This window comes from Vreelandella stevensii S18214 (assembly GCF_000275725.1).
Classification (GTDB): Bacteria; Pseudomonadota; Gammaproteobacteria; order Pseudomonadales; family Halomonadaceae; genus Vreelandella; species Vreelandella stevensii.
Genome location: NZ_AJTS01000044.1, coordinates 1 through 115343, shown reverse-complemented (window position 1 = coordinate 115343; position 115343 = coordinate 1). Strand labels below are relative to the sequence as shown.

Annotated in this window: 109 protein-coding genes, 4 tRNA genes and 2 rRNA genes (1 of these 115 running past the window's edge); 37 read left to right on the top strand and 78 right to left on the bottom strand. The window is 58.5% G+C overall.

Going from position 1 to position 115343, the window contains the following annotated elements:
• The 29 genes from rpsQ to HSS18214_RS0113190 all read right to left on the bottom strand — a co-directional run.
• Positions 1 to 206, bottom strand: partial view of a 30S ribosomal protein S17 gene (gene rpsQ / locus HSS18214_RS0113330; protein WP_009723897.1) — the 5' portion only. Its footprint begins 55 nt before the window's first position; the window shows 206 of its 261 coding nt (coding positions 1-206); its start codon is at positions 204 to 206; its stop codon lies off the left edge, out of view.
• A gap of 1 nt (position 207) precedes the next feature.
• A complete protein-coding gene (gene rpmC / locus HSS18214_RS0113325; RefSeq protein ID WP_016915779.1) occupies positions 208 to 399 on the bottom strand; it encodes a 50S ribosomal protein L29 in 192 nt (63 codons plus the stop codon).
• Positions 399 to 812, bottom strand: coding sequence for a 50S ribosomal protein L16 (gene rplP / locus HSS18214_RS0113320; RefSeq protein WP_007112000.1), 414 nt, complete (start codon positions 810 to 812; stop codon positions 399 to 401). Before rplP ends, rpmC begins: the two co-directional genes overlap by 1 nt.
• A 15-nt stretch (positions 813 to 827) precedes the next feature.
• Entirely contained in the window at positions 828 to 1535 is a 708-nt protein-coding gene (gene rpsC / locus HSS18214_RS0113315; RefSeq protein WP_016915778.1) for a 30S ribosomal protein S3, read from the bottom strand.
• An 11-nt stretch (positions 1536 to 1546) separates the two neighbouring features.
• Entirely contained in the window at positions 1547 to 1879 is a 333-nt protein-coding gene (gene rplV, locus HSS18214_RS0113310) for a 50S ribosomal protein L22 (RefSeq protein ID WP_010626471.1), read from the bottom strand.
• An 18-nt stretch (positions 1880 to 1897) separates the two neighbouring features.
• The gene (rpsS, locus tag HSS18214_RS0113305) at positions 1898 to 2173 is read right to left on the bottom strand and encodes a 30S ribosomal protein S19 (RefSeq protein WP_009098993.1); all 276 of its coding nucleotides are present in this window, start codon (positions 2171 to 2173) and stop codon (positions 1898 to 1900) included.
• A 33-nt stretch (positions 2174 to 2206) separates the two neighbouring features.
• The gene (gene rplB / locus HSS18214_RS0113300) at positions 2207 to 3037 is read right to left on the bottom strand and encodes a 50S ribosomal protein L2 (protein ID WP_016915777.1); all 831 of its coding nucleotides are present in this window, start codon (positions 3035 to 3037) and stop codon (positions 2207 to 2209) included.
• A 17-nt stretch (positions 3038 to 3054) separates the two neighbouring features.
• Positions 3055 to 3351, bottom strand: a complete 297-nt coding sequence (gene rplW / locus HSS18214_RS0113295; RefSeq protein ID WP_016915776.1) for a 50S ribosomal protein L23 — start codon at positions 3349 to 3351, stop codon at positions 3055 to 3057.
• On the bottom strand, positions 3348 to 3953 hold the full coding sequence (rplD, locus tag HSS18214_RS0113290; RefSeq protein ID WP_016915775.1) for a 50S ribosomal protein L4: 606 nt from the start codon (positions 3951 to 3953) through the stop codon (positions 3348 to 3350). The genes rplW and rplD overlap by 4 nt, the downstream gene beginning before the upstream one ends.
• A gap of 15 nt (positions 3954 to 3968) precedes the next feature.
• Positions 3969 to 4607, bottom strand: coding sequence for a 50S ribosomal protein L3 (gene rplC / locus HSS18214_RS0113285; protein ID WP_016915774.1), 639 nt, complete (start codon positions 4605 to 4607; stop codon positions 3969 to 3971).
• A 150-nt stretch (positions 4608 to 4757) separates the two neighbouring features.
• Positions 4758 to 5069, bottom strand: coding sequence for a 30S ribosomal protein S10 (gene rpsJ / locus HSS18214_RS0113280; RefSeq protein ID WP_009098983.1), 312 nt, complete (start codon positions 5067 to 5069; stop codon positions 4758 to 4760).
• 159 nt (positions 5070 to 5228) lie between these two features.
• Positions 5229 to 6422: an elongation factor Tu gene (gene tuf / locus HSS18214_RS0113275; RefSeq protein ID WP_016915773.1), complete on the bottom strand. Its 1194-nt coding sequence runs from the start codon at positions 6420 to 6422 to the stop codon at positions 5229 to 5231.
• A gap of 29 nt (positions 6423 to 6451) precedes the next feature.
• Positions 6452 to 8575, bottom strand: a complete 2124-nt coding sequence (gene fusA / locus HSS18214_RS0113270) for an elongation factor G (RefSeq protein ID WP_016915772.1) — start codon at positions 8573 to 8575, stop codon at positions 6452 to 6454.
• A 167-nt stretch (positions 8576 to 8742) separates the two neighbouring features.
• Entirely contained in the window at positions 8743 to 9213 is a 471-nt protein-coding gene (gene rpsG / locus HSS18214_RS0113265) for a 30S ribosomal protein S7 (RefSeq protein WP_016915771.1), read from the bottom strand.
• 141 nt (positions 9214 to 9354) lie between these two features.
• On the bottom strand, positions 9355 to 9729 hold the full coding sequence (gene rpsL, locus HSS18214_RS18885; protein WP_009098973.1) for a 30S ribosomal protein S12: 375 nt from the start codon (positions 9727 to 9729) through the stop codon (positions 9355 to 9357).
• 197 nt (positions 9730 to 9926) lie between these two features.
• Positions 9927 to 14141 (bottom strand): DNA-directed RNA polymerase subunit beta', encoded by a 4215-nt coding sequence (rpoC, locus tag HSS18214_RS0113255; protein ID WP_016915770.1) that lies wholly within the window; start codon positions 14139 to 14141, stop codon positions 9927 to 9929.
• A 10-nt stretch (positions 14142 to 14151) separates the two neighbouring features.
• Positions 14152 to 18228: a DNA-directed RNA polymerase subunit beta gene (gene rpoB / locus HSS18214_RS0113250; protein ID WP_016915769.1), complete on the bottom strand. Its 4077-nt coding sequence runs from the start codon at positions 18226 to 18228 to the stop codon at positions 14152 to 14154.
• A 363-nt stretch (positions 18229 to 18591) separates the two neighbouring features.
• Entirely contained in the window at positions 18592 to 18960 is a 369-nt protein-coding gene (gene rplL / locus HSS18214_RS0113245; protein ID WP_016915768.1) for a 50S ribosomal protein L7/L12, read from the bottom strand.
• Positions 18961 to 19062: 102 nt separating this feature from the next.
• The gene (gene rplJ / locus HSS18214_RS0113240) at positions 19063 to 19569 is read right to left on the bottom strand and encodes a 50S ribosomal protein L10 (protein ID WP_016915767.1); all 507 of its coding nucleotides are present in this window, start codon (positions 19567 to 19569) and stop codon (positions 19063 to 19065) included.
• Positions 19570 to 19895: 326 nt separating this feature from the next.
• A complete protein-coding gene (rplA, locus tag HSS18214_RS0113235; protein ID WP_016915766.1) occupies positions 19896 to 20588 on the bottom strand; it encodes a 50S ribosomal protein L1 in 693 nt (230 codons plus the stop codon).
• Between the two features lie 2 nt (positions 20589 to 20590).
• Positions 20591 to 21022, bottom strand: coding sequence for a 50S ribosomal protein L11 (gene rplK / locus HSS18214_RS0113230; protein WP_016915765.1), 432 nt, complete (start codon positions 21020 to 21022; stop codon positions 20591 to 20593).
• Between the two features lie 120 nt (positions 21023 to 21142).
• Positions 21143 to 21676, bottom strand: coding sequence for a transcription termination/antitermination protein NusG (nusG, locus tag HSS18214_RS0113225; protein ID WP_016915764.1), 534 nt, complete (start codon positions 21674 to 21676; stop codon positions 21143 to 21145).
• 8 nt (positions 21677 to 21684) lie between these two features.
• Complete coding sequence (secE, locus tag HSS18214_RS0113220; protein ID WP_016915763.1) at positions 21685 to 22068, bottom strand: preprotein translocase subunit SecE; 384 nt, start codon at positions 22066 to 22068, stop codon at positions 21685 to 21687.
• Positions 22069 to 22139: 71 nt separating this feature from the next.
• Positions 22140 to 22215, bottom strand: a tRNA-Trp gene (locus HSS18214_RS0113215).
• 143 nt (positions 22216 to 22358) lie between these two features.
• Positions 22359 to 22433 (bottom strand) — tRNA-Thr (locus HSS18214_RS0113210).
• A gap of 14 nt (positions 22434 to 22447) precedes the next feature.
• Positions 22448 to 22521, bottom strand: a tRNA-Gly gene (locus HSS18214_RS0113205).
• Between the two features lie 105 nt (positions 22522 to 22626).
• Positions 22627 to 22710 (bottom strand) — tRNA-Tyr (locus tag HSS18214_RS0113200).
• Between the two features lie 141 nt (positions 22711 to 22851).
• The gene (locus HSS18214_RS0113195) at positions 22852 to 23691 is read right to left on the bottom strand and encodes a type III pantothenate kinase (protein WP_016915762.1); all 840 of its coding nucleotides are present in this window, start codon (positions 23689 to 23691) and stop codon (positions 22852 to 22854) included.
• Entirely contained in the window at positions 23688 to 24671 is a 984-nt protein-coding gene (locus HSS18214_RS0113190; protein ID WP_016915761.1) for a biotin--[acetyl-CoA-carboxylase] ligase, read from the bottom strand. Before HSS18214_RS0113190 ends, HSS18214_RS0113195 begins: the two co-directional genes overlap by 4 nt.
• Positions 24672 to 24834: 163 nt before the next feature.
• On the opposite strand from HSS18214_RS0113190, the gene typA reads away from it, so the two are divergent.
• Entirely contained in the window at positions 24835 to 26661 is a 1827-nt protein-coding gene (gene typA / locus HSS18214_RS0113185) for a translational GTPase TypA (RefSeq protein ID WP_016915760.1), read from the top strand.
• 277 nt (positions 26662 to 26938) lie between these two features.
• Here typA and HSS18214_RS18270 read toward each other — a convergent pair whose 3' ends face one another.
• Complete coding sequence (locus HSS18214_RS18270) at positions 26939 to 27526, bottom strand: RNA-guided endonuclease InsQ/TnpB family protein (protein WP_016915759.1); 588 nt, start codon at positions 27524 to 27526, stop codon at positions 26939 to 26941.
• Between the two features lie 71 nt (positions 27527 to 27597).
• On the opposite strand from HSS18214_RS18270, the gene HSS18214_RS0113175 reads away from it, so the two are divergent.
• Positions 27598 to 27831 carry a hypothetical protein gene (locus tag HSS18214_RS0113175; protein WP_016915758.1) on the top strand — a complete coding sequence of 78 codons (234 nt, stop codon included), beginning with the start codon at positions 27598 to 27600 and terminating at the stop codon, positions 27829 to 27831.
• Positions 27832 to 28045: 214 nt separating this feature from the next.
• On the opposite strand, the gene tnpA is transcribed toward HSS18214_RS0113175, so the two are convergent.
• Positions 28046 to 28462 (bottom strand): IS200/IS605 family transposase, encoded by a 417-nt coding sequence (gene tnpA / locus HSS18214_RS0113170; protein WP_026001627.1) that lies wholly within the window; start codon positions 28460 to 28462, stop codon positions 28046 to 28048.
• Between the two features lie 21 nt (positions 28463 to 28483).
• Here tnpA and HSS18214_RS19735 point away from each other — a divergent pair, with 21 nt between their 5' ends.
• The gene (locus HSS18214_RS19735; protein ID WP_016915756.1) at positions 28484 to 29758 is read left to right on the top strand and encodes a prolipoprotein diacylglyceryl transferase family protein; all 1275 of its coding nucleotides are present in this window, start codon (positions 28484 to 28486) and stop codon (positions 29756 to 29758) included.
• A 114-nt stretch (positions 29759 to 29872) separates the two neighbouring features.
• Positions 29873 to 32818 (top strand): RNA polymerase-associated protein RapA, encoded by a 2946-nt coding sequence (rapA, locus tag HSS18214_RS0113155; RefSeq protein WP_016915755.1) that lies wholly within the window; start codon positions 29873 to 29875, stop codon positions 32816 to 32818.
• 19 nt (positions 32819 to 32837) lie between these two features.
• On the opposite strand, the gene HSS18214_RS0113150 is transcribed toward rapA, so the two are convergent.
• The gene (locus HSS18214_RS0113150; protein WP_016915754.1) at positions 32838 to 33740 is read right to left on the bottom strand and encodes a TIGR01777 family oxidoreductase; all 903 of its coding nucleotides are present in this window, start codon (positions 33738 to 33740) and stop codon (positions 32838 to 32840) included.
• A gap of 189 nt (positions 33741 to 33929) precedes the next feature.
• On the opposite strand from HSS18214_RS0113150, the gene HSS18214_RS19605 reads away from it, so the two are divergent.
• The 10 genes from HSS18214_RS19605 to HSS18214_RS0113105 all read left to right on the top strand — a co-directional run bounded on the left by HSS18214_RS19605 (position 33930) and on the right by HSS18214_RS0113105 (position 42864).
• Entirely contained in the window at positions 33930 to 34094 is a 165-nt protein-coding gene (locus tag HSS18214_RS19605; RefSeq protein WP_237718623.1) for an NAD(P)-binding protein, read from the top strand.
• 22 nt (positions 34095 to 34116) lie between these two features.
• On the top strand, positions 34117 to 34974 hold the full coding sequence (locus tag HSS18214_RS18260; protein ID WP_237718622.1) for an NAD(P)/FAD-dependent oxidoreductase: 858 nt from the start codon (positions 34117 to 34119) through the stop codon (positions 34972 to 34974).
• 245 nt (positions 34975 to 35219) lie between these two features.
• Entirely contained in the window at positions 35220 to 36140 is a 921-nt protein-coding gene (locus tag HSS18214_RS0113140; RefSeq protein WP_026001933.1) for a MerR family transcriptional regulator, read from the top strand.
• Between the two features lie 30 nt (positions 36141 to 36170).
• Positions 36171 to 37583 carry a deoxyribodipyrimidine photo-lyase gene (gene phrB, locus HSS18214_RS0113135; protein ID WP_016915752.1) on the top strand — a complete coding sequence of 471 codons (1413 nt, stop codon included), beginning with the start codon at positions 36171 to 36173 and terminating at the stop codon, positions 37581 to 37583.
• Positions 37584 to 37673: 90 nt separating this feature from the next.
• Complete coding sequence (locus HSS18214_RS0113130) at positions 37674 to 38111, top strand: nuclear transport factor 2 family protein (RefSeq protein ID WP_016915751.1); 438 nt, start codon at positions 37674 to 37676, stop codon at positions 38109 to 38111.
• A gap of 58 nt (positions 38112 to 38169) precedes the next feature.
• Positions 38170 to 38955, top strand: a complete 786-nt coding sequence (locus HSS18214_RS0113125) for an SDR family NAD(P)-dependent oxidoreductase (protein WP_016915750.1) — start codon at positions 38170 to 38172, stop codon at positions 38953 to 38955.
• A complete protein-coding gene (locus tag HSS18214_RS0113120; protein WP_016915749.1) occupies positions 38952 to 40301 on the top strand; it encodes an NAD(P)/FAD-dependent oxidoreductase in 1350 nt (449 codons plus the stop codon). The genes HSS18214_RS0113125 and HSS18214_RS0113120 overlap by 4 nt, the downstream gene beginning before the upstream one ends.
• Complete coding sequence (locus HSS18214_RS0113115; RefSeq protein WP_016915748.1) at positions 40298 to 41062, top strand: DUF1365 domain-containing protein; 765 nt, start codon at positions 40298 to 40300, stop codon at positions 41060 to 41062. Before HSS18214_RS0113120 ends, HSS18214_RS0113115 begins: the two co-directional genes overlap by 4 nt.
• A complete protein-coding gene (locus HSS18214_RS0113110; protein ID WP_016915747.1) occupies positions 41059 to 42327 on the top strand; it encodes an SAM-dependent methyltransferase in 1269 nt (422 codons plus the stop codon). Before HSS18214_RS0113115 ends, HSS18214_RS0113110 begins: the two co-directional genes overlap by 4 nt.
• Positions 42328 to 42372: 45 nt before the next feature.
• Positions 42373 to 42864, top strand: coding sequence for a DUF2878 domain-containing protein (locus HSS18214_RS0113105; protein ID WP_040461176.1), 492 nt, complete (start codon positions 42373 to 42375; stop codon positions 42862 to 42864).
• On the opposite strand, the gene HSS18214_RS0113100 is transcribed toward HSS18214_RS0113105, so the two are convergent.
• A complete protein-coding gene (locus HSS18214_RS0113100; protein WP_016915745.1) occupies positions 42865 to 44703 on the bottom strand; it encodes a putative bifunctional diguanylate cyclase/phosphodiesterase in 1839 nt (612 codons plus the stop codon).
• Positions 44704 to 44980: 277 nt separating this feature from the next.
• Between HSS18214_RS0113100 and fabA the strand changes: the two genes are divergently transcribed.
• Positions 44981 to 45496 carry a 3-hydroxyacyl-[acyl-carrier-protein] dehydratase FabA gene (fabA, locus tag HSS18214_RS0113095; RefSeq protein WP_016915744.1) on the top strand — a complete coding sequence of 172 codons (516 nt, stop codon included), beginning with the start codon at positions 44981 to 44983 and terminating at the stop codon, positions 45494 to 45496.
• A 12-nt stretch (positions 45497 to 45508) separates the two neighbouring features.
• On the top strand, positions 45509 to 46726 hold the full coding sequence (gene fabB / locus HSS18214_RS0113090) for a beta-ketoacyl-ACP synthase I (protein ID WP_016915743.1): 1218 nt from the start codon (positions 45509 to 45511) through the stop codon (positions 46724 to 46726).
• 101 nt (positions 46727 to 46827) lie between these two features.
• On the opposite strand, the gene HSS18214_RS0113085 is transcribed toward fabB, so the two are convergent.
• The 4 genes from HSS18214_RS0113085 to HSS18214_RS0113070 are packed head-to-tail and all read right to left on the bottom strand — an operon-like array spanning position 46828 to position 50525.
• Positions 46828 to 47553: a lysophospholipid acyltransferase family protein gene (locus HSS18214_RS0113085; protein ID WP_026001932.1), complete on the bottom strand. Its 726-nt coding sequence runs from the start codon at positions 47551 to 47553 to the stop codon at positions 46828 to 46830.
• The gene (locus HSS18214_RS0113080) at positions 47550 to 48446 is read right to left on the bottom strand and encodes a sugar nucleotide-binding protein (RefSeq protein WP_026001931.1); all 897 of its coding nucleotides are present in this window, start codon (positions 48444 to 48446) and stop codon (positions 47550 to 47552) included. The genes HSS18214_RS0113085 and HSS18214_RS0113080 overlap by 4 nt, the downstream gene beginning before the upstream one ends.
• A gap of 58 nt (positions 48447 to 48504) precedes the next feature.
• Entirely contained in the window at positions 48505 to 49104 is a 600-nt protein-coding gene (ssb, locus tag HSS18214_RS0113075; protein WP_016915740.1) for a single-stranded DNA-binding protein, read from the bottom strand.
• 41 nt (positions 49105 to 49145) lie between these two features.
• Positions 49146 to 50525 (bottom strand): MFS transporter, encoded by a 1380-nt coding sequence (locus HSS18214_RS0113070; RefSeq protein ID WP_016915739.1) that lies wholly within the window; start codon positions 50523 to 50525, stop codon positions 49146 to 49148.
• A gap of 184 nt (positions 50526 to 50709) precedes the next feature.
• On the opposite strand from HSS18214_RS0113070, the gene uvrA reads away from it, so the two are divergent.
• The 3 genes from uvrA to HSS18214_RS0113055 all read left to right on the top strand — a co-directional run bounded on the left by uvrA (position 50710) and on the right by HSS18214_RS0113055 (position 55018).
• On the top strand, positions 50710 to 53553 hold the full coding sequence (gene uvrA, locus HSS18214_RS0113065) for an excinuclease ABC subunit UvrA (protein WP_026001930.1): 2844 nt from the start codon (positions 50710 to 50712) through the stop codon (positions 53551 to 53553).
• Between the two features lie 128 nt (positions 53554 to 53681).
• On the top strand, positions 53682 to 54419 hold the full coding sequence (locus tag HSS18214_RS0113060) for a Crp/Fnr family transcriptional regulator (protein ID WP_016915737.1): 738 nt from the start codon (positions 53682 to 53684) through the stop codon (positions 54417 to 54419).
• A gap of 38 nt (positions 54420 to 54457) precedes the next feature.
• Positions 54458 to 55018 (top strand): invasion associated locus B family protein, encoded by a 561-nt coding sequence (locus HSS18214_RS0113055; RefSeq protein ID WP_016915736.1) that lies wholly within the window; start codon positions 54458 to 54460, stop codon positions 55016 to 55018.
• Here HSS18214_RS0113055 and HSS18214_RS0113050 read toward each other — a convergent pair.
• The 27 genes from HSS18214_RS0113050 to HSS18214_RS0112920 all read right to left on the bottom strand — a co-directional run bounded on the left by HSS18214_RS0113050 (position 55015) and on the right by HSS18214_RS0112920 (position 84398).
• On the bottom strand, positions 55015 to 57018 hold the full coding sequence (locus HSS18214_RS0113050; RefSeq protein ID WP_016915735.1) for a sensor domain-containing diguanylate cyclase: 2004 nt from the start codon (positions 57016 to 57018) through the stop codon (positions 55015 to 55017). The two genes, HSS18214_RS0113055 and HSS18214_RS0113050, sit on opposite strands and share 4 nt — an antisense overlap.
• Before the next feature lie 23 nt (positions 57019 to 57041).
• Positions 57042 to 57713 carry an OmpA/MotB family protein gene (locus HSS18214_RS0113045; protein WP_016915734.1) on the bottom strand — a complete coding sequence of 224 codons (672 nt, stop codon included), beginning with the start codon at positions 57711 to 57713 and terminating at the stop codon, positions 57042 to 57044.
• Between the two features lie 4 nt (positions 57714 to 57717).
• Positions 57718 to 58536 (bottom strand): motility protein A, encoded by an 819-nt coding sequence (locus HSS18214_RS0113040; protein WP_016915733.1) that lies wholly within the window; start codon positions 58534 to 58536, stop codon positions 57718 to 57720.
• 39 nt (positions 58537 to 58575) lie between these two features.
• Entirely contained in the window at positions 58576 to 59280 is a 705-nt protein-coding gene (locus HSS18214_RS0113035) for an RNA polymerase sigma factor FliA (protein ID WP_016915732.1), read from the bottom strand.
• A gap of 26 nt (positions 59281 to 59306) precedes the next feature.
• Positions 59307 to 59717 carry a flagellar protein FlhE gene (locus HSS18214_RS0113030; RefSeq protein ID WP_237718621.1) on the bottom strand — a complete coding sequence of 137 codons (411 nt, stop codon included), beginning with the start codon at positions 59715 to 59717 and terminating at the stop codon, positions 59307 to 59309.
• Between the two features lie 96 nt (positions 59718 to 59813).
• Positions 59814 to 60401: a hypothetical protein gene (locus tag HSS18214_RS0113025; protein ID WP_016915730.1), complete on the bottom strand. Its 588-nt coding sequence runs from the start codon at positions 60399 to 60401 to the stop codon at positions 59814 to 59816.
• On the bottom strand, positions 60398 to 62572 hold the full coding sequence (gene flhF / locus HSS18214_RS0113020; protein ID WP_016915729.1) for a flagellar biosynthesis GTPase FlhF: 2175 nt from the start codon (positions 62570 to 62572) through the stop codon (positions 60398 to 60400). Before flhF ends, HSS18214_RS0113025 begins: the two co-directional genes overlap by 4 nt.
• Before the next feature lie 50 nt (positions 62573 to 62622).
• Positions 62623 to 64707: a flagellar biosynthesis protein FlhA gene (gene flhA, locus HSS18214_RS0113015; RefSeq protein ID WP_016915728.1), complete on the bottom strand. Its 2085-nt coding sequence runs from the start codon at positions 64705 to 64707 to the stop codon at positions 62623 to 62625.
• On the bottom strand, positions 64704 to 65870 hold the full coding sequence (gene flhB, locus HSS18214_RS0113010; RefSeq protein ID WP_016915727.1) for a flagellar biosynthesis protein FlhB: 1167 nt from the start codon (positions 65868 to 65870) through the stop codon (positions 64704 to 64706). Before flhB ends, flhA begins: the two co-directional genes overlap by 4 nt.
• Before the next feature lie 132 nt (positions 65871 to 66002).
• The gene (gene cheZ / locus HSS18214_RS0113005; protein ID WP_016915726.1) at positions 66003 to 66698 is read right to left on the bottom strand and encodes a protein phosphatase CheZ; all 696 of its coding nucleotides are present in this window, start codon (positions 66696 to 66698) and stop codon (positions 66003 to 66005) included.
• A gap of 42 nt (positions 66699 to 66740) precedes the next feature.
• Positions 66741 to 67130, bottom strand: a complete 390-nt coding sequence (gene cheY / locus HSS18214_RS0113000) for a chemotaxis response regulator CheY (RefSeq protein WP_016915725.1) — start codon at positions 67128 to 67130, stop codon at positions 66741 to 66743.
• 55 nt (positions 67131 to 67185) lie between these two features.
• Positions 67186 to 68862, bottom strand: a complete 1677-nt coding sequence (locus HSS18214_RS0112995) for a methyl-accepting chemotaxis protein (protein ID WP_016915724.1) — start codon at positions 68860 to 68862, stop codon at positions 67186 to 67188.
• Positions 68863 to 68904: 42 nt separating this feature from the next.
• On the bottom strand, positions 68905 to 69966 hold the full coding sequence (locus tag HSS18214_RS0112990; protein ID WP_016915723.1) for a protein-glutamate methylesterase/protein-glutamine glutaminase: 1062 nt from the start codon (positions 69964 to 69966) through the stop codon (positions 68905 to 68907).
• 79 nt (positions 69967 to 70045) lie between these two features.
• Entirely contained in the window at positions 70046 to 70918 is an 873-nt protein-coding gene (locus HSS18214_RS0112985; protein WP_026001929.1) for a CheR family methyltransferase, read from the bottom strand.
• Positions 70915 to 73077 (bottom strand): methyl-accepting chemotaxis protein, encoded by a 2163-nt coding sequence (locus tag HSS18214_RS0112980; protein WP_016915721.1) that lies wholly within the window; start codon positions 73075 to 73077, stop codon positions 70915 to 70917. Before HSS18214_RS0112980 ends, HSS18214_RS0112985 begins: the two co-directional genes overlap by 4 nt.
• Positions 73078 to 73150: 73 nt before the next feature.
• Positions 73151 to 74431 (bottom strand): methyl-accepting chemotaxis protein, encoded by a 1281-nt coding sequence (locus HSS18214_RS18255; RefSeq protein ID WP_040461174.1) that lies wholly within the window; start codon positions 74429 to 74431, stop codon positions 73151 to 73153.
• A 126-nt stretch (positions 74432 to 74557) separates the two neighbouring features.
• On the bottom strand, positions 74558 to 75058 hold the full coding sequence (gene cheW, locus HSS18214_RS0112970) for a chemotaxis protein CheW (RefSeq protein ID WP_016915719.1): 501 nt from the start codon (positions 75056 to 75058) through the stop codon (positions 74558 to 74560).
• The gene (gene cheA / locus HSS18214_RS0112965; protein WP_016915718.1) at positions 75055 to 77166 is read right to left on the bottom strand and encodes a chemotaxis protein CheA; all 2112 of its coding nucleotides are present in this window, start codon (positions 77164 to 77166) and stop codon (positions 75055 to 75057) included. The genes cheW and cheA overlap by 4 nt, the downstream gene beginning before the upstream one ends.
• A 43-nt stretch (positions 77167 to 77209) precedes the next feature.
• A complete protein-coding gene (gene motB, locus HSS18214_RS0112960; RefSeq protein WP_016915717.1) occupies positions 77210 to 78130 on the bottom strand; it encodes a flagellar motor protein MotB in 921 nt (306 codons plus the stop codon).
• Positions 78127 to 78996, bottom strand: a complete 870-nt coding sequence (gene motA / locus HSS18214_RS0112955) for a flagellar motor stator protein MotA (protein ID WP_016915716.1) — start codon at positions 78994 to 78996, stop codon at positions 78127 to 78129. Before motA ends, motB begins: the two co-directional genes overlap by 4 nt.
• A 223-nt stretch (positions 78997 to 79219) precedes the next feature.
• Positions 79220 to 79744 (bottom strand): flagellar transcriptional regulator FlhC, encoded by a 525-nt coding sequence (gene flhC / locus HSS18214_RS0112950; RefSeq protein ID WP_016915715.1) that lies wholly within the window; start codon positions 79742 to 79744, stop codon positions 79220 to 79222.
• The gene (flhD, locus tag HSS18214_RS0112945) at positions 79741 to 80073 is read right to left on the bottom strand and encodes a flagellar transcriptional regulator FlhD (protein ID WP_026001928.1); all 333 of its coding nucleotides are present in this window, start codon (positions 80071 to 80073) and stop codon (positions 79741 to 79743) included. The genes flhC and flhD overlap by 4 nt, the downstream gene beginning before the upstream one ends.
• Positions 80074 to 80180: 107 nt before the next feature.
• A complete protein-coding gene (locus HSS18214_RS0112940) occupies positions 80181 to 80471 on the bottom strand; it encodes an EscU/YscU/HrcU family type III secretion system export apparatus switch protein (protein WP_016915713.1) in 291 nt (96 codons plus the stop codon).
• Complete coding sequence (gene fliK / locus HSS18214_RS0112935; RefSeq protein WP_237718620.1) at positions 80458 to 81351, bottom strand: flagellar hook-length control protein FliK; 894 nt, start codon at positions 81349 to 81351, stop codon at positions 80458 to 80460. Before fliK ends, HSS18214_RS0112940 begins: the two co-directional genes overlap by 14 nt.
• 353 nt (positions 81352 to 81704) lie before the next feature.
• A complete protein-coding gene (fliT, locus tag HSS18214_RS0112930) occupies positions 81705 to 82109 on the bottom strand; it encodes a flagellar protein FliT (protein WP_016915711.1) in 405 nt (134 codons plus the stop codon).
• 6 nt (positions 82110 to 82115) lie between these two features.
• Entirely contained in the window at positions 82116 to 82532 is a 417-nt protein-coding gene (gene fliS, locus HSS18214_RS0112925) for a flagellar export chaperone FliS (RefSeq protein WP_016915710.1), read from the bottom strand.
• Between the two features lie 174 nt (positions 82533 to 82706).
• On the bottom strand, positions 82707 to 84398 hold the full coding sequence (locus HSS18214_RS0112920; RefSeq protein ID WP_016915709.1) for an HD domain-containing phosphohydrolase: 1692 nt from the start codon (positions 84396 to 84398) through the stop codon (positions 82707 to 82709).
• 253 nt (positions 84399 to 84651) lie between these two features.
• On the opposite strand from HSS18214_RS0112920, the gene HSS18214_RS18250 reads away from it, so the two are divergent.
• Positions 84652 to 85002, top strand: a complete 351-nt coding sequence (locus HSS18214_RS18250; RefSeq protein WP_016915708.1) for a flagellar protein FlaG — start codon at positions 84652 to 84654, stop codon at positions 85000 to 85002.
• A 145-nt stretch (positions 85003 to 85147) separates the two neighbouring features.
• Here HSS18214_RS18250 and fliE read toward each other — a convergent pair whose 3' ends face one another.
• Positions 85148 to 85474 carry a flagellar hook-basal body complex protein FliE gene (gene fliE / locus HSS18214_RS0112910; protein WP_016915707.1) on the bottom strand — a complete coding sequence of 109 codons (327 nt, stop codon included), beginning with the start codon at positions 85472 to 85474 and terminating at the stop codon, positions 85148 to 85150.
• A gap of 257 nt (positions 85475 to 85731) precedes the next feature.
• Here fliE and fliF point away from each other — a divergent pair, with 257 nt between their 5' ends.
• From fliF to fliR, 13 genes are all read left to right on the top strand, one after another.
• Positions 85732 to 87489, top strand: a complete 1758-nt coding sequence (fliF, locus tag HSS18214_RS0112905; RefSeq protein WP_026001926.1) for a flagellar basal-body MS-ring/collar protein FliF — start codon at positions 85732 to 85734, stop codon at positions 87487 to 87489.
• Positions 87482 to 88486: a flagellar motor switch protein FliG gene (gene fliG, locus HSS18214_RS0112900; RefSeq protein ID WP_016915705.1), complete on the top strand. Its 1005-nt coding sequence runs from the start codon at positions 87482 to 87484 to the stop codon at positions 88484 to 88486. Before fliF ends, fliG begins: the two co-directional genes overlap by 8 nt.
• Complete coding sequence (locus HSS18214_RS0112895) at positions 88479 to 89234, top strand: flagellar assembly protein FliH (protein WP_016915704.1); 756 nt, start codon at positions 88479 to 88481, stop codon at positions 89232 to 89234. The genes fliG and HSS18214_RS0112895 overlap by 8 nt, the downstream gene beginning before the upstream one ends.
• Positions 89235 to 89238: 4 nt before the next feature.
• Positions 89239 to 90627, top strand: coding sequence for a flagellar protein export ATPase FliI (fliI, locus tag HSS18214_RS0112890; protein WP_016915703.1), 1389 nt, complete (start codon positions 89239 to 89241; stop codon positions 90625 to 90627).
• Positions 90628 to 91080: a flagellar export protein FliJ gene (fliJ, locus tag HSS18214_RS0112885; RefSeq protein WP_016915702.1), complete on the top strand. Its 453-nt coding sequence runs from the start codon at positions 90628 to 90630 to the stop codon at positions 91078 to 91080. It abuts the gene before it with no gap.
• Between the two features lie 1139 nt (positions 91081 to 92219).
• A complete protein-coding gene (locus tag HSS18214_RS19210; RefSeq protein ID WP_162129524.1) occupies positions 92220 to 93965 on the top strand; it encodes a flagellar hook-length control protein FliK in 1746 nt (581 codons plus the stop codon).
• A gap of 156 nt (positions 93966 to 94121) precedes the next feature.
• A complete protein-coding gene (gene fliL / locus HSS18214_RS0112870; RefSeq protein WP_026001925.1) occupies positions 94122 to 94595 on the top strand; it encodes a flagellar basal body-associated protein FliL in 474 nt (157 codons plus the stop codon).
• Positions 94596 to 94616: 21 nt separating this feature from the next.
• Positions 94617 to 95672: a flagellar motor switch protein FliM gene (fliM, locus tag HSS18214_RS0112865; RefSeq protein WP_016915698.1), complete on the top strand. Its 1056-nt coding sequence runs from the start codon at positions 94617 to 94619 to the stop codon at positions 95670 to 95672.
• Positions 95669 to 96187, top strand: a complete 519-nt coding sequence (fliN, locus tag HSS18214_RS0112860) for a flagellar motor switch protein FliN (protein WP_016915697.1) — start codon at positions 95669 to 95671, stop codon at positions 96185 to 96187. The genes fliM and fliN overlap by 4 nt, the downstream gene beginning before the upstream one ends.
• Before the next feature lie 23 nt (positions 96188 to 96210).
• Positions 96211 to 96621 carry a flagellar biosynthetic protein FliO gene (gene fliO / locus HSS18214_RS0112855; RefSeq protein WP_337459491.1) on the top strand — a complete coding sequence of 137 codons (411 nt, stop codon included), beginning with the start codon at positions 96211 to 96213 and terminating at the stop codon, positions 96619 to 96621.
• Positions 96622 to 96674: 53 nt separating this feature from the next.
• The gene (gene fliP / locus HSS18214_RS0112850) at positions 96675 to 97406 is read left to right on the top strand and encodes a flagellar type III secretion system pore protein FliP (protein ID WP_156808520.1); all 732 of its coding nucleotides are present in this window, start codon (positions 96675 to 96677) and stop codon (positions 97404 to 97406) included.
• 28 nt (positions 97407 to 97434) lie between these two features.
• Positions 97435 to 97704: a flagellar biosynthesis protein FliQ gene (gene fliQ / locus HSS18214_RS0112845; protein ID WP_016915694.1), complete on the top strand. Its 270-nt coding sequence runs from the start codon at positions 97435 to 97437 to the stop codon at positions 97702 to 97704.
• Positions 97705 to 97707: 3 nt separating this feature from the next.
• Positions 97708 to 98499: a flagellar biosynthetic protein FliR gene (gene fliR / locus HSS18214_RS0112840; protein WP_016915693.1), complete on the top strand. Its 792-nt coding sequence runs from the start codon at positions 97708 to 97710 to the stop codon at positions 98497 to 98499.
• A gap of 52 nt (positions 98500 to 98551) precedes the next feature.
• Here the strand turns inward: fliR and flgL are convergent, their stop codons facing one another.
• From flgL to flgB, 11 genes are all read right to left on the bottom strand, one after another.
• Complete coding sequence (gene flgL / locus HSS18214_RS0112835; protein WP_016915692.1) at positions 98552 to 99793, bottom strand: flagellar hook-associated protein FlgL; 1242 nt, start codon at positions 99791 to 99793, stop codon at positions 98552 to 98554.
• A gap of 15 nt (positions 99794 to 99808) precedes the next feature.
• A complete protein-coding gene (gene flgK, locus HSS18214_RS0112830) occupies positions 99809 to 101737 on the bottom strand; it encodes a flagellar hook-associated protein FlgK (protein WP_016915691.1) in 1929 nt (642 codons plus the stop codon).
• A 67-nt stretch (positions 101738 to 101804) separates the two neighbouring features.
• Positions 101805 to 102827, bottom strand: a complete 1023-nt coding sequence (gene flgJ, locus HSS18214_RS0112825) for a flagellar assembly peptidoglycan hydrolase FlgJ (protein ID WP_016915690.1) — start codon at positions 102825 to 102827, stop codon at positions 101805 to 101807.
• A complete protein-coding gene (locus tag HSS18214_RS0112820) occupies positions 102827 to 103900 on the bottom strand; it encodes a flagellar basal body P-ring protein FlgI (RefSeq protein ID WP_167538926.1) in 1074 nt (357 codons plus the stop codon). The genes flgJ and HSS18214_RS0112820 overlap by 1 nt, the downstream gene beginning before the upstream one ends.
• A 98-nt stretch (positions 103901 to 103998) precedes the next feature.
• A complete protein-coding gene (locus HSS18214_RS0112815; protein ID WP_016915688.1) occupies positions 103999 to 104688 on the bottom strand; it encodes a flagellar basal body L-ring protein FlgH in 690 nt (229 codons plus the stop codon).
• Between the two features lie 38 nt (positions 104689 to 104726).
• A complete protein-coding gene (gene flgG, locus HSS18214_RS0112810) occupies positions 104727 to 105509 on the bottom strand; it encodes a flagellar basal-body rod protein FlgG (protein WP_016915687.1) in 783 nt (260 codons plus the stop codon).
• Positions 105510 to 105539: 30 nt separating this feature from the next.
• On the bottom strand, positions 105540 to 106298 hold the full coding sequence (flgF, locus tag HSS18214_RS0112805; protein WP_016915686.1) for a flagellar basal-body rod protein FlgF: 759 nt from the start codon (positions 106296 to 106298) through the stop codon (positions 105540 to 105542).
• 30 nt (positions 106299 to 106328) lie between these two features.
• Complete coding sequence (locus tag HSS18214_RS0112800) at positions 106329 to 107873, bottom strand: flagellar hook protein FlgE (RefSeq protein WP_016915685.1); 1545 nt, start codon at positions 107871 to 107873, stop codon at positions 106329 to 106331.
• Positions 107874 to 107908: 35 nt separating this feature from the next.
• On the bottom strand, positions 107909 to 108601 hold the full coding sequence (locus HSS18214_RS0112795) for a flagellar hook assembly protein FlgD (RefSeq protein WP_016915684.1): 693 nt from the start codon (positions 108599 to 108601) through the stop codon (positions 107909 to 107911).
• Positions 108601 to 109011 carry a flagellar basal body rod protein FlgC gene (gene flgC, locus HSS18214_RS0112790; protein ID WP_016915683.1) on the bottom strand — a complete coding sequence of 137 codons (411 nt, stop codon included), beginning with the start codon at positions 109009 to 109011 and terminating at the stop codon, positions 108601 to 108603. The genes HSS18214_RS0112795 and flgC overlap by 1 nt, the downstream gene beginning before the upstream one ends.
• A gap of 25 nt (positions 109012 to 109036) precedes the next feature.
• Entirely contained in the window at positions 109037 to 109468 is a 432-nt protein-coding gene (gene flgB / locus HSS18214_RS0112785; RefSeq protein WP_016915682.1) for a flagellar basal body rod protein FlgB, read from the bottom strand.
• Between the two features lie 209 nt (positions 109469 to 109677).
• On the opposite strand from flgB, the gene flgA reads away from it, so the two are divergent.
• The 4 genes from flgA (at position 109678) to HSS18214_RS0112765 (ending at position 112008) form a co-directional block, all read left to right on the top strand.
• A complete protein-coding gene (gene flgA / locus HSS18214_RS0112780) occupies positions 109678 to 110391 on the top strand; it encodes a flagellar basal body P-ring formation chaperone FlgA (RefSeq protein ID WP_016915681.1) in 714 nt (237 codons plus the stop codon).
• A gap of 84 nt (positions 110392 to 110475) precedes the next feature.
• The gene (flgM, locus tag HSS18214_RS0112775) at positions 110476 to 110742 is read left to right on the top strand and encodes a flagellar biosynthesis anti-sigma factor FlgM (RefSeq protein WP_016915680.1); all 267 of its coding nucleotides are present in this window, start codon (positions 110476 to 110478) and stop codon (positions 110740 to 110742) included.
• An 8-nt stretch (positions 110743 to 110750) separates the two neighbouring features.
• Positions 110751 to 111200 (top strand): flagella synthesis protein FlgN, encoded by a 450-nt coding sequence (locus tag HSS18214_RS0112770; RefSeq protein WP_016915679.1) that lies wholly within the window; start codon positions 110751 to 110753, stop codon positions 111198 to 111200.
• A gap of 67 nt (positions 111201 to 111267) precedes the next feature.
• A complete protein-coding gene (locus HSS18214_RS0112765) occupies positions 111268 to 112008 on the top strand; it encodes an SDR family NAD(P)-dependent oxidoreductase (RefSeq protein WP_016915678.1) in 741 nt (246 codons plus the stop codon).
• Between the two features lie 90 nt (positions 112009 to 112098).
• Here the strand turns inward: HSS18214_RS0112765 and rrf are convergent.
• Together rrf and HSS18214_RS0112755 are read right to left on the bottom strand one after the other, a co-directional pair.
• Positions 112099 to 112214 (bottom strand): 5S ribosomal RNA (gene rrf / locus HSS18214_RS0112760).
• A 153-nt stretch (positions 112215 to 112367) separates the two neighbouring features.
• A 23S ribosomal RNA gene (locus HSS18214_RS0112755) occupies positions 112368 to 115261 on the bottom strand.
• Positions 115262 to 115343 lie beyond the last annotated feature (82 nt).

Sequence of the window (115343 nt, the reverse complement as noted above, 5' to 3'; positions counted from 1 at the left end):
AGCGGACGGCACTCCTGAATGGAAACCGTATCGCCTGCCTTTGCCTGGTTCGCCTCATCATGGGCGTGCAGCTTGGTGGAGCGCTTGACGTATTTTCCGTAGATCGGGTGACGCTCACGACGCTCGATCATGACGACGATGGACTTGTCCATCTTGTCGCTGACCACCTTGCCGGTCAGCGTACGTGTTTTTTTCTCTTCGGCCATCTCAATCACCTGCCTTCTCGTTGAGCACAGTCTTAACGCGGGCGATATCCCGACGGACCTGCTTGAGCAGATGAGTCTGGCTCAGTTGGCCAGTGGCCTTCTGCATGCGCAGGTTAAACTGCTCGCGGAGGAGCTCGAGGAGCTGCTCTTGGAGCTCTCCTACGGACTTTTCACGAATTTCCTGGGCTTTCATCACATCACCGTCCGTTTCGCAAAGGTGGTGGACAGGGGCATCTTCTGGGCGGCCAGTTCAAATGCTTCACGGGCCAGCTCTTCGGATACACCTTCAATTTCATACAGGACCCGACCCGGCTGGATCTGGGCTACCCAGTACTCAACTGAACCTTTACCCTTACCCATACGAACTTCGAGCGGCTTCTTGGAAATCGGCTTATCAGGGAAAACGCGGATCCAGATTTTACCGCCACGCTTGACGTGACGTGTGATCGCACGACGGCCAGCTTCGATCTGACGCGCAGTGATGCGGCCACGACCGGTTGCCTTGAGACCGTACTCCCCGAAGCTGATCTTGCTTCCGCGATGCGCCAGGCCACGGTTGCGGCCTTTCATCATCTTGCGGAATTTCATACGCTTGGGCTGTAACATCGACTCGCTCTCCCCTTACCTGGAACCTTTCTTCTTGGGCGCGTTGCCGGCAGGCTGTTGCTGTTGCTTGGCCTTGGCACGTACTTCCTCGATACCGCCGAGGATTTCACCCTTGAAGATCCACACTTTGACGCCGATGACGCCGTAGGTGGTGTGAGCTTCGTAAGTGGCGTAGTCGATGTCCGCACGCAGAGTGTGCAGCGGAACGCGACCTTCGCGGTACCATTCGGTACGTGCGATTTCGGCGCCACCCAGACGACCTGACAGCTGAATCTTGATGCCGCCAGCGCCAAGACGCATTGCGTTCTGTACCGCGCGCTTCATGGCACGACGGAACATGACGCGACGCTCAAGCTGACCTGCCACGTTGGCAGCAACCAGCTTGGCATCCAGCTCGGGCTTGCGAACTTCTTCGATGTTCACATGCACCGGAACGCCCATCATCTCGGTGAGATCGCGACGCAGACGGTCGACATCTTCACCTTTCTTGCCAATCACGATACCCGGACGGGCAGTGTGAATGGTGATGCGGGCATTGTTCGCCGGACGCTCGATGTGAATGCGGCTTACGGAGGCGCTTTTCAGACGCTCGTCCAGGAAGCTGCGCACTTCGAGATCGTTGTTGAGCTTATCGGCATAGGCGCCGCGCTCGGCATACCAGACAGAAGCATGGTCTTTGACGATGCCCAGTCGAATGCCTGTTGGATTGACTTTCTGACCCATCTGGTCGACTCCTACTTCTCGGCTACCTTGACGGTGATGTGGCAGGTGCGCTTCAAGATACGATCCGCGCGGCCTTTGGCACGCGGCTTGATACGCTTGAGCGTCATGCCCTCATCGACGCAGATGGTCGAGACACGCAGCTCGTCGATATCCATGCCGTTATTTTCTTCCGCGTTTGCAATGGCGGACTGCAGCACTTTCTTGACTAGCTTGGCAGCCTTCTTCGGTGAGAAGGTCAGCAGGTCGAGTGCTTCGGCGACCGGTTTACCGCGCACCTGGTCAGCCACCAAACGGGCCTTCTGGGCGGATAAACGAGCGCCACGCAGCTTAGCTGTGACTTCCATCTCTCAATCCTCTCTGGCTTACCGTTTGGCTTTCTTGTCCGCCGCATGCCCGCGATAAGTGCGAGTGGCAGCGAATTCGCCCAGCTTGTGACCAACCATTTCCTCGGAGACGTGCACCGGGACGTGTTGGCGACCGTTATGGACAGCGATTGTGAGGCCTACCATGTTTGGCAGGATCATCGAACGACGCGACCAGGTCTTGATCGGTTTACGGTCGTTCTTCTCCACTGCAGCCTCTACCTTCTTCAAAAGATGAAGGTCAATGAAGGGACCTTTCTTTAGTGAACGTGGCACAGCCGTTACCTCTTAATGTCTTGGCAATTTAGATCAACGCGTCTTGTTACGACGACGTACGATCAGCTTGTCGGTGCGCTTGTTCTTACGCGTCTTGTGACCCTTGGTCGGCACGCCCCACGGAGTAACCGGGTGACGGCCACCGCTGGTGCGGCCTTCGCCACCACCGTGCGGGTGATCCACAGGGTTCATCGCGACGCCGCGAACTGTCGGACGCACGCCTCTCCAGCGCTTCGCACCGGCCTTGCCAAGTTGACGCAGGCTGTGCTCGGAGTTGCTCACTTCGCCCAGGGTCGCGCGGCACTCGGCCAGCACCTTGCGCATTTCGCCAGAGCGAAGACGCAGGGTGGCGTAGTTACCTTCACGAGCAACCAGCTGAGCGCTAGTACCGGCACTGCGAGCAATCTGCGCGCCTTTACCCGGCTTCAGTTCGATACCGTGAACGGTAGAACCGAGCGGGATGTTACGCAGCGGCAAGGCATTGCCTTTCTTGATGGGCGCGTTGACACCAGATTCCAGCACGTCACCGGCGCTGACGCCTTTCGGTGCAATGATGTAACGACGCTCGCCATCGGCATATTTCAGCAGCGCAATGTGCGCACTGCGGTTCGGGTCGTGCTCCAGACGCTCAACGGTGGCCGGAATGCCATCCTTGGTGCGTTTGAAGTCGATCAACCGATAGTGATGACGGTGACCACCGCCCACGTGGCGGGTGGTGATGCGACCGTAGTTGTTACGGCCACCGGACTTGGACTGTTTTTCCAAAAGCGGTGCATAAGCACGGCCCTTGTACAGTTCCTCACCAACGATCTTGACGACGTGGCGACGACCGGCGGATGTGGGTTTGGTCTTGACGATTGCCATTATCCGTACTCCTGCCCTTATTCGGCGCCAGAGAAGTCTTCGAGCGTTTCACCCGCAGCCAGGGTCACATACGCCTTGCGGTAACCCTTACGCAGGCCAACGCCGTGAGCAGTACGCTTGGTTTTACCCTTGACGTTCAGTACCTGAACGCCACCGACCTTCTTGCCGAACAGTGCTTCAACGGCTTTCTTGATCTCGGGCTTGGTAGCATCGGGTGCCACCTTGAAAACGTACTGGTTGCGCTCGGCTGCCATCGCGGCCTTTTCGGTCACGTGCGGTCCAAGCAGAACCTTGAATACGCGTTCCTGGTTCATGCCAGCTTCTCCTCGAATTTACGCAGGGCGGAGACGGTGACCAGGACCTTGTCAAAGGCAACCAGGCTCACCGGATCAGCGGCAGCGACATCCACCACGTCAACGTGGGGAAGGTTGCGTGCGGCCAGATAGAGCGTTTCGTCGACTTCTTCAGTGACGATCAACACTTTCTCAAGGTTGAGCTCTTTCAGCTTGGCAGCTACCTGCTTGGTCTTCGGCGCTTCTACGCTGAACTCTTCAATCGCGACCAGGCGCTCTTGACGGACCAGCTCAGACAGAATGGAGCGCATCGCCGCGCGGTACATTTTGCGGTTTACTTTCTGCGAATGGTCCTGAGGACGCGCCGCGAAAGTAACACCACCACTGCGCCACAGCGGAGAGCGGATAGTACCAGCGCGTGCACGACCGGTACCCTTCTGACGCCACGGCTTCTTACCACCGCCACGCACGTCGGAACGGCTCTTTTGAGCGCGTGTACCCTGACGACCAGCTGCCAGATAGGCAGTGACGACCTGATGCACCAGCGCTTCGTTGAATTCTTTGCCAAAAGTGGCGTCGGCTACTTCAACGGTACCCGCGCCTGCAGCAAGATTCAGATTCATTGGTAATTATCCCCTTCAGCCAGCTTTCACGGCGCTGCGAACGATCACGTTGCTACCGGTTGCTCCCGGTACAGCGCCCTTGATCAGCAGCAGGTTACGCTCGGCGTCGACACGGACGATCTCAAGGCTCTGCACGGTGCAACGGGTGTTACCCATTTGACCGGCCATTTTCTTGCCCTTGAATACGCGACCAGGTGTCTGACACATGCCGATAGAACCCGGCGCACGATGCGACAGGGAGTTACCATGGCTGTTGTCTTGGGTACGGAAGTTCCAGCGCTTAACAGCACCCTGGAAGCCTTTACCCTTGGAAGTGCCAGTCACGTCGATCTTTTGACCAGCTTCGAAGAGGGATACGGTGAGTTCGCCACCCACTTCAGGAGCTTCTTCGCCTTCTGCAAGGCGGAATTCCATCAGTGAACGACCAGCCTCAACACCCGCCTTGGCAAACTGACCCGCTTGCGCTTTGGTGAGGTGTTTGGCTTTACGAGAACCAGTAGTGACCTGAACCGCTGCGTAGCCGTCAGACTCAAGCGTCTTGACGCGCGTTACACGGTTAGGATCAACTTCAATAACGGTCACGGGCACAGATGCGCCATCTTCGGTAAAGACGCGGGTCATCCCGGCCTTGATACCGACTAAACCGATAGTCATGCTCAGTCTCCTATAGTGTACGGGGCTATCACCCGCTATGGCTGCCCTTTCCAGAGCATTCCACTAGCACATTGTGTGGCGCCTCACGGCGCGGCGGCTGCTGCTCTCGACAGATGACGATGAGCGCTGGGCCGCAAAGTGTCTAGTGTATTAGTCGAGCTTGATTTGCACGTCTACGCCAGCGGCGAGGTCGAGCTTCATCAGCGCATCAACGGTTTTCTCGGTCGGCTCAACGATGTCGAGCACACGCTTGTGAGTGCGAATCTCATACTGATCGCGCGCGTCCTTGTTGACGTGCGGAGAAATCAGGATGGTATAGCGCTCGCGGTTGGTCGGCAGCGGGATAGGACCACGAACCTGAGCACCAGTACGCTTAGCGGTTTCAACGATTTCCGCAGTGGACTGATCGATCAGGCGATGGTCGAACGCTTTCAACCGAATGCGAATCTTTTGGTTCTGCATTTGCCCTAAACTCCAATGGATGTCGACGGCGCGAGCCGTCTACCCACGCATTCAAAGGATGCGCATTATAGGCACGCCAATCGGCCATGTCAAACATTTGCGATTGGTGCGCAGAAAAGGGGGCTCTTGCGAGCCCCCTTGCATCATCAAGTCAACAGCTTACTTGACGATCTTGGCTACGACGCCAGCACCTACGGTACGGCCACCTTCGCGGATAGCGAAGCGCAGACCTTCGTCCATGGCGATCGGAGCGATCAGGGTGATAACCATTTTGATGTTATCGCCCGGCATTACCATTTCAACGCCTTCCGGCAGTTCACAAGTACCGGTTACGTCGGTGGTACGGAAGTAGAACTGCGGACGGTAGCCCTTGAAGAAAGGCGTGTGACGACCACCTTCTTCCTTGGACAGTACGTATACTTCGGCTTCGAACGTGGTGTGCGGGTTGATGGTGCCCGGCTTGGCCAGCACCTGGCCACGCTCGACGTCATCACGCTTGGTGCCACGCAGCAGCGCGCCAACGTTCTCACCTGCACGACCTTCGTCGAGCAGCTTACGGAACATTTCAACGCCAGTAACGGTGGTTTTGGTGGTGTCGCGGATACCCACGATTTCCACTTCTTCACCGGCTTTCACGATGCCGCGCTCTACACGACCGGTAACAACAGTACCACGGCCAGAGATAGAGAATACGTCTTCGATCGGCATCAGGAACGGCTGGTCGATGGCACGCTCCGGCTCGGGGATGTAGTCATCCAGAGCCTTGATCAGGTTGGTCACGGCAGTAGTACCCATGCCGTTCTCGTCTTCACCGTTCAGAGCCATCAGCGCAGAACCAGTGATGATCGGCGTGTCGTCACCCGGGAAGTCGTACTCGCTCAGAAGTTCACGAACTTCCATTTCGACCAGCTCGAGCAGCTCTTCGTCATCGACCATGTCCGCCTTGTTCAGGAACACAACGATGTACGGTACGCCAACCTGACGAGACAGCAGGATGTGCTCGCGAGTCTGCGGCATGGGGCCGTCAGCGGCAGAACACACCAGGATAGCGCCGTCCATCTGAGCAGCACCGGTGATCATGTTCTTGACGTAGTCAGCGTGTCCCGGGCAGTCAACGTGCGCGTAGTGACGCTCTTCAGACTGGTACTCAACGTGAGAAGTCGCGATGGTGATACCACGCTCACGCTCTTCCGGTGCGTTATCGATAGTATCGAATGCACGCCAGTCGCCGCCGAAAACCTCAGCAGACACGCGGGTCAGGGCCGCTGTCAGAGTCGTTTTACCGTGGTCGACGTGACCGATGGTGCCGACGTTGACGTGCGGTTTGGAACGTTCAAATTTTTCCTTAGCCACTGCTATAACCTCTTTACGTTAGCTAACGGTTAACCGTTTTGGTTGATGACGGCTTCAACGACGCTGGAGGGCGCCTCCTCGTACTTCGCGAACTCCATAGAGTAGCTCGCACGGCCCTGGGTCTGTGAGCGCAGATCGGTTGCGTAACCGAACATCTCACCCAGTGGCACCGTTGCACGAATGACTTTACCAGAGGAAGAGTCATCCATGCCCTGCACCAGGCCGCGACGACGGTTCAGGTCGCCCATGACGTCACCCATAAAATCTTCGGGGGTCACGACTTCGACCTTCATCACCGGCTCCAGCAGCACGGCCTTGGCCTTCCGGGCACCTTCTTTCACTGCCATGGAAGAAGCAATCTTGAACGCAGTCTCGTTCGAGTCCACGTCATGGTAGGAACCATCAAACAGCGTGACTTTGACGTCGATCATCGGGTAACCGGCGATGACACCGTTTTTCAGCTGCTCGAAAGCACCCTTTTCAACCGCAGGGACGTATTCCTTGGGAACCACACCACCCACGATTTCAGAGTTGAACTTGAAGAAGATTTCTTCTTCGCCTTCACCCTTCTCTTCTGCAGTCAGCGGCTCGATGCGCAGCCAGACGTGACCGAACTGACCACGACCACCAGACTGACGAACGAACTTGCCTTCCTGCTCGACGCTGCCGCGAATGGTTTCGCGGTAGGCGACCTGCGGCTTACCGATATTGGCTTCTACCTTGAACTCGCGACGCATGCGGTCGACGATGATGTCCAGGTGCAGCTCACCCATACCGGAGATAATGGTCTGACCGGTCTCTTCGTCGGTCTTGACCTGGAACGAAGGATCTTCCTGGGCCAGCTTGCCAAGCGCAACGCCCATTTTCTCTTGATCAGCTTTAGATTTCGGCTCAACAGCAACCGAGATCACCGGATCCGGGAACTCCATACGCTCGAGAACGATCTTGTCATCGATATCGCACAGGGTGTCACCGGTGGTGACGTCTTTCAGGCCGATACAGGCCGCGATGTCGCCCGCCAGTACTTCCTTGATCTCTTCGCGTGTATTAGCGTGCATCTGAACGATACGACCAACGCGCTCTTTCTTCTGCTTGACGGAGTTGTAGACGCCGTCACCAGACTTCAGAACGCCCGAGTAGACGCGAATGAAGGTCAGAGTACCAACGAAGGGGTCGGTAGCAATCTTGAACGCCAGTGCAGCAAACGGAGCATTATCGTCAGCTTCACGAGTTGCGACAGTACCATCCTTGTCGTCCAGCTCACCTTCAATGGCCTTGACTTCCGTTGGTGACGGCAGATATTCAACTACTGCGTCCAGAACCGCCTGAACACCTTTGTTCTTGAAGGCAGAACCACAGGTGACTAGAACGACTTCGCTTGCCAATGTACGGGCGCGCAGGCCTGCCTTGATCTCAGCGACGCTCAGCTCGCCTTCTTCAAGGTACTTGTCCATCAGCTCTTCAGAGGCCTCGGCAGCGGCTTCGACCATCTGCTCACGGTACTCTTCAGCGGTTTCGACCAACTCTGCAGGGATATCTACAAGCTCATAGCTCGTTCCAAGGTCTTCCTCGTTCCAGAGGATAGCCTTCATCTCGATCAGGTCGATAACGCCCTTGAAGTCTTCTTCCGTGCCCCAGTTGATCTGGATCGGCACGGCGTTGGCACCCAGGCGCTCTTTCAGCTGGTCGACAACCATGAAGAAATCAGCGCCGGTACGGTCCATCTTGTTGACGAACACCATGCGCGGAACTTCGTACTTGTTGGCCTGACGCCATACGGTTTCGGTCTGCGGCTGAACGCCGGAGGAACCGCACAGTACAACGACCGCACCATCGAGAACACGCAGAGAACGCTCAACTTCGATAGTGAAGTCAACGTGCCCGGGGGTGTCGATGATGTTGATACGGTGCTCATCAAACTGATGATTCATCCCCTTCCAAAAGGTGGTTACAGCAGCAGAGGTGATAGTGATACCACGCTCCTGCTCCTGCTCCATCCAGTCGGTCGTAGACGCACCCTCATGCGTTTCGCCCAGCTTGTGGTTTACGCCAGTGTAAAACAGTACACGCTCAGTGGTGGTAGTTTTACCTGCGTCGACGTGAGCCACAATCCCCAGGTTACGGTAGCGATTAAGCGGTGTTTTGCGTGCCACGGTGAAACTCCCGTTAGTTGGCGATGCTCGTTGATCCAGCGGTGCCATTTCTGCTTATGCCACCGCCGCCATCGACAACGATAGCGGCGGCGTGTTGCAACATGACGATAAAAACCTTTAACGCACTGCAACCGACAGAAAAAGACACGAGCCCAGAAACGTCGAGCTTAGAAACGATAGTGAGAGAAGGCCTTGTTGGCTTCTGCCATACGGTGCACGTCTTCACGCTTCTTGACAGCAGAGCCTTTGCCTTCAGCGGCATCCAGCATTTCACCTGCCAGGCGCTGAACCATCGTTTTCTCACCGCGACGACGCGCAGCGTCTACCAGCCAGCGCATTGCCAGCGCTTGGCGGCGTGACGGACGAACTTCAACCGGCACCTGATAAGTAGCACCACCCACGCGGCGCGACTTTACTTCGACCATCGGCTGGATGGTTTCCAGCGCCTTGTCGAAGATTTCCAGCGGCTCTTCTTTACTACGCTCGGCAACCTTGTCCAACGCACCATAGACGATGCGCTCAGCTACGGACTTCTTGCCGCTGACCATCAGGTGGTTCATGAACTTCGCCAGACGCTCACTTCCGAACTTGGGATCCGGCAGGATTTCGCGTTTAGCTACAACTCTTCTTCTAGGCATGATAAGCCCTCAATTAAGGATCCTTCAGGTAAACCCGGAACCTGCTTGCGCCTTTGGCGCCGCCCGACCTTACTCTTATCAGACCATCATATTCGGTTAAAAGGTAACACCGCAGCGCTCCATGAGGCTGCGTTCAGCGCCTTAGGACTTCGGACGCTTGGTACCGTACTTGGAACGACCCTGCTTACGGTTCTGTACGCCAGAGGTGTCAAGGGCGCCACGAACGGTGTGATAACGCACACCTGGCAAATCCTTTACACGACCGCCGCGAATCAGAACAACAGAGTGCTCCTGGAGGTTGTGACCTTCACCACCGATGTAAGAAGAGACTTCGAAACCGTTGGTCAGGCGCACACGGCAAACCTTACGCAGGGCCGAGTTCGGCTTCTTGGGGGTGGTGGTGTAAACGCGCGTACAAACGCCGCGCTTTTGCGGGCATGCCTGAAGCGCAGGCACGTCACTCTTGGTGACGGGGCGCTTGCGCGGCTTGCGCACTAGCTGATTAATCGTTGCCATGGTGTTTAGCTGACTCCAATGGTTGCCTTGGCCTATCAACAGATACAAGCGGCGGATGCGGGCGCACCCACCCCACTGTCAAAGGCTGCGCATTCTAAAGGCTGACCCTGCCTGGCGTCAAGCCCTGGCGGTGGTTTACCGCCAGGATCTTGCCTTTCAGGGTCAGCCGCTCTTGGCTGCTCGTGGCCTGTCCTGGGTTACAGATCGTCGTCTGAATCCAGGGCGGTCAACTGAGCACCCAGCTCCTGCTCAACCTCGGTAGCCGAGGGGTTGAACAGACGCTCTACGTCTTCGCGCTTGCGACGACGCTCTGCGTGGTGAGTCAGACCGGTACCTGCCGGAATCAGACGTCCAACTACCACGTTTTCTTTCAGGCCACGCAGGTAATCGCGCTTGCCGGTTACCGCCGCCTCGGTCAATACGCGGGTCGTTTCCTGGAACGACGCCGCCGAAATGAACGACTCGGTGGCCAGGCTGGCCTTGGTGATACCCAGCAGCAAGCGTTGGTACTTGGCCGGGAACTTGCCTTCTTTCTCCAGACGCTCGTTCTGCTCCAGCACGCGCACCAGTTCTGCCTGGTCGCCGGTGATGAAGTCAGAGTCACCGGAATCGGTGATCTCTACCTTGCGCAGCATCTGACGCACGATGACTTCGATGTGCTTGTCGTTGATGCCTACGCCCTGCAGACGGTATACGTCCTGTACTTCGGCAGTGATGTACTTGGCCAGCTCCGCCACACCCAGCAGGCGCAGGATGTCGTGCGGATTGCTCGGGCCATCGGAAATCACTTCGCCCTTCTCGACGGCTTCGCCTTCGAAAACGGCGATTTGACGCCATTTCGGAATCAGCGCTTCGAACGGATCGCCAGATTCCGGGGTGATCGTCAGACGACGCTTGCCCTTGGTCTCTTTACCGAAGCTCACCACACCGCTGATTTCCGCCAGAATGGCCGACTCTTTCGGCTTACGCGCTTCGAACAGGTCGGCTACGCGCGGCAGACCACCGGTGATGTCCTTGTTACCCGAGGCTTCTACCGGGATACGGGCAACGACTTCACCCACACCGATGGTCGAGCCATCGTCCACGGAGATGATCGAGTTGCCGGGCAGCAGGTACTGTACCGGCGTGTTGGAACCGGACACGGACACGTACTCGCCTGCGGCGTCCTGCAGCATCACCATCGGGCGCTTGTCGCGACCGGCCATCGGGCGGGCGGCCGACTCGATGACCTCGATGGAGGAGAGACCGGTCATTTCATCGACGCTGCGGTGCATAGTGACACCTTCGTCGAGGTCGATGAACTGGGCCTTACCTTCCACTTCCGCAATGATCGGATGGGTGTGCGGGTCCCACTTGGCCACGACCGTACCAGCGTCGACGACGTCACCGTCGCGAACCGACAGCTCGGCACCGTAAGGCAGCTTGTAGTACTCACGCTCACGACCGTGATCGTCGGCGACGGCCAGGGCGCTTGAACGAGACACCACCACCAGCTTGCCGTCGGCACGCTCAACGTGCTTGATGTTGTGCAGGCGCACTTTACCGCCGTGCTTCACCTGTACGCTGTCGACCGCCGAGGAACGCGATGCCGCACCACCGATGTGGAACGTACGCATGGTCAGCTGGGTACCCGGCTCACCGATGGACTGGGCAGCGATGACACCCACCGACTCACCGATGTTGACCTGATGGCCACGCGCCAGGTCACGACCGTAGCAGGACGAACAAACGCCGTGCGCGGTGTCACAGGTAATGGTGGAGCGCACGATGATCTCGTCCACCCCCATGGTGTCCAGCGACGCACACCACTTCTCGTCGAGCAGCGTGTTGCGCGGGATCAGCACTTCTTCGGTGCTCGGATCGATGACGTCCTGCGCCACTACCCGGCCCAGGACACGCTGTGACAGCGGTACGATGATATCGCCACCCTCGATGATCGGGTGCAGCGTCAGACCGTTCTCGGTGCCACAGTCGGTTTCGGTGATCACCAGATCCTGGGCCACGTCGACCAGACGGCGAGTCAGGTAACCGGAGTTGGCCGTTTTCAGGGCCGTATCCGCCAGACCTTTACGCGCACCGTGGGTCGAGATGAAGTACTGGAGTACGTTCAGACCTTCACGGAAGTTGGCCACGATGGGGGTTTCGATGATCGAGCCATCCGGCTTGGCCATCAGACCACGCATACCCGCCAGCTGACGGATCTGGGCGGCGCTACCACGGGCACCGGAGTCGGCCATGATGAAGACGCTGTTGAAGGAGTCCTGCTCCACTTCATTACCTTCACGGTCGACGACGGTCTCCTTGGAGATACCCACCATCATCGCCTTGGCCACCTTGTCGTTGGCCTTGGACCAGATGTCGATAACCTTGTTGTACTTCTCGCCTGCGGTCACCAGACCGGACGAGAACTGGTCTTCGATCTCTTTGACTTCGGCTTCGGCCGCGTCGACGATCTCGGTCTTGGCTTCGGGAATGACGAAGTCGTTGACACCGATCGAGGCACCGGACCAGGTCGCTAGACGGAAGCCGGTGTACATCAGCTGGTCAGCGAAGATGACCGTGGGCTTGAGGCCCGCACGGCGATACACTTCGTTGATCAGGCTGGAGATCGCCTTCTTCTTCATCGGCTGATCGATCAGCGCGAACGGTACGCCTTCCGGCAGAATGCGGAACAGCAGGGCACGGCCCACGGTGGTGTCGTACAGGCGACGATGCTCGGAGCGCTCGCCGGTCTCTTCTTCGACATCCACTTCATCCAGGCGCACTTTGACGCGAGCATGCAGCGAGACGGACTGAGTACCGAAGGCACGCTCTACCTCGTTGAGGTCAGAGAACACCATGCCTTCGCCCTTGGCGTTGATCTTTTCGCGGGTCATGTAGTATAGACCCAGAACAACGTCCTGCGACGGTACGATGATCGGCTCGCCGTTGGCTGGCGACAGCACGTTGTTGGTGGCCATCATCAGCGCACGCGCTTCGAGCTGGGCTTCCAGGGTCAGCGGTACGTGGACCGCCATCTGGTCACCGTCGAAGTCGGCGTTGTAAGCCGCACACACCAGCGGGTGCAGCTGGATCGCCTTGCCTTCGATCAGCAGCGGTTCGAACGCCTGGATACCCAGACGGTGCAGGGTTGGTGCACGGTTGAGCAGTACCGGGTGTTCGCGGATGACGTCGGCCAGAATATCCCACACTTCCGGCAGTTCACGCTCGACCATCTTCTTCGCGGCTTTGATCGTGGACGCATGGCCCAGCGACTGCAGCTTGGAGTAGATGAACGGCTTGAACAGCTCGAGGGCCATCTTCTTCGGCAGACCACACTGGTGCAGACGCAGGGTCGGGCCCACGGTGATGACCGAACGGCCGGAATAGTCGACACGCTTACCCAGCAGGTTCTGACGGAAACGGCCCTGCTTACCCTTGATCATGTCGGCAAGGGATTTCAGCGGACGCTTGTTGGAACCGGTGATGGCACGGCCGCGACGGCCGTTGTCCAGCAGCGCATCCACCGCTTCCTGCAGCATACGCTTCTCGTTGCGCACGATGATGTCCGGCGCATTGAGGTCCAGCAGACGCTTCAGGCGGTTGTTACGGTTGATCACACGACGGTAGAGGTCGTTGAGATCGGACGTCGCGAAGCGGCCACCGTCCAGCGGTACCAGCGGACGCAGGTCCGGCGGCAGCACGGGCAGCACTTCCATGACCATCCACGCCGGCGCATTGCCGGAGTGGTAGAACGCTTCGAGCAGCTTCAGGCGCTTGGAGAGCTTCTTGATCTTGGTTTCAGAGTTGGTCTGCGGAATCTCTTCGCGCAGCGTGTTGATCTCTTCTTCCAGATCGATGTCCTTGAGCAGTTCCTGAACGGCTTCGGCACCCATGCGGGCGTCGAAGTCATCGCCGAACTCTTCCAGGGCTTCGAAGTACTGCTCGTCGTTGAGCAGCTGACCGCGCTCCAGCGTGGTCATGCCCGGGTCGATGACCACGAAGCTTTCGAAGTACAGCACGCGCTCAATATCACGCAGGGTCATATCGAGGAACATGCCGATACGCGACGGCAGTGACTTCAAAAACCAGATGTGAGCGACCGGCGAGGCCAGCTCTATGTGGCCCATGCGCTCACGGCGCACGGCAGCCTTGGTGACTTCGACGCCACACTTCTCACAAATGATGCCACGGTGCTTCATGCGCTTGTACTTGCCGCACAGACACTCGTAGTCCTTGACCGGGCCAAAGATCTTGGCGCAGAACAGACCATCCCGCTCCGGCTTGAAGGTACGGTAGTTGATGGTCTCGGGCTTCTTCACCTCGCCAAACGACCAGGAGCGAATCATGTCCGGCGACGCGAGGGTAATCTTGATCGCGTCGAACTCTTCGGACTGAGACTGCGATTTGAGTACTTTCACCAAATCTTTCATATGACGGCTCCTAGCTCTCTAACTCGATATCGATGCCCAGCGAGCGGATTTCCTTCACGAGTACGTTGAAGGATTCCGGCATGCCTGCCTGCATGGTGTGGTCGCCATCCACGATGTTCTTGTACATCTTGGTGCGGCCTTCGACGTCGTCCGACTTGACGGTGAGCATCTCTTGTAGCGTGTACGCAGCGCCGTAGGCTTCCAACGCCCACACTTCCATCTCACCGAAGCGCTGACCACCGAACTGTGCCTTACCACCCAGGGGCTGCTGAGTCACCAGCGAGTAAGAACCGGTAGAACGCGCGTGCATCTTGTCGTCTACCAGGTGGTTAAGCTTCAGCATGTACATGTAGCCAACGGTGACCGGGCGGTCGAAGGCATCGCCGGTACGACCATCGTACAGCGCCATCTGACCGGATTCCGGAATGTCTGCCAGCTTCAGCAGGTGCTTGATCTCGTGCTCTTTGGCACCGTCAAACACCGGCGTGGCCATGGGCACACCGCCTTTGAGGTTTTTCGCCAGCGCGATGATTTCCTCATCGGTCAGCGAATCGATGTCCTCCATGCGGGTGCCAGGCGTGTTGTAGACCTGCCCCAGGAAGTCACGAATTTCCGCAACCTGCTGGCCACGCGCATCGCGCAGCATGGCCTCGATCTTGACGCCCAGGCCGCGTGCCGCCATACCCAGGTGGGTTTCCAGGATCTGACCGACGTTCATGCGCGACGGTACACCCAGCGGGTTCAGCACCACGTCCACCGGCTCGCCCTTCTCGTCGAACGGCATGTCCTCGATGGGCATGATCGCGGAGATAACACCCTTGTTACCGTGACGACCGGCCATCTTGTCGCCTGGCTGAATGCGACGCTTCACCGCCATGTAGACCTTGACGATTTTCAGCACGCCCGGCGCGAGGTCGTCGCCCTGGGTCAGCTTGCGTTTCTTGTCTTCGAAACGCTCATCCATCTCTTTACGGCGATTTTCGAGCTGCTCATCGGCCTGGGCCAGCAGCTCGTTGTAGGCTTCGTCCTGCATACGCAGCTTGAACCACTGCTGACGGGGCAGTTCGTCCAGGTACGTCTCGCTCAGCACGTCGCCTTTTTTCAGGTTCGGGCCACCGTTGACGGCCTGACCTTCCAGGGTGCGCTTCAGGCGCTCGAACGTCGCGTCTTCGGCGATCCGGTAGGTCTCCTGCAGGTCCTTGCGTACTTCGTCCAGCTGCATCTGCTCGATGGACAGGGCACGGGAGTCCTTCTCGACACCGTCACGGGTGAACACCTGAACGTCGATGACCGTACCCTTCATGCCGGTGGGGGCGCGCAGGGAGGTATCTTTCACGTCAGAGGCTTTCTCACCGAAGATGGCGCGCAGCAGCTTCTCTTCCGGCGTCAGCTGGGTTTCACCTTTCGGCGTTACCTTACCCACCAGAATGTCGCCGGGGCCGACTTCAGCGCCGATGTACACAACGCCCGCTTCGTCCAGCTTGCCCAGCGCCGATTCACCGACGTTGGGGATATCGGAAGTGATCTCTTCCGGCCCCAGCTTGGTGTCACGAGACACACAGGTCAGTTCCTGAATGTGAATCGTGGTGAAGCGATCTTCCTGAACGACACGCTCGGAGAGCAGGATGGAGTCTTCGAAGTTGTAACCGTTCCAGGGCATGAACGCGATGCGCATGTTCTGGCCCAGAGCCAGATCCCCCATGTCGACAGACGGGCCGTCGGCCAGAATATCGCCGCGTGCCACGCTGTCGCCAGGCCGCACAATGGGGCGCTGGTTCATACAGGTGTTCTGGTTGGAGCGGGTATACTTGGTCAGGTTGTAGATGTCGACGCCGGCTTCGCCGCCGATGATCTCATCTTCATTGACCCGCACCACCACACGACGCGCATCCACGGAGTCGATGACGCCGCCTCGGCGCGCCACGGCACATACGCCGGAGTCGCGGGCCACGAAACGCTCCATGCCGGTACCGACCAGCGGCTTGTCGGCACGCAGGGTCGGAACGGCCTGACGCTGCATGTTCGCACCCATCAAGGCGCGGTTGGCATCATCGTGCTCCAGGAACGGGATCAAGGCTGCTGCGACCGATACCACCTGACGCGGAGACACGTCCATCAGCGTCACTTGCTCAGGACGCATGAAGGTGGTTTCGCCGCGATGGCGTACCTGCACCAGGTCATCGATCAGCTTGCCAGACTCGTCTACTGCCGCCGACGCCTGGGCGATAACGAAGTCGCCCTCCTCGATCGCCGACAGGTGAACGATGTCGTCAGTGACCTGACAGGCATTCACTTTGCGGTACGGCGTTTCCAGGAAGCCATAGCTGTTGGTATGGCTGTAGGTGGCCAGCGAGTTGATCAGACCGATGTTCGGGCCTTCCGGCGTTTCGATCGGGCACAGACGACCGTAGTGCGTAGCGTGTACGTCACGGACTTCGAAGCCTGCGCGCTCACGGGTCAGACCGCCCGGACCGAGTGCCGATACACGACGCTTGTGAGTCACCTCGGAAAGCGGGTTGTTCTGGTCCATGAACTGGGACAGCTGGCTGGAACCGAAGAACTCTTTCACCGCCGCCGCCACGGGCTTGGCGTTGATCAAGTCCTGGGGCATCAAGCCTTCGCTCTCCGCCATGGACAGACGCTCTTTTACCGCACGCTCGACGCGCACCAGGCCTACACGGAACTGGTTCTCGGCCATTTCGCCAACGCAGCGGATACGACGGTTGCCCAGGTGGTCGATATCGTCGACGTCACCAAAACCGTTACGGATGTTGATCAGCTCGCGCAGCACATCGAGGATGTCCTTGCGGTCCAATACACCGGAGCCCACGTCGGAGTCACGACGCAGACGACGGTTGAACTTCATCCGGCCTACGCCCGACAGGTCGTAGCGGTCTTCGGTGAAGAACAGGTTGTGGAACAGCGTTTCGGCGGCTTCCTTGGTGGGCGGCTCGCCAGGACGCATCATGCGGTAGATTTCGACCAGCGCTTCCAGCTGCGAGCTGGTGGTGTCCAGCTTCAGGGTGTCGGAAACGAAGGAACCGCAGTCCAGGTCATTGGTGTAGAGCGTTTCGATCTGGGTAATGCCGCCCTGAGCCATGCGCTCCAGCACTTCTGGGGTAATTTCGGTGTTGCACGGGCAGATCAGCTCGCCCGTCCTGGTGTCGATCTGGTCTTTGGCCAGCGTCTTGCCGAACAGGTACTCCATCGGCACTTCCAGACGCTCCAGACCCGCTTTTTCCAACTGGCGGATGTGCTTCTGGGTGATCCGACGACCTTCTTCGACGATCAGTTCACCATCGGCACCCTTGATGTCGAAGGTGGCGGTTTCACCGCGCAGACGCGACGGAACCAGCTCCACGGAGAAGCCAGACTTTTCGATATGGAAGGTACTGGTTTCGAAGAACTCGTCGAGGATCTCTTCGGTACTCATGCCCAGCGCGCGCATCAGCACGGAAGCCGGCAGCTTGCGACGACGGTCGATACGCACGAAGACGTTGTCTTTCGGGTCGAACTCGAAGTCGAGCCATGAGCCACGGTAAGGAATCACGCGAGCAGAGTAGAGCAGCTTGCCGGAAGAGTGGCTCTTGCCCTTGTCATGATCGAAGAACACACCGGGTGAGCGGTGGAGCTGGGAAACGATTACCCGCTCGGTACCGTTGATAACGAAGGTACCGTTCTCGGTCATCAGGGGGATTTCCCCCATGTAGACTTCCTGCTCTTTGATATCCTTGATAGCCTTGTTCGAGGAGTCGCGATCATAGATGATCAAGCGAACCTTGACGCGCAGCGGGGCGGAGTAGGTCACGCCACGCAGCTGACACTCCTTCACATCGAACGCCGGCGTACCGAAGCGATAGCTGACATATTCCAGCGCAGCGTTACCCGAGAAGCTCTCGATCGGGAACACGGACTTGAATGCCGCGTGCAGACCCACTTCGTGCCGCTCATCAGGCGAACGATCCTGCTGGAGAAAGTCGTAGTAGGAATCAAGCTGGATGGCCAGCAAGTAAGGCACATCCATCACTTGGGGCAGTTTGCCGAAATCCTTGCGGATGCGTTTTTTCTCAGTATATGAGTAAGCCATCTGTATTCCCCAGCTTGTTCACCATGGGTGACCGATGCGTGGTCATCTGCCCGCGGGCGTTTCAGACGCAGACAGCAAGCTCCTAATCGGTAGCTCGCCGTCAAAAATCTTGATAGATAACAGTGTTACGGTAGTGCTGTCCGCGCTTCGTTGTTGCCTGCCGACACGCTCACGCTTTACAACTGACGCATTACAACAACGTACGCTTCACAACAACGGTCCTGCTATTGTGCTGCTTTTTACCGCAGCGGCTCTGTCGTTTCGCTGCACGGCAGCATATTACAACAGAAAAAGGCCGGCAGCGGGATAGCCCGCCGCCAGCCGTGGAAGCTTACGCAGCGCGTAAAGCCATCAGCACAAGGATTACTTGAGCTCGACGGTTGCGCCCGCTTCTTCCAGCTTCTTCTTGGCAGCTTCAGCGTCGTCCTTGGACATCGCTTCTTTGATGGTCGCCGGAGCGCCGTCAACAGCGCCTTTGGCTTCTTTCAGGCCAAGACCGGTGATTTCACGAACGGCTTTGATGACGTTGACTTTCTTGTCACCAGCAGACGCCAGTACCAGGTCGAATTCGGTCTGCTCTTCAGCAGCTTCGCCAGCAGCAGCCGGACCAGCCATAACGGCTGCGGCAGCAGAAACGCCGAATTTCTCTTCCATCGCTTCGATCAGCTCGACAACTTCCATTACGGACATGTCGGCTACAGCATTGATGATATCGTCTTTGGTCAGTGCCATTGTTCCATTCCTAACTTTGCGGGAGTCTCGGACAACCGAGAACTCGGGATTTATTGCAGGTTCAGGCTGCGTGTCGATAACGCGGCCCGCAAGAAACGCTGCTTAGGCAGCTTCGGCTTCTTGCTTCTGGTCGCGCAGGGCGGCCAGGGTACGAACCAGCTTGCCAGCGGAGGCTTCTTTCATGACCGACATCAACTTGGCAATTGCCTCGTCGTAAGTCGGCAGGGTTGCCAGACGATCGATGTCAGCAGCCGGAATCAGCTCACCTTCGTAGGCCAACGCTTTCACTTCGAAGTTCTGCTCGGTTTTGGCAAACTCCTTGAACAGACGAGCGGCAGCGCCCGGATGCTCAGTGGAGAAAGCCAGCAGAGTAGGACCAACGAAGCTCTCGTTCAGACACTCCCATTGGGTGCCTTCGAGTGCGCGGCGAGCCAGCGTGTTACGAACAACACGCAGCTCTACACCATTCTCACGCGCCTGCTTGCGCAGATCGGTCATTTTACCGACCGTGACGCCGCGAGAATCGGCAACTACGACGGAGAGTGCGCCCTTGGCCGCTTCACTGACCTCGGCAACAATCGCTTTCTTGCCTTCAAGTGCTAGTGGCACAGTGATCACTCCTTCGTGCCGAAACCCGTCAAGGTTTCGGAGGTTACCATCTCTTCCAGGCCCAACAGCGGCACAGGAAGCCTTAGGGGATGGTGCTCACCAGAAAGCGGTTGCTAAAAGCGTTAACCAACTGGCGGCCACACCATCTGCGCAGGCGCTTTAGGGCGATTAAGCCGCCACTTCAGAAAAGCGGCGGCACCTGCGGTCTTTGACGGTGCCTCATCTGGCATAAAGCTCAGCGAGGGACCGCAAAGTTCTTGCTCGGTTCCAACCACCGGCAACACGAGATTTCGCCCGTGCCGCCAGCGGGACTATCCTCGACTCGCTTATACCAGCGAGGAGTGGTCGATAGTCAAACCCGGGCCCATGGTAGTGGACAGGGTGAATTTCTTGAAGTAAATGCCTTTGGAAGAGCTCGGCTTGAGCTTCTTCAGGTCAGCTACCAGTGCTTCCAGGTTACCCTGAACGGCGGTCACGTCAAAATCGACCTTGCCCAGCGTGGTGTGGATGATGCCGTTCTTGTCGGTACGGAAACGCACCTGACCCGCTTTGGCATTCTTGACCGCAGTGGCCACGTCAGGCGTCACGGTACCGACCTTCGGGTTCGGCATCAGGCCGCGCGGACCGAGGATCTGGCCCAGCTGACCGACAACGCGCATGGCATCCGGAGAAGCGATGACGACGTCGAAATCCATCACGCCTTTCTTGACCTGCTCGGCCAGCTCTTCCATGCCCACGATGTCAGCGCCGGCTTCTTTAGCCGCATCGGCGTTGGCACCCTGAGTGAACACAGCCACGCGAACGTCTTTACCGGTGCCGTTCGGCATGACGGTAGCGCCACGAACGACCTGGTCGGATTTACGCGGATCAACACCCAGGTTGATCGCAACGTCCAGAGACTCTTTGAACTTCACGGTTGACAGCTCAGAAAGCAGAGCAACGGCTTCTTCCAGAGAGTAAGCCTTGTTGCTGTCTACTTTCTCGCGAATCATCTTGGCGCGCTTGGACAGTTTAGCCATGATTAGAGACCCTCCACGTTTAAGCCCATGCTGCGAGCGCTACCAGCGATGGTACGCACTGCGGCTTCAAGATCAGCAGCCGTCATGTCAGGCTCTTTGGTCTTGGCGATCTCTTCCAGCTGTGCACGTGTCACGGTGCCAACCTTCTTCTTGTTCGGCTCACCAGAACCGGACTTGATGCCCGCTGCTTTTTTCAGCAGTACGGCAGCAGGCGGCGTCTTGGTGACGAACGTGAAGCTACGGTCTGAGTAGACGGTAATCACGACAGGCGTCGGCAGGCCCGGCTCAATTTCTTGAGTCGCGGCGTTGAACGCCTTACAGAATTCCATGATGTTCACGCCGTGCTGACCCAGCGCGGGGCCTACGGGCGGACTCGGGTTGGCTTTACCTGCAGCAACCTGCAGTTTGATGTAAGCCTGTACTTTCTTGGCCATGATAATTACTCCAATTGGGTGATAACGCCTGACGGCTCCCCGGTACGCGTAAAGCAGCGCGGGGCTGCTTTACATGAATCCAGGACGGCACCCACGGCGCCATCCTGCAACAATTTGAGATTACTCTTTTTCTACCTGAGAGAACTCAAGCTCTACAGGCGTCGCGCGGCCGAAGATCAGCACACTGACCTGCAGACGGCTCTTGTCGTAGTTCACCTCTTCAACGACACCGTTGAAATCGGCAAACGGACCATCGATGACACGCACGGACTGACCCGGCTCGAACATGGTCTTGGGACGCGGCTTGTCGGTACCGTCCTTCACACGACGAAGAATAGCTTCAGCTTCGCGACTGGTGATAGGCGCCGGCTTCTCTTTGGTGCCACCGATGAACCCCATGACACGCGGCGTTTCGTTCACCAGATGCCAGGTTTCGTCGACCATCTCCATCTCGACCAGCACATAGCCAGGATAAAACTTGCGCTCACTCTTGCGGCGCTTGCCGTCGCGCATCTCGACCACTTCTTCCGTCGGCACCAGGATTTCGCCAAAGCGATCTTCCATGCCATACATTTTCACACGCTCGATCAGCGAGCGCATGACATGCTTCTCAAAGCCGGAATAAGCGTGGACGACGTACCAACGTTTGGACATGAAAACTCCTAACCAATAACGCCGGACATCGCCCAGCCAAGAAGAGTGTCAATCAACCACAGCATCAACCCCACCACCAGCACCGCTACCAGTACGATGGCAGTCGTTTGAATGGTTTCAGGACGGGTTGGCCATACAACGCGCTGAATCTCTTTCCTGGCGCTGACAGCAAGCTCGATCAGGTCGCGTCCCTTGGCGGTAGTGAGTGCAATCAATCCTGCCAATGCACACAGCACAACGACACCGAGGACACGATAGAGCAGGCCAATATCGGCGAAATAGGTATTACCAACGATTGCAACAACAAGCAGCGCTACAGTCGCCGCCCACTTGAGCCCGTCATGGCGCGTCTGTTGCACCTCATCGCCATGTTTTACGGAACTAGGCTTCATAAAAACGAGACTCCTAAGGGTGCAGCGAGCGACAAAGGAATTCTAGAAAGACATGCCAACCTGGGGAAGATTGGCAGGCCAGGAGGGAATCGAACCCCCAACCTGCGGTTTTGGAGACCGCTGCTCTGCCAATTGAGCTACTGGCCTGTATCGTCAAATGCGCAATTTACTACCTGCGCAAGAGCGGGCGCCATGATAGCGAAAATTTTTCCACCTGACAACCCTTACATCACACCCGCTGCCGCGGGCGAAGACAAAAAAAGCGAGCATCGCTCGCTTTTTTCGCAATATGGAGCTCATGGACGGAATTGAACCGTCGACCTCACCCTTACCAAGGGTGTGCTCTACCCCTGAGCTACATGAGCCAAACACATCAAACTGGAGCGGGCGGCGGGAATCGAACCCGCACCATCAGCTTGGAAGGCTGAGGTTCTACCATTGAACTACGCCCGCCGAACTTGCCTAAAGAATGACAATCCGCTGCACGAGAAACAGTAGCTAATGCCCGCTTACCGGCTTTTCATTCACAAGCACTGACAAATCAGCGCCCATACAATCTGGTGGAGAGGGAAGGATTCGAACCTTCGAAGCTTTCGCGGCAGATTTACAGTCTGCTCCCTTTGGCCACTCGGGAACCTCTCCAGCTGTGGCGGCACATTATGCCAGCCTTCAAAACAGTGTCAAGCTAAAATCTCTTTATTTTCGAGACTTTTACTGCTTGCCGACTTAACTAAATCAGCGTTGCGACTCGACTGCATCTGCTTTGGAACGCGCTGCATTCTGTCAAAGCAGCATGGAGAATGCAAGCCCTGCGCGAATTTTTTCCAACGAAACCGGCTCCGGCACCCGCGGCGCACCCGACATCTTGCCTGCGCGCTCGGCGAAGGTCAGCGGAAATGTGGCTTCGAGGCCGCCATACACCATGTCGGGCCAGACGGCATGGGGCACCTGGACCCCGCGCGACACCACCCGCGCATCCCCGCCCGTCAACAGCATGGGCAGCGCCACTCCTTGCTGGTCGCATACTTCGCTGTAAATGCGATTGATGGCACTGACCGCCGCCATGTAGATGCCATGGTTGACGGCATCCACCGTGCGCCTGCCAGGCTCCAGCAGCGCATCGGCCTCGCTATCGGGGTCGATGGCCACATTGCGGGTGCCCAGCTTGAGACTCTCCTTCATCAACCGTAACCCCGGGATGATGAACCCCCCCAGATGCACCCCACCCGGCAACACGAAATCAATGGTGATGGCACTGCCGCAGTCCACCGCACAGCAGCCGCCGGCCAGCTGGTAACCCGCCAAGGCCCCCATCCAACGGTCTACGCCCAGACGGCCGGGCTCCTCATAGCCATTGACGACGCCCAGCGCCTCGGGTGTCGAGCGCGCCACATGGACCTGACGCACCTGGCGGCGGAGCAGGGCGACAGTTTCGTCCAGCACGGCGGCCCTGGCCACGCTGGAAATGCGCACCGCTTCTACTACGCCCAGGTCCGGAATATCCGCCCCTGGACGCCACTCCTCCCGGGTCCATACGGCCCCGCGTGAGCGGATCTCGCTGCTCTCGGCATCCTTGAGCCGCCACTTCGACAGCGTGTTGCCGATATCCAAATCCAGAATCATAGACGCCTACGTACGCTAATCTCACCGCCCGACAGGCGTCGCGAGTGACCGTTTTCAGTAACCCACAGGTTACCACTTTCATCGACATCGCCTGCAACGGCATCGCTGGTGCGCTCCCCCTGGATGACCCGAATGGGCAACCCTGAGTAGGCATGGCGCTGGTTCCAGGCGTCGAGCCAGGGCGCGAACCCACCGTTCTCGAACCCCGCCAACATGCTCAGCAGCCCAGCGACCATGTCTGCCGCCAGCTGATTACGCGAGATACCGGGCCGCGCATCGAACAACGCGGCCACCGGCTGGTCGATGGTCGCCCGCAGGCTATCCGGCAGCATCAAGTTCATGCCGATGCCGATCACCACTTCACAGGGGCCAGCGGCATCGCCGGTCACTTCGATCAAAATGCCCGCCAGCTTGCCGAGCTCGCCCTCGTTTTCGGCCAACAGCACGTCGTTGGGCCACTTCAGCTTGGGCGCCACGCCATACTGTTCGAGCACCTGAGAGACCACGACGCCCACCGCGAGACTTAGCCCCTCCAGAGCATTGACGCCGGATTCGAAGCGCCAGCCCATGGACACCATCAGACTCTGCCCCCAGGGCGTCGACCAGACACGGCCGCGCCGTCCGCGCCCTGCCGTCTGCAGCTCGACGAAACACACTTCGCCGTGGCCTGCACCCTGTGAAAACCGCTCACGCAGGTACTCGTTACTGGAGGGCAGCTGGTCTTCGACGAACAGACGCGCCAGCAGGTGGCGGGCATCCGCAGGTAGCCGCTCGACGATACGCGCCCCATCCAACGGCTCGAGCGGGTAAGCCAAGCGATAGCCTCGCCCTTTGACGGCGACCAGCTCCACGCCTAGCGCTTCGAGTTTCTTCAGCTGCTTCCACACGGCGGCTCGGGAAACGCCTAGCGCCTCCCCCAACTGTTCACCGGAATGAACCTCGCCATCGCTCAACAAACGCATCAGGTTACCGATGGTCATGTGCCTGCCCCAACTGGGAAAACGCCTATCTTAACGGAACCGTCACGAAGGCGAAAACTGCCGCGTTTAGGTTATTGACTTGGTGCTTTATTTAAGACAGTGCTGGTAGTGGACCGTACCCAGACCCTATAATGCCGCCCTATTTTTCCAGCAGGATCGCGTCGTGATCGAGAATCTTCGCAACATTGCCATTATTGCCCACGTTGACCACGGTAAAACTACCTTGGTAGACAAACTGTTAAGCCAGTCCGGAACGCTCGACCGCAAGGCCGAGGGTCAGGAGCGAGTCATGGACTCCAATGACCAGGAGAGAGAGCGCGGCATCACCATCCTGGCCAAGAATACGGCTATTCAGTGGCAAGATAGCAATGGCAAGGATTACCACATCAACATCGTGGACACCCCTGGGCACGCCGACTTCGGCGGTGAAGTAGAGCGCGTCATGTCCATGGTGGACTCTGTGCTGCTGCTGGTCGACGCCGTGGACGGCCCGATGCCACAAACTCGCTTCGTGACCCAGAAAGCCTTCTCGCAGGGCCTCAAGCCCATCGTGGTGGTCAACAAGATCGACCGCCCCGGCGCACGGCCTGACTGGGTCATCGACCAGATCTTCGATCTGTTCGACAACCTGGGCGCCACCGACGACCAGCTCGACTTCCCGATCATCTACTGCTCGGCCCTGAACGGCATTGCGGGCATGGACCCGGAAGAGCTGGCCGACAACATGGACCCGATGTTCCAGGCCATCGTCGATATCGTCGAGCCGCCGAAAGTCGAAGTCGATGGGCCGTTCCAGATGCAGATCTCTGCCCTGGACTACAACAGCTACGTCGGCGTCATCGGCCTGGGCCGCATCAAGCGCGGTTCCGTGAAGCCCAACCAGCAGATCTCGGTGATCGGCGTGGATGGCAAGGTGCGCAAGGGCAAGATCGGCCAGGTCATGACCCACATGGGCCTCGAGCGCGTACAAACTACCGAAGCCACCGCTGGCGATATCGTGTGCATTACCGGTATCGAAGAGCTGTCCATCTCGGACACCCTGTGTGACCCGAGCGCCGTCGAAGCCCTACCGCCGCTGTCCGTAGACGAGCCCACCGTCTCGATGACCTTCCAGGTCAACGACTCGCCGTTCGCAGGCAAGGATGGCAAGTTCGTCACCAGCCGCAACATCAAGGATCGCCTGGACCAGGAGCTGATCCACAACGTGGCGCTGCGCGTCGAGCAGGGCGAAACGCCCGAGAAGTTCAAGGTCTCTGGCCGTGGCGAACTGCACCTGTCGGTACTGATCGAAACCATGCGTCGTGAAGGCTTCGAGCTGGCCGTTGGTCGCCCCGAGGTCATCATCAAGGAGATCGACGGCGTCAAGCAGGAGCCCTACGAAGAAGTCATCATCGACTGTGAAGAGCAGCATCAGGGCTCAATCATGGAAGAGCTGGGCTACCGCAAGGGCGAGCTGACCAACATGAACCCGGATGGCAAGGGCCGTGTGCGCCTCGACTTCATCATCCCGGCACGTGGCCTGATCGGCTTCCGTGGCCAGTTCCTGACGCTGACGTCGGGCACCGGCATTCTGACCAGCCGTTTCGACCATTACGGCCCGCTGAAGCCCGATGCCGCCATCGAGCGTCGCAACGGCGTCATGGTCTCCATGGTGGATGGCAAGGCGCTGGCCTACGCTCTGTATACCCTGCAAGAGCGCGGCAAGCTGATCATCGACCACGGTACCGAAGTGTACGAAGGCATGCTGGTCGGTATCCACAGCCGCGCCAACGACCTGGTGGTCAACCCCACCAAGGGCAAGAAGCTGGATAACATGCGCGCGTCGGGCAACGATGAAAACATCGTGTTGACGCCGCCGGTGAAGTTCACGCTGGAACAGGCTATCGAGTTCCTCGACTCCGATGAGCTGGTCGAAGTGACGCCGAGCTTCATCCGTCTGCGCAAGAAGCTGCTGAAAGAGAACGAGCGCAAGCGCTCCAGCAAGAAGTAAGCTGACCGCTGACACCGAAAGCCCGCCATCGTGCGGGCTTTTTGCTATCTCGACCCATGGTCGACTGGGCTGAACGGGCCACAAATATCATCATTAACGCAACCTAAACGCTAGCGCGCTGGAAAGCGCGGGCATTCTATCGCACAGTAATGCAACCGTTGACGCCCAAGGTGCGTTGACACGCTACACTTCCTACAAGTGTTTGGATACCTACCCCCATCCGACACCACTATCAGGGACACTCCTGCGCATGAGCGGTCTTGACGTCCTCCCCGCCCTAAAGGACGGGGATTCCAACTTCTTGAGGGCAACGTCCTGCCCCGAGGCTGAGGATATTCCGGGCCGCATTCACGTCCCGGTCGTGGAGTACACCACACTCCACGCACTCCCAGACCCTTACTCGCAACCCGTTGACGCCCTGCGGCCCGCTAAGCGAGCCGCACGACGAACAGGCGCGGGTGGTGTTGGTTTCGCGAACGACCTTGAAGACGATGCCTGCGTGAGCGCATTTATATTCCAGCATCGTTTTCAGTTGTGACCAGCCAGCGTCGTAGACGCTTTTGGCCATCCTGGTCTTCGCGAGCCTGGTTGAGGAAACATCGCCCACGACGATTTCGCCGTACTGGTTGACGAGTTTCCGGGAAAACTTGTGCTGCGCGTCCTGGCGACGGTTCTTGATCTTGGCGTGAATAGCTTTTACCCGCCGCTTGTTGCGGGCACGTTGGGCTGTCGCCAACTGGTCTTCCATGCGGCGGTAGAAGCGGCTGTTTTCCAGCCTTCCTCCATCGCTACAGGTGGCCACATCCTTGAGCCCAAGGTCGATGCCAACGGCGCCCTGCCCAAAGCGGACCAAGTGCAATGGCATTCATCAGTTTGTCCATTAAGCAGTTACACTGATTCACCATATCATGCATGCAACACATCATGGAGAGGTCGATGTCGCAAACTTCCTTTGACCGCCTGCGCGCCCTGGCGATTGGCTCTCAGGCGTTGGGGCTAACGCTCATTATCACTCTGGAAACCGTGATGGGCGACGCCGCCCGGCCCTGGCAGGGGGGCGTGCTGGCGGCCATGGTGGGCGTGGCGCTGACCATTGCCACGCTGCGCTGGTATCGGGCCAAACGCCGCCAGAAGCAGCAAGCGGAAGCTGCGCGTGAATCATCAGGCTGACGCCTCTGCCTGGCAAGCGCTGAAGGTGTCGCTGGATGCGCAAGGGCAGCTGGTCTGGCAGTGGCAGCAGGAAGGGCAACTGGCGGTGCTGAGTGAAGAGCCCGGAGGCTGGTGGCGACACTTCAACGCTTGGATCAGTCGTGTGCTGCGCCTGGAAAAGTGGTTATCGAACATTCTAGTGCGAGGATGGATAGCGAGGGGCGCGAGAGCGCCCCTAGTCCGGCCTCGATTGTTGCTCAATATACTGCTTGACCATGCTCAGGGGGGCGCCTCCGACACTTCCCGCAAAGTAGCTTGGACTCCACAGCGAGTTCTTCCGGTAGGCGGGCTGCACCAGTTCAGGGTGTAGTAACTTCATCCGCCGGCTGGATACCCCCTTCAAACTATTCACCAGCCTGGATACCGCCACTTTGGGTGGAAAGTTGACAAGCAAATGGACGTGATCGGTTTCACCGTTGAACTCCTGTAGCTCCGCCTCGAAGTCCCGACACACTCGGTCGAAAAGCAATTCGAGGGAGTTGAGATGCGCGCCGGTGAACACCTTGCCCCGATACCTGGTGACAAATACCAAATGGGCATGGAGTTTAAAAACGCAGTGTCTTCCTGTTCTGATAGCTTGTTTGGTTTCCATAGACCAAGTATATTCGAAGCCATGAAGCAGACCAAGACCCTCAAGGTTCGAGTGAAGGACAAACACGCCGCCGAGCTTAACCGCATGGCCCGCAGCGTGAATTTTGTTTGGAACTACCTCAACGAACTGTCTTCCCGAGCCATTCGGGAGAAAGGTCTGTTTCTGTCTGCCTACGACATGCACCCCTATACCAAGGGTGCTGGCAAGGACCTCGGCCTGCACAGCCAAACGCTGCAATGCATCGCTGCTGAATACGTTGCCCGCCGCAAGCAGTTCAAAAAGCCCCGCTTGAATTGGCGCAAGTCCGGCGGTGTACGCCGCTCACTTGGCTGGATTCCGGTCAATACCGGCGCGGCCAAGTGGAAGAACGGGCAGGTATTTCACAACGGCACCTACTTCAAGGTGTGGGATAGCTACGGCCTGTCGACATACAAGTTCCGTGCCGGCAGTTTCAACGAAGATAGCCGGGGCCGGTGGTATTTCAATGTTGCGGTCGAGGTGGACGTGCAGCCGACGCTGCTAATCTCGACGCCACGTCTCTACGCCTTGGGTGTGGCGCTCATGCTACTGGTGAGCAGCCGCTACCTGCTGGGGCTGAGTGCTCAGCAGCACACGCGCTGGTTCAACGGCTTGCTGCTGGTATGGCTGGTCGGCGCTCGTGGCGTGTTCGTCATTCTACACTGGGAGAGCTACAGTCAGGCGCCGCTGGATATCCTCAAGCTGTGGCAGCCAGGTTTCAATGCCCTTGGCGGCATGGTAGCGGGTCTTGTATGGACCGCCTGGGCACTGCGTGAACGGCTGCTGGCCATGCTCGGCGGCCTGGCCATGACCGTAGGTGCCGCCAGCCTGTGGCTGGTTCTGGTCACCCTGGCGCCGCTGGGGCCCTCCTTTGCGGTGGCGTCCGTGCCGGACATCACCCTGGAAGACCTGGACGGCAACCCGGTGAATTTGGCCTCCCTCGATGCGCAAGGTGACCTGCTGATGGTCAACCTGTGGGCCACCTGGTGCCCGCCCTGCCTCCGCGAAATGCCGCTGCTGGAAGCCGCAGACCAGCGGGACGGGGTCAGCGTGGTGGTGGTCAACCAGGGCGAAGACCTGTTGCCCATCGTGCGCTACCTGGATGAACAGCAGTTGGTGTTTCGTCATGCACTGCGCGACCCTCGGCAGCTGCTGATGGCCGAATTCGCAGCCCCCGGCCTGCCCACGACCGTACTGTTCGACGCCCAAGGGCGTACCCTGGACGTGCATGTGGGTGAACTCACCCGTGCTCACCTGGAGCGCTGGCTGAACGATTGACCATGATAGCCCTTAATCCCCTCGCTGCTTTGCGTTAGAATCCCCCGCCCTGTCTGCCACCGAGGCTCATTCCGGTGGCGAGCGACCCGATTTTGACGACTTCCTCGAGGCATCATGAGCGATTTTTCTCCCGGCCAGCGCTGGATTAGCGACGGTGAGGCCGAGCTTGGGCTTGGCACCGTGCTTAACTGCGACGCCCGTAGCGTTACCATCTTGTTCAGTGCCAGCCAGGAAACCCGCACCTACAACACCCGCCAGGCGCCCCTCACCCGAGTCATGTTCGGCAGCGGTGACCGGGTCCTGTCAGCCGACGGCTGGCAGATGATCGTGGACGACAGCAAAGAGAGCCGTGGTCTGATCACCTACATCGGTGAAGACAGCGACGGCAACCTGCGCGAACTGCCAGAAGCACGCCTGGCCGACACCATGCAGTTCGACCAGGCCCGTGACCGCTTGCTGACCGGCCAGGTGGACCGCAACGACTGGTTCGACCTGCGTTTTCGTACCCTGCATCACTTTCAGCGTATCGAACAGCACAGCGCCCTGGGGTTTGCCGGGCCGCGCATCGACCTGATTCCCCATCAGCTCTATATCGCCGACGAAGTCGCACGCCGCCACGCCCCCAGGGTGCTGCTGGCCGATGAAGTGGGGCTTGGCAAGACCATTGAAGCAGGTTTGATCCTCCACCGCCTGCTGCTGGCAGGCCGCGTAGAGCGCGCGCTGATTCTGGTACCCGACAGCCTGACCCACCAGTGGCTGGTGGAGCTGTTGCGCCGCTTCTCGCTGACCGTCACGCTGCTCGACGAGCATCAGAGCCAGGCCCACGGCAGCGCCAATCCGTTCGAGAGCGCCCAGCTGGTGCTGGCCAGCCAGGGCTGGCTGTTTGCCAATCGTCACCGTCAGGAACAGGCCCTGTCCAGCCGTTTCGACCTGCTGATCGTCGACGAAGCGCATCACCTGGATTGGCATCCGGAGACCAGCGGCCCCGGCTACCTGTGCGTGGAGCAGCTGGCCGCCGAGATCCCCGGCCTGCTGCTGCTCACCGCCACCCCCGAGCAGATGGGCCAGGAGAGCCACTTTGCGCGGCTACGCCTGCTGGACCCGGAGCGCTACCACGACATCGAGCGCTTCAAGGACGAAGAGCAGCACTACGTCGCCGTGGCCAGCGCCATCGATGCGCTGGAGGAACTGCCCCAGACACCCAGCGCCCGCGAGCGCGTGGCCACCATCGCCGACGACCGCGACAGCCAGGCCCTGCTGGCGACGCTGTGCAACGCCGAGGCCAGCTCTGAACAGCAGGACGCGGCCCGTGCCCAACTGCGCGATGCGCTGCTCGACCGTCACGGCACCGGGCGCGTCATGTTCCGCAACAGCCGACGCCACGTGGGCGGCTTCCCGGAGCGGCGGCTGCACCTGACCAAGCTGGAGCTGCCTTCCGCCTATCGCCGAGTGCTGCGCCGCCTGGAGCGCGACGAGGACTATCTGGACGAGCTGCTGATCGAAACCGGCATGGACCACCCGGACGTACTGATCTATCCGGATGCCATGTACCGCGAGCTGAGCAATGATCCGCTGAACGGTGAACCCTGGTGGCATATCGACCCCCGGGTCAACTGGCTGCTGGAAAAGCTCAGTGACGACAGCGAAGACGGTTTTGCCAACGACAAGGTGCTGGTCATTGCCCACCACCGCGAGACCGCCGAAGGACTGGCCGAAGGCCTGCGTGTGTTGGGCGGCTACCAGGCACCGGTCTTCCACGAAGGGCTGTCGCTGGTGGAGCGCGACCGCGCCGCCGCCGCCTTCGCCGACGAGGAAGATGGCTGCCAGGTGCTGGTGTGCTCCGAGATCGGCTCCGAAGGCCGCAACTTCCAGTTCTGTCGTCATCTGGTGATGTTCGACATGCCCCAGCACCCGGACCAGCTGGAGCAGCGGATTGGCCGCCTCGACCGGATTGGCCAACGCCACGCCATCGAGCTGCACGTCCCCAGCTTCATCGGCAGCCCGGGGGAGCGACTACAGCGCTGGTACGACGAAGGCATGGCCGCTTTCAGCGCGCCCCACGGCATTGGCAGCGACCTGTTCGACGCCTTTGGCGACGCGCTGGCCGATGCGCTGCTCGACGATGAGGCGCTCACCGAGATCATCGACGAAACCCACGCAATGTTCACCGCCAAACTGGCCGAGCGCGACGCGGGCCGCAACCGGTTGCTGGAGCTGAACGCCTGCCGCCCGGCCCAGGCGCAACAGGTCATTGATGCGGTACGTGAGCTGGATGAAGATCCGGCACTGCCCCGCTACGTGGAGCGTGCGCTGGATATATTCGGGGTCGATAGTCAGGAAATTGGCAATGGCCTGCTGCACCTACAGCCCAGCCAGCACATGCTGGACGGACTGCCGGGGCTGGTCAAAGGGGAAGAGGGCTTCTCTGCCACCTACAGCCGTGGCCAGGCCCTGGCGCGGGATGACGTGCAACGCCTCTCCTGGGAGCACCCGCTGCTGCGCGAGATGATGGGCCGCATTCTGGATGGCACCATGGGCAATACCGCCCTGGCGCTGCTGCGCCATCCGGCCATTCCCAGCGGTCGACTGATGGCCGAGCTGATCTTCCGTACCCACTGCCCTGCGCCTAAAGCGCTGCACCTGAACCGCTTTTTGCCCCCTACGGCCGTTCGGGTGCTGCTGGATGAGTCCGGGGCCAATCTGACCAGCAAGATCTCCTTTACCGGGCTGGGCAAAAACCTGCAGAAGGTCAACAAGTCGCTTGCCCGTGATCTGATCAAGAGCCGTCATGACCAGCTGCGCGACCTGCTGACCCAAGGAGAGAGCGAGGCCGAGCGGGAGCTGCCCAGCATCGTGGAAGCCGCCGAGACGCGCATGCGTGCTCAACTGGATGCCGAGCTGGCCCGCCTGACGGCGCTGGCAGAGCACAACCCGGCGGTGCGCAGCGAGGAGCTGGAAGCCCTCAAGCAGGAGCGCCAGGCGCTCAGCGATGCCATCGAAAACACTCGCCTGCGGCTCGACTCGGTGCGGGTCATCATCACCGTTGACCCGAACGCCTAGCCCAGCGGCTTGCTGGCGGCTAGAAAATGGCCGCCAGCGCTTTCGGTAGCGTCGGGTATTGAAAGCTGAATCCCTCCTCGAGCAGTCGTGCCGGTCGCATGTCCGCGCCGGTCAACAGCAGCTGTGACATCTCGCCAAAGCCTGCCTTCAACACGAAGGCAGGTACCGGGAGAATGGCGGGACGATGCAGCTGCCTGGCCAGCGTCTGGGTGAACTCGGCATTGGTCACCGGGTGCGGTGCGCTGCCGTTGAAAACGCCCGACAGACCAGAGCCGTTGATCAAGAAGATAATGGCAGCCACCAGATCGTCTCGATGGACCCAAGGCATGAACTGCTGACCATCGCCGAACCGCCCACCCAGCCCTAGCTTGAAAGGCGGCACCATTTTTTGCAGGGTGCCGCCGCCTGCCTCCAGCACCAGGCCTATGCGCAGAATGGCCAACCGAACCCCCAAAGCTTCCACCGGCCTGGCAGCGGCTTCCCACTGGGCACACAGCCGATGGGCAAACTCATCGTGGGGCGGGGTAGCCTCATCTACGACCTTGCTGCCCTGATCGCCGTAATACCCCATGGCCGAGCCACTGACCAGGACTGCAGGCAACGGCTGGCCGTTGGCCGCCAACTGCTCGCACAGCGCCACCAGCTGCTGGGTGCTGTCGACCCGCGAGCGGATCAACCGCTCCTTTTGCGCGGCGCTCCAACGTTTGGCGGCTATCGACTCCCCTGCCAGGTTCACCAGCGCATCGGGGGGCGTATCGATAAATGCCTGCGCGCTGTCGCGAATATCACACTCGGGTGGCAGCTTTCCGCGCACCTTGTGGGGCGTGCGCGACACCACCTGCACGTCGTGCCCTTGGGCAATCAGCTGTGGACATAACCGCTGCCCCACGAATCCGCTGCCGCCGGTAATCAGTACTCGCATGGTATTACCTCCTGAAGCTGAATAGCCCCTGTATTCCGTCACCTATCCATCACTTATGGCAAAACGCCGTCGCTGGGTTCAGCGGGCGAGTCAACCATCCGTATTGCAACTTTTTAAATTGTACGATATCTATACATAACTGCTACAATAGAATCACTCTTCAACATGATGTCCACTTCGCGAGCTGCCATGCCCCAACACCTTGCTGCCCCCCCTGCGCTGACTCCACACGACGCCGTGGCCATCATCGGCGCAGGCATGTCAGGACTGGCCTGCGCCCACCTGCTGGCACAGCAAGGCGTAACGGTCAGCCTATTCAACAAGGTGCGAGGGCCGCACCGCGGCGACGCTTGATCTGGGCGCTCAGGCATTTACCGTGCGCAATGCCGATTTCGCCCAACAGCTCGCCCAGTGGCAAGACGCAGGCTGCGTGGCCCCTTGGCCAACGTGCACTTATCAGGCTAGTGCATCCGGTTGGCAAACACACGATGACGGCAAGTGGCGTTATACCGGGGCTCCGCGCATGAGTGCGCTGACTCGGTATCTGATAGATGCCATCGCTCTTCATGCAAACACGTCCTTCCATTCGGAAACACGTATCGTTGCATTGCAGCGAGTCACGGCTGACGAATGGCATTTGCAAGACGCTGCAGGAAACCATCATGGGCCCTTCAGCCGCGTCGTTATCACAGCGCCGCCGCCCCAGGCTAGCGAACTCATCGGCCAGTGGGCTCCCGAGCTGAGCGCCGCCTGTGACGCGCGTCCACAGCGGGGGTGCTGGGCTGCCTGGGCCATTTTTGCAGCGCCGCTACCCGCGCCCTCGGGCGTTGCCGAACACTGGCAAAGCCTGCATGCGCAGCACCCCAAGCTGCGCCTCGTCTCCCGTAACCACACCAAGCCGGGCCGTGACGAGCAGCCCGAAAGCCTGAGCCTGATTGCACAACTTGACTGGAGCGATGCGCATATCGAGCTGACGCCAGAGGACGCGGCCCAGCAGCTGCTAGAGGCCTTTCTGGAATGCTTGCCCGCTCCTGCGGCATCGATTCCCGAATTGATAGAGCTGGGCGCCCATCGCTGGCGGTACGCCCAGGCTGAAGAGCCGGCAGCACAGGGATACCTATACAGCCAGCAGGGCATCGCGCTATGCGGCGATAGCTGGAAAGGCAGTCGAGTCGAGGATGCCTGGCTATCCGGGAATGCGCTGGCAAGGGCCTTAATAGGCCGGTCGGTCTAACGATTATCACCACAGGAGTGTCGCGGCATGGAAGCCACAGAGGTTGTACCCAGCGGCCACAAGTTGTACAAAGGTGGCTATAATAGCGTGACGCTATTTCAGCGATTATCGGTTCATCGACGTAGCGACACGCCCCGAACCCGAATGAGTGGCATACCGCCGACCCGGCACTGCAAGATCGCCACGGCAATTACAGACAGACCCCTGCAATACCTATTGCAGGCAACCAAGAGGCAATGGCGCCCATGAGCAACAAGGCGACCCACCCACCCGATACTCCGCTCTATCCGATTCGGGAAGTTTCCCGTCTGACGGGTGTGAACTCGGTCACCCTGCGCGCCTGGGAGCGACGCTACGGTTTGATTCGCCCGCAACGCACGCCAAAAGGGCACCGGCTTTACGCACAGGATGACATCAGTCGCATCGAACGTATTCTGCAATGGCTCAACCGTGGCGTGCCGGTCAGTCAGGTCGCCGACCTGCTGGACCAGCCGGAAACCGTGGAAACCCCCGCGCTGGATGCCGGCGACTGGGCCAGCCAACGGCAGCAGCTGCAAGCCATCATTGAGGCGGTCGACCTGCCGCAGCTCGAGGCGCTGTACCACCAAAGTCTGGCGCTCTACCCGCTCAGCGTGGCCATCAACGAGCTCTGGCAACCGGTCATCTTGAGCCTGGAAACCAAATGGGCCGCTCAACCGGACGACCTGGTGCGGCGCACTTTAGAATCCTTCCTGCGTAGCCAGGTGGGCATTCGCCTGCACTATGCCAACCAGGCTACCCGCGGCCCGCTGCTGCTGCTGACCGCCATGCCCGACGACCCAGGCCCCTTGTGGGTGTTGATGTGTGCGCTGATGGCCAGCGAACAGGGCTACCGTGTACAGCTGCTCGACCATTCGCTGGCACTGGAAGATCTGCCCCAGGCGGTGTCGCGTCTGCACTCTTCCATGGTGTTGCTCTCCAGCGGTCAGCGCGAAAATGACCACTACATTCGGGTCGACCTGCCCAAGGCGGCCGAGCGTTTGGGCGTACCGGTCGGCGTGTGCGGCGAAGTCGCCCGACTGCGTGAAACAGAGCTGCGCGACGGCCCGGTACACATGCTGGGCGATGACCTGCCTCAAGCCGTGGCGCGTTTGCGCCCGCTGCTACGCGAATCAGGCATTCTCTAGCGCCCGACAGGCCACGCCACGGGAGTGCACATGGATCTGCAGTTGGTTTGGCTACGCAGCGACCTGCGTGTTCACGATAACTCCGCCCTGGCGGCGGCCGCCGCCAAAGGCCCGGTGGTGGCCGTCTTTTTACGCAGCGTAAAGCAGTGGCGCGCCCATGGTCACGGCGCTAACAAGCTCGATTTCTGGGCACGCGGTGTGCATTCCCTCAAGGAGTCCTTGAGCGGTCTCAACATCCCGCTATTGCATCGCGATATCGATAGCTTCGATAAAGCCCCCGATGTGCTGCTCGCGCTAGCTCAAGAGCACGGCGTAAAGCAACTGCACTTCAATTACGAATATCCGCTGAACGAACAGCGCCGTGACCAGGCCGTCCTGAAAGCCTTCAAACACGCGGGTATTACGGCACAGGGCCACCACGATGCCATTGCCTTTGCGCCAGGCAGCCTGCTGACCGGCAAGGGCGATTACTATGGCGTCTTCACCCCCTTCGCCAAGGCGTGGCACAAGCAGATAACTCAGGAGCAGCTGGCACTACGCGATACGCCTCAGGCGCAGTCGCCTCTGGACCTGCCCAGTGATCCACTGCCCGCCCTCCCCGAGCTCGAGGACTCCCCCGTGGATGGCCGCCAATGGCCTGCGGGTGAAAACGCGGCCAGCGATCACCTGGAGCGCTTTCTACGCTTTCGCGGGCGGCACTACCAACGACAGCGCGACTTCCCCAACGTACGTGGTACCAGTGAGCTTTCGCCTTACCTGGCGCTGGGCATGATCTCGTATCGCCAATGTTTACAAGCCGTGATGAGCGAAAACGAGGGGCATCTGGCGGACGGGGACGCCGGACTTACCACTTGGGTCAGCGAGCTGATCTGGCGAGAGTTTTACCAGCATGTGGCCGTAGGCTTTCCTCAGGTGTGCCGACACCAACCCTTTCAGGAGCATACCCGCGATCTGGCCTGGCGTGACGACGATGAGGGGTTTGCAGCCTGGTGCGAAGGGCGCACTGGCTACCCCATCGTGGATGCGGCCATGCGCCAATTGGTGACGACCGGCTGGATGCACAACCGACTGCGTATGGTCACCGCCATGTTCTTGAGCAAGCATTTATTGATCGACTGGCGGCGTGGGGAAGCCTTTTTCATGCGCCATCTGGTCGATGGTGAATTTTGCGCCAACAACGGTGGCTGGCAGTGGGCGGCCTCCACGGGCACGGACGCTGCGCCCTACTTCCGCATTTTCAACCCCACCACCCAGTCAACGCGTTTCGACCCTGAAGGGGCCTTCATCGCCCACTGGCTACCAGAGCTGGCTTCCTTGCCCGCCAAGGCGCGTCATGCGCCACCACAGGACATGCTGAACCCGGTGGACTACCCGGCTCCCATCGTCGATCACAAGGCCGCCCGTCAACGTGCCCTGGACGCCTTCAAGGCCTTGTCGAAGTAGGCCAGATAAGCACTGCCCCCTGTCGGCGGCCCCCGCCGCCGATATCGCTGTTCCCCCCACGTGGCACCGTTACTCAACAAGGAATTCGTTATGAACAACGAACAGGCCTTGGCGCACTTTTGCGCCTTCTTCAATAAACTAGACAACACCTGTACAGAAAAACTATACGAGGTATATACTGAAGGAGTTGTTTTCAACGATCCGCTCCATCACATTGAGGGTAGGCAAGCACTGGAACGCTATTTCGCCACCATGTACGAAAACGTCACGCATTGCCAGTTCACTTATCACACCCAGCAAATTCAAGGTGATCAGGCGTTTGTCACATGGACTATGGCGTTCGTTCACCCTCGCCTTGCTGGCGGCCGACCCATTCAGGTCGACGGGTGCAGCGCCCTGACCTTCGACAATCGTGGAAAAGTGTTACGCCACCGTGACTACTTCGACGCTGGTGCCATGCTGTACGAACACCTGCCGCTCATGGGGCGCGTCATCCGCTGGCTGAAGAAGCGTCTGGCGCAGGATTGAAACAGGATTGCCACGCCACACGCACATGGCGTGCTCACAGGGCCAAAGGAGTCGCAGGATGAGCACATGGAAAACGCCCCAACGTATCTGGCTGACCGGCGCCACGTCCGGCATTGGCGAAGCGCTGGCCAAACGCTTGATCGGCGAAGGTCATCATGTGGTCGTCAGCGCCCGTAACCAGCAGGCGCTGGAAGCGCTCTGCCAAGGCGCGCCTCATGCCTACCCCTTGCCACTGGATATCAGCGACCAGCAGGCCGCACTCGCGGCGGGCAAGCAGATAGGCGAGTGGCTGGGCGCGCTGGATCTCGCTCTGTTCAATGCCGGTACCTGTGAATACGTAGATGCCCGCCACTTCGACATGGCGCTGATCGAGCGGGTGTTCAAACCCAACCTGTTCGGCACGCTGTATGGCATCGAAGCGGCCTTGCCACTGCTGCGCGCGGCTCGACATGAGGGCAAGCCCGCCAGGCTGGCCGCTACCTCGAGCGCATCGGCCTACCTTCCGCTGCCCCGCGCCGAGGCTTACGGAGCTTCCAAGGCGGCGGTCAGCTATTTTCTGGAATCGCTGCGCCTGGATCTGCACCAGGAGAGTATCGATGTCAGCATCATCCACCCTGGGTTCGTGAAGACCCCTCTCACGGATCGCAACGACTTCCCCATGCCCATGCAGGTCAGCGCGGAAGAGGCGGCCAGCGCCATCATTGCCGGGCTGGTCAAGGGGCGGCTGGACATCCATTTCCCTCGCCGCTTTACCTACCTGGTGAAACTGCTGGGCATTCTGCCACCGGCACTACGACGAACGATTGGCCTGCGCATGACGCGGCAAACCGAGGAGCAACCATGAGCGGTATGGCATCACAGCGCATTGCCGTGATCGGCAGCGGTATCAGCGGCATGGCCGCGGGCTGGTATCTCTCGGCTCAGCACGAGGTGACGCTCTTCGAAGCCGATAGCCGTCTGGGAGGCCACACGGCCACCATGGATGTCGACGTCGAGGGCACGCCCTACGCCATCGACACAGGGTTCATCGTGTTCAACGATTGGACCTACCCGCATTTTCAACGCTTGCTGGAGACCCTCGGCGTCGCCAGCCAGGCCACCGAGATGAGTTTTTCGGTGCATGAGACGGCGGTAGATTTCGAATACAACGGGCACACGCTGGCTTCCCTGTTTGCCCAGCGACGCAACCTGCTCAACCCCTCGTTTTATCGCCTGCTGCGCGATATTCTGCGCTTCAACAAACAGGCTACCGCCGACCTGGAAAGCAAACGCTTGCCTGCCGACATGACGCTGGGAGAGTATCTGGACAGTCATGGTTACGGCAGTGCCTTTCAACGCCGCTACCTGCTGCCGATGGGAGCAGCCATCTGGTCCGCCAGCATTGGCGACCTGCGGGCCTTTCCGCTGACCTTCTTCGTGCGTTTCTTCCGCAACCATGGCTTGCTGTCGGTGAATCATCGTCCCCAGTGGTACACGCTGGTGGGCGGCTCTCGGCAGTACATTCCGCGGCTGACCGCCCCTTACGCATCGCGTATTCGCCTCAACACGCCGGTACGGCAGATCACCCGCAGCGCCGCAGGCGTCACCTTGACCACGGCCGCTGGTGAGGAGCATTTCGACCAGGTGGTGATTGCCTGTCACGCCGACCAGGCACTGGCCATGCTGGCCGATCCGTCCCCGGAAGAGCGCGACATCCTCTCCGCCATGCCGTACCAGGACAACGAGGTGGTGCTGCATACCGACACTCGGTTACTGCCCCGGCGTCAACGCGCCTGGGCCAGCTGGAACTATCGGCTGGATGGACGCGGTGCCGATGAGCGCGTCTCGGTCACCTACAACATGAATATCCTGCAGCGGCTACAGGCAGACACCACGTTTTGCGTTACGCTGAACGATAGCGACAGCATCGACCCAGCCAAAGTGCTGGGGCGCTATACCTATGCCCACCCGCAGTTCACTCTGGCCGGACAGGCAGTCCAGATGCGCCACAACGAGATCTCCTCCGTCGCCCGCCGCACCCATTTTTGCGGCGCCTACTGGCGCAACGGTTTCCACGAGGATGGCGTATGGAGCGCGCTGCGTGTCGCCGAGGCGCTGGGCTGTGACGAAGCCCTGCCACCGCCCACCGCGCCTGCCGCGCTGCCCGCCCACGAACTGACGCCCGGCACTACCGGAGACGGGCTGGGATGAACGCCGACCCTCGCTCGCGCATTTATCGCGGCACGCTGAGGCATCGCCGCTTCACGCCCAGGCACCACGCCTTCAGCTATCAGGTATGGATGGCATGGCTGGATCTGGACGAGCTGCCCACCCTGTTTGACGGCGTGCCTGGCTTCAGTGCCCGTGGCCCCGCCCTGGCACGCTTTCGCCGGGAGGACTATCTGGGGCCTGTTCATCTGCCATTGAAAACCGCCGTGCGCGAGGAGCTGACTCGCCAGCTGGGCAGTGCACCACAGGGGCGTATCTGCATGCTGACGCAGCTACGCACGCTGGGCACCTCCTTCAACCCCATTTCCGTGTATTACGTCTACGACCAGCAGGAGCGCTTGAGCGCCGTGCTGGGAGAGGTTACCAACATGCCCTGGCGAGAGCGCACCTGCTATGCCTGCCAGGTCGTGCCAGAGCGACACAGTCATCACGCCCAATTCGACAAGGCCATGCACGTCTCTCCCTTCAACCCAATGGAGATGACCTACCGCTGGAAATTCAACACGCCAGCGCAGCAGCTGTATCTGCACATGGAGAACTGGCAGCAGGAGCAGCGCCACTTTGACGCCACGCTCACCCTCGAGGCAGCGCCCGCTACCCGCGGCGTTCTGCTGTCCACGCTGGCAAGGCAGCCCTGGATGAGTCTGAAAACGGTCGCGGGAATCCATTTTGAAGCGCTACGCCTGTGGCTGAAGCGCGTCCCCGTTTATAACCACCCTAAGCGCAAGGAGACTTCAAAATGACGACCCTGCGTACGACACCGCCCAATAGCCAACCCACCCGACAGGACCGCTTCACGCGCTGGCTGAAGCCGCGCCTGATGGCACAGCTGGATGCCTTCCAGGGAGGACGCATTACCCTCATCGAGGGCAGCCAGTGCCACCACCTGGGCCAGGAAGGCCCCTTACAGGTCACCGTAGTGATCCGCCACTCTCGCGCCTGGAAGCGCCTCGCCTTTGGGGGCACCGTCGGCGCCGCCGAATCCTATATGGATGGCGACTGGGATGCCGACGACCTGGTGGCGCTGGTGCGCCTGTTTGCTGCCAACCTGGAGCAGGTCAACGGCAAGATGGAAAATGGCAGTGCACGCTTTACCCGCTGGGTGCTGGGCCTCGCCTACCGCTTCCAGCGCAATAGCGTGACCGGTTCAAAGCGCAACATTGCCGCACATTACGATATTGGTAATGACCTGTTTGCCACTTTTCTGGACCAACGCCACTGGATGTACTCCAGTGCCGTTTTCCCCTACCCGGAAGCCAGCCTGGAAGAGGCCTCTACCTACAAGCTCGACCTGATGCTCGAAAAGCTGGACGTGCAGCCAGAGCACCATCTGCTGGAAATCGGCACCGGCTGGGGCGGGCTGGCGATCCATGCCGCCAGAACACGCGGCTGCCGAGTCACCACCACCACCATCTCCGAAGAGCAGCATGCCCATACGGCCCGCCGCATCCAGGAAGAGGGGCTGGAAGACCGTATCACCCTGCTGAAGCAGGACTACCGCGAACTGACGGGGCACTTTGATCGGCTGATTTCAGTGGAAATGATCGAAGCCGTTGGCCATCAGTATCTGGATACTTACCTCGCCAAAATCGACAGCCTGCTGACCGACACCGGCCAGGCCATGCTGCAGGCCATCACCATTCGCGATCAGCGCTTCGAGGAGGCCAAGCGCGACATGGACTTCATCAAACGCTACATCTTTCCGGGCGGCTTTCTGCCCTCTCACCATGCCATGCTCTCCAGCCTGACGCGCAAGACCTCGCTGAACGTCATCGCACTGGACGAGATTGGCCCCCATTACGCGCGCACCTTGCGCGAATGGCGGCACCGCTTTGAAGCCCACCTGGATCAGGTGCAGCTGCAAGGTTATGACGAACGCTTCATCCGCATGTGGCGCTACTATCTTTGCTACTGCGAAGGCGGCTTCATCGAGCGCTCCATCGGCACGTGCCATTTGCTGCTGGCCAAGCCTGCCGCCAAACCTCTGCCGCTGACCGGAGCGCTCTAAGTGTCCATCCAGCTGCCTTTCAAGCCTTCGGGCTCGCTGCGTGGCATGCTGTTCAACGCCCTGCGTTTCGAAGCAGGCTGGCTGCTCTGCGTGCTGGGTGGCTCCTGGGTGGCCGCCGCGACGGGTGCCGCCTTGCTGAGCTGGCACGCATGGCGCTGTGCGCGCCCTGGAGAGTGGCGCTTCATTGCGGTGTTCGCGCTGCTGGGGCTAATACTGGATGGTGGCTTTCACTTGGCGGGCGGCTTCGACTTCCATGACGATGCGCTGATCGCCGGACTCTTGCCCGTATGGCTATGGATGCTGTGGCCACTGTTCGCCACGCTGGTCTTTCATTCGCTGGCCTGGCTATGGCGCTACCCGCTGATAGCAGCGGCCTGCGGCGCCGTCAGCGGACCACTTTCTTACCTGGGCGGGGCGGCCTTGGCAGGCGTCACCCTGGCTCCCTGGCTACTGCCTGCTCAGGCGGTTACCTGGGGGGCGCTCTGCTGGGGCATCAGCACTTACATGCGCCGCTATCGTGCCGATATCGTGGGCTGATCAGTTGGCCCCTTCCGCCAAGGGTAGTGGTACCCAGCGCTGCTCCAGCTCAGCGGCAGAGAGTGGCTTGGCAAAATAGAACCCTTGCACCAGGGTGCAGCCCGCCTTGATTAGAAACTGGCACTGCGCCTGGGTTTCGACACCTTCGGCGACGACGTCGAGCCCCATCCCCGCCGCCATGGCCAGGACCGCCGTGACGATGGCGGCATCGGCCTGATCATGGGGCAGCTCGCGAATGAAGGCGCGGTCCAGTTTGATCTTGTCCACCGGCAGCCGTTTCAGGTAACCCAGCGACGAATAGCCCGTGCCGAAATCATCAATGGCAATGGCATACCCCTGATCGCGTAACGCCTGCAATCGCGGCCCCATGTCACCGGCACGCTCGTCGAGCAGCACCGACTCGGTCAGCTCCAGGCCGATCTGGGCAGGCTTTAGCTGATAGCGCTCCAGGCAGGTCGCCAACTGCGTTTCCAGATCGCCCTGAAACAGCTGCAGTGCCGAAATATTGATCCACACCGTGACCTTGGGCATGCCGCTGTTCTGCCAATGGGCCTGCTGGGCGCAGGCTTTCTCGATGACCCAACTGCCCAGCTCGGCCATCAGGCCATGCCGCTCGGCCAACGGAATGAAGTCCCCTGGTGAAATCATGCCGTCTTGCGGGTGGCGCCAACGCAGCAGTGCCTCCATACCCATTAGCTCGCCGGTACCGGGATGATGCTGGGTCTGGTAGTGCAGCTCCAGCTGGTCTCCCGAGATCAGCGCCGCGCGCAGGTCACTCACCAGCGCCAGCTGAGGGTTGTCCTGCTTGTCGAGCGCCGGTCGGAAACGCTGGCTATGGTTACGCCCCAGCCGCTTGGCGCTGTACAGCGCAGACTCCAAGCGCTGGAACAGTACGCCGGAATCACGCCCATCTTCGGGTGCCCGGCAACTGCCGATGGTGAGCCCCAGGCGCAGCGACTGGTCGTTGATTTCAAACGGGCGCCCCATATGGTCGCGCAACGTCATGACCCACTTGTCATGGTCATCGAAGGTGGTGGTGCGAATGACCATGAACTCATCGCCGCCCAACCGACCCACGACACTGCCCGCCATGTAACTGGTCAATCGCTGCGCGAAGCGCGCCAGCAGGCGGTCCCCCTGCTCTACGCCCAGGCTGTCGTTGACCGATTTCAAGCCGTCTATATCGATCAGCGCAATATCCAGGCTCTCTCCCGCACGCAGGTGACGCAAGCGAGAGGCCATCAGGTCATGCAGGCGGCGGCGATTGGGCAGTCCGGTCAGGGGGTCTTCATAGCCGATGCGGCGCAGGTCGCGCTCGCGGGCCTTCTGCGCCGAAATATCGGTAAACAGACTGATGAAATGGGTGATATTGCCGCGACGGTCGGTGACGGCACGCACCTTCAGCCATTCAGGGTACTCGTCGCCATGCTTGCGGCGGTTCCACATCTCGCCTTCCCAACGTCCGGTAGCCTTCAGCGTGTTCCAGAAATTCTGATAGAAGGCTTTGTCGTGGCGCGGCGCGGCAAGGGTCTCCAACTTGCGGCCGACCATCTCCTGGCTGTCATATCCAGTAATATCGGTAAACGCAGGGTTGACCATCAGGACTCGGTTATCGACATCACTAATCACGATCGCGTCCCCTGCCAGCCCAATGGCATCGAGGGAAAGTCGCAAGCGCAAGCGCTGCTGGCGCACCTGGTGCCAGGCATCCCACAACCCCAGCGAGACCAGGCCGGCCGCCACCATGCGCAGCGCGGCATCCGGGATCCAGACACAGGCAGGCAGCGCAGTCAGCGCCACCCAGACCAAAGGACGATTCATCGAGACAGGCAGCCACATGGCGTTTCTTGTTGTCCTATTCAGCAGTCACTACGTCGGCAACGGTATGGATGACATCATGCCGCCTTACCCCACCTCTGAATAGATCATATTACGTGAATCATCCGTTGATTAGACAATTTCGCGCATTAGGGTGTCTCCGCCGTACTCGACCATGGTCGCCAATGGCGGTCACGATGCGCCTTAAAACACAGTATAAGACGCCTGCGGCGTGCATTCAGCGGTTGCGGGCAGTAGACTAGGCGCAACCACCATTTTTGACTTTCGGAACGATTCAGTGACCAAGCAACATTCCTTTGATCGCGAAGAACTGCTGGCCTGCTCACGCGGCGAGCTGTTTGGCCCTGGCAACGCACAGCTGCCTGCCCCCAACATGCTGATGCTTGACCGCATCATTCATATCCATGAAGAGGGGGGTGAGCACGGCAAGGGCGAATTGATCGCCGAGCTGGATATCACGCCTGACCTGTGGTTCTTTGACTGCCACTTCCCGGGCGATCCGGTCATGCCCGGCTGTCTGGGTCTGGATGCCATGTGGCAGCTGGTCGGCTTCTACCTTGGCTGGCTGGGCCATCCTGGCCGAGGCCGTGCCTTGGGCTGTGGCGACGTCAAGTTCAGCGGCCAGATTCTGCCCGATGCCAAAAAGGTAACCTACCGGATCAACGTGAAGCGCATCATTACGCGCCGACTGATTCTGGGCATTGCCGATGGCACCGTGTCCGTCGACGGGCGCGACATCTACCAGGCCAATGACCTGCGCGTTGGCCTATTCACCTCCACTGCGAATTTTTAACAGGAGGCTCCCATGCGACGAGTGGTAGTCACCGGCCTTGGCATCGTGTCCTGCCTGGGCAACGACCAGCAACAGGTCCTGGATGCGCTCAAGAGTGGGCGTAGCGGTATTCGGTTCAAGGAAGAGTACGCCGAGCGCGGCTTCAGAAGCCACGTGGCAGGCAGCGTCGATATCGACCTGGACGCACTGATCGATCGTAAACTGCGCCGCTTCATGGGTGATGCAGCCGCCTACGCCTATGTCTCCATGGCTCAAGCCATCGAAGATTCGGGCCTGACCGAAGAGCAGGTTTCCAACGAACGGACCGGCCTTATTGCCGGCTCTGGCGGCGCCTCCAGCGCCAACCAAGTGGAAGCCGCCGACGTCATGCGCGAGAAAGGCCTGCGCCGGGTCGGCCCTTACCGAGTCACCCGTACCATGGGCAGCACGGTGTCGGCGTGCCTGGCCACGCCGTTCAAGATCAAGGGCATCAACTACTCCATTTCTTCTGCCTGCGCCACGTCTGCTCACTGTATCGGCAGCGCCATGGAGCAGATCCAGCTAGGCAAGCAAGACGTCGTGTTTGCGGGCGGCGGTGAAGAAGAGCACTGGACGCTATCGTGCCTTTTCGATGCCATGGGGGCCTTGTCTACGCACTATAACGACACTCCTGAGCACGCTTCTCGCCCCTATGATCAGGCACGTGATGGCTTCGTCATCGCGGGCGGCGGCGGCATGCTGGTGCTGGAAGAGCTGGAACATGCCAAGGCACGCGGCGCCAAAATTTATGGCGAGCTGGTCGGCTACGGCGCAACCTCCGATGGCCATGACATGGTCGCGCCGTCTGGCGAAGGCGCCATGCGCTGCATGCGTCAGGCCATGGCGACCGTCGATGGTAGCATCGACTACATCAATACCCACGGCACCTCGACCCCCGTGGGCGATGTGGCCGAATTGAAGGCGATCCGTAGCGTCTTTGGCGACACAACGCCTGCCATGAGCTCTACCAAATCGTTGACGGGCCACTCGCTGGGCGCCACCGGCGTGCAAGAAGCGATCTACTCGCTGCTCATGATGCAGCACCGCTTCGTGGCGGCCTCGGCCAATGTCGAGCACCTGGACGAGCAAGCCGATGGTTTCGATATCGTGACCCAACGCCGCGATGACGCCACCATTGACCGCGTGCTGTCCAACAGCTTTGGCTTCGGCGGCACCAACGCCTGCCTGGTGTTCCAGCGCTATAACGGCTGATCCGGTCTCAACGACCCACACAAACGGCGCCCAAGGGCGCCGTTTGTGTGGGTGCAGCGTGTGCGCTGTTTGTCATGGCACTGGCTTTGGAGCAACGGCTTTTAAGGCCTGGGCACCTCGGAGATCTCGTGAAGCTGCCCTTCGATCCACGCCTCCACATCAGCCAATACTTCGTCCGGGGTACGCCCAGCGGTGTCGATGGGCGGGCCAATGCGCACACGCAGGACACCCGGGCGTTTGACCCACTGGCGACCCGGCCAACGCTCACCGGCATTGTGCGCCACCGGCAGCACCGGCACACCGGCACGGCAGGCGACCACGCTACCGCTCTTGTTGTAGCGCTTGCGCACACCAGGATCGACACGCGTGCCTTCCGGAAAGATCAGCACCGAAAGTCCGCCGTGTAAACGCTCCACCCCCTGCGTCAGCACCTGTTTCATGGCCCGAGCAGGCCTGGAGCGATCCAGGCTAATGGGGCGCAGCAGGCGCAGCCCCCAGCCAAACACAGGGATACGCAGCAGCTCTCGCTTGAGCACCGTACAGACCGGCGGCTTCATGACCTGCAGGAACAGCGTTTCCCACTCACACTGGTGGTTGGCCTGAATGACGCAGGGCCCCGCAGGAATATGTTCGCGCCCTTGAATTTCGTAACGTACCCCACAGGCCAGCCGAAACCAGACCATCAGGAAGTAGTTGTAGAGGTTCAACAGACGATAGCGCGCCGCTAGGGGAAGAAACGGTGCCACGGGCAGGAACAGCACACCGATCAGCAGCATGGCTGAAAAATAGCCCAGATAAAATACCAGGCTGCGTACCACATTCATCAAGCGGACTCTCCTGTTCCAGTACCGGTGACGGTCGGCTGAGTGCGGGTCAGGCACCAGGCATCCAGCATCCGCCCCACCTCGAGCCGCCAGGGCTTTTGGTGCACGCCAAAGACGTCCAGCACACGGCGACAGTTCAGCACCCGCCGCAGCTTGGCATCGTGATGATGGTTCAACGCCTGCACCTCACCCAGCTCGACCGCTTCGCCACGCCCCTCGAGATGGGTGGCCAGCTGGGTGCGCACCATGGAGACGAACGTAAACGCACTGACCGGCTCGGTACCTGCCAGGTGATACGCCCCCCAGGCATCGGCCCCGCAGGCTTGCTGCTGAAGCATGCCCACCAGCGCCATGGCCACGGCATCCGCCGAGGTAGGGCAAAAAATCACGTCTTCGGCCGCACGCACGGGCTGGCCTGCTACAAAGCTGTCGATGACTTCATTGAGCCAGGCATGGCTACCTTCCAGGGCGAACAGCGGCCCCAGCCGCACGATCAAGTGGCGGTGATACTCCGCGCGAATACGGTCACCGGTCTGCACCAGGCGGCGCAAACACTCATCACGGGGGGCCGGCACGACATGCTCGTCGATCGGGATCTCGAACCCCTCCTCGTAGAGCTGGTCGGACACGCACCACACCAGGGCAATGCCAGCCGCCTGACAGGCATCGACACACTGGTCCACCGCATCGGCATGGGCATAGACATCGGCGGGCGTCATGCTGAGGGGGTGCGACAGAGGCGGAATGATCACCGCCTCCGGGGCGATGGCCGCCAGCTGGTCTGGAGAAACGCTCACGCCCTGCTCAATCACCAACTCGGTATCCGAGCGCCGACTTGCCTCACGGGCCAATGCCAGGCTCAAGCAGTGTCCTGCATTCAGTATTAGCAGCTTCAAGACAGACCCCTTTTCTCAACCCGGTAGGGTGGCGGCAACGCCCAGCACGGCATGGCGATCAGAACGGAATTTCGTCGTCAAAATCGTCGAAGTTACCGGGATCCGGAGCGCCGTAGCTGCTGTTTTGCTGATGCGCAGGCGGCTGCTGCTGAGGCGCCGCGCCGCCACGCTGAGGCGCGACATGCTGTTGCGGAGCGTAGCCACCCTGCTGAGGTGCCTGCTGAGGCGGCTGCTGGTAATGCTGTTGCGGCGGCGCAGGCTGGGCTGGCGCTTGCTGGGCATAGCCACCCTGCGGCGCACCGCCCCCCTGGTAGTCACCACTGCGACCATCCAGCATCTGCATGTCGTTGGCGACGATTTCAGTGCTGTAACGGTCCTGGCCATTCTGGTCCTGCCATTTACGCGTCTGCAGACGACCTTCGATATAGACCTTGGAACCTTTTTTCAGGTACTGCTGGGCAATTTCAGCCGTCTTGTTGAACAGCACCACGCGGTGCCATTCGGTACGCTCCTGCCGCTGGCCGCTCTGGCGATCCATCCAGGTGTCCGAGGTGGCCAGGTTCAGGTTGGCGACCGCTGTACCGGACGGAGTGAAACGCACTTCCGGATCCTGGCCCAGATTACCGATCAAAATAACTTTGTTGATACCGCGCGCCATAAGGTCGCTCCTTGTCGTAAACGGTGATGGTCTCTCATTGATCAGGGCCGCGGTGGCGGAATCAACCGGGCCAGTGCCGCCTGATCAAGCTCTTTACGATTGACTTTCAAATATACCAGGCGCTCTTCCGGCACGACCATGACATCTTCGACACCCGCCACATCGGCCAGGTGCTCCATGAGTAGGTCCATGGCATCGGCCTGGGTATCCTGCAACGCCACCACTTCACTGGAGAGCGGCGGCGGTGACGGCATGCCGCACATGACCAGCCACCAGCACAGCGCCAGCACCGCACAACCGATGAACACTGCGTCCAGCCCCCAGGTGTACGCCAGCCAGCCCCCCAGGGTACCGCCCAAAAACGCGCCCAGGAACTGGCTGGTGGAGTAGACGCCCATGGCGGTGCCTTTTGCTCCGGCAGGCGCCAGTTTACTTAGCATGGATGGCAGCGTTGCCTCCAGCAAATTGAAGCCGGTAAAAAACACCAGCAGCCAGACAAACAGCCACTGCCCCTGGGAGAGCGGTAGCCCCAGCGCCGCCAAACTGAGCACGATGGCCCCAATGGCCAGCAGGCACATCAGTTTCATGCGCTGGCGCTTTTCGGCCACGATCACCAGCGGCACCATGGCGACAAACGACAGTCCCATGATGGCCAGATAGGCCAGTCCATGGTACTCCACCGCTACCCCGGCGTTCAGCAAGCGGAACGGCACGGCCACGAAAATGGCCATGAGCACCAGGTGCAGAGCAAAAATCGACACATCCAGACGCCACAGGTCCGGGCGGGTAATGACACGCTTGAATTGCTGACGGTCCAGCCCGACATCCCGGTGGCGCAGGCGCCTGGGCGCTGGCGGCACCCAGCGCCACAGCACCAGCAAGCCCACCAACGTGAGCAGTGCCGTGAACCAGAACAGGCTCGACAGCCCTCCCCATGACGCCAGCCAGGGCCCCAGCACCATGGCAACGGCAAAAGACACACCGATGGAGAGGCCAATGGTCGCCATGGCAACGGTGCGTACCTGCTCGCGGGTCTGGTCGGCCAGCAGCGCCATGATGGCCGCCGCAATGGCGCCGCTACCCTGCAGTGCGCGGCCGACGATCACCCCGCCAATGGTATCCGCCGTGGCGGCCACGACACTGCCTGCTGCAAAAATCAGCAGGCCCATGGCAATCACTCGCTTTCTACCGATCCGGTCCGACAGCCAGCCAAACGGAATCTGCAGAACCGCTTGAGTCAGGCCATACACGCCCAACGCCAGACCAACCAGTAACGGCGTCGCCCCTTCCAGCGTATCGGCATACAAGGCCAGCACCGGCAGCACCATGAAGAGTCCCAGCATGCGAGATGCGTAGAGACCGGCCAAGCCGCTGATGGCTCGGCGCTCGGCAGCCAGCAGCAGTGCAGAAACCTTGCGCATAGAACCCTTGTGTATGATGAGTGGGCCGAACGGCCTGAGATAACCGCCCATTCTAGCGCTTTGTCGGCACGCTGGAAACGCCAAGCATGAAATGCCCGCCACGCTGCAGTGAAGCGAGACAGTTTTGCCGGAAGGGGTACAGCAACCGTATAATTACGCTTTTGCCACGCGATTCGAGGTGTTGATGGACAGCATTCTGGTCAGGGGTGCCCGCACCCACAACCTCAAGCAGATCGATGTGGAGCTGCCCCGTGACAAGCTGATCGTGATTACCGGCCTGTCAGGCTCCGGCAAGTCGTCCCTGGCGTTCGATACGCTCTACGCCGAGGGCCAGCGGCGCTATGTGGAATCGCTCTCCACCTATGCGCGTCAGTTTCTATCGATGATGGAAAAGCCCGATGTGGATCACATCGAAGGGCTCTCTCCGGCCATCTCCATCGAGCAAAAATCCACCTCTCACAACCCTCGGTCGACGGTTGGCACGATTACCGAGATTTACGACTACCTGCGCCTGCTGTTTGCCCGTGCTGGCACCCCTCGCTGCCCAGAGCATGGCGAGGACCTGGAAGCCCAGACGATCTCCCAGATGGTCGATCAGGTCATGAACCTGGCGGAAGGCACCCGCTTGATGCTGCTGGCGCCGGTCGTCAAGGGCCGCAAAGGTGAGCATTTGCAGCTGCTTTCCGAACTGCGTGCTCAAGGGTTCGTGCGCGTTCAGATCGATGGCCAGGTGCTGGAGTTGGACGACATCGCGCCGCTGGACAAGCGCAAGAAGCACGATATCAGCGTGGTCGTGGACCGTTTCAAGGTACGTGACGATATCGCCCAGCGCCTGGCGGAATCCTTCGAAACGGCCCTGAACCTGGCCGACGGCACCGCCATGGTGCATTTCATGGACGGCGAGCAGGACGACCTGGTCTTCTCGTCCCGCTTTGCCTGCCCCGTTTGCGGCTATTCGCTCTCCGAGCTGGAGCCGCGCATGTTTTCGTTCAACAACCCGGCAGGGGCGTGTCCTACCTGCGACGGCCTGGGCATCCAGCAGTACTTCGACCCGGAGAAACTGATCAGCCACCCCGAGCTTTCCCTGGCGGAAGGCGTGATCAAGGGCTGGGACCGACGCAACATATATTACTTTACTCAGCTGCAGGCGCTGGCCAAGCATTACCGTTTCGAGCTGGAAACGCCCTGGCAGGAACTGGCACGTCACGAGCGCGATATCATCCTCAACGGCAGTGGTGGCGAGCTGGTCCCCTTCGTCTACGTCGGCGACCGTGGCCGTAAAGTCACCCGTGAACATGCCTTCGAAGGGGTGCTGCCGAACATGCAGCGCCGCTATCGGGAGACCGAGTCCAGCATGGTGCGCGACGACCTGGCCAAGTACATTGCGGTTCAGCCCTGTACCGCCTGTCATGGTTCACGGCTCCGCAAGGAGTCCCGCCATGTGTATGTCGATGACCGCAACATCGCGGATATCGTCCACCTGCCGATTGGCGAGGCATGGCGCTACTTCGGCGCGCTGGCGCTGCCCGGGCGCAAGGGAGAAATTGCCGACAAGATCGTCAACGAGATCCACGCTCGCCTGGAGTTCCTGGTCAACGTGGGGCTTGATTACCTGAACCTCGAACGCAGCGCCGACACGCTCTCCGGGGGCGAGGCCCAGCGTATCCGCTTGGCTAGCCAGATCGGCGCTGGCCTGGTGGGCGTCATGTACATCCTGGACGAACCCTCCATCGGGCTGCACCAGCGGGACAACGACCGTCTGCTCAAGACGCTGGAGCGGCTGCGCGACCTGGGCAACACCGTGATCGTCGTCGAGCACGACGAAGATGCCATCCGCGCGGCGGACCACGTGCTGGATATCGGCCCCGGTGCAGGTGTCCATGGGGGCGAGATCGTCGCCCAGGGCACGCCGCAGCAGGTGATGGACAACCCGAATTCGCTGACCGGCCAGTATCTCTCCGGCAGCCGCGAAATTGCCGTCCCGCCTTACCGGATCCCGGGCAATCCCGAGAAGCAACTGGTGGTGCGCGGTGCCACGGGCAACAACCTGCAAAATGTCACTCTCAGCCTGCCACTGGGGCTGTTCATTGCCGTGACGGGCGTCTCCGGCTCCGGCAAGTCGACGCTGATCAACGGCACGCTGATGCCGATTGCCGCCCGTGAACTCAACCGGGCCACGACCCTGACACCGGCTCCCTACGAGAAGGTGGAAGGCCTGGACCAGCTCGACAAGGTCATCGACATCGACCAGAGCCCGATCGGCCGCACCCCGCGCTCCAACCCGGCCACCTATACCGGCATTTTCACGCCTATTCGTGAGCTGTTCGCCGGTACCCAGGAGGCTCGTTCCCGGGGGTACAAACCCGGGCGCTTCAGCTTCAACGTCAAGGGCGGCCGCTGCGAAGCCTGCCAGGGCGAAGGCATGATCAAGGTGGAGATGCACTTTCTGCCGGATATCTACGTCCCTTGTGACGTCTGCAAGGGCAAGCGCTACAATCGCGAAACCCTGGATATCCACTACAAAGGCAAGACCATCCACGAGGTATTGGAGATGACGGTGGAAGATGCGCTGGCCTTCTTCAGCCCCGTGCCCGCCATCGCCCGACGCCTGCAAACGCTCATGGATGTGGGGCTGTCCTACATCCGTTTGGGGCAAAGCGCCACGACGCTTTCCGGGGGCGAAGCTCAGCGGGTCAAGCTGGCGCGTGAGCTGGCCAAGCGTGACACCGGTAAAACCCTCTACATTCTGGATGAACCCACCACTGGCCTGCACTTCGAGGATATTCGCCAGCTGCTGACGGTGCTGCACCGCCTCCGCGACCACGGCAATACCATCGTGGTGATCGAGCACAACCTGGATGTCATCAAGACGGCCGACTGGTTGATCGACCTGGGGCCGGAAGGCGGTTCGGGCGGAGGTCAAATCATCGCCGAGGGCCCCCCTGAACAGCTGGCCAAACAGACGGTATCGCACACCGGGCGCTTTCTGGCACCGTTACTCGAACGTGGCAGCCGTGCCACACGCTAGGCGCATCATGGCCGCTGCCCAAGCGTTTAGGCAGCGGCCAAAAAATTCAGGAAAAGGCGGCGCTGACTGCTTATAGTAAGCAGCGAGACTGCTTAACAATGGTTGCTTCCTGTGAGGAGACACACGCTGTGGAACAGGACAAAAGCTGCATCATCCGCCACTTTAGCCACTACTGCTCGCTCAACGATGACGAGAAAGCGCTGCTGGCCTCGCTGGAAGAGAGCCCCACCAACATCAAGGCAGGCACGGTGCTCTGGGAGATGGGCGCACCGGCCAATGAGTTCTGCACGCTGCGCAGCGGCTGGGCCTACTCCTACCGGCACCTCGAAAACGGCGACCGTCAGATTCTGGAGGTTTTCCTGCCCGGCGACATCATCGGCCTGCGAGAGTTTGCGTTTTCCCAGCGCCTTGAAAATGTCCGCATGATCAGCGACGGCGTCATTTGCCACTTTCCCCACAAGCGTATGCTGGAGGTCTTCCGCGAGTCGCTGTCGCTCACGTCGGTGATGTTTGCCATTGCCAGCCGACAGCAAGCGCTGCTGACCGAACGGCTGGTCAACCTGGCACGGCGCAGCGCGCGCAAGAAGATGGCCCATTTCCTACATGAAATGTATCTGCGCTTGCGCCAGACCAACGACGATATCAGCGGGCAGTTCCGCCTCCCCCTGTCACAGGAGCAGTTGGCCGACATCCTGGGCTTGAGCCCGGTTCATGTCAGCCGAACCTTCACCGCACTCAGCGAAGACGGTCTGGTGTTTCGTGACCGGCACCATGTCACCATTCCGGACCTCGATGCGCTGGCTACCGAAGGAGAGTTCGACGACTGCTACCTGACCGACAACGTCAGGCCGTTGCTGGAAGCTTGAACGCCCTATCTTTTAGACCTTCAACGATGATACCGCTTATGCCCGTCAAGAGCCGTACACTGCTGGCGATACTGGGGGGGAGCCTGCTGGGCAACGCCCAGCTCGTCCAGGCGGCCACGTTCAACGTGGAGCACGCCGAACCCCATGAACACTGGTCATCGATGGCGCTGTCACTGGGCGAAGAGCGCCATTTTCGTGCCGTCGAGACCCACAGCTACTCCGATGCCACCTTAAGCCTCAATACCACCCAAGGGGTATGCGACCTCCCCTGGCTGGAAATGCGCGTGACCCTGGCACAGCAGCAGGGCGAGAGCCGCGCCGTCAATCTGGTGCCTACCCGGCTGCGTATCGATGACCAACCCATCGTGGACACCATGGCCGAGTTCATCACCGAGCGCGGCGACGATGGCTTCTACGCGCACTTTTACCTGAGCGATCTCGACACACTGATGGCCCAGATGCGCACCGGTGAGCAGCTGTTCCTGGGCTTCGACCAAAACGAGCAGGAGCCCTGGTACATGACCTTCAGCCTCAACGGCGCAGACCGCGCCATCGCGCGTATGCAGCAGCTGTGCGAGGAGAGCGCGCCAGAAGGTTAATCTGATCGCGGCTCAGCGACTTCCACGCGATTGCGACCGCTGCGCTTGGCTCGGTACATGGCCACATCGGCCCGCGACATCAGCGTCTTGCAGCTGTCGCCCGGCTGCCATATTGCCACGCCGATACTCACGGTGATGGGCTGGTCCAACCCGTTGACATGCAGCGTGGCCACCAGGCTGCGCAGCCGCTCAGCCAGGCCCATGGCCGCTTCTTCATCGGAGTGCGTCGCCAGTACCACGAACTCTTCGCCGCCCCAGCGGCCAAGATGGTCGCAGCCCCGCAACGACGTTTCCACCAGCCGGGCCAGCGAGACCAGTACCTCATCCCCCACGCCATGCCCATAGGCGTCGTTGATCTGCTTGAAATGATCCACATCAAACAGCAGCAGCGCGAATGCGGCGCCGTAGCGCTTAGCCGCCACCAACTCAGCATCGATAGCCTGCTCGATACGGTAGCGGTTCCAGACTTGGGTCAATGGATCGAAGTGGGCCAACTGTTCCAGCCGCTGGTTGGCCAGAGCCAGCGCCTTGCGCTCTTGCTCGAGGTGCATATTGAGGGTGCTGATTTCGTAAGCCGAAATGGCCAGCGTCAGGTTTTCACCCAGATCGACAGCCGCTAGACGCTCGACGCGCTGCCACGCTTCGCTTTTACCTACCACTTCCTCACTCCATGCCGCCGATGGCGCCACCGGTAACGCGGTCGCCGTGACCGCCGACATTGGCCGCATGGCCCAGTAGAGGGTTTCCACCTGCTCCGGTCGGAAGAACAGCAGCCAGTCCCGTTGTGAAGGGCTGATGGATAGCGGCACGGCCAGAACACCACACTGCTCCGGCATGCTGAGCGAGGCCGTCAGCGGCTCGGCAGCCACCTCGCGGGTACACCACGGCCCCCCATGGCGATGTCCTCTGTCGATACGCTTGACCAACTGACATATCACCGTGGAGAGGGGCACGACCCCCGCCGAGCACACGCTGCCATTGCGCCACAGAGCAACCCCCTGAGCACGAAACAGTCCGCACCAGGACTCAGCCTGCTCATGCAGAATCTGCTGAGGGCTTTTGGGCTCCTGCTGGGCAGAGACCGACAGCACCAGACTATCCTGTACCCGCTGCAAGTAACGCGCCTCCTGGCGCGCGCGCAGCAGTAGCCATCGCTGTGTTGCCATATGCACCAGGGTACGCACCGCATCGCGCACCGGGGGCGCAACAGGGTGCGCATGGGCCGAATGACAGAACAGCAGCCCCCACAGGCCGGTATCGCTCTGCATGGCCACGCTGAAGGCACTACGTGCCCCCAGCCGTTGCAGGTAGACACGCCGCTCGGCAGCCGGTGCACGCAAAAAACAGTCGCTCAGGTTGACCGTGACATGGGCAGGCTCCAGCGGCTCTGTATCGGCGGCCACGTCTTGAATCAAGCGCACCGCATGGCGCTCGTAAGCGCGCCGCAGGGCCAGTGGGAAGTCACTGGCGGGGAATCGCTGCCCCTTGAGCGCAGGTAATCGGCCCGCACGCTTTTCGGCCACGATGAGACCATGCCAGTCACCGTCGAAGTGGCACACCGAGACCCGCTCGTGCCCGGTCAGCGCCTGAACGGCACTGACCAGATAGTCCAGCAGTTCTTCCTGGTGCGTTGCTTCGGCCAGGCGTACCAAGCGTTCATTGAGCGTTCCCAGTAGGCGCTGTTTGCCCAGAGAGGTTAGCGGCTCTATCTCGACGACGACGTGCCGATCTGTCCGATAAGCCTGTAGTTGAAAACGCATATCGACGGTGGCCCGCCGAAAGGTGAGCGGGCCAGCCAGGCGCGGCTGGCCCTGCAGTTCATGACGCAACCGCTGGCAAAGCTGTTTTCCCAATAAGGTCGTGAGCGTCGCAGGAGGGGGCTCAGGGGCGCCCCCCAGTAACGCGCCGAGGTTACGGCTGGCGGCCTGAATTTGCCGACAGTCGGGATCGAGCACCAGCACGGCGCCAAAGGATTGCAGTCGAGAGTGATGCGTCGACACAAAGATAGCCTCGAGATAGAGCTTTACCCCTCGACCTGCTGTTTGAGCAGCAGTTCAACGCGTCGGTTGGCAGCTCGTCCGTCCGCGGTCGCGTTGCTTTCCATGGGTTGGGTGTCGGCATAGCCAACTGCCCGCATACGAGAAATGGCGATACCCTGGCGCTCCAACTGGCGTACCACGGCAATGGCGCGCCCCGTGGAAAGCTCCCAGTTAGAGGGAAAACGCGGGGTGGCAATGGGCACATTATCGGTATGTCCTTCCACCGAGATTTGGCCTTCGAACGTTTGGAGTACCGACGTGAGACCTTCTAACACGATCAGGCCCTGGGGCGTTAGCACATCGTTACCGCTGGGAAACAAAAGGCTGTCGTCGATGCGCAGGGTGATACCTTCACGGCCCTGCGAGACACTGACTCCTGGAATATCCAGCCCGGCCATCTGCGGCTGCACGCCGTCGTGACGTGGATGAATACCAGTGGCCAATGAGGCCAACGGCATGGCCATGATGGCACTGGCCGGCCCCATGGCATCGCTCTCCCTCCCTTCGCCACCGCCAGGAGGCGTCAGCGCCAGCAAGAGCACGAACAGGGTAATCAGCAGCGTCAAGACGTCCAGGTAACTGGTCAGCCACCCTTCATCGCTCTCGCTTGCTGCCGCAGGCAGCTCCAGCGCATGCCGTGCATCCTGATTGAGCATGGGGCTACCCTTTCTTCAGCGCCGGGTCGGCATCCGGGCGCGGCTTGACGCTCGCATCACGAATTTCATCGTTGTAGTTGGCCACGAACGAGTTCAGCGTTTCTTCGATGAACGACGGCAGGCGACGCTTGGTAATCAGTGAAATGCCTTCCAACACCATGTTCATGGTGATCAACCGCTCTTCGGTGCGCCGCTCCAGCTTGACGGCAATGGGTTTGAAGACCAGATTGGCCAGCAAAATACCGTAGAACGTGGTGAGCAGCGCCACGGCCATGCGCGGACCAATCACCTGCAGATCGCCCGCATCCATGACTTCCAGCATGTTGACCAACCCCACCAGCGTACCGATCATGCCGAAGGCCGGCGCATAGGTGGCCATGGTGCGAAAAATCTGTGCTTCGGCATGCTCCCGCGCCTTCAGACGTGCGATTCGCCAGCGCAGCATGTCAAAAATTTCATCTTCCTTGGTATTGGCAATGACCAGTTGAATCCCGGTGCGCAGAAACGGGTTGCGCGTGTGCTCCAGCTCCCGCTCCACGGCTCGCACATCGCCCTTGAACCATAACCGCGACATGGCCACCAACTCGCTGATATCGTCGCGCACGTAGGTATTCTCGCGGCGGAATACCAGCCCTACCAGGCGCACCACCCGCAGCACCTCCTTCAGGGGGTAGCTGATGAATGTCGCTGCCAGGGTGCCGGTAATGACGATGGCAAGGCCAGGCAAATTGATAAAGCTTTCGGGTGATTCTGCGGTGAAGAACAGCACGCTTACCAATAACAGCATGCTGGCAAATATGCCGATCAGCGTAGAGGGGTTCATCAACGGTTCCTTGCCGGTTAACGTGAGAGGGTAAGAGGGTTAATGCTGGTCGCTCAAGCGAGCACGAAGGCGACTAACGGCCTGACTATGCAGTTGCGATACTCGCGACTCGGTCACACCCAGTACCGCTCCCACTTCCTTGAGGTTCATCTCTTCCTGGTAATACAGAGCCATCAGCAGTTTTTCACGCTCGGGAAGCGCCTCAATGGCTTCGATGAGCGTGCGCCGCTGCTGCTCATCGAGCAGCTGCTCGAACGGGCGATTGGCGCTGCCTTCGTCACCCGCTGGCTCACCGCCATCGGCCACCAGCTCCTCGAAAGGCAGTAACTGACCGCTGTTGGTGTCATTCAGCAGCTGCTGATAGTCACTCAATGGCATATCCAATGCCTGCGCGATTTCCGTCTCTTCGGGGGGCCTGCCCAGCACCTGCTCCAAACGGCGCACGGTTTCATCGACCGCCCGGGCAGAGCGGCGCACGCTGCGCGGCAGCCAATCCCGAGTGCGCAGCTCATCCATCATGGCCCCCCGGATGCGCTGGCTGGCGAACGTGGCAAACGTCGCGCCCTGTGCGGCATCAAAGCGACCCAGCGCCTCCAGCAAGCCCACCATACCCGCTTGAATCAGATCATCCAGCTCGATACTGGCGGGCAATCTGACCTGCAGCGTCAAGGCCTGACGTCTCACCAGTGGCATGTATTGCGTCAACAGCTCACTCTGCTTGATCCTGCCTTGTGCTGTATACATCCTATCGCCTCACGGCTAAACGATCTTTACTGATAGTTCACGATGACCTGTAACCCCTGCACCCGCACGGGTCGCTGCCCCGGCGACAGCGCAAAACGCATATAGAGCGGTTCGCTGGCGCTCAGGCCGGACAGTGCCATGGTACTGCCACGCGCGCTCCCCAAGGGCACACACTGTTCAGGATGGCACAGCCAGGCGTTGACAGGCACGTGGGCAGGCGTCTCGAAACGCCATTGCACTCTCGCCAACGTCGCACTTCCCAGCGGTACGCCCGCAGGGGGGCTGATGGCCTGGCTACTGCTTGCCCGATCGCTCATGGCCACCATCACCGAGGGCATTTGGCTGCTCCAGCTCCCCGTGGCCGCTAGCACCGAGCTGGCGAACCCAAACGCCAGCATCAGGAGCGCTGCGCTTGAGCAGCGCGCTCTGCGTGTCACTGTCGACCACTTTACGACGTGGATCAATGTTTGCCGACGCATCGTGTTGAGCGACCTCTTGTGTAGAACCATGGGCGGCACCTTGTCATGGGGCCATCAGCGCGCCAGCAGCAACAGCTCTATCTGCAAGTAATGCTCGGCGGCATCACGCAGGTTGTCGAGCAGCCCCTGCCGCGGCAAGTGGGGCTCGTGCAGTGCCAGCAAACGCGCTGGCCCGCCCCGCTCGCGCATCTGGCGCAGCGCGCGGTACATGCTCGCAAAGGCTTCGGCATCGCTGTTGACCCATAGCGCCCAATGGGGGTAGCGCTCGGCCAGGGCCGTCAGCGACCCTGTCTCTGGCTGGGCTACCTTGATGTCCCACTCCTGCGGATCACCCGCCCATTGGCGCCCCAGCGACGCCCACTGGGCCAGGCGCCCCTTGACCTTGTCTACCTGCACGGCGCCCGCTGAGCTCAGGCCCACCACCACCAGTGTCCGCGTTGGACGCGGCGGCGACACATTGGCCGCCGCCGTGGTGACCTCTGGCGAAGTGGCAGTGACGGCTGACGCAGCATCGACTGACGGCACGTCAACGTCCATTGCCTCTTGCGGTTCCTGTTGCGCTTCTTCCTGTTGCTCGCCGCGCTGCTGACGCTGTAGATCTGCCCATTTTCTCAGCCCTGCCGCCTGGTCCTGACCCTTCATAGCACATCCTCGAGGCTGACACTGCCCAGTTGACGAATGGCATCGCGGGCCATCAGTACATGCAGCAGCGCATCCAGCAGCGCCGTATCGCGACGCTTGCGCTGGCTACCCAGTAACCGAATCAGGTCCGTTCGCAGCGCTTGGCCGTGCTCATCATCGGCCAGGTCGAGATGGCCTGCCACGGCTGCCGCGCCGCTGGCCATCAGCAGGCGCAGCTCACGACTGACCTCACCGCCGTCATTGTCCTTGAGCTGCTGCCAGGCACGCCTGGTAAGTGCGGCCAGCCCATCGCTTTCGAGCTGTGTGACCAGCAGGGACAGGACATCGCTGCCCAGCCGTGCAGGTGTCAACCAGTAGCGACGCGCGACGTGTTTGTCTGTTTCCGGGTCCTGGATATCGCCTACCCACGCCAGCAGCGGGTGGCCCGAGGCTGTTTGCACCTCTACATAGGCGTTACACAACTGCATTCGCTGGCCGCGAAAACGGATTGAGACGCTATGGGTCAGCGTGCTCTCTTGAAACAGGCCTTTCAGGGTGTAGCGCTCGCCCTGACAGTTTACGCGCTGACTGGCGTGTACCGCGCTGACCCAGGTCAAACGTTGGCCATGCAACCAGGCAAGTACGTCAGGCTCCGGCAGAGCGGGGAGAAGATGCACCGCCATATTCTCTCCGCACTCCGCCAGGCGCGGCAGCCAGCCGGCTGGCTGACGATGCTGAAGGCGGGTCAGTGCCAACCAGCGGCCTTGCTCATCCAGCCGAATGTCCGGCATCGTCCAATCACAGCCACGTCCCTGGCGGCGCGGCGACCAGGCCAGCCCCATGGCAGCGCTATTGGCCTCCGCTCCTGCCAGCAGCTCATCCAGCCGCTGATCCTGAACGACGCCGGGCAGTGCCCCGATATCCCAGGCGGCTTCCAACAGATGAAAATCCACCACCCGCTTACGCAGCCGAGACAATACCGACGAGAGCCGACGCCCCTGCCCCAGCACATCCCGCGACCAGCGTGGCAAGCTGATGGGCGCCGGTGATTCGGCGTGGCGCGCAGCGCGGGGCTGTGCAGCCAACGCCTGATCGATCAGCGCCCGAGCGTCGGCCACGGCCATGTCTTCGGGTACCTGCTGACCATAAGAGCCAAACAGGACGCGCATGCCGTGGCGCATGACGATATCCAGCGCCGGAGCCAGCCGCCCGGCTTCGTCCTGCTTGGTGATGATGCAGTCATCCAACGTAACCCCCGCCGCTCTGGCTGCCTGACGGTAGCGCAGCACGACCTCCTCCAGCGTTTCGGGCTGGCTGGCAGCGTTCAACATCAGCACCAGACGCACGGTGGATTGGCCACCTTGCAGGTGAGCGATCTGTTCGATCACCCGCTGGTCGCGCTGACTCATGCCTACGGTATCGACAATCACCCACTGCTTGCCCTGCAGGCGCCCTACCAGCTCGTCGATGGGCTGCTCGACATCCAGCGCATACATGGGAGTATCCAGCAGTCGCGCGTAGATGCGCAGCTGCTCGTGAGCACCAATCCGGAAGCTGTCGGTGGTCACCAGCGCCACCGGGCGTGTGCCGTGGCGCATCACAAAACGAGCCGCCAGCTTGGCCGTCGTGGTCGTCTTGCCAACCCCGGTAGGGCCTACCAGGGCCACAATGCCGGTCTGGTCGAAAAATGCGTCTTCCTGACGGAGCACGCTCAGCCGCGCCATGAGCTGACCACGCAACCAGGTCATCAAGGTCTCACTGGAGGCCGGTAACGCTGCCAGCTCGTCGGGCAGTGCCTCGACCACTTCCTGACTCAGCTCGTTGCTGAAGCCGACGCGCAGCATCACCTGCTGCAAATGCTCTGACGCGCTATCCGCCCCTGGCGCAGGGTCGGGTTGTCGTCGCGCCAGCAGCTCGCGCATCTCTTGCATTTCACGCAGCAGGCGCTCGCTCATGGCTTCCAACGGGTCTGGCTGTTGGGGCAACGAAAACACCGGCGCAGCGGGTTCCTGCTGCGTGGCCGGACTGGGGGCAGGATCGAACTGATCGACGGCATCGTCTGCCATGGCGAGGATTTCGACTCCCCCTTCGGTGCGCCGATTGGCCACGATCAGGGCGTCATCGCCGAGTACTTCTCGCACCTGGCGCATGACATCGCGGCTGTTGGCTCCGACAAAACGTCTAACGCTCATGCTTCACCTGTTACCTGTGTACGAAAGACGGCTAACCATCAGGAGCGGCATCAGCGACCACCCACCAGCGTGGTCACACGCAGCGTGCGGTCGTCAGGAATTTCTGCCTGAGACATGACCACCAGGTGGCGCATGCGACGGCGCAGAAAACGCGAGAGCACGGCACGCAGCGAGTGCTGTACCACCAGCACCGGTGCCTCTCCGCTGCCTTCATGACGCTCCAACGCTTGCTGGGCTTGATTCATGAGGGTATCCGCAAGGCCTGGCTCCATGGCACCGTTGCCATTCATGGCCTGCAGCAACACTTGCTCCAGTTGAGCATCCAGCCCCATGACGTTCAGTGTCTCCTGTCCGGCAAACCACTGCTGGGTAATCGCGCGACCCAGCGCGATACGCACCAGTGCCGTGAGTTCATTGGGATCCTTTTGCTGGCCAGCATGCTCGGCCAGGGTATCCAGCACGCTACGCATATCGCGAATCGAGACATCCTCATCCAGCAGGTTCTGCAAGATACGCTGCAATACCGTCAACGAGATAGCCTTGGGCACCACTTCTTCGACCAGTGACTTTTGATCGTCCCCCAGCTTGTCCAATAGCTTTTGAACTTCCTGACGACCCAGCATCTCTGGAGAGTGGCGATGCAGCAGATGGTTGAGGTGCGTGGCAATCACCGTACTGGCATCTACCACCGTGTAACCATACACCTGCGCGTGCTCACGCTGGTTGCTGTCGATCCAGACCGCTGGTAAACCAAACGCCGGATCCTGTGTCGGCGTACCCTGCAGTTCCCCCGACACCTGGCCGGGATCAATGGCCAGCCACTTGCCCGGCTGAGCCTCGGCACGCCCGATTTCGGCGCCTTTCATGGATAATACGTAGGTGTTAGGCGGTAGCTCCAGGTTGTCGCGAATATGCACCACCGGCGGCAGAAAGCCCACCTCTTGAGCAAATTTCTTGCGCACGCTCTTGATGCGCCCCAGCAGCTCGCCCTTCTGGCGCGAATCCACCAGCGGAATCAAACGGTGCCCCACTTCCAGCCCAAGCGTATCCACGAGCTGGACATCCTCCCAACTCGCCTCAGGGGTTTCCTGCAGCATGGGGGGTGGTGCAGCAGTCAGCTCCTGCTCGACCAGCGCCTGATTCTTGTGACGAATCAGGTACCAGGCCAGCCCGGACAACAGTGCAGTGAACAGCAGAAAAACAAAGTTGGGCATACCCGGCACGAGGCCCAGCAAGCCCATCACCATGGCCGCCAGAATCATCACCTGCGGATTCACGAACAGCTGGCTGATCATCTGCTGACCAACGTCCTGCTCGGTATTCACCCGAGAGACGGTCACGCCCGCCGCCGTGGAGATCACCAGCGCCGGAATCTGGGCCACCAGACCGTCACCGATGGTCAACAGCGTATAGGTGCGCGCGGCATCGCCGAACCCCATATTGTGCTGCATCATGCCAATCAGCAGACCACCAATGATGTTGACCACCATGATGACTAGCCCGGCTACCGCATCGCCACGCACGAACTTGCTGGCACCGTCCATGGAACCGTAAAAGTCGGCTTCCTGGGCTACTTCTGCGCGACGCTTCTTGGCATCCTCTTCGCCAATCAAACCGGCGTTCAAATCGGCATCGATGGCCATCTGTTTACCAGGCATGGCATCCAGCACAAAGCGGGCACCGACTTCGGCAATACGCCCGGCCCCTTTGGTGATGACCATGAAGTTGATGATCACCAGAATCAAGAACACTACCAAGCCAACGGCAAAGTTCCCCCCGACAAGGAAGGTGCCAAACGCCTCGATAACCTTGCCCGCAGCATCCCCCCCCTGGTGCCCTTCCATCAGCACCACGCGTGTGGAGGCAACGTTGAGCGAGAGCCGCAGCAGCGTGGTAAACAGCAGGACGGCAGGAAACGCGGCAAAATCCAGTGGCCGTTCGGCAAACATGCTGACCAGCAGCACCATGATCGCCAGAGCAATATTGAAGGTGAAGAGCATGTCGAGTGCGAACGGCGGCAGGGGCAGAATCATCATGCCCAGGATCATCAGGATCAGCAGCGGTCCTGCCAGCAGTTTCATACTGACATCGTTGGACCAGTTACGCTGATTGATTAGCTGGCTCAAACTTTTCATGGCTGCGCCTCATTGCCATCGGCACGACGGCCGGGCGTATCCATTTCCGGTGGGACCGGCAGATTATCGGGGGTGGGGGGCACCTCGCCTCCTTGTTGTGAAACGTGCTTGAGACGGTAGGCCCAGGCCATGACTTCGGCCACGGCGGTATACAGCTCGGTCGGCACTTCCGCCTCCAGATCTACATGATGATACAGGGCGCGCGCCAGCGGTGCTGCTTCCAGTCGCGGCACACCGGCCTCTGCACCGATCTCACGGATTTTCGCGGCCACGGCATCGGCACCCTTGGCCACCAGTTTGGGCGCACCCATTTTCCCTTCCTGATACATCAAGGCCACCGCGTAATGGGTCGGGTTGGTGATGATCACGTCCGCCTCGGGGACTTTACTCATCATGCGCCCACGCGCCATGGCCTGCTGCTGTTGGCGAATGCGTCCCTTGACGTGGGGATCCCCTTCCGAGTCCTTGTGCTCTCGTTTGACTTCTTCCTTGGTCATCCTGAGCTGCTTGGCGTTGTTCCATAGTTGAAAAGGTACATCAATCAGGATCACCACGATCAAGGAGAACACGATTAGGCCAGCGGCCAAGGCAGCCATATTGAGCGCCGTGGTCAAGGCTTGCTGAACAGGTTGATCCATCAACCCCAAATACCTGCCAATATTAAAATACAAAAAGCTGAACGCAACGCTACCCACCAGAATGGATTTGGCTATCGCCTTGGCAAGCTCGGTCAACGACTGCATCGAAAACAGGCGCTTGATCCCTTTTACAGGGTTCAGCTTGGAGAATTTTGGCTTCATCGACTTGGCGGATATGAGCCACCCGCCCAGTAACGCGGGGGCCATCAATGCAATCACCGCGAGCAGTAAAAAAAGCGGCAACATCGTGAAGAGCGTTCGCTGGCCCAGGTCGAGCGCATTGACCAGCATGGGGGTGGTTTCCATGGCTTGGCGCCGCTCGAACAGAAATGCTTGCTCCATGACAGCCCCCAGCTGGTCATAGAGCATTTGTCCCATGCTCCAGAGGCCAACCACGCCTCCCAGAAGAATCATGAAAGTCGTCAGCTCTCGGGACCGAGGAACCTGCCCCTCTTCACGGGCCTTGTCCCGCCGTCGGGGCGTCGCCTCTTCGGTCTTTTCCTGATCGCTGTCGTTATCTGCCATGCGGTCATCCGGCTAACGAGGGGACGATGACTCAAAATGCGCCATACGATGCACTCAGCCGCCCCAAAGGACGGCTGAGCAGTTTGCCATTTTGCCAGATGCGGCTACTTACAATATATCAATAACCCGGCATTAAAAGCCCAATTCATCCAATAAGTCGTCTACCTGGTCCTGGCCCGTGACGATATCCGTGGCATTCTCTTTTACTTGAGGGCCATTCAGCAGCTCCTCATTGCGGCGTGCATTTTCGTTCTTCCACTGATCGTTCGCCTTACGCTGCATGGTTTCGCGCGCTTCTGCCCCCGGGACGTTATCGATCAGCACCTGCACCAGCTGGTGCTCGATTTCACGGATCACGTCCATCATCTTCTTGATGACCTGGCCCGTCAGATCCTGGAAGTCCTGGGCCATCATGATGTCCAGCAGTTCCTTATTGGTGGCAGCGGTGATCTCGGGCACATCGCTCAGGTACGTGCGCGTCTCCTTGACCAGCGCCTTGGCATCATCCAGCTCTTTGGGCGCCTCGAACCACTCGGCCCAACGCTTGTCCAGGGCTTCGGCACGCTCGGAGAGCTGATCCTGCAGCGGCTGGGCACGATCAATGGCATTCAAGGCCTTGTCTGCCGCTTGCTCGGTCATGGTGGCCACGTAGTGTAGACGGTCACGAGCGTCAGGTATTGCCTCTGCGGCCTTTTCGATCTCCTTATCCAACCCCAACTCACGCATGTTGTCACGCAGCATGCGAGTGAGCTTGCCAATCCGGACGATCAGGTCCTCAGCAGCCTCTTCAGAGAGTTTGGTAGCACCACCCTGCTCATTCTGGCTCATTATGTTGTCTCCTCGTTGACCGAGCACCAAAGCCCAGCTGCGTCATTTCCCCATCTTCTCGAAGATTTTATTCAGCTTCTCTTCCAGAGTGGCCGCAGTGAACGGCTTGACCACGTAACCATTGGCACCGGCCTGGGCTGCCGCAATGATGTTCTCTTTTTTGGCTTCAGCCGTCACCATTAGCACCGGCAAGTCTTTCAACGCTTCATCCTGGCGGATTTCCTTGAGCATCTCCAGGCCGTCGAGGTTGGGCATGTTCCAGTCGGAAACGACAAACTCAAAATTGCCTGCCCGCAGCTTGTTGAGGGCGTCCTGGCCATCTTCCGCTTCGTCCACATTCGTAAAACCCAGCTCTTTCAGCAGGCTACGTACAATGCGGCGCATCGTGGGGAAATCATCTACTACCAGGAAGCTCATGTTCTTATCGGCCATTGGTCATCCTCTCACATCACAATATTTACAGGGGGACTGGTGTTTTCAGTCAGGGTTAAAACTCTTCCCACTCATCGTGGTGCTGCTGAGTGGCAACGCGACGAGCGGGCGTAGGGTTGGCAGCAGCTTTGGGCAGTGCTGACGTAACCGCTGGCGCGGTGTGCTCCGCCCGAGCATTGAGCACCTGGAAGACCGCCACGGCCTCTTCCAGACGATTGGCTTGCTCTTCCAGCGAGGCCGCGGCGGCGGACGCCTGCTGTACAAGCGCGGCATTTTGCTGGGTCACTTGATCCATCTGGCCAACGGCCTGGCTAACCTGCTCGATGCCATCACTCTGCTCTTGCGAAGCCGCTGATATCTCATCCATGATGTCCGTGACGCGCCGCACCGCCGTGACCACCTCGGTCATGGTCTGCCCTGCCTGCTCGACCAGCGAGGAGCCTTGCTGGATCTGACTGACAGAGGTCTCGATGAGGGATTTGATCTCCTTGGCAGCGTCTGCACTGCGGCTGGCCAGGTTACGTACTTCGCCAGCAACCACCGCGAAACCACGCCCCTGCTCGCCCGCCCGCGCAGCTTCCACGGAAGCGTTCAACGCCAATATGTTGGTCTGGAAAGCAATCGAATCAATCACGCTGGTAATGTCAGCCACTTTCTGGGAGCTGGTCGAAATACCGTGCATGGTTTGCACCACTTGCTCGACAACCTGCCCCCCCTGCTCGGCGGTGGTGGACGCATCCGCTGCCAACGTGCTGGCCTGACGGGCATTGTTGGCATTCTGCTTCACGGTGGCCGTCATCTGCTCCATGCTGGCCGCGGTTTGCTCGATGGAAGCAGCCTGCTGTTCGGTGCGGGATGACAGATCCGCGTTCCCACTAGCAATTTCCCGGGTGCCGTGATGGATTGCCTGGCTACCTTCCCGTACTCTGGCCACCGTAGCACTGAGGTTCTGCTGCATGGTTGCCATGGCACCAAACAGTCGGCCGATCTCGTTCTTACCCGCCTGGGGCAGCGGCTGGGTCAAGTCAGCTTCCGCAATACGCCCAAGGCGCGCAGCGGCATCGCTCAGCGGCCTGATCACCGTACGGCGCAGGCCAAAATAAATAGCCAAGGTGACCAATAAGGCAAGCACGACAGCAGCCACACTGACCATGGTAAAGAGATTGCCTTGTGCCTGAGCCTCTTCACGCACGGTGGCCACGCGGCCGAAGGCGTATTGTGTAAATGCGGTAGTACTGGCGGCTAGCTCACCCAAGGGCTCGATCAACTCACCACGCAGCCGATTGAACGTATTGATGTCCATGGTCTCGAAGCTGGCGTGCTGCTGCTTGACCAGTTCCAGTACCTGCAGGAAGTGTTGATCCAGCGTTTCTCCCAACCGTTCACCTTCAGGTATGCGCGGTGTCGTCATGAAATTCGTATAACGGCGCTCGGCACGCTCCAGACGATCGGCGGCGATATCCACTTGTTCATTGGACTGGCGAGTCTGTCCCACCATCAGCAGGTTCGAAGCGGTTTCCAGCGCCAGCATGGCCTGATTGAGCAGCGAGTCCGCACGGTTCAGCTCATTGAGCTGCTGGTTGCCGATACGATCCAGCGTGGCCAAATTGCTCTGTGCACTGCGGTCCGAGGCAATGCTCAAACCGGCAATCAGTAGAATCAAGCCCACGAAGCAGACCAGCGCGAAAATGACGGCCAGATGAATACTAAGGTTGCGCAGCAAACGTGTCATTGTTATGAATTCCCTTGGATCGTTTGTCTTGTCTCTAAGGCCCTAGACGCGCTGAGCGCGTCCAGAGGCGGCCACCAGCGCCATCATTTTCGATGGAATTTCATCCAGTGGCAGCACGTCCACCGCGCCCCCTACGGCGATGGCTTCACGAGGCATCCCGAACACCACACAGGTCTCTTCGTTCTGGGCAATGGTCGGGGCACCTGCCTGACGCATTTCCAGCAGCCCTGCCGCCCCGTCCTTGCCCATACCAGTCAGAATCACACCTACCGCGTTTTTCCCTGCATGTTTGGCTGCAGAGTGGAACAAGACATCTACCGACGGGCGATGACGGTTCACCGGCGGACCATCATTGAGTCGCGCCACGTAGTTGGCACCGCTGCGCACCAATTCCAAGTGCTGATCTCCGGGGGCGATATAAGCATGGCCTGGCAGCACGCGCTCGCCATCGGTCGCTTCCTTGACGGTGATACGACACAGCCTGTCCAACCGCTCGGCAAACGAACGGGTGAAGCCACCGGGCATGTGCTGAGTGATCAGAATGGCAGGCGCATTGGCTGGCAAAGGCTCCAGCACGGCGCGGATTGCCTCGGTGCCCCCTGTGGAAGCGCCAATGATGATCAGCTTCTCACTGGAGATCATCGGCGCCTTGAGCTGGCTGGGTGGCGGGGTGTTCTTGTTGCGCGCCTGTCGCGGCCGAGAGCGGGCCGCCGCGCGCAATTTTTCAGCGATTTCGTTGGCGTACTCCATCATGCCGCTACGAATACCCAGGCTCGGCTTGGCAACGAAGTCCAGCGCGCCCAGCTCCAATGCCCGCAAAGTGATCTCGGAACCACTCTGGGTCAACGAGGAAACCATTAGCACCGGCATGGGACGCAAGCGCATCAGGCGCTCGAGAAAATCCAGACCGTCCATACGCGGCATCTCGACATCCAGCGTCAAGACGTCCGGGTTGTGCTGTTTGATAAGGTCACGGGCCGCAATGGGGTCAGGGGCCACCGCGACCACTTCCATATCAGGCTGCGAGTTGATGATTTCGGTCAACAGGTCACGAATCAGCGCCGAGTCATCGACGCACAACACTCTGATCTTGGCTGCGCTCAAAGCACGCCTCCTTTAACAGTCGCCATTTCGGCATTACGCCTGTGGGCCGTGGCCGCACCAGCAGCGTCACACACAACGATCATCGATTGGCCAGGGTATAGACGGTTTGTCCACGCAGCTTGAAAGCATCGCTGATGTAAGAGAAGTTTTCCGAGTGGCCAGCAAAGAGCAAACCATCAGGCTTCATCAGTGGCGCAAATCGTTTGAGTATTTTCGCCTGCGTATCTTTATCGAAATAAATCATAATGTTACGGCAAAAAATAGCATCAAAGGGGCCTTTGACAGGCCACTGCGGCGCCAGCAGGTTGAGCGGCATGAACTCGACCAGCGCAGACACCTCCGGCCGTACCCGGGCCAGCCCAATGTGGTTACCCGTGCCTTTCTGGAAAAACCGTTTCACGCGAGCTTCATCCAGTTTGCGCACCTGCTCCTGGGGGTAGATGCCACGGCGCGCCTTGGCGAGTGCCTCGGTGTCGATATCGGTGGCGATTACCTTGGCCTGTGACGCTCTGCCACCAAGGGTCTCCAGTAGCGTCATGGCAATCGAGTAGGGCTCTTCCCCCGTCGATGCCGCCGAACACCAGATGGTGATCGGCTCCTGCTTATGCTTGATATGCTCTGCGAGTAGTGGAAAGTGGTGTGACTCACGGAAAAAGGCCGTGAGGTTAGTGGTCAACGCATTCGTAAACGCCTCCCACTCCTTGGCGTCGGGCTGACGCTCAAGCCGCGAAAGGTAGTCGGTAAAGCGCGTCATGCCATGGTGGCGCAGCCGTTTGGCCAAGCGGCTATACACCATTTCACGCTTGTGCTCCGCCAGCACGATGCCTGCACGCTGATAAATAAGCTCACGAATACGCGTAAAGTCCGCATCGGTGAGTACCAGATCACGCTCCATCTGTCCGCTGGACGCCCACTGTCCGGCGTCGACTCCCCGTTCGCGTTGGTCTGTCAAAATGTTTCCCACTCCTCTACAGAAGCTATTGGCCGTTTCTTGACCGGCGCAGGCGGTTTAGCGTTGCCCGGTTGCGCAGTCATCGACGGCAGTCCAGCTGCCTGCTGGTGCTCACGTTGTGGCGACATCTCGCGATGTCCCGACAGGCGGAAAGCCTCGACCGACAGCGCCAGAAGCTCTGCCTGCTGCTCCAGCGCCAGCGCCGCTTGTGCCGTTTCCTGAACACGCAGTGCATTCTGCTGCGTCGCCTGGTCCATTTCGGCTACCGCCTGGTTGACCTCGGCAATGCCACTGCTCTGCTCTTGAGACGCTGCCGAGATATCGTGCATGATTTGCGTGACGCTACGGGCCGCCTCGGCGACTTCACCGATAGCCACCTCGGCCTTCTCTACCAGCCCTGCACCCTCGCTTACCTGCTGACTCGAGTCATCAATCAGACCACGAATTTCCTGGGCTGCTTCGGAGCTACGTCCCGCCAGCTTGCGTACCTCTTCAGCCACCACGGCGAACCCACGCCCATGCTCTCCCGCTCGTGCCGCCTCGACAGACGCGTTGAGAGCCAGAATGTTGGTCTGGAAGGCAATGGAGTCAATGACATTGATAATGTCGGTCATTTTCTGCGAACTGTGCGTGATCCGCTGCATGTTATCGACCAACTGGGTCATCAACTCACCCGTTTGGGAAACCCTTGTTGCATTATTATCGGCCAGACGCCGTGCTTCTTGAGCGTTATCACTATTTTGACGAACGGTGGTGGTCATTTCCTCCATGCTGGACGCGGTCTGTTGCAGCGATGCCGCCTGCTGCTCCGTGCGTGAAGAGAGCGCTTCGTTACCGCTGGCAATTTGCTTGGCCGCCGGCGTGACCACATCAATGCCTGTCTTGACCTCGCCAATGATGCTGCCCAGGCTTTTGCGCATGGTGTCCAAGGCATCCATAAGCTGGCCAATTTCATCGCGCCGCTTGGGCGGCACTCTGGCCGCGAGATTACCCCCGGCAATTTGTAAGGTGAACCGTGAGGCTTGCTTTAATGGGCGTGTAATGGAGCGCAGCGTCAACAGGCTGATTAGCACCAACAGTAGCAGGCCGGTACCCAGCACCCCCATCTGAGCACTCAGCATGACCGTTTGACCACGCTCGGCTTCCGTGGCCATGGCCTCTGCTGTGGCCTGCTTCTGGGCAATCAGTTCATTGACCAGGGAGGAGAGTGCCCGGCCATCCTCGTTCATGACACGAATTACGGCATCCAGACCAGTAAACGCCTGGTAGGTCTCTTCCGCTTGCAGCACATTGACCGCCTGTCGCATGCCGTTCTCCAGGAAGGCCTGCAGCTGTTCATCGAACTGGCTGGCCAGCGGCGTGGCGTTCACGTCGCGGCTGTAATAAGCCTGCCACTCATCCGTCACTTGGCCAGCACTCTCCGCCACGGCATCTCCCATGTCAAAACGCTGGCTGATGAGCTCCATACGCTCAGGCTCGATCATCGACTGGCGTGTTTGAGCGATGGTTTGATCGATTTGCTGCAGCCGAATGACATCACGCAGGCCGTCGTTATTCAGCTGGTCCAAGCGCTCACCGGCAATGTTCAAGCCATAAAGGCCCAGACCACCACTGGCCACGAGTAACACCGCCGCAATGAACACCATTCCCACCAGTTTGGCGCGAATGGTATCCAGTCGCATACGCCGGATCCTGGCAACGAGCCCACGCTGGCGAACGCGCCCCTTATCCAGATAAAGACGCTTGTTGCGCCCTTCTCGAATGTCGCTGTAGTGCTGCTCCGCTTGTTGAATGGCTTCACGCGTTGCCTGTACACGCACCGAGGTGTAGCCCACCACCTGATCGTTTTCCACGATCGGCGTAACGCTGGCATCTACCCAGTAATGGTCGCCACTCTTGCACCGGTTCTTGACCAGCCCCCGCCAGGTATCGCCACGCTTCAGGGTACTCCACAGGTTTCCGAAGGCGGCGGCGGGCATATCAGGGTGGCGGATCAGGTTGTGAGGCGCGCCCATCAGTTCATCATGACGGTAGCCACTAATCTCGATAAAGGCCGGATTAGCGTAGGTAATACGCCCCTTGAGATCGGTGCGAGAAACGAGGAAGTCGTCCTGGCTCAACTCGACTTCGCGCTGAGTGACTGGCTGGTTGTTACGCATCTTACTGCCTTATTGTTAATTTTAGGCGCTTGGCGCTGGTTCAGGGCATTGGCTGTGCAGAAACTGGTTGTGCTTAAAACGCTTCCCACTCTTCCTGGGACGCCTTCCTTGTCAGTGCAGGGGCGGCCGACGCAGAGACAGAAGGACGCTTCATCGGCTGAGACAGCACAGGCGCGGTAGATGGGGGAGCTGCCCCTTCCGCCACACGAAAGCGCTCCACCGCTTCACGTAACCTTGCTGCTTCGCTTTCCAGCTCGTTGGCGCTGCGTGCCGCTTGCTGCACCAGCTGAGCGTTCTGCTGAACGACTTGATCCATCTGGGCAACCGCCTGGTTCACTTGCCCGATGCCGTTGCTTTGCTCTTCAGAAGCTGCCGCAATCTCATCCATGATGTCACTGACCCGCTGTACCGCGGTGACCAGATCCTGCATGGTCTGGCCCGCCTGATTGACGCGCTGGGTGCCCGTATCCACTTTACCCAATGACGTATCGATCAGTGTGCGAATCTCTTTGGCTGCGTTGGCACTGCGGCTGGCCAGGCTGCGCACCTCCTGGGCCACGACGGCAAACCCCTTGCCATGTTCACCTGCCCGCGCGGCTTCTACCGAGGCATTGAGCGCGAGAATATTGGTCTGAAAAGCGATGTTATCGATCACCGTAATGATGTCCGCCACCTGGTGCGAGCTGGCGCTGATATCCTGCATGGTCTCGACGATTTGCCCCACTTCTTCCCCGCTACGCCGCGCGGTCAGGGTCGCATCGCCCGCCAGTTGACTCGCCTGGCGGGCATTGTCGGCATTATGGCTGACGGTGGAGGCGAGCTGCTCCATGCTGGAAGCCGTCTCCTCAAGGGAAGAGGCTTGCTGCTCGGTACGCGAGGAGAGGTCATTATTACCATTGGCAATGTGCTGGGAGCGCTCGAAGATGGTGGTTCCACTACGCCGAACGACCCCCACCGTTTCCGAAAGCGCTGCCTGCATGTGCGCCATGGCGCTGTAGAGCTTGCCGATTTCACTCTTGCCTGGCGAGGTGATCTGCTGATTCAAATCGCCCTGAGCCATGCGTTCGAAGTAGCCCACCAGGCGATCCAGTGGACGCAAAACGTTGACCGTGACGCCCCACAATACGATGACAACAGTGGCAATCGTCATTAACACGATGGCAATGAGCGCCCAGCGGATACGCTCGGCAAAGGCCGTAAATGCCTGCTGCTGCGCCTGGGCGTCCGCCGTTGCCTGAACCAGCGTAGCGCCATGATGAAGCGCGTAAAGGCCAATACCACAGGCCAGCACGACCAGCAGTGAAAAGGTGGCCAACACCAACCCCCAACTAAGACGCACCGTCATATTACTCATCAGTTGACGCACTAGCTGTGTCACACGCATTACTCCAAACGCCACCATACCGGCGAGTGCTGTCCCTGGCGCCAAGGCGGGTTAGCTGGAACAACATGGGCACGCTCCCTGTGCCCATGTCAGGTATTAGCGATGGCTCGTGCTATCCACCAGCGCCATCTCCTCACTGGTCAGCAGTTTATCGATATCTACCAGCACCAACATCCGGTCATCCAAACTGCCCAAGCCGCTCAGGAAGTCGGAGGAGAGCGTCACCCCAAACTCAGGTGCAGGTTTGATCTGATCAGGCACGAGCGTCATCACATCGGAAACTCCGTCGACCACGATACCAACAATGCGATCGGCAACATTGACCACGATCACGACTGTCTGACCACCGTACTCCACATTCTCGAGATGGAACTTGATGCGCAGGTCGACGATGGGCACGATGACACCACGCAGATTCGTGACCCCTTTGATGAAATCGGGCGCGTTCGCAATGCGGGTCACGTTTTCATAGCCCCGAATTTCCTGAACCTTCAGGATATCGATGGCGTACTCTTCATCCCCGAGTGAAAACACCAGGAATTCGCGGTTTTCTGCTTCAGCAGCGGCTAACACTGCTTCGTTGGATGAGTGACTCATGACGGCTCAGCCTCTTTGTAATAAGAGAGATGGGGTTGATTAGCGGTTTTACCTGCTTCTTTTTTCGCCCGGCTCAAGCGATGCAAGCCGGTAATGTCGAGAATCAACGCAACGCTACCGTCCCCCAGGATGGTAGCGGCCGATACGCCCGGCACCTTGCGGTAATTGTCTTCCAGATTCTTGACGACGACCTGCTGCTGGCCGATCAGCTCATCGACCAACATGGCATAGCGACGTCCTTCTCCCTGCACGATGACGGCAATGCTTTGGGTGGGGTCAGTGATGGCATTTTCGACGTCCAGTACTTCATGAATGGCGATGACCGGCAGATACTCGTCGCGCACCTTGAGTACCACGTCATCCCCTGCCATGGCGTACATGTCCCCTTTGGCGGGCTGTAGCGACTCCAACACGGTGGATAGCGGCAGAATGAACGTCTCATTGCCTACCTTGATGGACATGCCGTCCAGAATGGCCAGGGTCAGCGGCAACACGATGCGTGTATTGGTGCCTTCGCCTTTTTTCGACTGGATTTCGACACGTCCACCCATGCCCTGGATGTTACGTTTGACCACATCCATGCCAACGCCACGACCAGAGACATCGGTCACCTCCTTGGCAGTGGAGAAGCCGGGCGCAAAAATGAGCTGGAACACCTCTTCATCGGACATCGTATCCGACACGTTGAGGCCATTTTCACGCGCCTTGGCCAACAGCCGATCACGGTCCATGCCTGCACCGTCATCACGCACTTCGATCAGAATGTTCCCGCCCTGGTGGCGCGCCGAAAGCACCAGCTTGCCCACACGCGGTTTGCCCAGCGATTCACGCACATCCGGCATTTCCACACCGTGATCCAGGCTATTACGCACCAGGTGTGTCAGCGGGTCGGTGATGCGTTCTACCAGGCTCTTGTCCAGCTCGGTGGACTTGCCTTCGGTGATCAGCTCGATCTCTTTGCCCAGCTTGCTGGCCGTATCACGCACGACCCTTGGGAAGCGGCTGAATACGAACTCCATGGGAATCATGCGGATCGACATGACGGCTTCCTGGAGGTCACGGGCATTACGCTGCAGCAGGCTCATGCCGTTCTGCAAGGAACTGTTGCTGACCGATTGACCTTCCAGGTCACTCACCGTCTGATCCAGCATCGACTGAGTAATGATCAGCTCGCCGACAAGGTTGATGATCTGATCCACCTTATCGACCGATACACGGATCGACGAGCTTTCGGCAGCCGTCTTTTTGGGCGCTTGCTCTGCGGTTTTTTTGTTGGCGGTCTTTGCAGCAGCCGGCTTGTCAGGCGCAGGCGCTTTAGCGGCTGGGGCACTTTCCTGAGGCGCTGCATCGGCGCTTGACGCTGGAGGCCCGACGGGGTCAGCAGGTGCGCTGGCGGCCAGTGGCGTAATGTCGATCTGATCTGTTTCAATGATAAAACACATCACGGCTTCGATATCATCGGCGCTGACGTCGCCCTTCAGGACGACTTCGTAGCGCTTTTCATCACCCGACTGGGACTCTACGTCACCCAGCTGCTCCAACTCTTCTACCAGCAGCAGGCGGTCTTTCTCACCGACATTGAGAAGGGCCACCTTGAGGCGATGCTCGCCTGCCGGGCTCTCCTCTTCACTATCCCCTGCACTACTGTCGACAGAAGGAGTCGCCTCTTTGGCAAACGCTTCTTCTGCCTTGGGAGCGGCTGGCGCATCCAGCGTTTTGCCAATTTCTTCCAGCGCAATTTGCTGCAGTGTCTCGCAGATGCGCTCATAAGCTTCCTGGTTCGGCTCTTCCTCATTGCGATAGGCATTGAGTTGCTCATGCATGATGTCTTTAGCCTCCAGAAAGGTATCAACGAGGTCTGCGCGCAGCGCAAGCTCGCCCTTGCGCGCGTGATCCAGCAGGTTTTCAAAAATATGCGTGGTTTTTTGCAGCACGCTGAAACCAAAGGTACCTGCACCTCCTTTGATGGAGTGCGCCGCGCGGAAAATAGCGTTCAGCTGCTCGCCATCCGGATTATCGACATCCAGTTCCAACAAGTGCTGCTCCATGTCCGCCAGCAGCTCCTCGGCTTCTTCAAAGAAGGTGTCAAAAAAATCCGCTATGTCCATGCACCGCTCCACTTGAACGTCATCATTATGTGGCAAGCCAGGCTCATGGGCTGTCGCTGGCTTGCGGTATGTTTTGTTGCAAAAGTTCTTCCGACACACTCTCGGTCGAAAACGGCATGCTAGGCGCTAAAACACCCGGATTACGTATAGCCTCGGCGATTTCCGGCAGCAGCACCACAAGTTCGATACGTCGATTGATGGGATCCGTCGGCGTAGTGTCCGCGAGCAGCACTCGGTCTGCAAAGCCAGATACGCGCAGCAGCTGATCTGGATCAAGCCCTCCCGCCACCAGCTCACGGCGTGATGCATTGGCACGGTCATTGGAAAGCTCCCAGTTACTGTAACCACGATATCCGCCTGCATATGGAACGCTGTCCGTATGCCCGCTGATACTCAAGTCATTCGGCAAATCATTGAGCAGCGGCGCCATGGTGCGTAACAAACTGCGCATGTAAGGGGCTACCTGATCGCTACCCAGCTCGAACATTGGCCGCTGCGCGGTATCCAGTAACTGAATACGCAGGCCTTCACGCGTCAGGTCGAAGCGCATCTGGTTACGATACTCACGCAGATCGGGATCACGCTCGATTGCCCGCTCTATACGCGTTTGCAAATCTTCAAAGAAACGACGCTCTTGTGCACTGGGCCGCGTTTGCTGCAAGACGCCGATCCGCGCATGCTCACCATCACTATGGGTGGGATCCGGCCCACCGCCCGGTATAACACGAGTGCTCCCCGAACGATCACCACCGGTAATCGCCGTGACCAGCGGCGTGCTGAAATACTCGGCAACGCCTCTGCGCGTCTCTTCACTGGATACACTAAGAATCCACATGACGAGGAACAGCGCCATCAACGCCGTCATGAAATCTGCCAGTGCGATTTTCCATGCCCCCCCATGGTGGGCATGGACCACCTTTTTGCGCCGGATGACGATCGGGCGCTTATCCCCTCCCTTGCTCATGCATTACCGCCCTTTTTGGCATCGCGCACGTACTCCTCCAGTTCAGAGAAGCTGGGGCGCTCGGTGCTATGCAACGCCTTGCGCCCAAACTCGACCGCCAACTGTGGAGCATAGCCGTGCAAGCTGGCCAACAGCGTCACGCGAATGCACTGAAGCATTTTTTCAGCTTCCTTGGCCTGGCGATCGGCATAACTGGCAATCGGACTGATGAAGCCATAGCCCATCAAAATACCGAGGAAGGTGCCCACCAACGCCATGGCGATCATTTGCCCCATCTGTTCTGCCGTAGCGTCCGCATAGGTCAACGCCTTGATAACCCCCATGACGGCTGCCACGATACCAAAAGCAGGCATGGCATCTCCCACTTTGGCAATCGCATCAATAGGGATGTGCGCCTCTTGCTCGAAGACTTCGATTTCGTGGAGCATCAGCTCATCGATTTCCATGGGTTCCATGCCACCGCTGACCATCAAGCGCAGGTAATCCGTCAGGAAGTCCATGATATGAGAGTCGGCCAGTACGTCAGGATGCTCTTGAAATAGCGGGCTCTCCTGGGGGTTATCAATATCGCGCTCGATCCCCAGCATGCCCTCTCGACGCACCTTGGACAGAATCTTGTACTGCAGAGCCATGAGTTCCATGTACAAGGCCTTGTTGTACTTCTTGGTACGCTTGAGCCTTGGCAAAATCTTGAACGTGGCCTTGATCGCCTTACCGTTGTTGGCCGCCAGGAACGCCCCCACGCCAGCGCCTCCAATTATCAGTAGCTCCAAGGGCTGATAGAGCGGCCCCAGGCTACCACCAGCCATCACATAGCCGCCAAAGACGCAGAACAAGACAACGACATAACCCAGGAGTATCAGCACAAGCAGTGTCCTTGCGATATGAGTGGTTTATCAACAGAGCCATACTCGACACCCAACCAAAAGATGTCGGCAGCCCTATCTAAAATGCAGCTTAGGTCTATCATACTCAGGTGACAGCACGGTTTAATGAGAAAGTATCAACGACTTTTACCGCTATCTATGCGTTAAAACGCAGTTTATTGCTTTTGTTCACGGCCGCCAGAGGTGTGACAATTTTATACGTTCAACGCCCTGATTTGCGTGTTTTGCCGGCCCGCGAGGGGGGCTGGCAAATACCACACACGTAGTCATGAACGGGACTATGGGCATGTGCCACGAAGCGGCCCTCACAACGAGTGCAAGTGGTCAATTGCAGCAGGTCGCTTTCGAAAAAACGCACCAGCGTCCACGCTCTCGTTAGACCCAACACCGACTCTGCACCCTCGAGCGATACCTGCTCTTCATATAACCGGTACGCTTTGACGAAAGCGTCGATACGTTCACACTCCGTACCTTCGAGCAAGCCAAGATAAATATTATAAAACAGTGATGAGTGCACATTCGGCAGCCAAGTGACGAACCAGTCTGCCGAAAAAGGCAACATGCCTTTAGGTGGTGACATGCCGCGCACTTCCTTATAGAGCTTGATCAAACGGGTACGACTCAACTCCGTTTCCGTCTCCAGCACTTGTAGACGAGCACCCAGCTCGATCAGCTCAATGGCCAGCTGCACCTGATGCATTTCATCCACAAGGCTCTTTTGACTCACTTCGACTCTCCTGACGATAGTGAGGAAAAAGGCTCACAGGCAGATAGCAGTGAAGCATGCAATCCTGCCAACCCCTGATCTCGTGGGTTGTCAAGAATCTGACGCAGCCGCTCGCCGCTGGCGTGATTGAAGCGACAGACCAACTGGTTGCTGCGGGCCAGCTTGGTGAGTTGCCAGGCATTCAGTGAGACCAACAGATCTGCCAGCTCACCGTCAATTTTGAGACGAAACATGGCCGCCTCCCGATCTTCGCTCAACAGGCGCTGAGCAAGCAGAAGGTAAGCGAGGTTTATCTCTTGTATTTCATCAAGAAAGCTTGTTTGACTCATAGTGTCCCATCGAACGACCCGGGCGCGTCGTTGTGACCGTTATAGTGGCGCCATTGATGACTTTTTTCTTTACCTCGCATCATGGTTGCATACAACGATTGTATTGGCTACTTGCGCCTTTCACGCTGATTCAGCTCACCATCGGACAATTCGAACACCCACACCAACAGTTCCGCCACCACTTGATACAGGCTGGCTGGGATCTCGGCATCCAACTCCAACTGCATCAGCAAGGCAACGAGTTCAGGCGCATCGTGGACGTAGATACCCTGCCGCTGAGCTTCGGCCATGATCCTGTCAGCCAGCTCACCGTATCCTTTTGCCACTACGCGCGGCGCCTGCTCTCCCTCCTTATAGGCCAACGCAACGGCCTGGCGCCGACGTTCACCGGGCAACATCGGAAGTCTCCTCGGACGGAAGATAGCGAGCGCTCACCTGAACTTTAGCAAAATCCAGTGCGCTCAAACGCTGCTTCAGACGATCGATCCCACTATCCAGCCGCTCATACGTTTCCGGGCTACCAGCGGTCAAATCAATGCTCAGCACCTGCTTATGCAGCCAAAGCGCAACACTAAAGACCCCTAGCCCCGGCACATCGAGCTGCATTTCTGAGCGCCACTCAGACGGAGCGTCATCGGCTGGCTGCTTTTCATCATGAGTGTCACGCCCAGGCAGGTTAACGACAAGCGCCATGAAGATACCGGCCCATACGTCACCCTCCCAACGTAGTGTCGGGGTGACCAGCATTTCCAGCTGTTGACGCACCACTCCCTGCAAGCTGTCATGCACTACTTCTCTCACACTCCGAGAAGCCATTTCCTGCTCCGCAACCACCGTGGCCGGCTGAACGCTGGGGGCTTCCCGGCGTTCAGCCACAAAAGGCATGGCAGGCTGGTTAGACGTCGGGGCGGCAGGTGCCGAGGGCGCCGCCATGGCAGAAGAAGCGACGGGGAGAGGCAGCGGCCGGTCTAACAGAGCAGCGGTTCCCTTGAGGGGGACCAGAGGATATTCGGGCAGGATCGCCAAGGCCCTGCCTTGGGACGAGGGTACACCCAAGGGCGTACCCTGCGTCGCCAAGGGCGCCATACCTGGTAGGGGCAGAGCCGTAGGGCGTGGACCCGCCTGCATCTGTGGCTCGCGCAGCAGTTGCTGACGGGACATCTCGCCCTGAAACCAACGCTTGAGGTGCGATTCGTAAAATAACCCGCTGTCACGGATACTACCTTCCAGACGACTCGCCAACAGCGTGGTCGACGGCGACTCCTGAAGTGATAACAACGGGGCTGCCGGCCTGATGACGGCAGGAGGCGCAGGAAAGCGTAGCAACACATCGGCAATCGTACGTGCCGCAGGACTGAAGTGCGTTTGTGTTGAGCTGGGCGAGGCATTTGGCGTTGTATGGCCAGCGGGAGGCTGTCGAAGCTTGTCGGCAGCTCCGGGCAGGTGGCGCAGATCGCCCAGTAGCGGAGGCAGGGGCCTACCGTCAAGGCTTGCATCGCCTTGCAAGGCTCTTGGACCCTCCCCCGGAGAAACCGCCTGAACCGGCGAGCTCAGAGCACGCAGAGAGGACGCCTCAGCCTGCCGACCCAGCACCTGATGTAACAGTGTATCGATGAGCGGCGTAATGCCGCTCACGAGACACCCTCATCCTTTTCGGCATCCACAGGGAAAGCACTGTTCCCCTGCTGAGGGGCATAGGCGCGATGCAAATTTCGCTGCCGCTGTGTCACGCTGATCAATTTGCCTAGCTCATCTCGCCTGGCAACCAGGCGACGGCGAATGTCTACATCATGCTCCAGGATCTGCTCAAGCAACTCCGATTTGCGCCGCTTGCTGTCATCATCCAACCGAACCATGCTGTCCAATTCACGCAACTTTTCCACCAGCATTACGTAGTTGCTACGCTGCTCGATTAGCTCTGCCCATTGTTCTTTATCAGCAAGCTCATGCATATAGCGCACACTCGCCAGCAGTCTTGCATAGGCATCAATGAGCGCTTGCCGGGAGTTCTCATGAGCCGTTTCGGAAGCTGTCATATTGCCTCACGCACTTTGCCGTTGGCCGATTTCACGCCATGCAGAGGCAATATCCTCGAGCAGCCGCTCCGCCTGATCAAGGCTCTCTTCATCGTTGCGCAGGTTAGCAGCTAACAGCAAACGGGCGATATAGTCATACAGCGATGCCAGTTGCTCAGCAATCTCGCCGCCTTTTTCCTGATCCAGCGCGGCGGCCAAGCCATTATTGACAATATCCAGCGCCTTGGAGATGGATTTTCCTTTCTCCACGGTGTTGCCCGCCTGCATGTGAATGCGGGCTGCACGAATCGCCGCTTGGGCACCATCGAAAAGCATGACGATCAGTTGATGCGGGTCCGCCGACATGACGCCACTTTCCACGCCGACGCGGGCATAAGCGCCTGCCCCACGACCATAGGCCGCACCGCTGCGAGTATAGGTCATTAAAGGGCTCTCCTTGTAAAAGCAGCAGCCGACAAAGGGCGATACGCTGCTGGATAATTGAGACTTGGCATAATTGCTCGCTAACTGATATATCGGCGCCCTGTCAGCAGACTTTAATGAGTACCGACACTATTTCATTGACGACAGGTGACTTTCCAAAGGTGCGGTACGGGCTCAAGTAGAGACAGCAACTTCTCTCATCGGCTTACCAAGCCGCTCACGCACATCACCCCGCACGTTTCCAAGCAAGCTTTCACGCATGGGTGGCTCCGCCTGCTGGGTCAACGCCACTTCAAAAGGTGCGCCTGCGTCATCCAGGCGAACGATCCACCCCAGCTGCTCGCTGGAAAAAAGCACGAGCGAGCCAATGGGTAACGTTTTGAAGTGCTCGATATAGCGCTTGATCCATCGCGCATCAAACTGATGAGGATGGTTCAACAGGTGTCGATAGATCTGCTGAGCAGTTCGCGCCGGACGGTCCGGCCGATCCCGCCTCATCGCTTCCACTACATCGACCACGGCACTCGCTTTAGCCAGCTCAGTGATATCGTTCCCTGTCAGCCCATCAGGGTAGCCACTACCATCGAGGCGCTCGTTAATTCCACCAATGACCGCCTGCGCCACCGTGGCCGATAACCACTGGCAAGTCTTCAATCGCGCCAGCAGTAACGACACGTGCTCGCGCAACATATGGCGATGACCAGGCTCGAAATTGGGCGCTTTGAAGACCACCTGAGGGATCAACGCTTTCCCCAAGTCATGCACCAGACCACTAGCCACGATGGCCTTGCGCACATCACGCGGCATATTTCCGCCCACCAGATCCAGCAGATGAACCGCTACAGCAATGCCATGTCGCACCAACAGTGGCTCCATGGACAAGCAGCGCGAAGCGAACAACAGCGCCTCGCGGTCCTCTTCATGAAGCTGCAGAATACGGTCGGCATTGCGCGATAGCTGTCGTGAGTCAACATCATGGCCTTGTGTCAACATCAGCAACTGAGCATCCAGATAGGCTGCCACTTTGACCACACGCCTTGCCGTTGGCGTCGCGTAACGGCGAATGTCACGCCGCCCCACCTGCTCACCGTTTGGCACACGCTTGCTGGGCTGTGCGAACAGCGGGGAGGGCTGGCGCTCCTCCTGGGCTTCCTTCTTGTAGCGAGCCGCCTCCCGCTCGATTTCGCATACGAAGTACCAGATCTGCCGCTCTTGCTCGGAGGTGCAGCCTGCAAAACGAAAGCCAACGCGTAACAGGTGACGCTCTGGATCCATTTTTTGATGGCGAGCGATAGCATGCACTTCGAACTGCGTACCGTCTGGAAATGCCAACACCAGACGCATGGGCTCCGATGACTCGGCTAGCACGCCGCTCGCCGTCAACGGCAGTTCAAGCTGACACCCATCCTGAGAAAGGTCTCGCAGCTCGCCTGGCGCTCCTTCTTCGCCTGCGCCATAAACGGTCGCGGAGACCACCATGCCCATACGCAGCTCAGCGCGATATGACTCACGCCGCTGAAGCACATCTACGGAGTCCGGATATTCACTGCAGCATAAAAAACGCCCGCCAGAACGGCGCGTTTCGGTGAGGGCAAGCAGCGGCGTACGCAACACCTTGCCTTGAGATTGCCCACGCAGAAAGAAACGCTCGCCTTGCTCAAGGCGATACAGCAAATAGTCAACGGAAGACAAGTCCATTACCAGGGTCTCACCCTCGTGCTGCTCCATTAATACAATGGGCTCTGGACGCGCCTCCGGGGCATCAAGACAAAGCGACACCCCACCACCCTCTATCATGGTATTCAGCAGAGAACTGATGGCGGATGGATTTGAAATACGTTCATACTCATCTTGCTGGACTGCCATGCGTGCCTCGCTTTCACAGCCGCGGTGGTCATGTGAACCCACCCTTGATATAAGGGAACCGAGCATAGCAGAAGCCCCAATGGCTCCGCATGCCGATTACTGCCTATCAGGCTTTTCTTTTTGTCTATACTGAAAAAGATAAAGTTTGTGAACATCTCGCCGATAACTCTGTTGGAGGCTATCCAACACCTGCATCGGCCTCTAAGTTTACGTTACCCAGCCTTGAATGGCTTAGCAAAGAGGAACGTTGTTTATGGGCCCACTGCCAATCGACCTAGCGGTCGCCACGTCAAGTATTCCCGGCTCACAGGAGCGACCAATACGCACGCCTCCCGAGCTGACCGCCCCCACCCAGGAGGAACATCAGTCGTTGGCATTGAGCACGACAAGGGAAGAACTCCTGGAACCGATACAGCGTATCAATGAAGCCATGAGGGCACGCGGACTCGAGTTCGATATCAGCGAGGACTCCTCACGCATCATTACCCGCGTCATCGACAGCGAAACCGGCGATGTCATTCGCCAAATTCCTGCCGAGGAGGTCATTACGATGGCAGAGCGACTGGGAGAGCTACAGGGCAACCTGATTTCCTTGAACGTATGACGTTGCCAGCGCTCTTTTGCGCTGGCAACCCCATAACATAGTGAACCTCACGATAGCCACAGGACAAAAACACTACAAAATAGCGCTCCTACTGATGGCGCTTTCTAGCGTTGCGGCACCACAGCATCACGCTCTGTACGTCACCTTACACCTGCATATTCATGACGTCTCGGTAAGCAGTCACCAACCGGTTACGCACCTGCATACCCATCTGGAAGGCCACGCTGGCTTTTTGCATATCCACCATGACATCGTTGAGCTCAATATTCGGCTCTCCCGCCTGAAAGGCCATCGCCTTGGCATTGGCTGACTGCTGTAAACGATTGATTCTCTGGATAGACGCCTGTAGTTCACTGCCGAATCCAGCTTGCCCCACGACCGTCGAGACCTGCTCACCACGAACGGGCTGAGCAGCCTGCGCTGCCAAGCTATGCATTTGCTGTAGAGCAGACTGCAGGGGGGGCGCACTCATACCAACTCCTCAAATCGTAGATGACAAAGTATTGGCAAGAGCCTACCACTGACACGCCCCCACTCATACGAACAAATGCGTGCGAAAAGCCAGGCTTTTCGTTCATTTATGGTGGACGCACCTCATCATAATGGCGTTCATCACAATTCCGCCCCTGATTACTTGGCGGATCACCGCGATTGACGGAAATAGCCTATGCCTTCTTTGGTGATGCGCCTGGGCCTACACCCGTTTTGCCAACCCTGCTGGAGGGATGCATGAGCGAAACCGGTGCTACGGCAGGCCGTCCAAACAGTACGACAGCAAACGCTTCGCAAAGCGGGGTGTCTTCTAGCGAATCCGCATCCCCATCAGCCCTCGAACGCGCAATGAAGCAACTGCGAGGCAATCCGCTGGTGGTTGTCTTGATCGCTTCAGCAGCTTCCATCGCGGTGGTGGCTGCGCTTTTCATGTGGGCCAGCAGCCCAGAGTACCGTGTACTCTACAGCAACCTGAACGAAGCGGACGGTGGGCGCATCATTGCCGAATTGGACAGCCGCGGCGTGCCTTACCAGTTCGGTCAAGGCGGTCAGGCCCTACTGGTGCCAAGCGCTCAAGTACACACGTTAAGACTCCAGCTTGCCGAGCAAGGGCTTCCCAGAGGCGGCAACCTTGGGCTGGAACTGATGGACAACCAGGCTTTCGGGATCAGTCAGTTCGCCGAACAGGTCAATTTTCAACGCGGTCTGGAAGGCGAGCTGGCACGCTCGATTGAATCTCTGGGCCCCGTGGAGCGCGTGCGCGTTCACATATCCATGGCCAAGCCATCTGTCTTCATACGTGACCGAGAGCCCGCCAAGGCGTCCGTCGTCTTGACACTGCTGCCCGGGCGCGTTCTTGGAGAGGGACAGGTCAGCGCCATTGTCCACATGGTCTCTAGTAGTGTTCCGGAGCTTTCCACCGAAAACGTAACCGTTGTGGATCAAAATGGGCGTCTGCTGACCGCTAACTCACAGCAGGGCAATGACCTGGACGGCACCCAGCTTGCTTACATTACGGAAGTCGAGCGCTCTTATCAGCAGCGCATCGAAAACATTCTGCTGCCGATAGTAGGTCGCGACAACGTCCGCGCGCAGGTCGCTGCACAAATCGATTTTTCGCGCCGCGAAGAGACCTCAGAACGCTATCGCCCCAACCAGACCCCCAACGAGTCAGCCGTACGTAGCCGCCAGCTAAGCCTGTCGTACGATGGAGATGACCCGCTGGCGTCAGGCATTCCCGGCGCGCTGAGTAATACGCCGCCAGGCGTTGCCCCCTCCCCTATCAACCAACCCGATGACAATGCAGAGGATACGACAACTGAGCCAGGTGCCTTGCGCAACTTGCGCCAGGAAGATGTCGTCAATTACGAGGTCGATCGCAGCATCGAGCACATCCAGCACCGCCTGGGACAGATAGAGCGCCTGACAGCGGCTGTGGTGGTGAATTTCCGTACGGTCACCAATGAAGAGGGGGGGACCGAGCAAGTCGCCCTCAGTGCTGAAGAAGTGGCACAGCTGGAGCGCCTGGTTCAGCAAGCCATGGGGTTCTCTGGTCAACGCGGAGACCAGGTCGAAATCGTCAATACGCCGTTTGCTATCGATGAAGACCCACGCACTGAAACCGTCTGGTGGCAGCAGCCAGACACATTGGCCATGGCAGCCAATTTGGGTCGCTACTTGCTGGTGGCGCTGGTGGCTTTCCTGCTTTACTGGTTGATTCTTCGCCCGCTGATCAAACGCTACACACAGCCGCCTTTGGTGGCCACAGCGACGCCCGGTGGTATTTTGAACACCAGTGTCGGCAGTGACGATGACAGTGATGTTGATGAAAGAGACGGTGATGTCAATGACGGGGACACCTACAGCGGCAAGCCCAAACGTCGACGCAAGACATCACTGTATGAACACAATCTCAATGATCTGCGCGAAATGGCCCAGGAAGACCCACGCATGGTGGCCATGATTATCCGCAGCTGGATGAATGCCAATGACTAGCATCACGGAGATGAGCGGAGCACGTAAAAGCGCCATTCTATTGCTGGCCCTGGACGAAGACAGCGCCGCCGAGGTATTCAAGTTTCTCAGCGCCGGCGAGGTGCAGGAGATCAGCACCGAGATGGCACGACTGCATCAAGTGTCGCATGAAGATATGAAGGCCGTGCTGGAGGCGTTCCATCGGGAAACCGAAGAGTTTGTCGCACTGAACCTCAACTCCAGCGAGCATATCCGCTCCGTCCTAACCAAGGCATTGGGCAGCGAGCGCGCCACCAGTCTAATCGAGGACATTCTCGAATCTACGGGCAACAACTCTGGTATCGATGCGCTCAACCTCATGGAAGCTTCCATGGTGTCCGAGCTGATTCGTGACGAGCACCCCCAGATCATCGCGACCATTCTGGTGCATCTGGATCGTCACCAGGCGGCTGACATTCTCGAACTGTTCGAAGAGAAGCTACGCAACGATGTCGTACTGCGTATTGCCACCTTTAGCGGTGTTCAACCGGCAGCCCTGCAGGAGCTGACCGAAGTGCTCACCAGCATGCTGGACGGCCAGAACCTCAAGCGCAGCAAGATGGGCGGCGTGAGAACCGCTGCCGAGATTCTCAACCTGATGAACTCGTCCCAGGAAGAAGTCGCCATCGAGACGGTGCGCTCTCACAGCGAAGATCTGGCCCAAAAGATCATCGACGAAATGTTCCTGTTCGAAAACTTGCTCGACCTGGACAATCGTGCCATTCAGATGGTGCTTCAGGAAGTGGAAACCAACTCACTGGTGGTGGCACTCAAGGGAGCCCAGGACGCACTGGTGGACAAGTTCCTGCGCAACATGTCGCAGCGTGCTGCCGATCTGGTACGCGAAGACATGGAAGCCCGCGGTCCCATCCGGGTGTCGCAAGTGGAAACCGAGCAAAAAGCCATTTTGCAGATCGTGCGGCGCTTGGCCGACTCAGGCGAAATTGTGCTAGCCGGTGGAGATGATGAGTATGTCTAATACTCACTCACCCGAGTTCGACCGCCACGGCCAGTGGCGCCGCTGGCAAATGGAGGAGCTGCTCGCCTCACAAGCGTCGGATAATGACCGCGGACAAGGCCCAACGGCACACCAACGCAAGGTCGAAGCGGCTAAACGAGCCGCTGCAGAAGCACGCGCCCGTGAAGAGCAGGAGCGTCAAAGAATTTATGAGCAGATTCGCGAGGCGGCCGAAGAAGAGGGGTACCAGGCCGGCCTGTCACGCGGCCATGAAGAAGGGCTGACCAAGGGGCTTGAGGAGGGCCGTGCACAAGCGACCGAGGAGCTCAATGCACAGTTGAAAAAAGCGTTAGCGCCACTGGCATCCTTGGCAAAGCAGTTTTCCGAGGCACTCGAGCGCCTGGACGACACCATCGCCCATGATCTTGCCGAGCTGGCGCTAGCGACTGGCAAGCAGCTGGCCGGTGGTGCGCTTGATGAACACCCTGACCACATCCTGCAGATCGTGCGTGAGCTTCTACACACTGAACCGCCTCTGGTAGGTAAGCAACGCCTATGGCTGAACCCGACAGACCACACCCTCGTTGAAAAACACCTGGGGAGTGAGCTGGAAGCTGCCCAGTGGGTACTCCAGCCTGATGATCAACTCTCCCGTGGAGGCTGTCGAGTCACCAGCGCTCAAGGGGAGCTGGACGCAACCTTTGAAAGTCGCTGGCAAAGCGTCCAGACACAGCTGCGCAAGCGCAATAGCGCTCCCTCCGCAGGTTGATACGATGAACTCGCTCTCCTGCCCGCATCAGCACCGTTGGCGTAAAGCCCTTCAGCGCACCACTCAGCGCATCAGCCGCCTGCCTCACTACCGCACCAGCGGTAGGGTCGTCAGGGCCACGGGCATGGTCATAGAAGTCGTCGGGTTACGCGTCGCCGTCGGGAGCGCCTGCCACATTGAATTACCCGGCGCCGATGGTCGCTTGAACGACAGCGATAAATTTGCCGAAGCGGAAGTCGTTGGCTTTTCAGGCGAAAAGCTTTTCCTGATGCCACTTGAAGAGATTTCCGGCTTGATGCCCGGCGCTCGTGTCACACCGCTGGTCGATGGCAACGGGCATAGCGCGCGCCGCTTCCCAATGGGCGACGAACTGCTTGGGCGGGTACTCGATGGCAACGGCACGCCCCTCGATGACCGAGAAAACCTCGAGGAAGCGCCACGCACGACGCTCAGCTCGAGGCCCTTGAACCCGCTGTCTCGAGCGCCCATCGAAGCACAAATCGATGTAGGCATTCGTGCCATCAATGCGCTGTTGAGTGTGGGTAGAGGGCAGCGGATGGGCCTGTTTGCGGGCTCCGGGGTGGGCAAATCCGTCCTGCTGGGCATGATGGCACGCTATACCGAAGCGGACGTGATCGTGGTCGGCCTGATTGGCGAGCGTGGCCGCGAAGTACAGGACTTCATTGACAACATACTGGGCCCGGAAGGTCGTCGACGTGCCGTCGTGGTCGCCGCACCTGCGGACACCTCGCCGTTGCAGCGCCTGCAAGGGGCAGCCTACGCCACGCGCATTGCGGAGAGCTTTCGCGACTCAGGGCGCAATGTCCTGCTGATCATGGATTCGCTTACCCGCTACGCCATGGCCCAACGCGAGATTGCACTGGCCATTGGTGAGCCTCCTGCCACCAAGGGGTATCCACCTTCCGTATTTGCCAAGTTACCGGGGCTGGTAGAGCGAGCCGGTAACGCAGAGCGCGGCGGCGGCTCTATTACTGCCTTTTACACCGTACTGACGGAAGGCGACGACCAGCAGGATCCCATTGCCGATTCTGCCCGCGCCATACTGGATGGCCATATCGTGCTGTCGCGCACCCTGGCGGAGGCTGGTCACTATCCCGCCATCGATATCGAAGCCTCGATCAGTCGCGCCATGACGGCCATCGTCACGCCCGAGCAACAGCAAGAAGCACGCACCTTCAAGCAGATCTTCTCGCGCTATCAGCGCAACCGAGACCTGATCAGTGTGGGCGCCTATAGCCCAGGACACGACCCCAGACTGGACGAGGCGGTCAACCGCTTTCCAAGCCTGGAACGCTTTTTACAACAAAACATTGATGAGTGCGCAACGCTGGCCGAGTCTCGCCAGGCGCTACGCACGGTGGTGGGAGGCTAAATGAGTAACCATCAGATCGACATGTTGACCGACCTGGCGCGTGATGCGCGGGACCAGGCGGGAAAGCTGCTAGCTCAGGAGCGTCAAACGGAACAGCAAACGGAGGCGCAGCTAGCGTCACTGAGCCGTTATCGTGTGGAGTACGCCGAACGCCTGCAGCAGGCGATGAGAGAAGGTATCGACCCTGCCACCATGTATAACTATCAGCAATTTCTGGCGTCTCTCGATGCGGCACTGAGCCGAGCACGTCAAGCCCTGGCAGCGCAACAGAAACGCGTACAGCAAAGCCAGCAGAACTGGCAGCAGGAGCAGCGTCGGCTCTCTTCTTACGATACACTGGCTTCACGACGCTTACTGGAGGAGCATCGACGTCAGGCAAGGCATGAACAAAAAGCTAACGATGAGTTGGTCACTAACCGTATGGCTCGTCAGAGCCCTGATAAGCCACTTTGACGCCGTCCCGGGGACACCCAATGCATCCTATCGCTCAACTATTTTTATCCAACAATGGCCAGAGCCTCAGCCCGGCTGTCCTGCCTAGAGAGAACGAGGGGAGCCCTTTACATGGTGCGTTTCATCAAAGCATGCTAGAGGCATCACGCATGGGGCGCACCCCAATGCCAGACGACCTGGCAACACTTGCCAACAGGGGAGCACCCTTCTCATCAGGTTTAGAGCACGATGCCCCCACGGCTCACTATCGTCAGCCTGGCTTTGCCAGTCATGCAACATTGTCCAGCGCCACTCCCTCGCCAGGGGCCTCACTGTCACTGCCTGCATCAAGCATGCTTTCCAGGTTTGCTCCCAGCGAGTCCAGTGACTCGGTCGCCGCGCTCTTCGCTGGCTTGAATACGCATCAAGCGCTTTCGGAAGCAGCGCGCGGCACAGCAAGCGCTCTTTCGATATCATCAGAAAAACAGTTAGCGCATTCAATCGCTCACCTGCAGGCACTCGCCCAACCGCAGGACCGTACCAGCACGGCATTGTCTGCTGCCCGAGATATAGTGGCACAGCAGCCCCCCATGCAAGCAGGTCAGGCACTACCAGCAACTGCGAAGACGACCTCGGCAAATAAGCAGCTCCCGTCTGTAGATACCATCGCAACTATGGTGCTTCAGGCAGTGGCCAGATTAACCCCCAGTGCAATACCTGAGAATCACTCCTCACAAGCACAAGACATTGTTGGCGCCCCAGACTCTTTCAAAGCTCAGACTGTGTTGGAGCCACTGACGACATCTCCATCAGCAGAGCGGCAGAATACACAATCATTGTCAGAGGACCCCTCACAGCCCCTGACACCCGCTTCACTATCGTCACGTGACCTGGTATTGGCTGAAACACTCGCATCAATCGCCTCTAGCCTGGAGAGTCTGAGTCGCCGCCCCACTCAAGCAGTGCCGGCTCCACAGCAGGGATCCATAGCGCTTGATACTACTCGGCACGTAACAAACGCAGATGGCTCCATCGTAAAACCAACGGATAGCGAAAGGGTGCAAGCTGTTCCGACAGCCCTCCCCGGCACTTCCAACGATTCGTTAGAGGCATCGTCGACGCCTGAACAGACCGCTCGTGCACCTGGAGCGCGCCCCACCTTGGCCAGCACCGCAGATGAGCAGGATGCCCTTACATTACTTTTCAGCCGGCCATCCTCAGTCTCCGTAAACGCAGCCAGCCTCGCAGAAATACGTGATGCCATTGCCGATATGATCGTGGCGTTGACTTCAGCGTCATCATCCAGCGATTCACGCGCAGCCTATCTTGACGAGCCAACAGCCCGCCTGGCAACCGCAGCGCCTGACGTACAAACCCCTGCTGAGCCGGCGCTCTTGCCTGACACATCGAACTCACAGGCCACCAACAGCGAAACGCTGACAGATAGCGCCCGTCTTGCCGAAATACGTGATGCCCTTGCCGATATGATCGTGGCGTTGACTTCAGCGTCATCATCCAGCGATACACGCGCAGTCTACCTTGACGAGCCAACAGCACGCCTGGCAACCACTGCGCCTGACGCACAAACCCCTGCTGAGCCGGCGCTCTTGCCTGACACACAGGCCACCAACAGCGAAACGCTGACAGATAGCGCCCGTCTTGCCGAAATACGTGATGCCCTTGCCGATATGATCGTGGCGTTGACTTCAGCGTCATCATCCAGCGATACACGCGCAGTTTACCTTGACGAGCCAACAGCACGCCTGTTGACGACGACTGCGCCTGACGCACAAGGCTCTGCCAAGTCTGCTATATCGCCGACACCGTTCACCTCATTCATCACCAACGGCGAGGCACTCACAACCGAAGTGGCGAAGATCGAAGTGGCGAAGATCACGGCCGGTTTGCGGACTTTGTACCAACTGCTGAGCCCGGGTTCGCTTGCCGTCGCCGAGGATAATCCACGCGCGTATCCTTTAGAGGATCGCTTTCCACGGTCCAGTCCCTTAACACTGCTATCGCCAACACAGCAGTCGGCCAGCAGCCATGCTTCTGTCCAGCCGACTCAGCCATTGACTGAGCTAGACGAAATTGCTCAGCGTATCTCGCTGGTATCAAGCTATTCCGCTCAATCATGGCCCGCCGCACAGGCAACCTCTTCGGTAGCAAACACCGCTGATACCTTATCTGCGATCCAGGGCCATACGCCACGGCCAGAGCCGTCCTCGCCTGCAATGTTCATGGCAACTCAGCCCCCCCCGACCTCACTTTCGACGGAGTTGGTCAATACCTGGTCAACGCTGCCGAATGTTACTCTTTCCGGTAGCCCTATTGTGGCGGCCTCGATGCCTTACCCACAGGACGATGGATCACAAAAACCCATAGCGACATCGGGTGAACCAACTACTTTATTACCCATGGCTACCTCCACAGCAGGCAGCCAGCTGTCGACTGCGACACCTGCTCAATTGGTAGCGTTACCGGCCCTGGTTTCAAGCCCTGCATGGCCCCCGCAGTTTGGTCAGCAACTACTTCACTTCATTACACGCGGTGGGGAACAGCATATTCAAATGAAACTAAACCCCTCTGACCTGGGCCCGCTCTCTGTTTCTTTAAAAATGACAGAACAGGGCACACAGGCTCAATTTCTATCCGCACATGCACATGTCAGACAAGTCCTGGAGCAAGCTATTCCACAGCTACGCGAGATGCTTGCAGAGCAAGGGATTACGTTAAGCGATACGTTCGTAGGCGACCAGGGTGCTGGGGACCAGAGGTTCGAGCATCAACGCGGGCCTGGACAGCGTGGTGATGAAAGCGACATGGCCAATGAGCACAACCAGCCGCACAGCGCTGATAGCCTGGTAAGCGTATCCCCAGATGGGCGTGTAGACTTATACGCATAGCTGTATATCATCATGCAAATGATGCATGGTGTGCGAATCAGCAGTTAGCAAAACCAGGAGATAGGCTCCTACGGTGAGCCTGTTCATTTCTTCGTAATTACCCGTGTCAGGCATAATGCTTAGCGAGCGTCTTCCGGGATCATCATGGGAAAATCAATGGCTGAATCAAGCGGCGGATCTAAAAAACTGCTTATAGTAATGATCATGCTGGTATTGCTCTCCACCGCAGGGGCAGCAGCGGCTATCTATCTCGTTCTTGACCAGCGGGGCGGAGCCGAAGGCGAAGTCCAACAGCAGACGCAAGCGCCAACGCCACCAGTCTTTACGCGCATCGAACCTTTTACTGTCAATCTGGCCGATGATCGTTTCGGGTCACGCCTGCTCTATACCGGTATTACACTGCGCGTAGGCAACGAGCAGAGCAAAGCCATCATTGAAGAGCACATGCCCCAGGTACGCAGCCGCCTGTTGATTCTCCTGTCTGGCAAACAAGCGAGTGAGCTGACCTCTACCGAAGGTAAGGAAGCGCTGGCTCAGGCCATTATCAGTCGTTTATCTGTTCCCCTGACTGAGAATCAGCCGCCCCTGGATCTTCGGGAAGTGCTGTTCACCGAATTCATCGTTCAATAATCCCGGGTACTGGAGCCGTTCATGTCACAGGACGATCTACTGTCCCAGGAAGAAATCGATGCTCTCTTGAAGGGCGTCAGTGGTGATGATGAGCCGACCGCTACGTCATCACACACATCAGATGAAGCGCGCATACGCCCCTACGACCCGTCGACTCAACACCGGGTCATCAGGGAGCGCTTGCATGCACTGGACTTTATCAACGAACGATTTGCGCGCTATTTTCGTAATGGGCTGTTTAACCTGATTCGTCGCAGCTCGGATATTACCGTCGAGTCAGTGCGTTACCAAAGCTTCAGCGAATTCTCTCGCAACGTCCCGGTGCCCACAAACCTCAATATTGTATCGATGAAGCCACTGCGTGGCTCCGCACTGGTGGTCTTCCCCCCGAACCTGGTCTTCATGGTGGTGGACAACCTGTTTGGCGGTGATGGACGCTTCGTGACGAAATCAGATGGCCGCGAGTTCACCAATACCGAACAACGTATCATTCAGCGCCTGCTGAACCTCGCCATTGATGCCTATAAGGAAGCCTGGAAGGTCGTGTACCCGTTGGACGTACACTTTCTGCGTTCGGAAATACAGTCCAAATTCGCGAACATTACCAACTCGCCCAACGAGATCGTCGTCAATACCAAGTTCAATATCGAAGTCGGTAATTTATCCAGCAGCTTCCAAATCTGCATGCCCTACGCCATGATCGAGCCGCTGAGGGACCTGTTGGTCAACCCGATCAATGACAGCAACCATGACAGCGACGGCACCTGGTCACGACGCATGGCCAGCGAGCTTCGCCAGTCTGAAGTCGAACTCATTGCAGAGTTCGCTCAGATCCCCAGCCGCATTGCCCACGTGATGGGGTTGAAAAAAGGCGATGTATTGCCAATGGACATCCCCTCCACGATTACCGCGCGGGTCGATGGCGTACCTGTCATGGAGTGTGAGTACGGCAGCCAGCGGCAGCAGCGAGCGCTGCGTGTTCTGCGCTTGATCGACCATGCTGCCATGAATAACGTATCGTCCCAGGACTTTATTAAAGGTTCAACGCGACAGAAAGCCAAGGAACCCAAAGCATGACAGACCCAAACAAACCCGATCAAAAAGTTTCTGATGACGATTGGGCGGAAGCCATGTCTGCACAAGAAGAGTCATCGTCCAGCGCCGATGCCGCCAGTGACGATGATGACCCCTGGGCTGCCGCGATGGCGGAGCAAGAGGCTGCCGAACAAACGGATGCCAGTGAAGAGCCTGAACAAGAAGCTCCCACGGCCAAGCCAGCCAGTGACGATGTCTTCCGTCCTCTGAATGGTGAACGGAGCAGTGGTGCCACCCGTGATCTGGAAATGATCATGGATATCCCCGTCAAACTCACCGTAGAACTTGGCCGTACAAAGCTCACCATCAAGCAGCTACTGGAGCTTGCCCAGGGCTCTGTCATTGAGCTCGAGGGCCTGGCGGGTGAGCCCATGGACATTCTCATCAACGGCTACCTGATTGCCCAGGGGGAAGTCGTGGTCATCGAGGATAAGTACGGCATTCGTATTACCGAGATCATCACGCCCTCCGAGCGCATTCATAAACTCAACCGATGAGTGTCGCGACGACATCGACGTCCGTGGACGCGTTAAGCGGCGGCGATGCCCTTATCGGCATGGCCGTTCTCGGAAAGACTGCTGCTGCACTGGTCCTAGTGATTGCGATCATACTGGTGTGCACTGCCCTGCTCAAACGCTGGCAGCAGCACCGTTACGATCATGGTGCCCATCTGCGCGTGGTGGGCAGCACCGCCATTGGCAGCCGAGAGCGGGTCGTGGTCGTCGAAATCGAGGATACCTGGCTGGTGCTGGCAGTCAGTGGAGGGAAAGTCACCAAGCTCCAGGAGCGCCCCGCTCCCGAAGATCGTGCGCGGCCTGATCCAGAAGACTCACCAGCGCCTTTTGCTCAACGCTTCAGCAGCGCCTTGGCCGGCTATCGTCATAAGCATTCCGCCACCCAGCACTCCACCGACTCTCAGCCCAAACCATGACGCATGTTCTGCTTTTGTTTCGCTCTCTGGCACCAAAGAAATGGTTCCTCAGCCTGCTATTACTGGGCTGCTGGCTTTCACTACTATACGTGCCCGCAGAGGCGCAGCAGCTTCCCGGCCTGACCTCACAGCCAACAGGCGATGGTGGCCAACAGTGGTCGCTGTCTCTGCAAACGCTGCTCTTCCTCAGTTCACTGGCATTCCTGCCCGCCATGCTGTTGATGATGACCAGCTTCACGCGCATCATCATCGTACTGAGCCTGCTGAGAACCGCCATGGGCACCCAGGCCACGCCCCCTAATCAGGTCTTGCTGGGTATTGCGCTATTTCTGACTTTTTTTGTCATGTCGCCCGTTATCAGCCAAGTGTACGATACGGCCTGGGTGCCTTTGACTCAGGAAGCGATCAACTTTGAAGAGTTCCTGCTCCAGGCACAAATTCCGTTCAGAGAGTTCATGCTGGCACAGACGCGGGAACCTGACCTGGCGCTTTTCGTGCGCTTGGCCGACATAGGCCCGATGCAAGGCCCGGAAGAGCTTCCCATGCGTGTACTGCTCCCCGCTTTCGTCACCAGCGAGCTGAAAACCGCGTTTCAAATTGGTTTTACGATCTTCATTCCCTTCTTGATCATTGACCTCGTGGTGGCCAGCACGCTCATGTCGTTGGGGATGATGATGGTCCCCCCCGTCACGATTTCACTTCCTTTCAAGCTTATGCTGTTCGTGCTGGTGGACGGTTGGCAACTGATCATCGGCTCACTGGCTGAGAGCTTTTACATGATTTAGTACCGCTGGGCCGGTAAGGAGAACGAACATGACGCCAGAGATGGTAATGAGCCTTGCTTACCAGGGTATGCGGTTAATGCTATTCCTGGCAGGCCCCATACTGCTGGCCGCCCTGTTCGTAGGCCTACTGATCAGTCTGTTTCAGGCCGCCACGCAGATCAACGAAATGACGCTGACCTTTATCCCTAAAATTCTTGCGGTATTCACCGTACTGGTCGTGGCAGGCCCCTGGCTCATCGGCTTGATCACGGACTTCACACACCGTCTATTCAGTAATATTCCCGCGATGGTGATGTAGGCCGTGGTTGAGGTCACCTTTGCCCAGCTGCAGGGCTGGCTGGTCGCTTTTTTCTGGCCCTTCGTGCGCATTACGGCCTTCATGACCGCCTCCCCGCTGTGGGGCCATTCCAGTGTCCCCAACCAAGTCAAGGTGGCACTAGCCGCTGTCATCGCGGTGGTGATCGCTCCCTTGCTACCCCCTATGCCAGAGGTTGCGCTCATGTCCTGGGCAAGCGTGGGTATCATCATCGAGCAGATGCTGATAGGACTGGCCATTGGGTTGGTCATGCATATCATATTTGCCGTGGTGCAGGCAGCGGGCGAATTCATTGGTTTGCAAATGGGTCTGGCCTTCGCCAGTTTCTTTGATCCGTCTAGCGGCACCAACATCATGGTGTTGTCGCGCATTCTCTATATGGTGACGCTGTTGATGTTTCTGGCCTTCAATGGCCACCTGATGGTGCTGGAAGCGCTGATCATGAGCTTTGTCACGCTGCCCATCGGTATCGGGACACTAAACCCTGGCGCTTTTGAGCTGCTTGCCCGCTATGCAGGCACCATCTTTGCTTCCGGCATGCTGTTAGCCTTGCCACTAGCAGGCCCCCTGCTCATTATTAGCTTGTCGTTGGGCATCCTGAACCGTTCGGCACCCCAACTGACGGTGTTCAATATCGGCTTCCCCACGTCCATCCTGGTTGGCCTGACGCTGCTGATGGTCTTGATGACCGATCTTGGCAGCTTTCTCCAACAGCTGTTTAGCCAAGGCATCATGTTTACTCAAGGGCTGATCGAAGCCATGGCCCCCATAAACTAACGCCCAGCCACTGGAGGAGTGGCTGGGCGTAGATCAACGTGACAAGACTGTGTCACATGTAATCGAAGAGCGACATTCCCTTGATATCGACGAACGCACGCTGCGCTGCCTGCAGACCTACCTGCCGCAAGCTGTATTCGGAGATCGCCTCGACATAATCCAAGTCGACTAAATCTGACAGTGTCTGCTCATAGTTGAGCATCCGGTTACGCCCAACCGCATCGATCACATCCAGCTCATTCAACCTTGCACCTGCAGAGGCACGCACCGTCAACACATTGTCAAGCGCATTGTCCAGGTCGCGCATGGAAGTGTTCAGCGTATTGCGAAGCATGGCTTTTTGACTGCCACTTTCTGCTGGCGTCTCCAGCACCCGGATCGCAGCCTCCATCGTGCGGAACAGGTCGGCAGGACGCTGTTCACTACCTGACTGGGCAAGCAAAATTTCGTCGCCGGGTGCTGGCGTGCCACGTAATGTCACGCTGATGCCGCCCACACTTAGCTGTTGCCCATCGCGTTCATAAGGCTGGTCTGTTTGCCCTTCCACATCCAGCCAATCAGAGCCATTGAACTGTTGCACTGTGTAAAGCGGCTCTCCATCCTCATTTTCGGTAAATTGCACTCGAAAACTCGAGCCATACTCGGAGTCACTAACGTTAGTAATTTGGGGGCCACTAAAGGTGACACTTCCCTGATTATCGGTACTTGCTTCAGCAATATATCCTGCTCCACTTGGAACTTGCTGAAAAATGGTCACTCCATTCTCAGTGACAGGCATCAGCCGCGACGCATCCACGCGCTGTTGGCGTGCACTATTATCACCGTTGAACGCTATATTCCCCTCTGGCCCTTTGACAAAAGGAGGCGCACTATCCTTGTAGCCGCCAAAAAGGTAGCGACCGTTGCCATCCGTGGCGTTAGCCTGACCTATCAAGGTTTCGTAGATCCCTTTTAGCTCACTGGCAATCGATTCACGGTCAACATCACTTAGCGTGTCACTGGATGCTTGAACCAATAATGTTTTGGCGCTTATAACGGCATCGCTGATACTGTTTAGAATACTTTCCGTCTGCGACAACGCATTTCGCGCCGACACACGAGCATCTGCATACTGTTGAGTCATTGCCTTCGACTGGTCTACTCCGACAGCACGTGACGCTGCCTGCGGGTCATCCGAGGGATTCACCACGCGGCGACCACTGGCAATTTGCTGGCTGACTTTCAAGAAATCACTTTGCTGGCGGTTAAGAGACGCCGTGCTTTGCTCAAACATGGTGACCGTACTGATACGCATCGCCTAAGCCTCTTGTTAGTTCCGCAAGTTCAAAATGGTGTCCATAATAGAGCCCGCCGTATCGATGACACGCGCATTGGCCATATAGTACTGCTGGTAGCGAATCAGATTGGCAGCCTCTTCGTCCAGGTTTACACCAGACTCAGACTGCTGCACCGCGCGCAGCTGATCGGTTAGTCCTTGACGCGCGTCCAGGTTAACCTGAGTAATATTGGCACGGTTACCGACATCACTCACAATGGAGGCGTAGGCAGAACTAACGGAGGCTGAGCCTCCCACCACTGCCTCACTCTGCAACTTTTGCAAAGCTAATGCGTTACGGTTATCACCCGAGGCCGCGATAATGTTTTCGGTAACCGTCAACGTCGCCGCTTCATCAGTGGCCGGGAGTGAGGTAGAGGTAAGCGTAAAGCTCATCCCATCTATTTCAACCGTTTTGTTCTCTTCTAAATCTAAAATGCTATCTACATCAAAAGGTTGACCATCAATGCGGATCGTCGAATCCGGTGGTGTTACTGTTAACTTGCCCTCTGAATCCAGCCTTAACGTATACTCTTTATGGTTAGAGAATGCCCCTGGCGACATCTTTAGGTCATCAACGGCTAAATCACCCGAGTGTTTAAATGAAGTAAGAGAACTGCCTTCTTCACCGTCTAAGCCTGCATCACCTGCGGCTATTTTATCCCCGTCCGTAATCGCCACCTTCATATCCTGGCCGGCGCGACGAACAGGCTGAATTTCGAACTTATCGCCATTCTGTGGCGTACTCTCAAAGGCAACATTAACGCCACCAAAGGACAGTACTCCGCCATCCAATGTGAAGTCCACCTCGTCACCACTGTCATTACGTGTCACGCTATACGCGTCATTGCGATAACTGATGGTGTAGTCTGTAGCGCGTAGCTCATCAATATTATCAGTATCGAATTCAACGGATGCTATTTCAGAGGCATTGCCTTTATAGCTGTACCCTAGAGGCTTACTTAGTTCAAAGAAGTCCCCACCCAATTCGCCATCCAGGTCCACACCCTTTTTATGCTGATCGTTAAAAGCAACCGAGAGCGAAACAGCCAGCTGACCAATCTGATTCTGGGTTTTATCCAGCGTCTCAGAACGGAACGACATTAGCCCACCCAACGTACCGCCTTTTATCGTTGACTCATTTAACTTTACGACGTTACCACTACCATCACGATAGCCGACGATGGTGCGTTGTGGGTCGTTGTCAGCCTGTACCGCCTCCAGTTTAAAAGAGTCTGTACCCGTCACGAGCGGCTGGCCGTTAGGAAGGCTAATGTTATAGGTTTTACCGTCCTGAATATTCAGGTGTAGATCCATTCGCTCGTTAAGCTCAGAAACCAGATGATCGCGCTGGTTAAGCAGGCTATTAGGCGCATCACCCGTACGCGCACGCGCCAGAGAAATTTCTTTATTCAGCCCCGCAATCTGCTCAAGCGAGTTATTAATTTGGGTCACTTCATCCTTGATTTGGCTATTAATATTGCTCTGCATATCCTGCAGATAGCCATCAAAGGAGCGAAACTGAGCACTTAATGTACTTGCTGTTCCAAGCACCCCTTGACGAGCGGCAGGGTCTGAGGGAGAACTGGCCAAGTCCTCCAGAGACGAGAAAAACGTTTGCATCAACGGCGAGAGGCCTGCATCGCGATCAGCAAGCAAATTATCAATCTGAGAAACTTGATTGTTATAGGTAGACAGTGCGCTGGATTGTGTCTTGGCGTTATTGAGCTGATTGGCTACGTAGGTATTGAACTGCCGTTCAATATCATTAACGCGCACACCACCGCCAACGCGCCCCTCACCTAACAAGGTCAGCTCGCGATTATAGCCGGGCGTATAGACGTTACTGATATTGTTACTGGTCGTATTCAAGGCGTTCTGCGCAGCATTCAGGCCGCTCAAGCCGATCGAAAACATGCTCATGGTTCAATTCCTTAGGCCGATACCTGACTATCGGCAGTGCGCAGAAAAACTTGAATACCCCGTGACGCTAGCGGGCATCCGCCAACAGGTTGCTGGCCGTACCAATGGGCCCCATGGTGTTCATCACCGCAATCAGCTTCTCGGCATACCACGGATCAGTGGCGTACCCACCGCGCTGCAGCGCATGAGCTGCCTGCTCGGGCGTACCTGCCTGCACGACCCCCGCATAGCGAGGGTTATTGCCAATCAATCGGGCGTAGTCGGTAAACGCATGCTCAAACGAATCGTAGACACGGAAGGCATCGACCACCTGTGTGCGCCGACCGTTGATATATTCGTGAGTCACGATATTGGTCGTGTTGCCTTGCCAATGGCTGCCTGCCTTGATGCCGAACACATTGAAGCTGTTACGCCCCTGCTGAGTAGCGATTTCATGTCGCCCCCACCCCGTTTCAAGCGCGGCCTGGGCCAGAATCAGCTCCGCAGGTACGCCAGTGGCCACGCTCGCTGCTTGCGCAGGCGCTGCCAGGGTGTTCATAAAACGTTCTACATGATCATGTGGGTGCGGGTCACGCGTAGTGACAGCCGCCGTTGCCGGGCGCTCCGCTTGACGAGCGTCACTCTGGCGGACCGTATCCAGCTCCTGGTAGAAACGGCCATTGCCTGAGTTGTCATCGCGCCATACTCCCTCTGGCTGAAGCGGGTTATCCAGCACACGCGGTGTACCCCGTGGGATACCGGCGATCAGCGTCTGCAGCTCCTGGTCGGCATCCCGCGCCTGGCCAATGGCTCCCTGGCGCTGTAACTGGTCGATCAAGGCGTCCGCCAGCCCAATACCGCGAGACGCCATGACCTGCGACCACTGCTGATCCATCATTGACTGATAAAAACTCATGTCGCGGCTGTTCATCAGGCCTGACGTTGGCGTGGCATCGCGCATGCTTTTAACCATCATTTGAATGAACAGCGCTTCAAACTGCTGGGCAGCGCCCTGCACACCCGCTTCGGGGTCAACCCGGGCGTTGTGCTGAAGGCGCTGAAAGCCATTCATGTCCAGTGCGAACTGGCTCGTCATGTCTCCCATGCTCATCAGATGATCTCCAGCTCGGCGCGTAATGAACCAGAGGCCTTGAGCGCCTCAAGAATCGACATCAGGTCCTGCGGTGTCGCCCCAAGTGCATTCAGCGCATTGACGACTTCATTGAGTTGGGCACCCTCGACGATCTGTAGATACGCCTCCTGCTGTTCGATATTGATATCCGCGTCTGGTACGACCACCGTTTCACCCTGGCCTAGCGGATTGGGCTGACTCACCCCAAACTGGGTATCGATCATGATCGAAAGGTTGCCATGGGCAACGGCTGCCCGGCGCAGAGTCACCGCACTATTCATCACCACAGAGCCGGTCCTCGCATTCAGGACCACGCGGGCAGGCGCTTCCGTGGGCGTCACTTGCACATTCTCCACACGCGCCATGAAGTTGACCCGCTCGTTGGCGTCCATGGGACCATCCAGCGCAATCACTCGGCCATTTCTGGCATACGCCACGGAACGGCCGAACTCGCTGTTGATCGCCGAAACCATCCGTTGCACGGTACCGAAATCCGCGTCGTTGAGCTGCAGTTCCAACGCTCCGCCATTGCCCCCCAGATTGAGCGGCACTTCCCGCTCGACCAAAGCACCATTGGGTATCCGGCCGGAAGCTTGCTGATTGATTTGGACGCTACTGCCGCCCGCCTGCGCCCCCGAGCCGCCGACAAGCATGTTGCCCTGAGCAATGGCATAAGTATCGCCATCGGCGCCCTTCAAAGGCGTCATCAACAGCGTACCGCCGCGCAAGCTACTGGCATTGGCGATGGACGAAACCACGATATCCAGACGCTGGCCCGGTCTGGAGAACGGCGGCAGATCGGCGGTCACCATGACTGCCGCCACGTTACGCAGCTGCAGGTTGGTACCCGGCGGCACGGTGACGCCCAGCTGAGAAAGCATGTTGGTCAGACTCTGGCTAGTGAAAGGCGCTTGCGTGGTCTGGTCGCCGCTGCCATCCAGGCCTACGACCAGGCCATACCCCACCAGTTGGTTATCTCGCACGCCAGCAAAGTTAGCTAGCTCACGCACCCGTTCAGCCTGAGCGGGGAGTGCCGATAGGCAAAAAAACATGACCGCCGTGACACACGAGAGTAACTTGATGGAATTTCCCACCTTCCACAGATTCGCCATATTGCACCAGGCCTCTTTTATCGAGCAGTTGAGCACGCCTAGAAGGGCGATACATTGAGGAAGAAGCGCTGCAACCAACCCATGTGCTGCGCCTCATTGATGTACCCATCACCGACATACTCGATTCTGGCATCCGCTACCTGAGTGGAGGGCACCGTATTCTGGGCAGTGATCGTACGAGGGTTCACAACGCCGGAGAAGCGAATGAACTCCGTCCCCTGGTTGATGGCAATCTGCTTTTCACCACGTACTCGCAGGTTGCCGTTGTTCATCACTTCCAGTACCGAGACGGTGATGGTGCCGGTGAACGAGTTAGTGGCCTGCGAGCCGCCTCCACCGGAAAAGATACTGTCTGAGGAGACATCGAAGCCGAAGTCTTCCAGAAAATCGATGATTTCCGGTATTTGTGCGATGTCCAGGCTAGCCGAGCCGCTGCGATTGGCGTTCGACTGGGCGCTCTTGCTGGCACTGACCTCTTCGTCCAGCACAATGGTTAGAATATCGCCGATCAAACGTGGGCGGCGATCCTCGAACAGCGGCTGATAACCCCGTCTGGCTTGATAAATAGAGCCGTTAGGAACCGGCGGTGGGCGATCCACAATATTGATCTGCTCTTGCTCACCGACCACCGAGGCACGGGGTATCTGTGCACATCCCGCCACCATCAGGACGAATACGGCCATCCCGACAAGAGCCAAACGGCGCAAGCTACCATGGAGTTCAAACATAACGCGACCCTATCCCTATGCTCTACGCATCGGCAGCATTAGAGCTGGCTCAAGCGCGCCAACATCTCATCACTCGTTGAGATGGCACGACTATTGATTTCATACGCGCGCTGCGTCTGAATCATATTGACCATCTCTTCAACGACGTTGACGTTCGACGTTTCGACGTACCCCTGGAGCAGGCGACCAGCCCCATTGTTACCTGGCGCGTTTTGGTTAGGCGCACCGGACGCACCCGTTTCCAGGTACAAGTTGCCACCAATGCTTTCCAGACCCGCCGGGTTGATGAACGAGGCAATATTGATCTGGCCAATATCGGCGTCCTGCGCAATGCCCGGCTGGCGGACGCTCACGGTACCGTCCTCGCCAATCGTGATCCCGAGCGCATTGGCAGGGATAAAAATAGCGGGCTCAAGAGGGTAACCGTTGGCGGTGACCATTTGGCCATTTTCATTCAGCTGAAAATTGCCGTCACGGGTATAGCCAATGGTGCCATCGGGCAACAACACCTGAAAGAAGCCCTCACCGTTAATGGCCAGATCGCGAGAGTTGCCGGTCTCTTCCAGGCCGCCCTGGGTGTGCAAGCGCTCTGTGGCTACAGCACGCACCCCGGTACCCACCTGCATACCGGAAGGCAAGCGATCCTGGATATTGTTCTGCGCACCCGGCTGGCGCATGTTTTGATACAGCAAATCCTCAAACACTGGTCGAGAGCGTTTGAAACCGTTGGTGCTAACGTTCGCCAGATTATTAGAGATGACATCGAGCTTGGTTTGCTGCGACTCCAACCCGGTTTTGGCAGTCCACAAAGACTTGATCATGACTTGGTTCCCTTGGCTGAGTGGCTGCGATTAGCCTTGAATCGATAAGATGCTATTGGCACGCTGGGCATTTTCATCGGCCGTGCTCAGCATTTTCATTTGCATGTCGTAACGCCGCGCAACGTCGATCATCGATACCATGGCATCGACAGCACTGACATTACTGCCCTCCAGAGCGCCGCTCACCAGCCGTGCGTCTCCATCAGCGGGCAAGGCACCAAACTCTCCATCCTCGTTGGGTGGCGCTCTGAACAAGCCATCGTCACCACGCACCAGTGCCTGCTGATCTGGCGTGACCAGCTTGATACGGCCAACGTCTACCATTGCCTCAGGCCCTTCGCCCTGAGGAATGGCACTGATGGTTCCATCGGCGCCAAAGGAGATCTGCGCGCCTTGAGGCACCGCAATGGGGCCTGCATCCCCCATGACGGGACGGCCTACACTGAGCAACACGCCATCACTATCCAGCTGCAGATCACCACGCCGGGTATACGCCTCGCTGCCATCCTCCGCTAGCACCGCCATCCAGGCATTGCCTTGCATGGCCACGTCCAGCATCCGGCCAGTTCGCTCGATGGGACCTTGAGAAAAGTCGGTTCCCGGCGTCGTCGTGACGGCGGATACACGGGTAGGCAGCACGCCATCGCCTTGCACGGGCACCGAACGTACCGCCTGCAACTGGGCACGAAACCCCGCCGTGGACACATTAGACAGGTTATTGCTGACCACTGCCTGTTGGTCCATGGTGTGTTTTGCGCCACTCATGGCGGTGTAAAGCATACGATCCACAGCGGGCTCCTTAGCGCGATGACGCCACTATTACAGGTTAATAATGGTCTGCAGGAGCTCGTCCTGGGTGCTGATCGTGTTGGAGTTGGCCTGATAAGCACGCTGCGCAATAATGGTATCCACCAGCTCCTTGGCCAGCTCGACGTTAGACGCTTCTACGGCGCCCGCCTGAATAGCACCAAAACGGCCTGAGCCAGGCACCCCAAGGTTAGCCAAGCCGGAGCTGTTCGTGGCAGCCCACAGGTTGTTACCCAGAGGTTCGAGACCTTCGTTGTTACGGAAACTCGCCAAGGCAATCTGCCCGGCCGGGCGCGACTGATCATTGGTAAAGTTACGTACAATAGTGCCATCTTCAGTCACGGTGATACCCGCCAATGCACCCGAGGTATAACCATCCTGATTCAGCTCATTTTGCTGGGAAGTGTTGGCAAACTGCGAACTACCGGCAAAATTGAAGGCGAAGGTGAACGGATTATTGGCGCCTTGGACACCGGGAATCGTGATATTGATGGCGCTACTACTTTGCACGTTGCTGCCATCGGAGATGAAGTTTTCTATCCACTCCTGGTTGTCAGTTATACGCCCGGCATCGCCTTCAGCGTAGAAACTGGAGTTACGAGTGTAAGGAGCGTCGCCGTCCTGGGTATAGTTGAAAGCATCGGATACGGCAGTAACACCCACCACGGCAGAATTGGCTAACGCATCGAAGGCGCTGTTGGGCTCGGTGTTAAAACCGTCAACAGCCACGACATCGGCTTTGGTTAAAAGCTGACCGTTTTGGTTGAAGTTGAGCAAAAAGGCCTGGGGGGTATCACTTTCTGGGTCAAATGGGCCACCGTTAGCGCTTTGAAGCTGGCCGTCGACTGCGATCGTTGCAAGCCAAGTATTATCCGCAACTTTTTCGTAGTAAGTGGTAACCTGACGAGGGTTGCCAAGCGAGTCGTAGGTCGTGTAGTTGTTGCTAAAGTGGTAGTTAAGACTCAGGTCAGCCTGATCCTCGCCAGCTTGAATACGGAACCGATTGGTGACCAGATCTTCACCTGGCTGAGCCCGCGAATCCAGGTTGTAAATACCGTTAACTTCTGATGTTTGGCGCGCAGGCAGGTCATCAGCAGGTACTTGCAGTGCCTGTGGGGCGCCGCCGACGAGGATATCAGTGAAAGGAAACGGCAGTGCGGTGCCAGCTCTGACGGCCTCTTGATCAACGTTTTGATCCAGGCCATAGCCCGTCAGGCGATCGCCTTGAGCATTTACAATGAAACCATCGGATGTCAAGCTGAACTCGCCATTGCGCGAGTAGCCCACTTCACCTGATGGGCGCTCCAGGCGGTAGAAACCGTCTCCCGCCACCGCCAAATCCAGGTTACGGCCGGTATTCTCGATGCTGCCTTGGGTGAAGTCCTGGCGCGAATCGGACACGCGCACCCCAATTCCCTGTGAAGCCGCAAACACGTCGGCAAAGCGCACGCTTGAGCTTTTGTAACCCACGGTTTGTGAGTTGGCGATGTTGTTACCTGCCACGTTCAGTCTTTCTGCCTGAGCGTTAATCCCCGAGACGGCGGTAGTAAAAGACATTGTTGATCCCTCGAAAGTCGTTAAAGAAAAAGTGGTTAGAGAATTTGTTTCACTTGATCAATGGAAACCTGACCAAAAATCGCTCCCAGATCCAGGCGCACATCACTGCCCCCCTTGCCGGGCGTGACGCCTTGAACCAGCGCATAATTCAGCGGTTTGGCGTCCAACAGCTCCCCTTCAGCATCGGTGGCTCTGAAGTTGACCCGATAGGCACCTGCTGGCACGGCTTCACCCGCGTTGGTGGTACCTCCCCAACTGAACGACTCCACGCCTGCTGACACACGGCCCAAATTATTGGTGTAAACCACTTCACCTGACTGGCTAGTGACTGTCACTTCGACTCTTTCAGCAGGCACAGCAAGCTCAATACCAAACGGGGTAGCAAAAGAACCATTCTCGGCATCAGAACTCACCATGACATTATTTCCCGGGACCAGAACGGCTTTATCAATCAATCCGGCGGCCTGAAGAGATTTGGCAGCATCCATTTGCTCGGTAATACCGTTAAGCGTGGAATTCAGCTCTTCTATTCCACTCACGGTATTGATTTGCGCCAGCTGTGAAGTCATCTCCGCATTTTCCAACGGGTTAAGCGGATCCTGGTTCTGTAACTGTGTGATCAGCAGTGTTAGAAAGCTTTCACGCAGCTCTTGCGACTGTCGCGTTGACAGCCCGCTGGAGCCTGTTCCATTCACGCTGCTCATGACACTGGTATCAATATTCATCATCAGCCCTCGCCCAGCGACAGTGTCTGAATCATCATTTGTTTGGTGGTGTTGAAGACTTCAATATTCGCCTGATAGGAGCGTGACGCAGAGATCATGTTGACCATCTCGTGTACCGGCTCGACGTTGGGCTTGGCCACATAGCCATCTTCATCCGCGGCGGGATGGTTGGGCTGATATTCGAGACGCAACGGTGAGTCGTCTTCGACAATGTCACGCACGCGAACACCACCCATACCGTAGCGGTTGCTCTGCAACTGCGTCTCGAACAGGACGTGCTTGGCACGGTAAGTCTCACCATCCGGGCCTGCGACGCTGTCGGCATTGGCCATGTTGCTGGCCGTGACGTTCATGCGCTGCGCCTGGGCGCTCATCGCTGAACCAGCGATGTCAAACGCTGAAAACATGGACATGGCTTACTCTTCTCCTTTCGCCAGGTTATTCAGGCTGCATCGCATTCTTCAGGCCTTGAATACGACTGTTAATGATGGTGAGAGCCGCTTGATAGCGAACGGCATTATCAGCAAACTGGGTGCGCTCACGGTCCATGTCCACGGTATTGCCATCCAGGCTCGGCTGGTCTGGAATGCGATAGAGGAGGTCGGCGCTCGCGCTTCCCTGCCAGGCCGGGCCCTGCCCAGCCAGATGACGATCAGCGGTGCGTGACAGCATCAATCCACCGCCTTGGCGCGACTGAGCCTGACCATTGTCGACCGCCTTTTTCAATTCACTGGCAAAGTCGATATCACGCGCTTTGTAATTAGGCGTGTCCGCATTGGCAATGTTGGCAGCCAACACCTGGTGACGCGCCTGGCGCAAGCCAAGCGCCTGCTGGTGAAAATCAAAGGCTGATCCAAGCTGATCAATCATGCCGACCCTCGCTCGCCGTGAGGCCAAAATAAATCGGAAATTCTTGATCATGGATAATAGAGGCGAGGCTTTCATCTTAAAGCATGGAACAGGTAGCGTTTCTGCCAGCATTTCCCATGATACGGTGGCTACTTTTGCATTACACTGCCCAATCTACGCAGTCTCAGGCCTGTGTAGACTCTGAGTTTTCACACTGAGCGGCCCCTTCCATGCTTCATGCGTTGTCTCTCGTCACGGCCAGTCATACGCGCACCCTCTTCTCGCTCCTGGCGCTAGCCATTCTGGCTCTTCCCTATGCGGTGCAGGCGAACGACATGACGCTGGAAGAGAGCGTGCATCTATTTCTTTATCAACAGACGCAAACATTAGGGCAGGAAGCGGTCATCACCGTCACTCCCTCATCACCACATCTGCCTACCTGCGTGCAGCCTGAGCCTTTTTTACCCAACACGACCCAGCCCCCGGTCGGTAGAGTATCAGTGGGGGTAAGATGCGGTACCGATGGCCGCCAGGTGCGGTACATACAGGCACAGGTCGACGTCGTGGGTAACTACGTGGTCGCCACGCGTGATATCGAGCGTGGGACGCTCATTACCTCCGACATGCTGGGCCTACGGGATGGCAATTTGAGCAGCCTTGCGCCACAAACGCTGACCGATCAAGCAGACATTATTGGCAAGGTGGCTCAACGCCCGATTCGCAGCGGCGGTTCCTTTCAAGCACACTTTCTACAGGCACCTCACTTGGTGGAACGGGGGCAGCGTGTCACGGTCATAGCACAAGGCACTGGCTTTCGGGTTTCCCGTGAAGGAGAAGCCATGGCCAATGGCGCACTGGGCGATATTATTCGAGTACGCTTTGGGACACGCGAAATCGCCATGGCACGTGTCACTGGCCAGGGTGTTTTAGTGGTCGATTTTTGATTCAGCGCCTAAAGTCTTTAGTGCCCAAGCCGATAGTAACCATATAGCACGAGATGCCCAGACGTTGACGATGAGGCCCCCAACGTGAAAATCGACAACCTTAATCCGCTGGTACGCACCAACCAGGCGCAGCAGCGTGAAGATGCTCAAAAAGTTACCGGCCCCAAAACGCCGGATACGGGCAACACGACCCGTGAATCCACACAGCTGAGCCAGTTCAGCGCGGATGGCAGCCAGGACCTTGATATGGCCAAGGTGCAGGAAATCCGCGATGCCATTCGTGAAGGGCGTATGGAAATCCGTGCCGACCGCATTGCTGATGGCCTAATTGCCAACCTGAAAGAGCTATAATCCTTATCATGAGCCTATCTCGCCTTCTCGACAGCCAGCTGCAGCGACTCGATGAACTCATTGAGCTGCTTACACACGAGCAAGAAGAGCTGACCAAGGGAAGCATCGATGGCGATACACTGTCAGACATCGCCCTCAAGAAACAAGCACTCCTGGGTGAGCTGGAGCGCGTCGAAGTGCTTAGGCGCGGCGTACAGGCCAAGCTTGGCTATTCAAATGGCGCTTCTGGCGCTCGCCAGGCAGCCAATGATGCCGACTGCCTACCCGTTTGGGAAAGCTTGCTGGAAAAGGGAGAGCGCGTGGCTCGCATGAACGCCTTGACGGGGCAAATGCTGTCAGTGCGCATGAAACACAACCAGGAAATGCTGGATTACATTCGTCAAATTGCCGAAAAAACGCTTTATAAACCGGATGGGCGAAATAGCGCTCAACCTGGACGCATCAACGCTTCTGCCTGAAACACATCTGGACAACTCTTGTACAAGGCGCTTCAATTAGGCAACCTTGCCTAACTCTGGAGTCGTCATGCTACCTCATCTTCCCCAACAGTTTAACGCGGTGGTCACGGGAGCCAACGGCGGCATCGGTAGCGCCATCTTGCAGCGTTTACTCTCCTCCTCTCAGCCAGGCCACATCATCGCCGTCAGCCGCTCTCCGCTAAGGATGCAGCATGACAAAATCACCTCAGTCGTGGCGGACCTGACGACCAGCAGCGGCCGGCGCACCTTGTCAGAGACCGTCGGAGAGCAGCCACTTCACCTGCTGATCAACACCATTGGCATGCTCCACGACTTAGATCTGCATATCCAGCCCGAAAAACGCCTCGAGCAACTAAGTGAGGAAGCGTTCATGCGCGTCATGCAGATCAACGCGATGACGCCCGCCATGCTGCTTGCGGCACTCAAGCCTTCCCTGCAAGGGAAACATCCCAGCATTATCGCCAGTCTTTCAGCCCGTGTCGGGTCTATTACGGATAACGGCTACGGTGGCTGGTATAGCTATCGAGCCAGCAAGGCGGCCCATAACATGCTGATGAAAACGGCCGCCATAGAGATTGGCCGTCTCAACAAACAAGCCATCGTGCTATGTCTTCACCCGGGCACGACGGATACCTTACTCTCCAAGCCCTTTCAGGCCAGGGTACCCAGCGACAAGCTGTTCACAACGGAGTATGTCGCTGATCGGCTCCTCGATGTCATGGCGCAACGCAGGCCCGAAGAGACCGGCAGTTTCTGGGATTGGGCAGGACAGCCCATCGAGTGGTAACTAAGGTTTTTGAATATCAAGGTTTTTTAATATCAGCCCACAGCAAAAAGCCCCGAACACAGTGTGCTCGGGGCTTTCTACGGGATAAGTGCCTGACGATGACCTACTCTCACATGGGGAGACCCCACACTACCATCGGCGCTAAGCGGTTTCACTTCTGAGTTCGGCATGGGATCAGGTGGTTCACGCGTGCTATGGTCGTCAGGCGTAACAGGTAATGCATATCATGCTGAGGTGTTCTTGACGTGTATTGTGTGCGTCTCTTGTCAGCAAGCGCTCTGGCTCACTGCGGCGTATCCGGTGTTGCGAGTGCGTTCACACTCTTCGTTATCATCACGACCAGACCCCTTGGGTGTTATAGGGTCAAGCCTCACGGGCCATTAGTACACGTTAGCTCAACGCCTTGCAGCGCTTCCACACCGTGCCTATCAACCAGCTGGTCTCGCTGGGCCCTTCAGGAGGCTCTAGGCCTCGGGGATGTCTCATCTTGAAGGGGGCTTCCCGCTTAGATGCTTTCAGCGGTTATCCCGTCCGACCATAGCTACCCGGCAATGCCACTGGCGTGACAACCGGAACACCAGAGGGTCGTCCACTCCGGTCCTCTCGTACTAGGAGCAGCTCTTCTCAAACATCCAACGCCCACGGCAGATAGGGACCGAACTGTCTCACGACGTTCTAAACCCAGCTCGCGTACCACTTTAAATGGCGAACAGCCATACCCTTGGGACCGACTTCAGCCCCAGGATGTGATGAGCCGACATCGAGGTGCCAAACACCGCCGTCGATGTGAACTCTTGGGCGGTATCAGCCTGTTATCCCCGGAGTACCTTTTATCCGTTGAGCGATGGCCCTTCCATACAGAACCACCGGATCACTAGAACCTGCTTTCGCACCTGCTCGACGTGTCTGTCTCGCAGTCAAGCACCCTTATGCTCTTGCACTCATTGCACGATGTCCGACCGTGCTGAGGGTACCTTCGTGCTCCTCCGTTACGCTTTGGGAGGAGACCGCCCCAGTCAAACTACCCACCACACACTGTCCTCGATCCGGATCACGGACCTGAGTGAGAACGCCAATGATGCCAGGCTGGTATTTCAAGGTTGGCTCCCCTCGAACTGGCGTCCGAGGTTCAAAGCCTCCCAGCTATCCTACACAGGCAACATCAGCGTCCAGTGTGAAGCTATAGTAAAGGTTCACGGGGTCTTTCCGTCTAGCCGCGGGTACACCGCATCTTCACGGCGATTTCAATTTCACTGAGTCTCGGGTGGAGACAGCGTGGCCATCATTACGCCATTCGTGCAGGTCGGAACTTACCCGACAAGGAATTTCGCTACCTTAGGACCGTTATAGTTACGGCCGCCGTTTACCGGGGCTTCGATCAAGAGCTTCGGACGAATCCTAACACCATCACTTAACCTTCCGGCACCGGGCAGGCGTCACACCCTATACGTCCTCTTGCGAGTTGGCAGAGTGCTGTGTTTTTACTAAACAGTTGCAGCCACCTGGTATCTTCGACCGGTTCGGGCTTGGAGAGCAAGTCTCGTCACCCTACGCCGGCGTGCCTTCTCCCGAAGTTACGGCACCATTTTGCCTAGTTCCTTCACCCGAGTTCTCTCAAGCGCCTTGGGATTCTCACCCTGACCACCTGTGTCGGTTTGGGGTACGGTCGCACATGATCTGAAGCTTAGAGGCTTTTCCTGGAAGCGTGGCATCAATGACTTCGACACCGTAGTGTCTTCGTTTCGTGTCTCGGCCTTGAAGGGTCCCGGATTTACCTGAGACCCCAGCCTACTCACTTTCACCAGGACAACCAACGCCTGGCTCACCTAGCCTTCTCCGTCCCCCCATCGCAATCATGTCCGGTACGGGAATATTGACCCGTTTCCCATCGACTACGCCTTTCGGCCTCGCCTTAGGGGCCGACTCACTCTGCTCCGATTAGCGTCGAACAGAAACCCTTGGTCTTCCGGCGAGGGAGTTTTTCACTCCCTTTATCGTTACTCATGTCAGCATTCGCACTCGTGATACCTCCAGCATGCTTCTCAACACACCTTCATCGGCTTACACGACGCTCCTCTACCGCTCATCCGTAAGGATGAACCCGTAGCTTCGGTACCTGGTTTAGCCCCGTTACATCTTCCGCGCAGGCCGACTCGACTAGTGAGCTATTACGCTTTCTTTAAAGGATGGCTGCTTCTAAGCCAACCTCCTAGCTGTCTGAGCCTTCCCACATCGTTTCCCACTTAACCAGGATTTGGGGACCTTAGCTGACGGTCTGGGTTGTTTCCCTTTTCACGACGGACGTTAGCACCCGCCGTGTGTCTCCCACGCTTGCACTCACCGGTATTCGGAGTTTGCCTCGGGTTGGTAAGTCGGGATGACCCCCTAGCCGAAACAGTGCTCTACCCCCGGCGGTGATACGTGAGGCGCTACCTAAATAGCTTTCGAGGAGAACCAGCTATCTCCGAGCTTGATTAGCCTTTCACTCCGATCCACAAGTCATCCAAATCTTTTTCAACAGATCCTGGTTCGGGCCTCCAGTTGATGTTACTCAACCTTCACCCTGCTCATGGATAGATCGCTCGGTTTCGGGTCTATATCCAGCGACTGTGTCGCCCAGTTAAGACTCGGTTTCCCTACGGCTCCCCTATACGGTTAACCTCGCCACTGAATATAAGTCGCTGACCCATTATACAAAAGGTACGCAGTCACAGAACAAGTCTGCTCCTACTGCTTGTACGCACACGGTTTCAGGATCTATTTCACTCCCCTCTCCGGGGTTCTTTTCGCCTTTCCCTCACGGTACTGGTTCACTATCGGTCAGCCAGGAGTATTTAGCCTTGGAGGATGGTCCCCCCGTCTTCAGTCAAGGTTTCTCGTGCCCCGACCTACTCGATTTCACGTGATCAGATTTTCGACTACGGGGCTATCACCCGCTATGGCCAGACTTCCCAGTCTGTTCGTCTAATCCGTCACACGCTTAAGGGCTGGTCCCCGTTCGCTCGCCGCTACTAGGGGAATCTCGGTTGATTTCTTTTCCTCAGGGTACTTAGATGTTTCAGTTCCCCTGGTTCGCCTCCTGCCCCTATGTATTCAGGACAGGATACTCATCTTGTGATGAGTGGGTTTCCCCATTCAGAGATGTCCGGGTCGCAGGTCGTTTGCCACCTCACCGAACCTTATCGCAGGCTACCACGTCTTTCATCGCCTCTGGCTGCCTAGGCATCCACCGTGTGCGCTTCATTGCTTGACCCTATAACCCGAAGGAGTCTGGGGTTCGCAATGATAACGATTGCCGGATACGCTTGAGACGTATCACAATACAATTTACGTAA

What these genes read in the sequence shown, in the direction of transcription:
- HSS18214_RS0113035 (WP_016915732.1), bottom strand. Translation starts at nt 59,280, where the DNA reads ATGTATACAGCACAAGGCAGGATCAAGCAGAGTGAGCTGTTGACGCAA.
- flhA (WP_016915728.1), bottom strand. Translation starts at nt 64,707, where the DNA reads ATGAAAAGTTTGAGCCAGCTAATCAATCAGCGTAACTGGTCCAACGAT.
- fliE (WP_016915707.1), bottom strand. Translation starts at nt 85,474, where the DNA reads ATGAGTGCGCCCCCCCTGCAGTCTGCTCTACAGCAAATGCATAGCTTG.
- flhB (WP_016915727.1), bottom strand. Translation starts at nt 65,870, where the DNA reads ATGGCAGATAACGACAGCGATCAGGAAAAGACCGAAGAGGCGACGCCC.
- fliQ (WP_016915694.1), top strand. Translation starts at nt 97,435, where the DNA reads ATGACGCCAGAGATGGTAATGAGCCTTGCTTACCAGGGTATGCGGTTA.
- ssb (WP_016915740.1), bottom strand. Translation starts at nt 49,104, where the DNA reads ATGGCGCGCGGTATCAACAAAGTTATTTTGATCGGTAATCTGGGCCAG.
- flgJ (WP_016915690.1), bottom strand. Translation starts at nt 102,827, where the DNA reads ATGAGCATGGGAGACATGACGAGCCAGTTCGCACTGGACATGAATGGC.
- cheW (WP_016915719.1), bottom strand. Translation starts at nt 75,058, where the DNA reads ATGAGTCACTCATCCAACGAAGCAGTGTTAGCCGCTGCTGAAGCAGAA.
- HSS18214_RS0112765 (WP_016915678.1), top strand. Translation starts at nt 111,268, where the DNA reads ATGCTACCTCATCTTCCCCAACAGTTTAACGCGGTGGTCACGGGAGCC.
- rpoC (WP_016915770.1), bottom strand. Translation starts at nt 14,141, where the DNA reads ATGAAAGATTTGGTGAAAGTACTCAAATCGCAGTCTCAGTCCGAAGAG.
- motB (WP_016915717.1), bottom strand. Translation starts at nt 78,130, where the DNA reads ATGAGCAAGGGAGGGGATAAGCGCCCGATCGTCATCCGGCGCAAAAAG.
- rpsC (WP_016915778.1), bottom strand. Translation starts at nt 1,535, where the DNA reads ATGGGTCAGAAAGTCAATCCAACAGGCATTCGACTGGGCATCGTCAAA.
- fliT (WP_016915711.1), bottom strand. Translation starts at nt 82,109, where the DNA reads ATGACAGCTTCCGAAACGGCTCATGAGAACTCCCGGCAAGCGCTCATT.
- rplC (WP_016915774.1), bottom strand. Translation starts at nt 4,607, where the DNA reads ATGACTATCGGTTTAGTCGGTATCAAGGCCGGGATGACCCGCGTCTTT.
- flgK (WP_016915691.1), bottom strand. Translation starts at nt 101,737, where the DNA reads ATGAGCATGTTTTCGATCGGCTTGAGCGGCCTGAATGCTGCGCAGAAC.
- HSS18214_RS0113115 (WP_016915748.1), top strand. Translation starts at nt 40,298, where the DNA reads ATGAACGCCGACCCTCGCTCGCGCATTTATCGCGGCACGCTGAGGCAT.
- HSS18214_RS0113190 (WP_016915761.1), bottom strand. Translation starts at nt 24,671, where the DNA reads ATGACCATCGGTAACCTGATGCGTTTGTTGAGCGATGGCGAGGTTCAT.
- HSS18214_RS0112995 (WP_016915724.1), bottom strand. Translation starts at nt 68,862, where the DNA reads ATGACACGTTTGCTGCGCAACCTTAGTATTCATCTGGCCGTCATTTTC.
- HSS18214_RS0113040 (WP_016915733.1), bottom strand. Translation starts at nt 58,536, where the DNA reads ATGAACCCCTCTACGCTGATCGGCATATTTGCCAGCATGCTGTTATTG.
- fliF (WP_026001926.1), top strand. Translation starts at nt 85,732, where the DNA reads ATGAGCGAAACCGGTGCTACGGCAGGCCGTCCAAACAGTACGACAGCA.
- rpmC (WP_016915779.1), bottom strand. Translation starts at nt 399, where the DNA reads ATGAAAGCCCAGGAAATTCGTGAAAAGTCCGTAGGAGAGCTCCAAGAG.
- rpsG (WP_016915771.1), bottom strand. Translation starts at nt 9,213, where the DNA reads ATGCCTAGAAGAAGAGTTGTAGCTAAACGCGAAATCCTGCCGGATCCC.
- HSS18214_RS0112940 (WP_016915713.1), bottom strand. Translation starts at nt 80,471, where the DNA reads ATGTTGCCCGGTGAACGTCGGCGCCAGGCCGTTGCGTTGGCCTATAAG.
- HSS18214_RS0113130 (WP_016915751.1), top strand. Translation starts at nt 37,674, where the DNA reads ATGAACAACGAACAGGCCTTGGCGCACTTTTGCGCCTTCTTCAATAAA.
- HSS18214_RS0112815 (WP_016915688.1), bottom strand. Translation starts at nt 104,688, where the DNA reads ATGTTTGAACTCCATGGTAGCTTGCGCCGTTTGGCTCTTGTCGGGATG.
- HSS18214_RS0113100 (WP_016915745.1), bottom strand. Translation starts at nt 44,703, where the DNA reads ATGTGGCTGCCTGTCTCGATGAATCGTCCTTTGGTCTGGGTGGCGCTG.
- HSS18214_RS0113045 (WP_016915734.1), bottom strand. Translation starts at nt 57,713, where the DNA reads ATGCTCAATCAGGATGCACGGCATGCGCTGGAGCTGCCTGCGGCAGCA.
- HSS18214_RS0112800 (WP_016915685.1), bottom strand. Translation starts at nt 107,873, where the DNA reads ATGTCTTTTACTACCGCCGTCTCGGGGATTAACGCTCAGGCAGAAAGA.
- HSS18214_RS0112820 (WP_167538926.1), bottom strand. Translation starts at nt 103,900, where the DNA reads ATGTTTTTTTGCCTATCGGCACTCCCCGCTCAGGCTGAACGGGTGCGT.
- HSS18214_RS0112795 (WP_016915684.1), bottom strand. Translation starts at nt 108,601, where the DNA reads ATGATGAATATTGATACCAGTGTCATGAGCAGCGTGAATGGAACAGGC.
- cheY (WP_016915725.1), bottom strand. Translation starts at nt 67,130, where the DNA reads ATGGCCGATAAGAACATGAGCTTCCTGGTAGTAGATGATTTCCCCACG.
- HSS18214_RS0113120 (WP_016915749.1), top strand. Translation starts at nt 38,952, where the DNA reads ATGAGCGGTATGGCATCACAGCGCATTGCCGTGATCGGCAGCGGTATC.
- HSS18214_RS0113025 (WP_016915730.1), bottom strand. Translation starts at nt 60,401, where the DNA reads ATGAAGGGTCAGGACCAGGCGGCAGGGCTGAGAAAATGGGCAGATCTA.
- rplB (WP_016915777.1), bottom strand. Translation starts at nt 3,037, where the DNA reads ATGGCAATCGTCAAGACCAAACCCACATCCGCCGGTCGTCGCCACGTC.
- flhF (WP_016915729.1), bottom strand. Translation starts at nt 62,572, where the DNA reads ATGAGCGTTAGACGTTTTGTCGGAGCCAACAGCCGCGATGTCATGCGC.
- rpoB (WP_016915769.1), bottom strand. Translation starts at nt 18,228, where the DNA reads ATGGCTTACTCATATACTGAGAAAAAACGCATCCGCAAGGATTTCGGC.
- rplV (WP_010626471.1), bottom strand. Translation starts at nt 1,879, where the DNA reads ATGGAAGTCACAGCTAAGCTGCGTGGCGCTCGTTTATCCGCCCAGAAG.
- fliM (WP_016915698.1), top strand. Translation starts at nt 94,617, where the DNA reads ATGTCACAGGACGATCTACTGTCCCAGGAAGAAATCGATGCTCTCTTG.
- fliN (WP_016915697.1), top strand. Translation starts at nt 95,669, where the DNA reads ATGACAGACCCAAACAAACCCGATCAAAAAGTTTCTGATGACGATTGG.
- flgC (WP_016915683.1), bottom strand. Translation starts at nt 109,011, where the DNA reads ATGTCCATGTTTTCAGCGTTTGACATCGCTGGTTCAGCGATGAGCGCC.
- fabB (WP_016915743.1), top strand. Translation starts at nt 45,509, where the DNA reads ATGCGACGAGTGGTAGTCACCGGCCTTGGCATCGTGTCCTGCCTGGGC.
- flgG (WP_016915687.1), bottom strand. Translation starts at nt 105,509, where the DNA reads ATGATCAAGTCTTTGTGGACTGCCAAAACCGGGTTGGAGTCGCAGCAA.
- fliS (WP_016915710.1), bottom strand. Translation starts at nt 82,532, where the DNA reads ATGACCTATACTCGCAGCGGTGCGGCCTATGGTCGTGGGGCAGGCGCT.
- HSS18214_RS19605 (WP_237718623.1), top strand. Translation starts at nt 33,930, where the DNA reads ATGCCCCAACACCTTGCTGCCCCCCCTGCGCTGACTCCACACGACGCC.
- uvrA (WP_026001930.1), top strand. Translation starts at nt 50,710, where the DNA reads ATGGACAGCATTCTGGTCAGGGGTGCCCGCACCCACAACCTCAAGCAG.
- cheZ (WP_016915726.1), bottom strand. Translation starts at nt 66,698, where the DNA reads ATGAGCCAGAATGAGCAGGGTGGTGCTACCAAACTCTCTGAAGAGGCT.
- flgB (WP_016915682.1), bottom strand. Translation starts at nt 109,468, where the DNA reads ATGATTGATCAGCTTGGATCAGCCTTTGATTTTCACCAGCAGGCGCTT.
- phrB (WP_016915752.1), top strand. Translation starts at nt 36,171, where the DNA reads ATGGATCTGCAGTTGGTTTGGCTACGCAGCGACCTGCGTGTTCACGAT.
- rplK (WP_016915765.1), bottom strand. Translation starts at nt 21,022, where the DNA reads ATGGCCAAGAAAGTACAGGCTTACATCAAACTGCAGGTTGCTGCAGGT.
- nusG (WP_016915764.1), bottom strand. Translation starts at nt 21,676, where the DNA reads ATGTCCAAACGTTGGTACGTCGTCCACGCTTATTCCGGCTTTGAGAAG.
- flgA (WP_016915681.1), top strand. Translation starts at nt 109,678, where the DNA reads ATGCTTCATGCGTTGTCTCTCGTCACGGCCAGTCATACGCGCACCCTC.
- HSS18214_RS0112770 (WP_016915679.1), top strand. Translation starts at nt 110,751, where the DNA reads ATGAGCCTATCTCGCCTTCTCGACAGCCAGCTGCAGCGACTCGATGAA.
- flgL (WP_016915692.1), bottom strand. Translation starts at nt 99,793, where the DNA reads ATGCGTATCAGTACGGTCACCATGTTTGAGCAAAGCACGGCGTCTCTT.
- HSS18214_RS0113105 (WP_040461176.1), top strand. Translation starts at nt 42,373, where the DNA reads ATGCTGTTCAACGCCCTGCGTTTCGAAGCAGGCTGGCTGCTCTGCGTG.
- fliI (WP_016915703.1), top strand. Translation starts at nt 89,239, where the DNA reads ATGAACTCGCTCTCCTGCCCGCATCAGCACCGTTGGCGTAAAGCCCTT.
- HSS18214_RS0113150 (WP_016915754.1), bottom strand. Translation starts at nt 33,740, where the DNA reads ATGCGAGTACTGATTACCGGCGGCAGCGGATTCGTGGGGCAGCGGTTA.
- cheA (WP_016915718.1), bottom strand. Translation starts at nt 77,166, where the DNA reads ATGGACATAGCGGATTTTTTTGACACCTTCTTTGAAGAAGCCGAGGAG.
- flhD (WP_026001928.1), bottom strand. Translation starts at nt 80,073, where the DNA reads ATGAGTCAAACAAGCTTTCTTGATGAAATACAAGAGATAAACCTCGCT.
- fliL (WP_026001925.1), top strand. Translation starts at nt 94,122, where the DNA reads ATGGCTGAATCAAGCGGCGGATCTAAAAAACTGCTTATAGTAATGATC.
- rapA (WP_016915755.1), top strand. Translation starts at nt 29,873, where the DNA reads ATGAGCGATTTTTCTCCCGGCCAGCGCTGGATTAGCGACGGTGAGGCC.
- fliG (WP_016915705.1), top strand. Translation starts at nt 87,482, where the DNA reads ATGACTAGCATCACGGAGATGAGCGGAGCACGTAAAAGCGCCATTCTA.
- HSS18214_RS0113195 (WP_016915762.1), bottom strand. Translation starts at nt 23,691, where the DNA reads ATGATTCTGGATTTGGATATCGGCAACACGCTGTCGAAGTGGCGGCTC.
- HSS18214_RS0112980 (WP_016915721.1), bottom strand. Translation starts at nt 73,077, where the DNA reads ATGCGTAACAACCAGCCAGTCACTCAGCGCGAAGTCGAGTTGAGCCAG.
- tnpA (WP_026001627.1), bottom strand. Translation starts at nt 28,462, where the DNA reads ATGGAAACCAAACAAGCTATCAGAACAGGAAGACACTGCGTTTTTAAA.
- rplL (WP_016915768.1), bottom strand. Translation starts at nt 18,960, where the DNA reads ATGGCACTGACCAAAGACGATATCATCAATGCTGTAGCCGACATGTCC.
- fliJ (WP_016915702.1), top strand. Translation starts at nt 90,628, where the DNA reads ATGAGTAACCATCAGATCGACATGTTGACCGACCTGGCGCGTGATGCG.
- HSS18214_RS0113110 (WP_016915747.1), top strand. Translation starts at nt 41,059, where the DNA reads ATGACGACCCTGCGTACGACACCGCCCAATAGCCAACCCACCCGACAG.
- secE (WP_016915763.1), bottom strand. Translation starts at nt 22,068, where the DNA reads ATGAAGCCTAGTTCCGTAAAACATGGCGATGAGGTGCAACAGACGCGC.
- HSS18214_RS0112895 (WP_016915704.1), top strand. Translation starts at nt 88,479, where the DNA reads ATGTCTAATACTCACTCACCCGAGTTCGACCGCCACGGCCAGTGGCGC.
- rplW (WP_016915776.1), bottom strand. Translation starts at nt 3,351, where the DNA reads ATGAACCAGGAACGCGTATTCAAGGTTCTGCTTGGACCGCACGTGACC.
- HSS18214_RS18255 (WP_040461174.1), bottom strand. Translation starts at nt 74,431, where the DNA reads ATGAGTAATATGACGGTGCGTCTTAGTTGGGGGTTGGTGTTGGCCACC.
- HSS18214_RS19735 (WP_016915756.1), top strand. Translation starts at nt 28,484, where the DNA reads ATGAAGCAGACCAAGACCCTCAAGGTTCGAGTGAAGGACAAACACGCC.
- rpsJ (WP_009098983.1), bottom strand. Translation starts at nt 5,069, where the DNA reads ATGCAGAACCAAAAGATTCGCATTCGGTTGAAAGCGTTCGACCATCGC.
- rplA (WP_016915766.1), bottom strand. Translation starts at nt 20,588, where the DNA reads ATGGCTAAACTGTCCAAGCGCGCCAAGATGATTCGCGAGAAAGTAGAC.
- HSS18214_RS0113140 (WP_026001933.1), top strand. Translation starts at nt 35,220, where the DNA reads ATGAGCAACAAGGCGACCCACCCACCCGATACTCCGCTCTATCCGATT.
- rplP (WP_007112000.1), bottom strand. Translation starts at nt 812, where the DNA reads ATGTTACAGCCCAAGCGTATGAAATTCCGCAAGATGATGAAAGGCCGC.
- HSS18214_RS18270 (WP_016915759.1), bottom strand. Translation starts at nt 27,526, where the DNA reads ATGCCATTGCACTTGGTCCGCTTTGGGCAGGGCGCCGTTGGCATCGAC.
- HSS18214_RS0113125 (WP_016915750.1), top strand. Translation starts at nt 38,170, where the DNA reads ATGAGCACATGGAAAACGCCCCAACGTATCTGGCTGACCGGCGCCACG.
- HSS18214_RS18250 (WP_016915708.1), top strand. Translation starts at nt 84,652, where the DNA reads ATGGGCCCACTGCCAATCGACCTAGCGGTCGCCACGTCAAGTATTCCC.
- HSS18214_RS0113055 (WP_016915736.1), top strand. Translation starts at nt 54,458, where the DNA reads ATGCCCGTCAAGAGCCGTACACTGCTGGCGATACTGGGGGGGAGCCTG.
- HSS18214_RS0113175 (WP_016915758.1), top strand. Translation starts at nt 27,598, where the DNA reads ATGTCGCAAACTTCCTTTGACCGCCTGCGCGCCCTGGCGATTGGCTCT.
- HSS18214_RS0113070 (WP_016915739.1), bottom strand. Translation starts at nt 50,525, where the DNA reads ATGCGCAAGGTTTCTGCACTGCTGCTGGCTGCCGAGCGCCGAGCCATC.
- HSS18214_RS0112920 (WP_016915709.1), bottom strand. Translation starts at nt 84,398, where the DNA reads ATGGCAGTCCAGCAAGATGAGTATGAACGTATTTCAAATCCATCCGCC.
- rpsL (WP_009098973.1), bottom strand. Translation starts at nt 9,729, where the DNA reads ATGGCAACGATTAATCAGCTAGTGCGCAAGCCGCGCAAGCGCCCCGTC.
- rplD (WP_016915775.1), bottom strand. Translation starts at nt 3,953, where the DNA reads ATGAATCTGAATCTTGCTGCAGGCGCGGGTACCGTTGAAGTAGCCGAC.